105 protein-coding genes and 2 pseudogenes (1 of these 107 cut by a window edge) are annotated in these 112577 nt (G+C 73.2%); 61 read left to right on the top strand and 46 right to left on the bottom strand.

Annotated features, from left to right (window positions below):
- Positions 1 to 59: 59 nt before the first annotated feature.
- On the top strand, positions 60 to 563 hold the full coding sequence (locus tag FKD65_RS11945; RefSeq protein WP_141577528.1) for a DivIVA domain-containing protein: 504 nt from the start codon (positions 60 to 62) through the stop codon (positions 561 to 563).
- Positions 564 to 626: 63 nt separating this feature from the next.
- On the top strand, positions 627 to 1451 hold the full coding sequence (locus FKD65_RS11940) for a DUF1963 domain-containing protein (RefSeq protein WP_141577526.1): 825 nt from the start codon (positions 627 to 629) through the stop codon (positions 1449 to 1451).
- A gap of 92 nt (positions 1452 to 1543) precedes the next feature.
- On the opposite strand, the gene FKD65_RS11935 is transcribed toward FKD65_RS11940, so the two are convergent.
- The 6 genes and pseudogenes from FKD65_RS11935 to FKD65_RS11910 all read right to left on the bottom strand — a co-directional run bounded on the left by FKD65_RS11935 (position 1544) and on the right by FKD65_RS11910 (position 5039).
- Positions 1544 to 2236, bottom strand: coding sequence for a hypothetical protein (locus FKD65_RS11935; RefSeq protein WP_141577525.1), 693 nt, complete (start codon positions 2234 to 2236; stop codon positions 1544 to 1546).
- Entirely contained in the window at positions 2233 to 2949 is a 717-nt protein-coding gene (locus FKD65_RS11930; RefSeq protein ID WP_141577523.1) for an ATP-binding cassette domain-containing protein, read from the bottom strand. Before FKD65_RS11930 ends, FKD65_RS11935 begins: the two co-directional genes overlap by 4 nt.
- 448 nt (positions 2950 to 3397) lie before the next feature.
- Positions 3398 to 3712 (bottom strand): annotated as a pseudogene (locus FKD65_RS46235) (HIT family protein); the annotation flags it as partial.
- Positions 3705 to 4217, bottom strand: coding sequence for an NUDIX hydrolase (locus FKD65_RS45480; protein ID WP_141577521.1), 513 nt, complete (start codon positions 4215 to 4217; stop codon positions 3705 to 3707). The pseudogene FKD65_RS46235 and the gene FKD65_RS45480, both read right to left, overlap by 8 nt.
- A 6-nt stretch (positions 4218 to 4223) precedes the next feature.
- Positions 4224 to 4481, bottom strand: coding sequence for a DUF1778 domain-containing protein (locus FKD65_RS11915; RefSeq protein ID WP_141577519.1), 258 nt, complete (start codon positions 4479 to 4481; stop codon positions 4224 to 4226).
- A gap of 96 nt (positions 4482 to 4577) precedes the next feature.
- A complete protein-coding gene (locus FKD65_RS11910; protein WP_240810099.1) occupies positions 4578 to 5039 on the bottom strand; it encodes an Lrp/AsnC family transcriptional regulator in 462 nt (153 codons plus the stop codon).
- Between the two features lie 164 nt (positions 5040 to 5203).
- Between FKD65_RS11910 and FKD65_RS11905 the strand changes: the two genes are divergently transcribed.
- From FKD65_RS11905 to FKD65_RS11885, 6 genes are all read left to right on the top strand, one after another.
- Positions 5204 to 6637 (top strand): gamma-aminobutyraldehyde dehydrogenase, encoded by a 1434-nt coding sequence (locus tag FKD65_RS11905; RefSeq protein WP_141577515.1) that lies wholly within the window; start codon positions 5204 to 5206, stop codon positions 6635 to 6637.
- A gap of 36 nt (positions 6638 to 6673) precedes the next feature.
- The gene (locus FKD65_RS45475) at positions 6674 to 7825 is read left to right on the top strand and encodes an ABC transporter ATP-binding protein (RefSeq protein ID WP_240810098.1); all 1152 of its coding nucleotides are present in this window, start codon (positions 6674 to 6676) and stop codon (positions 7823 to 7825) included.
- Positions 7822 to 9075: a spermidine/putrescine ABC transporter substrate-binding protein gene (locus tag FKD65_RS45470; protein ID WP_240810097.1), complete on the top strand. Its 1254-nt coding sequence runs from the start codon at positions 7822 to 7824 to the stop codon at positions 9073 to 9075. The genes FKD65_RS45475 and FKD65_RS45470 overlap by 4 nt, the downstream gene beginning before the upstream one ends.
- A complete protein-coding gene (locus FKD65_RS11895; RefSeq protein WP_141577513.1) occupies positions 9075 to 9938 on the top strand; it encodes an ABC transporter permease in 864 nt (287 codons plus the stop codon). Before FKD65_RS45470 ends, FKD65_RS11895 begins: the two co-directional genes overlap by 1 nt.
- Entirely contained in the window at positions 9935 to 10777 is an 843-nt protein-coding gene (locus FKD65_RS11890; protein WP_141577512.1) for an ABC transporter permease, read from the top strand. The genes FKD65_RS11895 and FKD65_RS11890 overlap by 4 nt, the downstream gene beginning before the upstream one ends.
- Positions 10778 to 10847: 70 nt before the next feature.
- On the top strand, positions 10848 to 12311 hold the full coding sequence (locus FKD65_RS11885; protein WP_141577510.1) for an FAD-binding oxidoreductase: 1464 nt from the start codon (positions 10848 to 10850) through the stop codon (positions 12309 to 12311).
- 19 nt (positions 12312 to 12330) lie between these two features.
- On the opposite strand, the gene FKD65_RS11880 is transcribed toward FKD65_RS11885, so the two are convergent.
- Positions 12331 to 12834, bottom strand: coding sequence for a PH domain-containing protein (locus FKD65_RS11880; RefSeq protein ID WP_141586764.1), 504 nt, complete (start codon positions 12832 to 12834; stop codon positions 12331 to 12333).
- 149 nt (positions 12835 to 12983) lie between these two features.
- On the opposite strand from FKD65_RS11880, the gene FKD65_RS11875 reads away from it, so the two are divergent.
- On the top strand, positions 12984 to 13604 hold the full coding sequence (locus FKD65_RS11875) for a hypothetical protein (RefSeq protein WP_141577508.1): 621 nt from the start codon (positions 12984 to 12986) through the stop codon (positions 13602 to 13604).
- On the opposite strand, the gene FKD65_RS11870 is transcribed toward FKD65_RS11875, so the two are convergent.
- From FKD65_RS11870 to FKD65_RS11835, 8 genes are all read right to left on the bottom strand, one after another.
- Positions 13565 to 14764 carry a hypothetical protein gene (locus FKD65_RS11870; protein WP_141577506.1) on the bottom strand — a complete coding sequence of 400 codons (1200 nt, stop codon included), beginning with the start codon at positions 14762 to 14764 and terminating at the stop codon, positions 13565 to 13567. The genes FKD65_RS11875 and FKD65_RS11870 overlap by 40 nt on opposite strands.
- A gap of 174 nt (positions 14765 to 14938) precedes the next feature.
- Positions 14939 to 15799: a glutamate ABC transporter substrate-binding protein gene (locus FKD65_RS11865; RefSeq protein ID WP_240810096.1), complete on the bottom strand. Its 861-nt coding sequence runs from the start codon at positions 15797 to 15799 to the stop codon at positions 14939 to 14941.
- Positions 15800 to 15810: 11 nt separating this feature from the next.
- Entirely contained in the window at positions 15811 to 17313 is a 1503-nt protein-coding gene (locus FKD65_RS11860; RefSeq protein ID WP_240810095.1) for a hypothetical protein, read from the bottom strand.
- Positions 17310 to 18200 carry an FHA domain-containing protein gene (locus FKD65_RS46230; RefSeq protein ID WP_141577504.1) on the bottom strand — a complete coding sequence of 297 codons (891 nt, stop codon included), beginning with the start codon at positions 18198 to 18200 and terminating at the stop codon, positions 17310 to 17312. Before FKD65_RS46230 ends, FKD65_RS11860 begins: the two co-directional genes overlap by 4 nt.
- A gap of 32 nt (positions 18201 to 18232) precedes the next feature.
- A complete protein-coding gene (locus FKD65_RS11850; RefSeq protein ID WP_141577502.1) occupies positions 18233 to 19540 on the bottom strand; it encodes a VWA domain-containing protein in 1308 nt (435 codons plus the stop codon).
- Entirely contained in the window at positions 19537 to 20961 is a 1425-nt protein-coding gene (locus FKD65_RS11845; RefSeq protein WP_240810094.1) for a protein phosphatase 2C domain-containing protein, read from the bottom strand. Before FKD65_RS11845 ends, FKD65_RS11850 begins: the two co-directional genes overlap by 4 nt.
- Complete coding sequence (locus tag FKD65_RS11840; RefSeq protein ID WP_141586760.1) at positions 20958 to 23369, bottom strand: serine/threonine-protein kinase; 2412 nt, start codon at positions 23367 to 23369, stop codon at positions 20958 to 20960. The genes FKD65_RS11845 and FKD65_RS11840 overlap by 4 nt, the downstream gene beginning before the upstream one ends.
- The gene (locus tag FKD65_RS11835) at positions 23366 to 24616 is read right to left on the bottom strand and encodes a hypothetical protein (protein ID WP_141577501.1); all 1251 of its coding nucleotides are present in this window, start codon (positions 24614 to 24616) and stop codon (positions 23366 to 23368) included. Before FKD65_RS11835 ends, FKD65_RS11840 begins: the two co-directional genes overlap by 4 nt.
- A gap of 201 nt (positions 24617 to 24817) precedes the next feature.
- Here FKD65_RS11835 and FKD65_RS11830 point away from each other — a divergent pair, with 201 nt between their 5' ends.
- A complete protein-coding gene (locus FKD65_RS11830) occupies positions 24818 to 25318 on the top strand; it encodes a YafY family protein (protein ID WP_141577499.1) in 501 nt (166 codons plus the stop codon).
- Positions 25319 to 25496: 178 nt separating this feature from the next.
- On the opposite strand, the gene FKD65_RS11825 is transcribed toward FKD65_RS11830, so the two are convergent.
- Positions 25497 to 26627: a glutamate--cysteine ligase gene (locus tag FKD65_RS11825; RefSeq protein ID WP_205718636.1), complete on the bottom strand. Its 1131-nt coding sequence runs from the start codon at positions 26625 to 26627 to the stop codon at positions 25497 to 25499.
- A 117-nt stretch (positions 26628 to 26744) separates the two neighbouring features.
- Between FKD65_RS11825 and FKD65_RS11820 the strand changes: the two genes are divergently transcribed.
- Complete coding sequence (locus FKD65_RS11820) at positions 26745 to 27752, top strand: dihydrodipicolinate reductase (protein ID WP_141577497.1); 1008 nt, start codon at positions 26745 to 26747, stop codon at positions 27750 to 27752.
- On the opposite strand, the gene FKD65_RS11815 is transcribed toward FKD65_RS11820, so the two are convergent.
- Positions 27727 to 28521 (bottom strand): alpha/beta fold hydrolase, encoded by a 795-nt coding sequence (locus tag FKD65_RS11815; protein ID WP_141577495.1) that lies wholly within the window; start codon positions 28519 to 28521, stop codon positions 27727 to 27729. The genes FKD65_RS11820 and FKD65_RS11815 overlap by 26 nt on opposite strands.
- A gap of 61 nt (positions 28522 to 28582) precedes the next feature.
- Positions 28583 to 30205: a PucR family transcriptional regulator ligand-binding domain-containing protein gene (locus FKD65_RS11810; protein ID WP_141577493.1), complete on the bottom strand. Its 1623-nt coding sequence runs from the start codon at positions 30203 to 30205 to the stop codon at positions 28583 to 28585.
- Between the two features lie 146 nt (positions 30206 to 30351).
- Between FKD65_RS11810 and FKD65_RS11805 the strand changes: the two genes are divergently transcribed.
- The 4 genes from FKD65_RS11805 to FKD65_RS11790 all read left to right on the top strand — a co-directional run bounded on the left by FKD65_RS11805 (position 30352) and on the right by FKD65_RS11790 (position 35483).
- A complete protein-coding gene (locus tag FKD65_RS11805; protein ID WP_141577492.1) occupies positions 30352 to 31695 on the top strand; it encodes an aspartate aminotransferase family protein in 1344 nt (447 codons plus the stop codon).
- Positions 31692 to 33191 carry a CoA-acylating methylmalonate-semialdehyde dehydrogenase gene (locus FKD65_RS11800; protein WP_141577490.1) on the top strand — a complete coding sequence of 500 codons (1500 nt, stop codon included), beginning with the start codon at positions 31692 to 31694 and terminating at the stop codon, positions 33189 to 33191. Before FKD65_RS11805 ends, FKD65_RS11800 begins: the two co-directional genes overlap by 4 nt.
- 224 nt (positions 33192 to 33415) lie before the next feature.
- Positions 33416 to 33781, top strand: a complete 366-nt coding sequence (locus FKD65_RS11795) for a hypothetical protein (RefSeq protein WP_141577489.1) — start codon at positions 33416 to 33418, stop codon at positions 33779 to 33781.
- A gap of 463 nt (positions 33782 to 34244) precedes the next feature.
- Positions 34245 to 35483 (top strand): ABC transporter substrate-binding protein, encoded by a 1239-nt coding sequence (locus tag FKD65_RS11790; protein WP_141577488.1) that lies wholly within the window; start codon positions 34245 to 34247, stop codon positions 35481 to 35483.
- A gap of 91 nt (positions 35484 to 35574) precedes the next feature.
- Here the strand turns inward: FKD65_RS11790 and FKD65_RS45465 are convergent, their stop codons facing one another.
- A complete protein-coding gene (locus FKD65_RS45465) occupies positions 35575 to 35877 on the bottom strand; it encodes a hypothetical protein (protein ID WP_141577487.1) in 303 nt (100 codons plus the stop codon).
- Between the two features lie 399 nt (positions 35878 to 36276).
- On the opposite strand from FKD65_RS45465, the gene FKD65_RS11780 reads away from it, so the two are divergent.
- A complete protein-coding gene (locus FKD65_RS11780; RefSeq protein WP_141577486.1) occupies positions 36277 to 37227 on the top strand; it encodes a cell wall metabolism sensor histidine kinase WalK in 951 nt (316 codons plus the stop codon).
- Between the two features lies 1 nt (position 37228).
- Here FKD65_RS11780 and FKD65_RS11775 read toward each other — a convergent pair whose 3' ends face one another.
- Positions 37229 to 38077 carry an NAD(P)H-binding protein gene (locus FKD65_RS11775; protein ID WP_141577485.1) on the bottom strand — a complete coding sequence of 283 codons (849 nt, stop codon included), beginning with the start codon at positions 38075 to 38077 and terminating at the stop codon, positions 37229 to 37231.
- Positions 38078 to 38205: 128 nt separating this feature from the next.
- Between FKD65_RS11775 and FKD65_RS11770 the strand changes: the two genes are divergently transcribed.
- The 11 genes from FKD65_RS11770 to FKD65_RS11720 all read left to right on the top strand — a co-directional run bounded on the left by FKD65_RS11770 (position 38206) and on the right by FKD65_RS11720 (position 52508).
- Positions 38206 to 38583: a helix-turn-helix domain-containing protein gene (locus FKD65_RS11770; protein ID WP_141577484.1), complete on the top strand. Its 378-nt coding sequence runs from the start codon at positions 38206 to 38208 to the stop codon at positions 38581 to 38583.
- Between the two features lie 94 nt (positions 38584 to 38677).
- A complete protein-coding gene (dxr, locus tag FKD65_RS11765; RefSeq protein WP_205718635.1) occupies positions 38678 to 39895 on the top strand; it encodes a 1-deoxy-D-xylulose-5-phosphate reductoisomerase in 1218 nt (405 codons plus the stop codon).
- Positions 39896 to 39935: 40 nt separating this feature from the next.
- Complete coding sequence (locus FKD65_RS11760) at positions 39936 to 41135, top strand: RIP metalloprotease (RefSeq protein WP_141577482.1); 1200 nt, start codon at positions 39936 to 39938, stop codon at positions 41133 to 41135.
- Between the two features lie 132 nt (positions 41136 to 41267).
- Positions 41268 to 42443: a flavodoxin-dependent (E)-4-hydroxy-3-methylbut-2-enyl-diphosphate synthase gene (gene ispG, locus FKD65_RS11755; RefSeq protein WP_205718821.1), complete on the top strand. Its 1176-nt coding sequence runs from the start codon at positions 41268 to 41270 to the stop codon at positions 42441 to 42443.
- Positions 42444 to 42741: 298 nt separating this feature from the next.
- Positions 42742 to 44403, top strand: a complete 1662-nt coding sequence (locus FKD65_RS11750) for an alpha/beta hydrolase (protein WP_168221013.1) — start codon at positions 42742 to 42744, stop codon at positions 44401 to 44403.
- 155 nt (positions 44404 to 44558) lie between these two features.
- On the top strand, positions 44559 to 46148 hold the full coding sequence (locus FKD65_RS11745) for an alpha/beta hydrolase (RefSeq protein ID WP_240810093.1): 1590 nt from the start codon (positions 44559 to 44561) through the stop codon (positions 46146 to 46148).
- Positions 46149 to 46356: 208 nt separating this feature from the next.
- Positions 46357 to 47940, top strand: coding sequence for an alpha/beta hydrolase (locus FKD65_RS11740; protein WP_141577479.1), 1584 nt, complete (start codon positions 46357 to 46359; stop codon positions 47938 to 47940).
- Between the two features lie 126 nt (positions 47941 to 48066).
- Positions 48067 to 48909, top strand: a complete 843-nt coding sequence (locus FKD65_RS11735; protein WP_141586757.1) for a GNAT family N-acetyltransferase — start codon at positions 48067 to 48069, stop codon at positions 48907 to 48909.
- A 95-nt stretch (positions 48910 to 49004) separates the two neighbouring features.
- Positions 49005 to 50054 carry a helix-turn-helix domain-containing protein gene (locus FKD65_RS11730; protein WP_141577478.1) on the top strand — a complete coding sequence of 350 codons (1050 nt, stop codon included), beginning with the start codon at positions 49005 to 49007 and terminating at the stop codon, positions 50052 to 50054.
- Between the two features lie 126 nt (positions 50055 to 50180).
- Entirely contained in the window at positions 50181 to 51329 is a 1149-nt protein-coding gene (locus FKD65_RS11725; protein WP_141577477.1) for a S8 family peptidase, read from the top strand.
- Positions 51330 to 51599: 270 nt separating this feature from the next.
- Positions 51600 to 52508, top strand: a complete 909-nt coding sequence (locus FKD65_RS11720; RefSeq protein WP_141577476.1) for a hypothetical protein — start codon at positions 51600 to 51602, stop codon at positions 52506 to 52508.
- A gap of 35 nt (positions 52509 to 52543) precedes the next feature.
- Here the strand turns inward: FKD65_RS11720 and FKD65_RS11715 are convergent, their stop codons facing one another.
- A complete protein-coding gene (locus FKD65_RS11715; RefSeq protein ID WP_302931597.1) occupies positions 52544 to 52960 on the bottom strand; it encodes a DUF3037 domain-containing protein in 417 nt (138 codons plus the stop codon).
- The gene (locus FKD65_RS11710) at positions 52957 to 53784 is read right to left on the bottom strand and encodes a HipA family kinase (protein ID WP_141577475.1); all 828 of its coding nucleotides are present in this window, start codon (positions 53782 to 53784) and stop codon (positions 52957 to 52959) included. Before FKD65_RS11710 ends, FKD65_RS11715 begins: the two co-directional genes overlap by 4 nt.
- Positions 53785 to 53829: 45 nt before the next feature.
- Here FKD65_RS11710 and FKD65_RS11705 point away from each other — a divergent pair, with 45 nt between their 5' ends.
- From FKD65_RS11705 to FKD65_RS11695, 3 genes are all read left to right on the top strand, one after another.
- Positions 53830 to 54513, top strand: coding sequence for a cyclase family protein (locus FKD65_RS11705; RefSeq protein WP_141577474.1), 684 nt, complete (start codon positions 53830 to 53832; stop codon positions 54511 to 54513).
- Positions 54514 to 54579: 66 nt separating this feature from the next.
- Positions 54580 to 55329 carry a hypothetical protein gene (locus FKD65_RS11700; protein WP_141577473.1) on the top strand — a complete coding sequence of 250 codons (750 nt, stop codon included), beginning with the start codon at positions 54580 to 54582 and terminating at the stop codon, positions 55327 to 55329.
- A gap of 62 nt (positions 55330 to 55391) precedes the next feature.
- Positions 55392 to 56216 (top strand): TIGR03619 family F420-dependent LLM class oxidoreductase, encoded by an 825-nt coding sequence (locus tag FKD65_RS11695; protein WP_141577472.1) that lies wholly within the window; start codon positions 55392 to 55394, stop codon positions 56214 to 56216.
- 1 nt (position 56217) lies between these two features.
- Here FKD65_RS11695 and FKD65_RS11690 read toward each other — a convergent pair whose 3' ends face one another.
- Positions 56218 to 56838, bottom strand: coding sequence for a DUF4870 domain-containing protein (locus FKD65_RS11690; protein ID WP_141577471.1), 621 nt, complete (start codon positions 56836 to 56838; stop codon positions 56218 to 56220).
- A gap of 216 nt (positions 56839 to 57054) precedes the next feature.
- On the opposite strand from FKD65_RS11690, the gene FKD65_RS11685 reads away from it, so the two are divergent.
- Entirely contained in the window at positions 57055 to 57687 is a 633-nt protein-coding gene (locus FKD65_RS11685) for a PaaI family thioesterase (RefSeq protein WP_141577470.1), read from the top strand.
- Here the strand turns inward: FKD65_RS11685 and FKD65_RS11680 are convergent.
- Together FKD65_RS11680 and FKD65_RS11675 are read right to left on the bottom strand one after the other, a co-directional pair.
- Positions 57671 to 59002, bottom strand: coding sequence for an MFS transporter (locus FKD65_RS11680; protein ID WP_141577469.1), 1332 nt, complete (start codon positions 59000 to 59002; stop codon positions 57671 to 57673). The two genes, FKD65_RS11685 and FKD65_RS11680, sit on opposite strands and share 17 nt — an antisense overlap.
- 121 nt (positions 59003 to 59123) lie before the next feature.
- Complete coding sequence (locus tag FKD65_RS11675) at positions 59124 to 59648, bottom strand: hypothetical protein (protein ID WP_205718634.1); 525 nt, start codon at positions 59646 to 59648, stop codon at positions 59124 to 59126.
- Positions 59649 to 59675: 27 nt separating this feature from the next.
- Between FKD65_RS11675 and FKD65_RS11670 the strand changes: the two genes are divergently transcribed.
- The 3 genes from FKD65_RS11670 to FKD65_RS46225 all read left to right on the top strand — a co-directional run bounded on the left by FKD65_RS11670 (position 59676) and on the right by FKD65_RS46225 (position 61903).
- Positions 59676 to 60356, top strand: coding sequence for a response regulator transcription factor (locus FKD65_RS11670; protein ID WP_205718633.1), 681 nt, complete (start codon positions 59676 to 59678; stop codon positions 60354 to 60356).
- Positions 60353 to 61696, top strand: a complete 1344-nt coding sequence (locus FKD65_RS11665; RefSeq protein WP_141577467.1) for a HAMP domain-containing sensor histidine kinase — start codon at positions 60353 to 60355, stop codon at positions 61694 to 61696. Before FKD65_RS11670 ends, FKD65_RS11665 begins: the two co-directional genes overlap by 4 nt.
- A gap of 75 nt (positions 61697 to 61771) precedes the next feature.
- The gene (locus FKD65_RS46225) at positions 61772 to 61903 is read left to right on the top strand and encodes a hypothetical protein (RefSeq protein ID WP_302931596.1); all 132 of its coding nucleotides are present in this window, start codon (positions 61772 to 61774) and stop codon (positions 61901 to 61903) included.
- Here the strand turns inward: FKD65_RS46225 and FKD65_RS11660 are convergent.
- The 3 genes from FKD65_RS11660 to FKD65_RS11650 all read right to left on the bottom strand — a co-directional run bounded on the left by FKD65_RS11660 (position 61900) and on the right by FKD65_RS11650 (position 64102).
- Positions 61900 to 62421: a DinB family protein gene (locus FKD65_RS11660; protein ID WP_141577466.1), complete on the bottom strand. Its 522-nt coding sequence runs from the start codon at positions 62419 to 62421 to the stop codon at positions 61900 to 61902. The two genes, FKD65_RS46225 and FKD65_RS11660, sit on opposite strands and share 4 nt — an antisense overlap.
- A gap of 71 nt (positions 62422 to 62492) precedes the next feature.
- The gene (locus FKD65_RS11655; protein WP_141577465.1) at positions 62493 to 62999 is read right to left on the bottom strand and encodes an SH3 domain-containing protein; all 507 of its coding nucleotides are present in this window, start codon (positions 62997 to 62999) and stop codon (positions 62493 to 62495) included.
- A gap of 542 nt (positions 63000 to 63541) precedes the next feature.
- Positions 63542 to 64102 (bottom strand): TetR/AcrR family transcriptional regulator, encoded by a 561-nt coding sequence (locus tag FKD65_RS11650; RefSeq protein ID WP_141577464.1) that lies wholly within the window; start codon positions 64100 to 64102, stop codon positions 63542 to 63544.
- A gap of 72 nt (positions 64103 to 64174) precedes the next feature.
- Here FKD65_RS11650 and FKD65_RS11645 point away from each other — a divergent pair, with 72 nt between their 5' ends.
- Positions 64175 to 65551: an amidase gene (locus tag FKD65_RS11645; RefSeq protein WP_141577463.1), complete on the top strand. Its 1377-nt coding sequence runs from the start codon at positions 64175 to 64177 to the stop codon at positions 65549 to 65551.
- A gap of 51 nt (positions 65552 to 65602) precedes the next feature.
- Here the strand turns inward: FKD65_RS11645 and FKD65_RS11640 are convergent, their stop codons facing one another.
- From FKD65_RS11640 to FKD65_RS11620, 5 genes are all read right to left on the bottom strand, one after another.
- Entirely contained in the window at positions 65603 to 66364 is a 762-nt protein-coding gene (locus tag FKD65_RS11640) for a glucose 1-dehydrogenase (RefSeq protein ID WP_141577462.1), read from the bottom strand.
- Positions 66365 to 66434: 70 nt separating this feature from the next.
- Positions 66435 to 67004 (bottom strand): TetR/AcrR family transcriptional regulator, encoded by a 570-nt coding sequence (locus FKD65_RS11635; RefSeq protein WP_205718632.1) that lies wholly within the window; start codon positions 67002 to 67004, stop codon positions 66435 to 66437.
- 86 nt (positions 67005 to 67090) lie between these two features.
- A complete protein-coding gene (locus tag FKD65_RS11630) occupies positions 67091 to 67783 on the bottom strand; it encodes an endonuclease V (protein WP_141577461.1) in 693 nt (230 codons plus the stop codon).
- Positions 67784 to 67843: 60 nt separating this feature from the next.
- A complete protein-coding gene (locus tag FKD65_RS11625) occupies positions 67844 to 69016 on the bottom strand; it encodes a serine hydrolase domain-containing protein (RefSeq protein WP_141577460.1) in 1173 nt (390 codons plus the stop codon).
- Between the two features lie 68 nt (positions 69017 to 69084).
- Entirely contained in the window at positions 69085 to 70782 is a 1698-nt protein-coding gene (locus FKD65_RS11620; RefSeq protein ID WP_141577459.1) for a bifunctional lysylphosphatidylglycerol flippase/synthetase MprF, read from the bottom strand.
- Positions 70783 to 70948: 166 nt separating this feature from the next.
- On the opposite strand from FKD65_RS11620, the gene FKD65_RS11615 reads away from it, so the two are divergent.
- Together FKD65_RS11615 and FKD65_RS11610 are read left to right on the top strand one after the other, a co-directional pair.
- Positions 70949 to 71404: a flavodoxin family protein gene (locus FKD65_RS11615; protein WP_141577458.1), complete on the top strand. Its 456-nt coding sequence runs from the start codon at positions 70949 to 70951 to the stop codon at positions 71402 to 71404.
- A gap of 30 nt (positions 71405 to 71434) precedes the next feature.
- A complete protein-coding gene (locus tag FKD65_RS11610; protein ID WP_141577457.1) occupies positions 71435 to 71734 on the top strand; it encodes a Dabb family protein in 300 nt (99 codons plus the stop codon).
- Between the two features lie 448 nt (positions 71735 to 72182).
- Here the strand turns inward: FKD65_RS11610 and FKD65_RS11605 are convergent, their stop codons facing one another.
- On the bottom strand, positions 72183 to 72413 hold the full coding sequence (locus tag FKD65_RS11605; RefSeq protein ID WP_141577456.1) for a hypothetical protein: 231 nt from the start codon (positions 72411 to 72413) through the stop codon (positions 72183 to 72185).
- A gap of 275 nt (positions 72414 to 72688) precedes the next feature.
- On the opposite strand from FKD65_RS11605, the gene FKD65_RS11600 reads away from it, so the two are divergent.
- Positions 72689 to 74830 carry an MMPL family transporter gene (locus tag FKD65_RS11600; RefSeq protein WP_141577455.1) on the top strand — a complete coding sequence of 714 codons (2142 nt, stop codon included), beginning with the start codon at positions 72689 to 72691 and terminating at the stop codon, positions 74828 to 74830.
- Here FKD65_RS11600 and FKD65_RS11595 read toward each other — a convergent pair.
- Complete coding sequence (locus tag FKD65_RS11595) at positions 74817 to 75485, bottom strand: TetR/AcrR family transcriptional regulator (protein WP_141577454.1); 669 nt, start codon at positions 75483 to 75485, stop codon at positions 74817 to 74819. The genes FKD65_RS11600 and FKD65_RS11595 overlap by 14 nt on opposite strands.
- Positions 75486 to 75613: 128 nt before the next feature.
- Here FKD65_RS11595 and FKD65_RS11590 point away from each other — a divergent pair, with 128 nt between their 5' ends.
- Complete coding sequence (locus FKD65_RS11590; protein ID WP_141577453.1) at positions 75614 to 76201, top strand: HAD family phosphatase; 588 nt, start codon at positions 75614 to 75616, stop codon at positions 76199 to 76201.
- 54 nt (positions 76202 to 76255) lie between these two features.
- On the opposite strand, the gene FKD65_RS11585 is transcribed toward FKD65_RS11590, so the two are convergent.
- On the bottom strand, positions 76256 to 77962 hold the full coding sequence (locus FKD65_RS11585; protein ID WP_141577452.1) for a LamG domain-containing protein: 1707 nt from the start codon (positions 77960 to 77962) through the stop codon (positions 76256 to 76258).
- Positions 77963 to 78137: 175 nt separating this feature from the next.
- Positions 78138 to 79208, bottom strand: a complete 1071-nt coding sequence (locus FKD65_RS44140; RefSeq protein ID WP_168221012.1) for an apolipoprotein A1/A4/E family protein — start codon at positions 79206 to 79208, stop codon at positions 78138 to 78140.
- A 101-nt stretch (positions 79209 to 79309) separates the two neighbouring features.
- On the opposite strand from FKD65_RS44140, the gene FKD65_RS11575 reads away from it, so the two are divergent.
- Positions 79310 to 79984, top strand: coding sequence for a peptidyl-tRNA hydrolase (locus FKD65_RS11575; protein WP_141577451.1), 675 nt, complete (start codon positions 79310 to 79312; stop codon positions 79982 to 79984).
- A 108-nt stretch (positions 79985 to 80092) separates the two neighbouring features.
- On the opposite strand, the gene FKD65_RS11570 is transcribed toward FKD65_RS11575, so the two are convergent.
- Both FKD65_RS11570 and FKD65_RS11565 read right to left on the bottom strand, forming a co-directional pair.
- Complete coding sequence (locus FKD65_RS11570; protein WP_141577450.1) at positions 80093 to 82615, bottom strand: M14 family zinc carboxypeptidase; 2523 nt, start codon at positions 82613 to 82615, stop codon at positions 80093 to 80095.
- A gap of 58 nt (positions 82616 to 82673) precedes the next feature.
- Positions 82674 to 83294 (bottom strand): hypothetical protein, encoded by a 621-nt coding sequence (locus FKD65_RS11565; protein ID WP_141577449.1) that lies wholly within the window; start codon positions 83292 to 83294, stop codon positions 82674 to 82676.
- 175 nt (positions 83295 to 83469) lie between these two features.
- Here FKD65_RS11565 and FKD65_RS11560 point away from each other — a divergent pair, with 175 nt between their 5' ends.
- The 6 genes from FKD65_RS11560 to FKD65_RS11535 all read left to right on the top strand — a co-directional run bounded on the left by FKD65_RS11560 (position 83470) and on the right by FKD65_RS11535 (position 89615).
- Positions 83470 to 83763: a hypothetical protein gene (locus FKD65_RS11560; protein WP_168221011.1), complete on the top strand. Its 294-nt coding sequence runs from the start codon at positions 83470 to 83472 to the stop codon at positions 83761 to 83763.
- A 368-nt stretch (positions 83764 to 84131) separates the two neighbouring features.
- Positions 84132 to 85208, top strand: a complete 1077-nt coding sequence (locus FKD65_RS11555) for a sugar ABC transporter substrate-binding protein (RefSeq protein WP_141577448.1) — start codon at positions 84132 to 84134, stop codon at positions 85206 to 85208.
- Between the two features lie 120 nt (positions 85209 to 85328).
- Positions 85329 to 86114, top strand: a complete 786-nt coding sequence (locus FKD65_RS11550; protein ID WP_141577447.1) for an ATP-binding cassette domain-containing protein — start codon at positions 85329 to 85331, stop codon at positions 86112 to 86114.
- A gap of 11 nt (positions 86115 to 86125) precedes the next feature.
- On the top strand, positions 86126 to 87409 hold the full coding sequence (locus FKD65_RS11545) for a sugar ABC transporter permease (RefSeq protein ID WP_141577446.1): 1284 nt from the start codon (positions 86126 to 86128) through the stop codon (positions 87407 to 87409).
- A gap of 227 nt (positions 87410 to 87636) precedes the next feature.
- Entirely contained in the window at positions 87637 to 88395 is a 759-nt protein-coding gene (locus FKD65_RS11540; protein WP_141577445.1) for an ATP-binding cassette domain-containing protein, read from the top strand.
- On the top strand, positions 88395 to 89615 hold the full coding sequence (locus FKD65_RS11535) for an ROK family transcriptional regulator (protein ID WP_141586752.1): 1221 nt from the start codon (positions 88395 to 88397) through the stop codon (positions 89613 to 89615). Before FKD65_RS11540 ends, FKD65_RS11535 begins: the two co-directional genes overlap by 1 nt.
- Here FKD65_RS11535 and FKD65_RS11530 read toward each other — a convergent pair.
- Together FKD65_RS11530 and FKD65_RS11525 are read right to left on the bottom strand one after the other, a co-directional pair.
- Complete coding sequence (locus tag FKD65_RS11530) at positions 89593 to 90138, bottom strand: flavin reductase family protein (RefSeq protein WP_141577444.1); 546 nt, start codon at positions 90136 to 90138, stop codon at positions 89593 to 89595. The genes FKD65_RS11535 and FKD65_RS11530 overlap by 23 nt on opposite strands.
- A 179-nt stretch (positions 90139 to 90317) precedes the next feature.
- The gene (locus FKD65_RS11525; protein WP_141577443.1) at positions 90318 to 91532 is read right to left on the bottom strand and encodes a lysylphosphatidylglycerol synthase transmembrane domain-containing protein; all 1215 of its coding nucleotides are present in this window, start codon (positions 91530 to 91532) and stop codon (positions 90318 to 90320) included.
- Between the two features lie 375 nt (positions 91533 to 91907).
- Between FKD65_RS11525 and FKD65_RS11520 the strand changes: the two genes are divergently transcribed.
- Positions 91908 to 92951 (top strand): hypothetical protein, encoded by a 1044-nt coding sequence (locus tag FKD65_RS11520; protein ID WP_141577442.1) that lies wholly within the window; start codon positions 91908 to 91910, stop codon positions 92949 to 92951.
- 41 nt (positions 92952 to 92992) lie between these two features.
- Here FKD65_RS11520 and FKD65_RS11515 read toward each other — a convergent pair whose 3' ends face one another.
- On the bottom strand, positions 92993 to 93262 hold the full coding sequence (locus FKD65_RS11515) for a hypothetical protein (protein WP_141577441.1): 270 nt from the start codon (positions 93260 to 93262) through the stop codon (positions 92993 to 92995).
- Between the two features lie 60 nt (positions 93263 to 93322).
- The gene (locus tag FKD65_RS11510; protein WP_141577440.1) at positions 93323 to 94867 is read right to left on the bottom strand and encodes a hypothetical protein; all 1545 of its coding nucleotides are present in this window, start codon (positions 94865 to 94867) and stop codon (positions 93323 to 93325) included.
- A 106-nt stretch (positions 94868 to 94973) separates the two neighbouring features.
- On the opposite strand from FKD65_RS11510, the gene FKD65_RS11505 reads away from it, so the two are divergent.
- Positions 94974 to 95675 carry an HAD family hydrolase gene (locus tag FKD65_RS11505; RefSeq protein ID WP_141577439.1) on the top strand — a complete coding sequence of 234 codons (702 nt, stop codon included), beginning with the start codon at positions 94974 to 94976 and terminating at the stop codon, positions 95673 to 95675.
- On the opposite strand, the gene FKD65_RS11500 is transcribed toward FKD65_RS11505, so the two are convergent.
- The 3 genes from FKD65_RS11500 to FKD65_RS45460 all read right to left on the bottom strand — a co-directional run bounded on the left by FKD65_RS11500 (position 95667) and on the right by FKD65_RS45460 (position 98243).
- Positions 95667 to 96731, bottom strand: coding sequence for a TRM11 family methyltransferase (locus FKD65_RS11500; protein WP_141577438.1), 1065 nt, complete (start codon positions 96729 to 96731; stop codon positions 95667 to 95669). The genes FKD65_RS11505 and FKD65_RS11500 overlap by 9 nt on opposite strands.
- Positions 96732 to 96824: 93 nt before the next feature.
- Positions 96825 to 97187 (bottom strand): hypothetical protein, encoded by a 363-nt coding sequence (locus FKD65_RS11495; RefSeq protein WP_141577437.1) that lies wholly within the window; start codon positions 97185 to 97187, stop codon positions 96825 to 96827.
- An 81-nt stretch (positions 97188 to 97268) separates the two neighbouring features.
- The gene (locus FKD65_RS45460) at positions 97269 to 98243 is read right to left on the bottom strand and encodes a ferritin-like domain-containing protein (protein ID WP_240810092.1); all 975 of its coding nucleotides are present in this window, start codon (positions 98241 to 98243) and stop codon (positions 97269 to 97271) included.
- A 397-nt stretch (positions 98244 to 98640) separates the two neighbouring features.
- On the opposite strand from FKD65_RS45460, the pseudogene rimP reads away from it, so the two are divergent.
- The 13 genes and pseudogenes from rimP to FKD65_RS11425 form a co-directional block, all read left to right on the top strand.
- Positions 98641 to 99171, top strand: a pseudogene (gene rimP / locus FKD65_RS11485) (ribosome maturation factor RimP); the annotation flags it as partial.
- 26 nt (positions 99172 to 99197) lie between these two features.
- Positions 99198 to 100247: a transcription termination factor NusA gene (gene nusA, locus FKD65_RS11480; protein ID WP_141586750.1), complete on the top strand. Its 1050-nt coding sequence runs from the start codon at positions 99198 to 99200 to the stop codon at positions 100245 to 100247.
- On the top strand, positions 100213 to 100554 hold the full coding sequence (locus FKD65_RS11475) for a YlxR family protein (RefSeq protein ID WP_168221010.1): 342 nt from the start codon (positions 100213 to 100215) through the stop codon (positions 100552 to 100554). Before nusA ends, FKD65_RS11475 begins: the two co-directional genes overlap by 35 nt.
- Positions 100555 to 100662: 108 nt before the next feature.
- Positions 100663 to 103701, top strand: coding sequence for a translation initiation factor IF-2 (infB, locus tag FKD65_RS11470; RefSeq protein ID WP_141577434.1), 3039 nt, complete (start codon positions 100663 to 100665; stop codon positions 103699 to 103701).
- A gap of 183 nt (positions 103702 to 103884) precedes the next feature.
- A complete protein-coding gene (locus tag FKD65_RS11465) occupies positions 103885 to 104226 on the top strand; it encodes a DUF503 domain-containing protein (protein ID WP_240810091.1) in 342 nt (113 codons plus the stop codon).
- Positions 104227 to 104312: 86 nt separating this feature from the next.
- Positions 104313 to 104834, top strand: coding sequence for a 30S ribosome-binding factor RbfA (gene rbfA / locus FKD65_RS11460; RefSeq protein WP_141577433.1), 522 nt, complete (start codon positions 104313 to 104315; stop codon positions 104832 to 104834).
- A complete protein-coding gene (locus FKD65_RS11455; RefSeq protein WP_240810090.1) occupies positions 104831 to 106120 on the top strand; it encodes a bifunctional oligoribonuclease/PAP phosphatase NrnA in 1290 nt (429 codons plus the stop codon). Before rbfA ends, FKD65_RS11455 begins: the two co-directional genes overlap by 4 nt.
- Before the next feature lie 44 nt (positions 106121 to 106164).
- Complete coding sequence (gene truB, locus FKD65_RS11450; RefSeq protein WP_141577432.1) at positions 106165 to 107037, top strand: tRNA pseudouridine(55) synthase TruB; 873 nt, start codon at positions 106165 to 106167, stop codon at positions 107035 to 107037.
- Between the two features lie 91 nt (positions 107038 to 107128).
- Complete coding sequence (locus FKD65_RS11445) at positions 107129 to 107797, top strand: hemolysin III family protein (RefSeq protein WP_240810089.1); 669 nt, start codon at positions 107129 to 107131, stop codon at positions 107795 to 107797.
- Positions 107798 to 107931: 134 nt separating this feature from the next.
- Entirely contained in the window at positions 107932 to 108873 is a 942-nt protein-coding gene (locus tag FKD65_RS11440; RefSeq protein WP_141577430.1) for a bifunctional riboflavin kinase/FAD synthetase, read from the top strand.
- A 456-nt stretch (positions 108874 to 109329) separates the two neighbouring features.
- Positions 109330 to 109599, top strand: a complete 270-nt coding sequence (gene rpsO / locus FKD65_RS11435) for a 30S ribosomal protein S15 (protein ID WP_021599383.1) — start codon at positions 109330 to 109332, stop codon at positions 109597 to 109599.
- Positions 109600 to 109869: 270 nt separating this feature from the next.
- Positions 109870 to 112218 carry a polyribonucleotide nucleotidyltransferase gene (locus FKD65_RS11430; protein WP_141586747.1) on the top strand — a complete coding sequence of 783 codons (2349 nt, stop codon included), beginning with the start codon at positions 109870 to 109872 and terminating at the stop codon, positions 112216 to 112218.
- A gap of 93 nt (positions 112219 to 112311) precedes the next feature.
- On the top strand, positions 112312 to 112577 hold the 5' portion of the coding sequence (locus FKD65_RS11425; protein WP_141577429.1) for a pitrilysin family protein. The gene runs 1054 nt beyond the window's last position; 266 of the gene's 1320 nt are visible here — the first part of the coding sequence; it begins with the start codon at positions 112312 to 112314; its stop codon lies beyond the right edge, outside the window.

Below are 112577 nucleotides of genomic sequence, written 5' to 3'. Positions count from 1 at the left end.
GCCGGTGCGTCCCTGGCGCCGCGCGGGGCGCGGGGACACGGCTGAGGAGCGCGGTGCCGGTGAGGACGGGTACACGGCTGCCGGTGGTCTTGCGGGGCTATGACCGGGACCAGGTCGACGCCCTGCTGAAGCGGGTCTCGCAGGCGCTGAACGGCGGACCGCCGGTGTCCGCGGACGAGGTGCGCCAGGCGCGCTTCACCACCGTCCTTCGCGGCTACGAGCACCGCGCGGTGGACGAGCTGCTCCGCGAGTGCATCAGGGAGCTCCAGGCCATGGCGCCCTTCGGGGAGCGTCCCGGCCGCACGCGCGCCCAGCCGGCCTGGCTGATCAACTGGATCCAGAACGCGCGGTTCTCGGGCGCCGGCCTGCGCCCCGGCTACGACGTCCGGGACGTCGACGCGTTCCTCGACCGCGTGATCTCCGGACTGCGCGGGCTCGCCCCGCCCGTGACCGCCCGCGACGTGCGGGAGAGCGCGTTCCGCACCGTCCGGCTCGGGCCCGGGTACGACGAGCAGGAGGTCGACCGCTTCCTGCTGCAACTGTCGGCCGCGCTCGAACGCTGACGAGGTTATCCACAATCTCGCGGGATGCTGCGCTCCGCGTGAGCGGCGGGCCACGCTACGTGCATGGATCCCCTCACCGCACAGCACCGGCGGCTCCGAGCCCTCCTCGACGCCTTCCTCGGCCCCGAGATCACCGCCATCCTCCTGCCCCTGATCAAACCCGCGCTGCGCCTTTCCGCACGCGGCGAAGTGCCCGTCCGCCTTGGCGGCGCACCGCTGCTGCCCGCGGACGAGCCGTGGCCCGGGTGGAACGGCCGCCCGCTCGACTTCTTAGGCGCGATCGACCTGGCGGGCCTCGCCCGCCTGGCCGAGATCCCCGGCCTTCCGGCCTGCCGCGCCGCGTTCTACTACGCGAGCGAGACACCCCGCCCCTGGGGTGACGACCCCGGTCACCGCGGCGGCTGGCGCGTGTTCACAGGGGACCTCCGCCCGGCGACCCCGCCGCCGGGCAGCCTCTCCTATCCGGAGACCACGCTGGGCGCCGCTCCCTTCCTCTCCCTGCCCTCTCCGCAGGAGGCCGTCGTCCAGCGCTTGGAGAGCGTGTACGACGGCATCGTGCCGGTGTACGAGCAACTGCACGCCGCCTGGACGCGCCACACATGCCCCGACGACGCACCCGCGCACCAACTGGGCGGCTGGCCGACGCTCGTCCAGCGTCCGCTCGGCCCCGACTGCCTGTACGCCTCGACCGGCCGCACGCTGAACTCCCTCGGTCCTCCGGCCCTCACCCCGGACGAGCAACGCGCGGTAGAGGAATGGGACCTCCTGCTCCAACTCGACTCCGACGACCGCCTCGGCTGGTACTGGGGCGATCCGGGCCGCGTGTACTTCTGCAACCGCCGTGACACCCCCTTGGAGCAGACATGGCTGACCGTCCAAGCGGCGTGACACGCCCTGGCCGCTCCGCCGTGGACCGCCGGGCATGGCGAACCGGGCCCAGCGAAGGCGGCTGGGTGAGGTCGAGTTGTTCGGTCGGGTGGTCAGGAGGTGCGGCGGGGGGCGGTGAGGAGGTAGGCGGTGCCCACGACCGCGGACCAGAGCAGCAGGTGGAGGGCGGTGGCCGGGAAGTGCGAGACGAAGGCGCTCGGGCCGTCGCTGGCCGCGCGCATCCAATCGATCATCGGGACGGACAGCCAGGAGAGCCGTCCCATGCCGAGGAGCAGGAGCGCGGCCGCGCCGCCGAGGAGCGCCAGCAGCGAGACGCCCGGATGGGGGAGGACGGCCCGGCTCGTCCATGCCCCGAGCAGCGTGCCCGGGACGGCGACGAGGAGGTTCAACGCGCAGCCCGCCAGGACGGCCCGCCCTGGCGAACCGGCCTGGAGGGCCTGGATGAAAGGGACGGCCAGTGCCACGACGCCAAGCGAGATGTTCACGCCGTACGCGGCGAGCAGACCGGCCCACATGGGTGCGGACGGGCGGCGGGCCGCGGTGGCGGTCAGGGAGCGCTGCTCGTCGGGCTGCGTGTCGAGGAGGGCGCGGGCCGCCCACGCCCACACGGGGAACATGAGGGCCGCGACGTCCGCGAACGTCCGGACGGCGAGGGCGGGGGCGTCCGGGCCGCTCGGTCCCTGAGAGAGGATCAGCGCCACGGCCAGCGCCACGACGATCAGGGGCTGCAGGACGCGCAGAGAGCGAAGGTAGCCCGCCACCTGGAACCGGACGAGCGCGATCACTCTTCGCGCCTTCGGACCCGGTAGCCGTCGGCGCGCAGCTTCGTTTCGACGGTCTCGGCCTCGTCCCCGGGCACCTCGACCTCCAGCACGGTCCAGGCTTCGACGCCCCCGGCCGCCGATCGGGTCACGGAGCCGTCGGCGACGTGCAGGCGGTCTACGCCGGGCATCGCCTCGATGCAGCGCTGGTGGTCGCTGACGATGACGGTGGAGCCGCGCGCCGCGAACTCCGAGATCAGGTCGGGGAGCGCGTCGCGTGTGGCGGTGTCGAGGCCGGCGAAGGGCTCGTCGAGGATCAGCAGCTCGGGGTCGGCCATGAGCGCCTGCGCGAGCCCGATCTTCTGCGCGCTGCCCTTCGACAACTCGGACAGCCTGACGTCGAGAAGGTGCTCGAAGCCCAGCCGCTCCGCCCAGCCGTCGCGGGCGGCCTGGGGGACGCGTCGCATGGCCGCCATGTGCCCCAGATAGGCGCGGACGCTGAACGGCTGGTCCACCGGGAACCGCTCAGGCGCGTATCCGACCCGTGCGGGGCGGTCCTTGACGGCGCCCGCTCGCGGCCTGCGCAGACCGGCCATCACGCGGAGAAGAGTGGACTTCCCCGCGCCGTTGCGTCCGGTCACCTCGGTCACACTTCCTTCCGGAAGTGACAACGTGACGTCCCGGAACACCCACGGGTCCCGCCGACGATAACGAAAGGCGACACGCTCCAGCCGCATGGCACCCAGACGCTAGGGGCCTCCGCATAAGGACGGCGTTAGGCCCCCCAGAACCCCAGGGCCGCGGCCTTGTCGGTGGTGGCGCAAGGGGTTCCGCGCTATGCGTCCGTCGCAGTGTGGATGCCCCTCTCGGAGCTGTCGACCGGAAACAGCCGGCGCCAAGGTCGAGAGCGTTCTGTGAGGTCTGCCTGTGCTCGAGGGCCTCGCCGCTTCCGGGAGCCGAGGGGTGTGTCTTCGTTCTCGGTGGGGAGGGGTGGTGGTTGAACCGAGAGGCCTTGGGGGCTGGGTGTTCTGGAAGAGCTTGCCGGTTGTGGCGCGGAGGGCGGTTAGGCGGGGGTGTTAGGGCCTTGGAGAGGCGGGCTGCGTAGGTGGCGGCCTCGGAGTCGGAGGCGTATTTGTGGCGGGGCCAGAAGAAGCCGCGTAGGCCGTCCTTCGGGTTGCGGGGGACCACGTGCACGTGCAGGTGGGGGACGCTCTGGCTGATGCGGTTGTTCATGGCTACGAACGAGCCGGCCGCCTCGAGTGCGTCCTCCATCGCCTTCGCGAGGCGTTGAGCCTGGGCGAAGAACGGGCCGAGGAGGTCCTCGGGCAGATCGGTGAGGGTCTCGTAGTGCGTCCGCGGGACCAGGAGCGTGTGCCCCTTGAACAGCGGGCGGGTGTCGAGGAACGCCATCGCGTCCGGTGTGTCCAGGACGACGTGCGCGGGCCGCTCTCCCTTGACGATTTCGCAGAACAGACAAGCCTTGCTCGCAGCCTCAGCCATCCCCCCATTGTCCAGCCCCATCGGGCGGTCGGCCGGGCGGGGTCATCAGGGCCAGTGCCGTGTCCAGGGGTTGCGCGTCTCGGGGGCGAGGTGTGGTCGGGCTCCACCAGCGGATCGCGGCGATCTCGGGGGTGGGGGTGAAGGCGGTGTGGCGGGCGGGGGACTCGCCTGTGAAGAGGGCGGCGTACTCGTCGCGGGGCGGTGAGACGAGTTGGAAGCGGGCGTGGCCGGCGAGGGTGAGGGCGGGGAGGTGGAGGCCGGTCTCCTCGTGGAGTTCGCGCACCGCCGCATCCAGGGGCGACTCGCCCGGCTCGATCCGTCCGCCCGGGAGTTCCCATTGGCGGCGGCGGCGGTCGTAGACCAGCAGGAGGTGATGGTCGTGCCAGACCGCCGCCAGCGCCGCGGGCATCGGGGCGTCACCTGGGAGGGTGAGGGTGGCCGGGAGGAAGTCCGTCAGCGCGTTCCCTTGGCGGTCCTTCGCCAGCGGGGTCCTCCGGCCGTGCATGACGCGTCAGCTCAGGGCCATCAGGAAGGCCGTGTAGGGAGGGATCGGGTCGGGGGCGGGGGGCGCCGCCTCCTGCGCGGCGGCGTGTTCGTAGAGGTCGCGTTCGGCGCGGTCCAGGGCGGCTGACAGGACGTAGTCGGTGACCGTCCAGCCGATCAACTCGGCCGCCGTGCGGATCACGAGGAATTGCTCCGCGGTGGTCCGGAAGGCGATGTGATCGTCGGCGGGATCGACCGGAAGGTCCTGGCGAACCGACTCGGGCATGGCCGGTCTCCCTTCCTTGCGGCCTTTAAAAGTACGCCGCGAGGTGTTGCCTGGACATCCCCTCTGAGAACGAGAATCGTCGGGTGTCTGATGGAGTCAGCGGGTTCCCCAGGAGTAGGTCTGTTTGCGAAGTTTGAGGTAGACGAAGCTCTCGGTGGAGACGACGCCGGATATGGCGCGGATTCGGCCGAGAAGTTCCAAAAGGCGTTCGTCGTCCTCGCAGACGAGCTCCAGGAGGATGTCGAACGAGCCGGCGGTGATGACGACGTAGTCGATCTCGTCCAGGGCCGCGAGCTCGTCGGCGATCTTCTCCAGGTCGCCCTGGCACCTGACGCCGATCATCATCTGCCGGTGGAATCCGAGCATGAGCGGGTCGGTGACGCCGACGATCTGCATGACGCCCGTGTCGAGGAGCTTCTGCACGCGCTGGCGCACGGCGGCCTCGGAGAGGCCCACGGCCTTGCCGATGGCGGCGTAGGAGCGGCGGCCGTCCTGCTGGAGCTGCTCGATGATCTGCTTCGCCGTCTCGTCGAGCTGGACGCGGGGGGCCCGTTCCATCAGCATCTCCTACCTGCGGCATCGAGGGTGTGAGGCCTCTAGGTCAAGTGAATCAGTCGTGAAACTGGATCGTAACAACGGAATCACTTGTGTTGGACTGAATCCTCTGTCAGGGTCGGGCCAACAGGACACAACGGGCGAAGATGCCCAGGAGGGACCTGAGGATGAGCGGCGAGCGGCTGCGCAACTTTATCGGCGGAGAGTACGTCGACGCCAAGGACGGGCGGACGCTGGAGGTGGTCGACCCCAGCACCGGCGAGACGTACGCGGAGGCGCCCGTGTCCGGCGCCGAGGACGTCGACGCCGCGTTCCGCGCGGCGGCCGACGCGTTCCCCGCCTGGCGCGACGCCACGCCGGGGGAGCGGAGCCTCGCGATGCTCCGCTTCGCGGACGCGGTCGAGAAGCGCGCGGACGACCTCGTCAGGGCGGAGAGCCGGGACACCGGCAAGCCGCTCCAGATGACCCTCGAGGAGGAGGTGCCGCCGATGGTGGACAACCTCCGGTTCTTCGCAGGCGCGTCCCGCGTGCTGGAGGGCAAGGCGTCCGCCGAGTACATGGCCGACCACACCTCCTCGATCCGGCGGGAGCCGATCGGGGTGTGCGCCCAGGTGACCCCCTGGAACTACCCGATGATGATGGCGGTCTGGAAGATCGGGCCGGCGCTCGCGACGGGCAACACCGTGGTGCTGAAGCCGTCCGAGACGACCCCCGCGAGCACGCTGATGCTGGCGGAGATCGCGGCCGAGTTCCTGCCCCCGGGCGTCTTCAACGTCATCTGCGGCGACCGCGACACCGGGCGTTCGCTGGTGGAGCACCCGACGCCGCAGATGGTCTCCATCACCGGGAGCGTGCGGGCCGGCATGGAGGTCGCCGCGTCGGCGGCCAAGGACCTCAAGCGGGTGCACCTGGAGCTCGGCGGCAAGGCGCCGGTGGTCGTGTTCGACGACGCCGACGTGGAGGCGGCGGCGACGGGCATCGCCGAGGCCGGGTACTTCAACGCCGGCCAGGACTGCACGGCGGCCACCCGCGTGCTGGTCGCCGAGCGGCTGCACGGGGAGTTCACCGAGGCGCTCACCGAGGCCGCCAAGGGGACGGCCGTCGGGCCGCCCAGCGACGCCGACGCCTTCTACGGGCCGGTGAACAACGCGAACCAGCTGGAGCGCGTCCAGGGGTTCATCGAGCGGGCGCCCAGCCACGCGAAGGTCCTCACCGGCGGCGAGCGGGTGGGGGACCGCGGCTACTTCTTCGCGCCGACCGTTGTCGGCGGCCTCAAGCAGGACGACGAGATGGTGCAGAACGAGGTGTTCGGCCCGGTCATCACCGTCCAGAGCTTCTCGGACGAGGCGCAGGCCGTCGAGTGGGCCAACGGCGTCAGGTACGGCCTCGCCGCGAGCGTGTGGACGCAGAACCACGGCCGCGCCATGCGCATGAGCAAGGCCCTGGACTTCGGCGCCGTGTGGGTCAACACCCACATCCCGCTGGTGTCGGAGATGCCGCACGGCGGCTTCAAGCATTCCGGCTACGGCAAGGACATGTCGATGTACGGAATCGAGGACTACACCCGCGTAAAGCACGTCATGCACTACATCGGCGGTTGAGCGCCGCCGACCGGAGCCCGTGAAGGAAGCCCGCCCATGACCGAGACCCGACCCGCCGCGGCGCGCGACGATCCGGCCCGCGCCGTGCCCGCCATCGAGCTCGAGGGCGTGGAGAAGGACTACCACGCCTACGGCGAGACCGTGGCGGCGGTCCGCGGCGTCGACCTGACGATCGCGGAGGGGGAGTTCTTCTCCCTGCTCGGCCCGTCCGGATGCGGCAAGACGACGACCATGCGCATGATCGCCGGCTTCGAGGAGCCGACGGCGGGGCGGGTCCGGCTGCACGGGCAGGACGTCACGGACGTGCCCCCCAACAGGCGCGACGTGAACATGGTGTTCCAGTCGTACGCGCTCTTCCCGCACATGAGCGTCTTCGAGAACGTCGCGTTCGGCCTGCGCCGGCGCGGCGTTCCGAAGGCGCAGCTCACGCACCGGGTCGGGGAGATGCTGGAGATCGTCGACCTGGCGGGGCGGGAGAAGCGCCGTCCCGCCGAGTTGTCGGGCGGCCAGCAGCAGCGGGTCGCGCTGGCCCGCGCGCTCGTGAACGAGCCGCGGGCCCTGCTGCTGGACGAGCCGCTCGGCGCCCTCGACCTGAAGCTGCGCCAGGCGATGCAGGTCGAACTGAAGCGGATCCAGCGGGGGGTCGGCGTGACGTTCGTGTACGTCACGCACGACCAGGGCGAGGCGCTGACGATGTCGGACCGCATCGCCGTCATGAACGACGGGGTGATCGAGCAGCTCGGCACGCCCCGGGAGATCTACGAGCACCCCGCGTCGCGCTTCGTGGCCGGGTTCATCGGGACGTCCAACCTGCTGGAGGGGGAGGTCACCGGGACCGGGCCGGGCAGCGCGGTGCTCACCCACGGCCCGGACGGGCGGATCGAGGTCCCGCTGCGCCACGGCCGGGAGGCCGTGGAGGGGGAGCGCGTGGAGCTGACCGTCCGCCCCGAGAAGATCGGGATCGGCCCCGACAAACCGGGGGACGGGCTGTGCGCGGTCCGGGGGACCGTGACGGAGGTCGTCTACCTCGGGACGTCGACGAACTACAACATCACCACCTCCGCCGGCGCCGACGTCGTCGTGTTCCTGCAGAACGCCACGTCCGCCGAAGACGTCGCCGTCCGCGGCGACGGCGTCTGGCTGTCGTGGGATCCGTGCCACTCGTACGCCATAGGAGCCCCACAGTGAGCCAGTTCGACCCCGCGTTCCTGCGCGGACTCACAAGGCCGCGCCTGGCGCGTTCCAGCGCGGGTGGACCGGACCGCCGCGACGTCCTCAGGCTGATGGGCGCGGCGGGCGCGGGGCTCGCCCTGTCGGCGTGCGGGGTGAAGGGGCAGGGCGGCAAGGAGAAGGTCAGCCAGAGCGACGTCGAGAAGTTCTGGGCGGGCAAGGCCAAGAACGGCACGCTCAACTGGGCGAACTGGCCGGGCTACATGCAGGACGACCGGGAGACCATCAAGGCGTTCGAGAAGGAGACGGGCGTCAAGGTGACCTACAAGGAGGTCATCCAGGAGATGGGCCCCTGGTTCGGCAAGATCCAGGCGCCGCTGGCCGCCGGCCAGTCCATCGGCTTCGACCTGATGGTGATGACGAACGGGATCCAGCTGGAGCAGTGCCGCCAGCTCGGCTACCTGGCGCCGCTCGACCTGTCGAAGCTGCCGAACTTCCAGGCGAACGCGGGCCCGTCGTTCAAGAACCCGTCCTACGACCCCGGCAACGCCTTCACGATCCCCTACGAGTCGGGCGTCACCGGGATCGCGTACAACACCAAGTACGTGAAAGAGGAGATCACCAGCATCGCCCAGCTTTTCGACCCGAAGTACAAGGGCAAGGTCGGCATGATGGGCGACTCGCAGGAGCTCGGGAACTTCGGGATGTTCCTGCTCGGCATTGACCCGGAGAAGTCGACCAGGGCGGACTGGGAGAAGGCCGCCGCCAAGCTCCGCGAGCAGCGCGACAAGGGCATCGTCCGCAAGTACTACAGTCAGGACTACGTCGACGCCGTCAGCAAGGGCGACGTGTGGATGACGATGGCCTGGTCCGGGGACGTCTACAGCCTGACCAGCAAGGACGTGAAGTTCGTGGTGCCCGGGGAGGGCGGCACCATCTGGACCGACAACCTGTGCATCCCGAAGACCGCGCAGAACCCGGTGGACGCGCTGACCCTCATGAACTGGCTCTACGTCCCGGAGAACAACGCGCCGCTGACCGAGTTCATCAACTACATGCCGCCGATCCCGGCCACCCAGAAGCTCATCGCGCAGAAGGCGGAGCAGGCGGGCGGGGCGGACAAGAAGGACCTGACCCGCCTCAGCACCAGCCCGCTGGTCTTCCCCTCGCAGGCCGACCTGGCCCGGCTGCGGCACTACCGCCGGCTCACCCAGGCCGAGGAGACCGAGTACCAGAAGATCTTCGAACCGATCTCCAAGGGTTCGTGATGCAGGGGGTGCGGGGACGGCTCGCGCCGTACCTCATGATCCTGCCCGGCGGGCTGTGGCTGACGGCGTTCTTCCTCGTCCCGCTCGTGCTGATGGTCTCCCTGTCCCTGCAGACCGGGAACCTCATCGACGGCTTCCAGCAGACGCTGCACTGGCAGAACTACACCGACGGGCTGAGCACCTACGGCGACAAGTTCGTCCGGTCGCTCTGGTACGGCCTGGTCGCCACGGTCGCGTGCATCGTGATCGCCTACCCGGCCGCGTACTGGATCGCGTTCCGGGGCGGGCGCGCCAAGTCGACGTACCTGTTCCTCCTGCTGCTCCCGTACTTCGTCTCGTTCATCCTGCGGACGGTGTCGTGGAAGCTCGTCCTCACCGACAACGGGCCGATCCTCGGGCCGCTGCGCGACCACGGCGTCCTGCCGGCGGACTTCCACATCCTCGACACCGGCGTCGCGGTGGTGTCCGGACTCGCCTACAACTTCCTGCCGTTCATGGCCCTGCCGATCTACGTGGCGCTCGAACGCGTCGACCCGCGCGTGGTGGAGGCGGCCTACGACCTGTACGCGAGCCGCACGCAGGCGTTCCTGCGGGTCATCCTGCCGCTGTCGCTGCCCGGCGTGTTCGCCGGCGTGATCATGACTTTCGTGCCGGTGTCGTCGGACTACGTCAACGCCGAGGTGCTCGGCGGCCCGCAGAACACCATGATCGGCAACGTCATCCAGACCGAGTACTTCAACAACAGCGCCTACCCGACGGCGTCCGCGCTGTCGTTCGCGCTGATGGCGATCCTGCTCGTCGGGATCTTCGCCTACGCGCGCACGCTCGGCACGCAGGACGTTCTGGAGGCGGCGGGACGATGACGACGCACACCGAGGCCCCGGTGACCCTCACCAAGACCCCGCGGCCGCGCCGCGCCCCGCGCAGGCGCCGGATCTCCGTCCTGCACCTCTACACCCTCGCGCTGATCGCGTGGCTGATCCTGCCGATCGCGATCATGATCCTGTTCGGGTTCAACGACACCCGCAGCAAGCAGAACTTCCAGTGGCAGGGCTTCACGCTCAAGTGGTACGCCCACCTGTTCGACAAGAGCGACCTCACCGCCGCCGTCGTCAACTCGCTGACGATCGCGGTGCTCAGCACGGTGATCACGACGGTCATCGGCACGTTCGCGGGCCTGGCCCTCGGCCGGTACCGGTTCCGCGGCAAGGGCTCGACGAACCTCGTGCTGTTCATGGCGATCTCCTGCCCGGAGATCGTGATGGGCGCCTCGCTGCTGTCCATGTTCGTCACGTTCAACCTGCCGCGCGGCTACCTGACGATCCTCCTCGCGCACGTGATGTTCTCGATCGCCTTCGTGGCCGTGACGGTCCGCGCCCGCGTCGTCGGGCTCGACCCCGCGGTGGAGGAGGCGGCGCAGGACCTCGGGGCGGGCCCGTGGACGCGGTTCCGCCTGGTCACGCTGCCGATGATCATGCCGGGCGTGCTGGCGGGGGCGCTGCTGGCGTTCGTGCTGTCCATCGACGACTTCGTCATCACGAACTTCACCAGCGGAGCCACCGTCACGTTCCCGCTGTGGATCTACGGCTCCACCCGGACGGGTACGCCGCCGCAGGTCAACGTGATGGGGACGATCATCTTCGCGGTCGGCGTGGTGATCGCGGTGGTGTCGGCGCGGCGCAGCGCCCGCGCGCGCCGCTGAGGCGCCCCGCCACCGCCGGGCACCTCTCGGCACAAGGGCCCATCGCACTGCCAGCACATCGGGGGATGACGTGAACGTGGCCGAGTCGCTCGCCGACGCCGCCCCGGAGCCCTTCTGGCTCCAGGACCCGGCCCGCCCCGGCGCGGGTCCGTCCCTGGCCGGGGACCTGACATGCGACCTCGCCGTCATCGGCGGCGGCTACAGCGGCCTCTGGGCGGCCCTGCGGGCCAAGGAGCGCGACCCGTCCCTGGACGTGGTCGTGATGGAGGCGGGCCGGATCGGCGCCGCCGCGTCCGGGCGCAACGGCGGGTTCTGCGCCGCCAGCCTCACCCACGGCCTGGAGAACGGCCTCGGCCGCTGGCCGGACGACGCCCACACCCTCGAGCGCCTCGGCTGGGACAACCTGCGCGCCATCGGCGAGACCCTCGCCCGCTACGGCATCGACGCGGAGTGGGAGACCACGGGGGAGATGAGCGTCGCCACCGAGGAGTGGCAGGTGCCGTTGCTCCAGGAGGCGGCGGAGAAGGCCTACGAGCACGGCTGGGAACCGGTCATGCTCGGCCCGGAGGCGGTCCGCGCCGAGGTCGACTCGCCCACCTACCTCGCGGGCCTGTGGGACCGCGACGCCGTCGCCATGGTGCACCCGGCCAAGCTCGCCTGGGGACTGGCCGACGCGTGCCGCTCCCTCGGCGTCCGCGTCTTTGAGAACACCCGCGTGACGGCGCTGCGTCCCGAGGCCGGTGCGCCCGCGCGCTCCCGCCGGCTGCGGCTGACGGCCGCCGCGCCCCCGCGGCGCGACGGCGGGGCGCGCGGGCCGCTCGGGACGGTCAGCGCCCGTAGCGTCGTCCTGGGGACGGGAGCCTTCCCGCCGATCCTGCGGCGCCTTCGCCATTTCGTCGTCCCCGTGTACGACTACGCGCTCGTCACAGAGCCGCTCACCGGCGCCCAGCGCGAGGCCATCGGCTGGCGGCACCGGCAAGGGCTCGGCGACAGCGCCAACCAGTTCCACTACTACCGGCTCACCTCCGACGACCGGATCCTCTGGGGCGGCTACGACGCCGTCTACCACTTCGGCAACGGCTTCCACCCCGGCCTGGAACGGCGCCCCTCCACGTACGCGACGCTGGCGCGGCACTTCTTCGCCACGTTCCCGCAACTGGAGGGCGTCCGCTTCAGCAACGCCTGGGGCGGCGTCATCGACACGTGCAGCCGCTTCTGCGCCTTCTACGGGACGGCCTACGACGGCGGCCTCGCGTACGCGGCGGGCTACACCGGTCTCGGTGTCGGCGCCACCCGCTTCGGCGCCGACGTCATGCTCGACCTGCTGGGCGTCGGCCTCGCGCCCGGCGAGGAGACCGAGCGGACGCGGCTGGCGATGGTGCGCTCCAAGCCCGTCCCGTTCCCGCCCGAACCGCTGCGCTACGGCGTCATCGAGCTGACCCGGCGCGAGATCGCCCGCGCCGACCGCAACGCCGGGCGCCGCGGCCTCTGGCTCCGCACCCTCGACCGCATGGGGCTCGGTTTCGACTCCTGACCCCGGGGAGGAAGGGGGATCAGTCCGGCGACTCGTCGACGGAGCCGAAGATGACCGACGAGACCTCCAGGTACAGCTGCTCCGGGTACGGCATGAAGCCGACGTTGCGGAGCGCCTGCTTCTGGCCCGCGGACTCCATCACGAACTCGCCGTAGCCGAGGATCCGCCCCGCCGGGGAGCGGTTCAGCGCGATGTCGGTGACCTTGGCGAGCGGCATCATCGCGACGTTGCGGTTGAGGACCCCGTTGACCACCATCACCCGGTGCTCGGTGACGAGGAAGAAGTCCACCGACCAGGCGATCACCTTCCAGGCCAGGTAGCAGACGGTGATCAGCCACAGCCACCAGATCCAGATCTGCCCGCTGACCGCGCTCGCCGCGCCGCACGCGATGAGCCCCGCCACGACGACCGACACCGGCAGCAGCAGGACGGCGGGATGCCGGCGCACCGCGATGACACGGCCCTCGTAGGACATCAGGTACTTGTCGACCGTCCGCGACGAGGTGTCGCGGTGCACGATCATGTCCTGCAGGTTCACGGCGGCGTCCTCGTCATGATCCGGGTGGGTCAACCGTAGCCGACGCGGCACCGGCGGTGCAGGGCCCGCACGGTAAGGGCCTCGCCCCCTGCGAGGCCTTGCGGGACGCGGATCCGTTACCGATCATGGTTGTCATGGACGGCGACGCCGAGAAGCCGCGGGGGGCCGGCAGGCCGCCCGGCGAGTTCGCTCCCGACGTGACCGGACGACCCATCTGGCGGCTGCTGCTGCGGGGCCTCGGGGTGTACCTGCCCGGCTGGGAGATGCCCGCGGGCGCGCTGCGCGTCCGCGACGGGGCCTCGGCGCCCGGGTTCGGCCCGCCCGCCTACCTGAACGGCGACGCCGGGTTCGGCGTCCAGGTCCCGGACCGCCGCCGCGGCCTCGAACCCGACCGCGAGATCTACGTGCGCGGCCGGGAGAACCCGAGCTTCGGCATCGTCGTCGCGGGCCCGTCGGCGGCGATCGGCAGCCGCGTGGTGGACGCCGCGGTGCTGATGCGGTTCGCGCGGAGGCTGACGTTCGAGGAGCTCTTCGACACCGGCGACGCCGACTCCGTCCCGTACGCGGTGCGCGGTGCCCGGGCGGTGGAGAACGCGGTGTTCCTCGACCGCGCCGCCGGGATCGGCCTCTGCGTCGAGGCTGACCCGCTGACCGGCGCCGTGCGCTGCCCCCTGTACGTGCGGATCGGCGGCCCGTCGCAGCGGTCCGTGCGGGCCTACGGCGCCACGGCCCAGCCGGTGAGGTCCCACAGCTGATGGGACGGCAGCCGCCGCAGCCGGACGCTCGCGGCGGCCGGGTCCCAGAAGACCTCGTCGCTCTCCAGCTCCAGTGACTGCGCGGCCGTCAGCACCGCGCAGAGCAGCTCGTCGCGCGTCCGGACGGCCATGAGGGGGCCGATCTGCACGACGGCGCCCGAGCACTCAGCCAGCGTCCGCAGGAGGGCCTTCAGCGCCGCCTCGTCCTCCGGTGCGCGCACCGGCTCCACGCCGGCCGGGACGCCCGGCTCGACCCTCGCGAGCCCCCGCCTGGCCCCGCCCCCGGAGGCCCCGCCGTTCGGACGTGCCCCGGCGCCCGCAGAGATGAGCAGCGCGCTGAACACGCCCGCGAGGTCCTCGCTGGCGTGCCCGCCGAGGAAGTAGCGGCGCCGCTCCGGGGAGCCGGGCGCCGTGCCGTTCGCGTCCTCGGACGTGCGGAACCGGACCTCCAGCCGGCTGGCGCGCACGCACCGCTCGTAGATGTCGGAGAGGATGTCCTCCAGCTGCCCGTCGCGCGTCCACAGCCGGCCCGTGGCGGTGACGGCGCCGCCGTGCGCGCGGGGGCGCCCGGTGAGCGCCGCCGTGACGGTGTCGTCGAGCTCGCCCTCGGTGAACTGGAGCAGCTCGGCCACGACGTCCTCGACGTCCTCGAGGGTGCGGGTGAGCGCGCGCTGGAGCTCCAGGATCTCCTCGCCGCCGCGCTCCAGCTCCGCGAGCCGGCCGAGCGCCGCGTCGACCCTGCCGTCGGCGGCCTCGCCGCCCGCGCGGGTGGCGGCCCGCACCGACGTCTCGACCTCGCCGAGCTTGCGGCGCAGCGCGGCCAGGGTGATGCGCTGCTGCTCCAGCTCGTGCAGCCTGCCCGCCTGGGTCCGCAGGTAGTCGTCCGCCTGGTGGACGAGGCCCGCCAGCTCCTCCACCTGCCCGGTGTTCTGCCGGAGCCGGTTGTCGAGCGCGGGCAGCACGTCCTGCTTGACCCGCGAGAGCTCCGCGGTGAGCTGCTCGCCGACGGTGACCAGCACGTTGTTCTGCTTGGTGACCTGGTCGTTCAGCTGGTCGATCCGCCGGGTGAAGGCATTGGCCTGGTCCCGGCTCTGCTTGCCCGCGTACAGTTCGAGCGCCCCCACCACGACGCACATCACCACCAGGATGACCGTCGTCATTGCACTCCTCGGGCGTGACGGTGATTACCGGAACGGGTTTTGATCGCGACCATAACTTACGATCACGCGCGCCGACCGAAACTTACGTAACCGACTGATCTCAGTGACCGACCGGTTTCACCAGTCCCTCCCGTGCCATTGTGTGACCAATTCAATGCGCTCGGTGACGGATTCTCAGACGCAGCCCTCGAATTGCGGGACGGTGGTGGTGACCTTCAGCCCGGCGGGGCGGAACCACCTGTCCAGCAGCCGCGGCGCGGTGCCGTCCTGGTACATCCGGGTGATCGCCTTGTTGACCGCCTCGCACCCGTCGACGTCGCCCTTCCTGAGGCCGACGCCGTAGGGCTCGTCGGTGAACGGGGCGTTGACGATCGAGAGCCCGCCGCCGCTCCCGGACGCCTTCGCCGCGAGGCCCGCGAGGATCAGGTCGTCGGTGGAGACCGCGTCGAGCCGGCCCTCGGTGAGCTCGGTGAGGCAGCCGGCGTACCCGCTCGCCTCGACCGGCAGCGCCGCGACGCCCTGCTCGTCGTGGACGCGCGGAAACGACACCGACCCGGGGACGCGGCAGAGCCGCCGCCCTTTCAGGTCGTCGATGTTCCGGATCCGGCCGGCATCGGAACGGCGGACGAGAATGTCCTGGTGGGCCACATAGTAGGGACCCGCGAACGACACCTTCACCATGCGTTCCGGCGTGATGGAATAGCTGGCCACCACGAGGTCGACGTCGCCGTCCTGGAGCATTTTCTCGCGGGTCGCCGAGGTGACCCGCTTGAACGTCACGTCGTCCGGGCGCACTTCCAGGCGCCGGGCGATCTCCTTGGCGATGTCGACGTCGAATCCCGTGAACGAGCCGTCGTCCCGGCGCTCGCCGAGCCCGGGCTGGTCGCCGTTGACGCCGATGACGAGCGCGTCCTTGCCGGCGACCGAGTCCTCCCCGGCGTCCGCGATCGCGCATGCCGTCCCCGCGCCGAGGACGGCCACCGCCGCGAGCACCGCCGCCGCGAGGCGCCGCGCCCTCATTCCGACCGCCCTCATTTCGACCGCTCTCATTTCGACCACCGGTACTCGGCCAGGCGCGGGCGGACGCCGACCAGCACGAGCGCCGCGATGACGAGGCCCGCGGCGGGCAGGACGGCGTACCAGCCGCCCGTCCCGCCGTCCCCGTCCGCCACGGCCCCGTCGAAGGCCTCCTGGTGGATGGCGACCAGCGACTGGAGGGAGCGGTCGTACCGGGTGAAGTCGGCGGCGGCCGCACCGCGGTCGCCGACCGCTTGGTCGCGCCGGCCCCGGTCGGCGAGGTCGCGCATCCGGCGGTCGTTCGCCTGGACCCTCTGGTAGTCGCGGAGCACCCTGTTCATGGCGTCCGTGAGCTGGGCCCTCTGCGCGGCCGACCGCACCGGCCGGTCGGCCTCGGCACCGAGGAAACCGAGGAACGGGGCGCGTCCGGGCTCGTAGGACAGGTCCTTCTGGACGGCCTCGTTGTACTGGGTAAGGTTGCCGGCCTTCAGATACAGGATGGTCTGGGACTTGCTCAGGTAGACCTGCTCGTAGGCGTCGGCCCGCCCGGGGTCGAGCAGGAACCGGGTCTCGTCGGCGTAGGCGCTGTTGCTGATGGCTCGGGTCCGCGAGAGCCCCAGGATCGAGTCGAAGCCCTCCTCCTTGGCCTGGCGGAGATGGTCGGACTGGGCGGTGAGCATGAGGGAGGCGGCCGCGACCAGGACTAGCGTGCCGAGCGTCGCCAGCGCGAGCGGCACGTTCAGCAGCCGGCGGAACCGCCGGGCCAGGTAGAGCTGGAATCCGGCGAGGACGGCCAGGAGCACCAGGCCCGCGGCGAGGACGCCGGTGCGGCCCGCGAGGACCGCCGACCGCTTGTCCTCGTAGGTGTGCCGGACGAGGGTGCCGTTGTCGAGCGTCAGGTTGTACGCCTTGGGCAGCAGGTCCAGCTTCATGAGGTCGGTCGCCTGCCGGTAGAGGTCGACGACCTTCTGCGACGGCGGCCCGGACGCGTGCGGGGACTGCCGGTCCAGCAGCAGCGCCTGCCCGGCGAGGCGCTCGTAGCGGGCCAGCGCGTCCAGCAGGTCCCGGGCCGTCTCGTTCTCGGTCGACTCGTCGGCGAGCTTGGCGGCCTTCAGCAGCGCCTCGCCCGCCCTGCGCCGGTCCTGGTCGTAGCGGGCGAGCGCCTGCTCGCGCCCGCCGCCCGCCGCGTCGCCGATCAGCAGCGCGTTCGCGAGCTGCGCGTCCATGTCGCTGAGCTGGAAGTACAGGTCGCCGGTGGCGACGACCTGCGGGCCCGCGTCGTGCCCGATGACCCGCACTCCCTCGCGGGCGTCGCCGACCGCCGTCCAGGCGACGCCGAGCAGCGCCACCAGCAGCACCAGCGACAGCGCGGTCAGCGCCCTGACGCGGGCCGCGACCGTCCGGGGGAGCAGTCGCGCGACACCGGTCGGCGCGGCGCCGCCCGGCCGGAGATCCCCGCCCCGCCCGCCCGGGGGAGGGGGAGGCGCGTGCACGGCGGGGCCCGGCGGTGGGGCCTGCTGAACGGCGGTCATGTCGCCTCGCCTCGGGTCAGCGTGATCGTGGTCCAGGCGCCCACGTGGATCCGGTCGCCGTCGGAGACCGGGACCTCCACGTTGTAGGGGATGGGGTCGGTGGACCCGTTCACGCAGGTGCGGTTGGTGGAGCCGGGGTCGACCAGCGTCCACGTGCCGTCGGGCTTCGCCAGCAGCACCGCGTGCACGTGGGAGACGCCGGGGTCCTCGGGCGGCTCGCGCAGGTCGATCTCGGGCGGGGACGGCTGGGAGGAGCTGCGCCGCCCGATGCGGACCTGCCGCCCGGTCAGCGGGATGCGCCGCTCGGGCGCGTACGGCGGGAACGACAGCGACGCCGAGTCGGGCCCCTCCTCGGCGACGACCGTGTCGTAGTACTCGCGGTCGGCGCGGACGACGGCCGTCCACAGCGCCCCGGGGACGGGCGGCGCCGGCACGGGCGGGGCGGGGACCGGCGGCGCCGGGACCGGGGGAGCGGGCACGGGCGGCGCCGGGACCGGCGGGGCGGGGACCGGCGGCGCGGGCGGGCGCCGCGGGTCGGACGGCCCCCGCCGCGCCGATGTCGGTCTGCGCGGGGCGGCCACGGCCGGCTCCGGTGACGCGGAAGATCCCGACGACACGGCCTCCGACGGCGCGGCGGACGCCGGCGACGAGGCGGCCTCCGGCGCCGGGGTGGGCTTGCCGCCCCCGATGGCGAAGTCGTAACCGCACGCCTCGCAGAAGCGGTCGGTGCTGGGCGTCCCGCAGTCGGGGCACGGGGTCCCGCCCGGCGACGCCGGCGGGACGGGCGCGCCTCCCCCGGCGCCCGAGGGGGCGCCGCCGATGCGCTCGCCGCAGACGTCGCAGTAGTCCTGCGCCTGCGAGGTGTGTCCGCTGGGGCAGCTCGCCATGCTCAGCCCTCGCTCCTCCCGGTGGTCACCGTCTAGTCCTTGCGTGTCCTTACCGTCTTGCTGGAGCGCGTGTCGAGCTCCATCTCGTCGGCCTTGGCGACGTCGCGCTTCAACCGGACGGTACCGGTCGCCTCGTCCACGACGTCCACCACCTTGCGCAGCATCGCGGTGATCTCGTCGTTGCCGGCCTCGCCCGCGAGCACCACGGCCCGGCCGAGCCGCGCGGTCGCGGTGTCGAAGTCGCCGTCCTTGCGGGCCTGGAGGCCCTCCTGGATCGCCGTGGCCAGCTCCGCCTGACCGGTGTAGCCCGCGACCCGCGCGTTGATCCGGGTGGACTCCGCCTCGTCGTCGGTCCACTGGGCGAGGACGTTCGCGGTCGCGACGACCCGCGCCTCCTCGCCGGGCAGGCCCGGCACGACGAGCTTCACCCAGGCGGCGCGCAGCTCCTTGCCGATCTCTCCCGGCGGCACCTCCACGCAGACGTGGTAGTCGCGGCTCTCGGCGCCCCACGCGCCGAGCGGGTAGTCGCCCGCCTGCGGCGCCGACTCGGTGCGCTTGCCGGTGAGGTCCTCCACCGACGGGGAGACCTGCTTGACGAACCGCAGCCGCGCCGTCTGGGGCGTCCACACGCGCAGGGCGACGTCGGCGACGGACTTGCCCATCGCCTCCTTGGTCATGGCGCGGAAGTCCTCGACCAGCCCGGCCGGGTCGGCCACCATGCCGACGCTGCCGAGCAGCGCCGAGGACACCTTGCGCAGCTCGGGGACCTCCCAGTCGGTGCCGACGCCGCGGCAGTCGCAGACGAACCGCCCGCCGCAGCGGGCCAGGGCCGCGTCGAGCTCCGCGGGCGTCTCGTGCTGGTTCTTGCCGTCGGTCAGCAGGATCGCGTGCCGGATCCCGTCGCGCCCGGCGAACAGGTCGTCGGCCAGCCGCAGCCACGACCCGATCGCGGTGCCGCCGGACGCCTTCAGCCGGCTCAGCGCGTGCTTGGCCTCGGCGCGGGTCTCCGGCGTCGCCGGGACCAGCCCCTGGTGCCGCGGGAAGACCATCGAGGCCGTGTTGGAACCCGAGACCACCGCGAACTCCACGCCGTCGCGCAGCGTGTCGACCGCGACCTGCGCGGCCGCGATCGCCGCCCGCAGCTTGGTCTCGGGGTAGGACATCGAGCCCGAGGTGTCGATGATGACGACCTCGGACGCCCGGGCCGAGGACGGCGCGGGCGCGCCTGCGCCGCCCGGCGCCGCGGTCGCCTCGACGGAGATGATGGCGTGCACCTCGCGGCCGCCTTCGGGCAGGTACTTGTTCTGGTCGACGGAGATGGTGAACTGCGGCTCGCTCATCGGGGCTGCTCCGTGCTCTCGGGGATGCTCTCGTGGACGCGGCCGGCGGAGCCGCCGGGGGAGGGGACCGGGATCACGGCGACCGTGATGTTGTCGCGGCCCCCGGCTTCCAGCGCGCGGCGCACCAGCGCCCGCGCGGCGCCCAGCGGGTCGGCCGCGGGGCCGGGGGCTGCGCCGCCCCTGGGATCGGCGCCTTCGGCCTCGGCGCCTCCGGGGTCGTCGCCTCCGGGGTCTCCGGCCAGCAGTGCCGCCAGGTCGGCGGCCGCGGGGTAGTAGTTCCACAGCCCGTCGCTGCACACCAGCAATGTGCCGGGGCCGCCCGGACGGAACGTCGCCACGTGCGGCTCGACCTGCCCGGCGTCGGCGCCCAGCCAGGCGGTGATGACGTGCGCGTTCGGGTGGGCCTCCGCCTCCGCCTCCGTCATCGAGCCCGTGCCGACCATGAACGCGGCCCACGAGTCGTCCTCGGTGAGCCGGCGGGACGGGCCGAGCTCGGCCATGTCGCCGGTGCTGACCTCGGCCGCGTCCGCCTCGTCCGGAGCGGGGCCGGGGGCGCCCTCCTCGCCCGGCCCGGCGGGCGCCTCCGCCGACAGCCAGTAGGCGCGGCTGTCGCCGACCCAGCCGACCGTGACCGCCGGGCCGCGCGTCACCGCCGACACGTAGGTGCACGACGGCGCGTCCGACGGCGACGTGGCGAGCGCCGCGACGGCGGCGGCCGCCCGCAGCGCCGCGTGGCGGGTGGCGTCCTCGGCGTCCTCGCCGGCGTCCAGCCGCGCCACGAGTTCGGCGACGCCGGTGTCGGCGGCGGCGCGGGACGCCTCGTCGGGACGCTGGGAGGAGCCGACGCCGTCCGACACGACGGCCGCGACGCCGGTGGGGTGCGCGGCGAGGGCCAGCGCGTCCTCGTTGCGGCTGTAGCGGCGGCCGCGGTCGCTCGCGCCCGCCGCGACGACGGGGCGGGCGCCGTTCCCGCCGGATCCGGCGGCGAGCTCGATCTCGACGTGGTCGCGCTCAGCGGGCTGGCGCAGGCCGCACGTCTCGCAGTAGCCGTCCGCGCCGATCGCCGTCCCGCCGCAACCGGGGCACGGGCCCGCGGCGGTGCGGCGCGCGGACGGCGCGGACTCCTGCCGCACCGTCGCGCCGGCGCGCCCGGCGGCCTCGGCGCCCTCGCGCCCGGCGGACGGGGCGGGCGGGCCGTCGGCGAGCCGGTGCCCGCACTCCTCGCAGAAGATCTCCTCGGCGAACACCACGGCGCCGCAGGCGGGGCAGGCCAGCTCGGCCGCCTTCCCCTGGTCGGCCGGGTCGGTTCCCGGTGTGCCGGGCCCCTTGGTGTCGGGTCCGGTGGCGTCGGGTCCGGTGGTGTCGGGTCCGGTGGTGTCGGTGCCGCCGGGGCGGTCGGCTCCGTTGGGGGCGTCGGTCACAGCAGCGTCCTCGGGCGTACGGCGTTGGCGGAGTCGACGAGCCGGCGGCACTCGTCCCGGTCGCGGGTGCGGCGCGCGAGCTCCCGGTACGTCCCCTCCAGCAGGCGGCGCAGGGGGGTCTCGGCGAGCGGGGCGCCGAAAAGGGAGCCGCCCCGGGTCCCGGCCGCCGTGCCGGAACCCGCCAGGAGCCAGCCGAGCGCGGCCTCCAGCACCTCGGCGGCGAGCCTGTCGCGGCGCTCGGCGTCCAGGTCGAGGGCCCCCAGCCGGTCGCCCGCGGCGACCAGCTCGGCCGCCGTCAGCTCGGCGGGGGGCCGGCCGCGCACCGCCGTCACGACGGCCGCGACCTGCGCGGGCACGTACCGGATGGAGATCTTCGGCACCGAGTCGAGCGCGGCGACGGCGGCGCGGCGGTCGCCCGCCGCCAGATGGACGCGGGCGAGGCCGAAGGCGGCGTTGATGTAGCTCTGGTCGGTGCGCCACACGGTCTCGTACAGGCGGACGGCGTCGTGGGGCGCCGACCGCTCGCGGCAGTAGGCGAGGCCGAGCTTGGGGGCCGCCTCCCCGGGCAGCAGCCCGTACAGCCGGTCGAACAGGCGTGCGGCCTCGTCCACGCGGCCCCGGGCGAGCAGCCCGACCGCGCGGTACCAGCCGATCCGCCAGTCGGAGGGGCGCTCGGCGGCCAGCGCGTCGAGCAGCTCGTCGGCCTCCGCGGCCGCGCCGAGCTCGATCCTGGCGCGGGCGAGCGCCAGCCTGACCTCGGGCGTGCGCTCCGGCGCGTTGGCCGCCGCCTCGGCGGCCTGCGCCGGCTCCAGCGCGCCGAGCCCGGACACGAACGCGGCGGCGGGGTCGGCGCCGTCCACCAGCGGCGCCGGCAGCGCCGCCGCGGCGACCGGCGGCGGCGCGGGCGGCAGCCCGGTCTCCTCCCGCGCCCCCTCCGCCATCCGAGTGGTGAACCGCTCCGGGCCGAAGAGCCCGGACGGCGCGGGCCGCGGCGTGCCGTCCTCGGCGGCCAGCACCTCCCGCAGCACGCCGGTGAGCTGCTCGGCCATCTCCGCCGCGTCCTGGAAGCGGGCGCTCGGCTCCTTGTGCGTGGCGCGGCGCAGCAGCCGGTCGTAGGACTCGAACCGCCGCAGCACGGGGATCTCCTCGCTCGGCGGCAGCGAGTGGACGTGCTTGCGGGTGTAGCCCTTGAACGGGAAGCTCAGCACGGCGAGGGCCCGGCCGACCGTGTAGAGGTCGGAGGAGACCGACGGGCCGGCGTCGGCGATCTCGGGGGCCTGGTAGCCGACCGTGCCGTAGATGGCGCCGTCCGGGTCGTCCAGCCGCCGCACCCCGCCGAGGTCGATCAGCCGGAGCTGCTCCTCGGACTGGATCACGTTGTCCGGCTTGAAGTCGCAGTAGACGAGGCCCTGCGCGTGCAGGTACTCGAACGCCCGCAGCACCTCCAGCCCGTAGGCGATGGCCTGCGAGAGCGGCAGGTGCTTCTCGCCGGACGGGTGCGGCTGGGCGAGCAGGATGTCCTTGAGCGACTGCCCGCCCACGTACTCCATGACGATGTAGCCGTCGCCGCCGTGCTGGACGAAGTTGTAGATCTTGACGATGTTGGGGTGCTCGACCTCCGCGAGGAACGCGCGCTCGGCCGCCGCGGCCGCCATCGCGTCGGCGTCGCCGCTGTCGAGCAGGCCCTTGAGGACGACCCACCGGTCGCTGACGTTCTTGTCCTGGGCGAGGTAGATCCAGCCGAGCCCGCCGTGGGCGAGGCAGCCCAGCACGCTGTACTGGCCGCCGACGAGGTCGCCGGGGCCGAGCTTCGGGGTGAAGGAGAACCGGGCGCCGCACTTGGGGCAGAAGCCCTCCGTGCGTCCCGTGCGGTCGCCGCGCCCGCGGCCGACGGGCTCGCCGCAGCCGCTGCAGTACCGCTTGGCCTCGGCGACCTGCGGGTCGCTCATCACCGCGCTGGACGGGTCCCGGTAGGGGACGCGCGGCACCTCGACGAGTCCGGCGCCGAGCATGCCCCGGCGGCCGGACGAGCGGGCCGACCCGGTGCGGGTGCTGCCCGTCCGGGTGCTGCCGGTCGCCGTGCCGCCCGTCGGTCCCGTGCTCTGCGATGCGCCCCCGGTGCCGCCGCCCGACGCGCCCGTGCCGGGGACGCGGGCCGTGTGGGCGGGAGGCGAGCCGCACACGTCGCAGTAGCCGTCCATGATCGTGCCGGTGCACCCGGCCTGCCCGCACGCGTCGGGCCGCTCGGCCGCCGGGCGCGGCGCCGGGACGCCAGACGCGGGAGGCGCGGTGGTGGGAGCCGCGGTCCTTGGAGGCGCGGCGGCGGGGGCCGCCGGCGGATTGCCGCAGACGTCGCAGTAGCCGTCCGCGATCGTCCCTCCGCAACCCGGCTGCGCGCACTGGCTCATCGATCCGCTCCCTTCGCCCGCGAGGTGACGGCCCGCTGGTAGGCGGTCAGCGCGACGGTGGCCTTCCGCAGATCGCAGGGGGAGGTCCACAGCAGCTCGCGCGCCTGCTCGTAGGACCGGGCCAGGTCGGGGTCTTCGGCGTGCCCGAGGCGCGCGGCCTTCACCCGGTAGGCATCCAGGCGCCCGCGCAGCTCCTCGCGCCGGTCGAGCAGCCCCCGGATGAGGCCGGCGGTCTCGCGGGCCCGTGCCAGCGCCGTGTCCGCCGCGCGCTCCAGGTCGGCGACCCGCTGCGCGGCCTCGCGCCAGCCGCCGCCCCGCGCGGCCGCGCCCTGCCGGGGCCGGGTGACGGCGGCGAGGCGGTCGGCGAGGGCGGCGGAGGCCTCCGGCAGGTCCGGCAGCGCGGACGTAGTGATCTTGGTGAGGACCTCGTCCCGCACGGCGCGCGCCTCCGCCTCGGCATCGCGCAGCAGCTCCAGGACGGACGCGACGCCGCGGAGCCGGTCGGCGAACCCGTCGCGCAGCCGCTCCGCCTCCTCCAGCCCGCGGCGCAGCTCGGCGAAGCCCGAGCGCACCGCGTCCAGCCGCGCGGTGTCGGCGTGGCCGTCCCGCGCCAGCGCGAGCGGGTCGGTGCGCACCACCGCGGCGACGGCCTCCAGCTCGTCGCGGAGCCTGTCGAGGCCGGGGTCCGCGCCGCCGAGGGACTCCAGCAGCTCCTCGGCCGCCCGCCGCTCGGCCTCGACCTCGGCGAGCCGCGACAGCAGCGTCGACCAGACGGTGTCGAGCGCCGCCACCGACCGCGCGACGTCCTCGTACAGCGGCGTCATCCGTTCGACGGCGGCCCGCAGCGTCAGCCTCTCGCCGGACGGGACGGCCAGCAGGGTCCGGCGCTCCAGCGGCACCTCCACGGCGGGCAGCTCCACCGACGGCCCCTCCAGGAGGCGGGTGAGCTCGGCGAGCCGCGCCTGCCCGGGCCTGCCGGGCCGGGCCCACAGCTCCTCGGCGGCGGAGACGACGCGCCCGTGGAGGTCGAACAGGAGCCACAGGGAGGCCGCCCGCGCCCGCACCTCGGACTGGACGCGCAGTGTCGCGCCGCGCAACGTCGCACCTTCCAGCAGCTGGTAGCCCTGGTGGGCCTCCAGTTCCAGCAGGGCGGCGCCGATGCGCTCCCTCTCGTCGCGGAGGCGCGCGAGCATCCTGTCCGCCTCGTCTCGGCTCATCGGGGGCCGGTCCAGGCGCGGGTCACTCAACGCTGATCCACGGCTTGACCCATGTTCGCCCCTGATTCCCCCGAATAGAGCACGTTTCCGAGGCTCAGTTTTCACCATGCGAGGCCGCCTTCTCAAGCGCGAAGCCGATCACCGCTCCGGAGGGACCGGCCGCGCGCCGCGCGCCGCATCCGCCCCCGCCGGGACCTCCAAAATGTCAGTGTTCGAACGTATGATCGAACCATGGCGAACGTTGCGACGCACCCCCAGACCGCGCCCACCGCGCCGGCCGCGCTCACGGCGGCGGAGATCGCCGCCCTCGCGCTCTCGCTCGCGCACCTCGGCGCCGGCCCGCAGGCCACCACCGCGCGCCGCGCCCTGCACACCCTCCTCGACGCCGCTCCGCACGACGACGTGGTCACCACCACGCTCGCCACCCTCACCACGCCCCTGGACGCCTCCACCTCCGACCGCGCCCGCGTGGTCGCCGCCGCCATCACCGAGCACCGCGTGGTCCGGCTCTGCTACGGCGACGCCGGAGCCAACGTCACGATCCGCGAGGTCGAGCCGGTGACCTGCCTCGTCCACCGCGACCACTGGTACCTCGTCGGCTGGTGCCGCATGCGCCGCGGCGTGCGGGCCTTCCGGTTCGACCGCATCCTCGCGGTCGAGTCCACCGGCCTGCTGGCCCGGCACCGGCGCGCCGACCGCTACCTGCCCTTCCAGAAGCGCCGCACGGCCTGACCGCAGGCCCGCCCCTCCGGCGCGGGGCCGCACCACCGCGGCCCGGCGCCGGACCGGCACGTCCGCCGGCGCGGCGACCGGCTCGGACCGGAACCGGCCAGCCCGACCCCGGCACAGTCAGGTCGAAACGGACAGGTCGGCGCGGGGTCGGGGCGTCACCGGTCGGACGGGCCTCGGGTCAGACGGACACCGTCTGCTGGACGGCGGCGGTGACCACTTTCGGCACGTCGCCGGTCCGGGCGTAGACGGTGCGCTGGAACCGGGCCCCGTTCCCGCGCTCCAGCACGCCGCGAAGGAGCTTGGTGACGGCGTCGAGGTCTCCCGCGCGGTCGAGCGCGGGAGACAGGTGGTCGAGGAGCGCCTCCACGACCTCGCGTGCGGGGGCGGCCAGGTGGGTGCGGGGGTGGACGAGCTGGTTCCGCAGGCCCGAGCGCCCGGCCCGCCACATCGCCAGGCGCATCAGGTCCGCGCGCACCGGGTCGGGCGGCTCGCCCCGGTGCCACGCGTCCGCGGCGGTCTCGACGAGCGCCCGGACCAGCGCGGCCGTCAGGACGGCGTCGTCGGCCTCCAGGCACACGTCCGCGACGCGGATCTCCACGGTCGGGTAGTGCCGGGACAGCCGGGCGTCGAAGTAGATCATGCCCTCGTCCACGAGCGCGCCGGTCGCGAGCAGGGCCTCGACCGTCGTCCGGTACGCCTCCGCCGAGCCGAACAGCTCGGTCGGGCCGCTGGACGGCCAGCGGCCCCAGACCTGGTGCCGCCAGCTGTCGGAGCCGGTGTCGGCGCCCTGCCAGAACGGGGAGTTGGCGCTGAGCGCGAGCAGCGGGGGCAGCCACGGCCGGATCCGGTCGAGGACGGCGACGCCCTCCTCCTCGTCCTCGATGCCGACGTGCACGTGGCAGCCGCAGGTGAGCTGCTCGTCCGCGGTGGGGCCGTAGGCGTCCGACATCCGCAGGTAGCGGTGCGAGGGGGTCAGCGACGGGCGGACGCTGACCGGCGACGTCGCCAGCGCGGCCACGGCGGCGCCCACCCCGGCCGCCGACTGGGCCGCCGCGATCCGCGCCGACCGGACGTGGTCGGACACCTCGTCCAGCGAACGGCAGACCGGGGTGGCCGTCTCCACCTGCTCGCGCTGGAGTTCGGTCTCCAGCGCCTTCGAGCGCCGGCCACCGGTCAGGAACAGCTCGTCGTGGCGCCGGGCGTAGTGGATCACGGAACCGGACAGGGCCTGGGGCACGCCCGTCTCCGGGTCGACCAGGAGCAGTTCCTCTTCCACCCCGAACGTGCGCCCACCCGCGCGAAGTGTCACCAGGTGTTCCTTCCCGGCCAGCACGGATGTACGTCCCCCGGGATGCTCGTTCTGGCCGGACCGGCCTGCCTAGAATGCGCCGGCGCTCGACCCGTCACTTGGTTGAAAGGTGGTGGTATGTCCTATCTCGTCGGCCAGTGGGGGACCGGCCCCGTCGGCAGAACCTCGCTCGGGGCGCTGCTCGGGCACCCGGACCTCGAACTCGCCGGGGTCGTCACCGTGGACCCCCGGCACGCCGGGGCCGACGCGGCCGAGCTGGCCGGAAGCGGCCGCCCTGCCGGGGTCCGCGCCACCGAGGACCCGGCGGAGCTGCTGGCCCGGCGCCCCCACGTCGTCTGCCACACGGCCTCCCGCTCGCGGGACGTGGCCGGGGAGCTGTGCCGCATCCTCGAGTCGGGCACCGGCGTGGTCTCCGACACCCTGCCCTCGCTGGTCCATCCGCCCTCCGCCGACCGGGCCCTCGTCCGCCGGATCCGGTCCGCGTGTGCGGTCGGCGGCGCCGCCTTCCTCACCCTCGCGCCCGGCCCGGCGGCCGACGTCCTCCCGCTGCTGCTGAGCGGCGGCTGCCTGCGCGTGCACGGCGTCAAGATCACCCGGTTCACCTGCCAGGACGACCCGGACACCCGCGTCCGGTTCGGATTCGGCGGCCCCGTCGGGCACCGCCCGCGGATGGTCCGGCCGGGCGGGCCGCGGCGGACGATGGAGCCGGTCGTGCGCCTCCTGGCCGAGCACCTGGCCGTGCCGCTGGAGGACGTGCGCGAGAGCTACGAGCTGTGCCCCGCGCCCGAGGCCGTCGGCGGCGTCGCCAAGGGGACCCTGGCCGGGCTGCGGTTCCAGGTGTCGGGACTGCTGCGCGGCCGTCCCGTGATCACCGTCGAGCACGTCGCCCGGCTGCGCGCCGACATCGCCCCCCACTGGCCCGCTCCGCCGTCCTGCGGGACCGGGGGCCACCGCGTCGAGATCGACGGCGAGCCGCCCTGGCGGATGGACCTCGCGGGGCCCGGCACCGCGCAGTCGACCGCGCTGCGCATGGTCAGCGCCGTTCCCGCCGTGGCCGAGGCCCCGCCGGGCCTGCACACCCCGCTGACCCTGCCGCCGTTCACCGGCCGGCGCCGCCTTCGCTGAGCCACGCGGCGAGCAGGACTCCCGTCTCCTCCCGGCGGTCGACGTAGAGCATGTGCCCGGCCTCGATCTCGCTGATCACGAGGCCGGGCCCGAGCGCGGCGCGCAGGTCCATCACGAACTCGGGGCGCACGAAGTCGGCCTCGGTCGCGATGACGAGGTGGGTGGGCAGGCCGGCGGGCGGGGCGAGGTGGGGGCGGGCCATCTCCGAGTACGCGGTCACCGCGGCCGCGGGGTCGAACCGCCACCGCAGCCGCCCGTCCGGGCCGTGCTCGAGGTGCTCGGCGACCTCCTCGTCCACCGCCTCCCGCGGAGCCTCGGGCCAGCGCGCCGCCCGGTCGGCCCGCGCCTCGGCGGCGTCGGCGAAGGACGACGGCGCCAGGTGCCCGCGCGCCTCCCGGCCGGCCGTCGCCGGGTCGAGGCCGATGGCCGGGTCCAGCAGGAGGAGCCGCCGCACCCGCCGCGGCACCGTCCGCGCCAGATGCAGCGCGATCATCCCGCCGTAGGAGTGCCCGACGAGGTCGGCCCGCTCGACGCCCTCGGCGTCCATCATCGCCAGGACGTCGGCGACATGCCGTTCGACCGTCCACGGCGGCTCGTGCGTCGACCGCCCGTGCCCGCGCAGGTCGGGCGCGAGGACGGAGCGGTCCGCCAGGTACCGCTCGGCGGTCCGCCGCCAGCGCGCCCCGTGGCCGCAGACCCCGTGGAGCATGACCACCGGTGCTCCGGCCGGGTCTCCGTACCGATGAACATGCAGTACCGCGTCCGCCATGGGGTAAAGCGTAGGCGCGCCGGGGACGCCGCGAACGGCCTTCACCGGTCACCGGCCCGGATCAGGACCGTTCCCAGCGGACGGACGACAGGGCCAGCAGCGCCACGTGGAAGGACACGCACGACTCCACGTCGTCGAGATCGGCGTCCAGGACCCGTTCGATGCGGCGGAGGCGCTCGTAGAAGGCGGGGCGGGACAGGTGCGCCTGCTGGGCGGCGACGGCCTTGTTCCGGCCGGACTCGAGGTAGAGCTCCAGGATGCGGGTGAGGTCGCTGCCGCGCTGGGCGTCGTACTCCAGGAGCGGCCCGAGCTCGCGTTCCACGAAGGTCTGCACGCGGACGTCGTCGCGGAGGAGGTGCAGGAGCCCGCGCAGGCGCAGGTCGGGCAGCCGGTAGAAGAGGCGGGCCCCGGAGCCGCGCGCGGCGACGTCGGCGACCTGCTCGGCCTCCAGGAAGGAGCGCCGGACGTCGCGGATCGTCTCCACCACCGAGCCCGCGGCCATCACGGTGTCCCCGGGCTGCTCGCGGATCCGGGTGGCGACCTCGGTGAGCGCGGTCTCGGCGTCGGCGCGGGCGGGCAGGGAGACGAGGACGCCGACCCGGGCCTGCGGGCCGCCCTCGTCGAGGACGCCCACGAGCGCGGCGAGGCGCGCGTCCTTGCAGGCGGCCGCGGCCGCCTCGGCGAGCTGCGACAGCTCCCCGACGGGCGGGGCCGTCCGGGAGGCCGCGGGGCCGCGCGTCCGCAGCACCGCGCCGAGCAGCCGGCGGCCGGACAGCGGGACCCCGAGGGCGCGGGACCGGGCCGCCGCCTCCTGCGGATCGGAGTAGGCGTGCGCGAGGATGCGGGCGATGATCGTCCCGTGCGCCTGGCGCTCGACGCTCTCGGCGTGCCGGTCCAGGAGCCGGCCGAGGGCGAGGGTGGTGGCGGCCCGCTCGATCAGCACGGTCTCGCGCGGGGACGGCGGCGAGCCGAGGTCGATGATGAGCCGGCCCCAGTCCTCGCCCCGCGCGCCGACCATGGTGACCAGCCAGCCGGACGCCTCGTCGTAGCCGGTGCGGCGGCCGGGCCGGACGGCGCGCGACCGGGTCTCCCACGCCGACAGCAGCTCGGCGGGGTCGGCGCCGCCGGCGTCCGCGGCGAGGACCTGGTGGGCGAGGTTCTCCAGCACCACCGGGTGCCCGCCGAGCGCCGCGACCTGCCGGACGACCTCGTCGGTCGAGGCGCCCTCGACCGACAGCTGGGTGAAGATCTCGTGCAGCTGCTCGGAGGCGCGCAGCTCGGCGAACTGCTCCTGGACGATCCGGGCGTGCACCGACTCGGTGATGTCGACGAACGCGGGCTCGTGGGCCAGCACGATCACCGGCAGGCCGAACTCCTCGGCCGCGGCGATCAGGGCCGGCGGCAGAACGCTGGCGTAGCGGCGGCCGAGCTCGATCATCAGGCCGCTGACGCCGACCTCGGCGAGGTCGGCGATGTAGGCGCGCAGCCGCTCCGGCTCGTCCGGCAGCGCGATCCCGGTGGTGAGGACGAGCTCGCCGCCGTGCAGCAGGTGCGCGATGTCGGTGACCTCGGCGACGTGCACCCAGCGGACCCGGTTGCCGGTCCGGTCGGCGCCCGCGACGACGTGCGGCTGGCCCCGGCGAACCGCGTCGAGCTGGAGGACGTCGTCGACAGTGGGCAGCATCACCGGCGATGATATCCGGACAGGGTGTCAACGGTGCTGATCCGGTCGTTACATGGTGTCGGCCACCAGCAGACCGTTAAGCAAGGCCTCCCTGTCCTGACACTCTGCGGGTGGCCGCGGCCGCCTGCGGAAACGAGACTTGGGGCATGTCGGAACACGCGAACCTGCTCCGGCGCCACCGGGCGGTCATGCCGTCCTGGATGGCGCTCAACTACCGGGACCCCATCGAGATCGTCGGCGGCAAGGGCAACCGCGTGACCGACGCCGAGGGCAACTCCTACCTCGACTTCTTCATCGGCATCCTGACGAACATGCTCGGGTACGACGTGCCGGAGGTCCGGGACGCGGTGGAGCGCCAGATCGCCACCGGGGTCGTGCACACCTCCACCGCGTACCTGCTGCGCGGCCAGGTCGAGCTGGCCGAGAAGATCGCCCGCCTGTCGGGCATCCCGGACGCGAAGGTGTTCTTCACCAATTCCGGGACGGAGGCCAACGAGACGGCGCTGCTGCTGGCCGCCTACGCGCGGCGCAGCGACCAGGTCCTCGCGCTTCGGCAGAGCTACCACGGACGGTCGTTCGCCACGACGGGGGTCACCGGGAACCGCGGCTGGACGAACCTGTCCTACTCTCCGCTGGACGTCCACTTCCTGCACGGCGCCGACCGGCGGCTCCCGCAGTTCGCCGGGATGTCGGACGAGCGGTACATCGACGTGTGCACGCAGGACCTGCGGCACGTGCTCGCCACCGCGACCGGCGGCGACGTCGCCGCGCTCATCGCCGAGCCGATCCAGGGCGTGGGCGGGTTCACGATGCCGCCGGACGGCCTGCTCGCCGCCTACAAGCGCGTCCTCGACGAGTTCGGGGTCCTTCTCATCTCCGACGAGGTTCAGACCGGCTGGGGGCGGACGGGCCAGGGCTTCTGGGGGATCGACAACCACGGCGTGACTCCGGACGTGATGACGTTCGCCAAGGGGCTCGGCAACGGCTTCGCGGTCGGAGGCGTCGTCGCGCGCGGCGACCTCATGGACGGCCTCCACGCGGTCGGCATCTCCACCTTCGGCGGCAACCCGGTGTCGATGGCCGCCGCGAACGCCGCGCTCGACTACGTCCTCGACCACGACCTGCAGGCCAACGCCGCCCGGCAGGGGGCGACGATCATCGGCGGGCTGTCGGCGGCGGCCGGCCGGTTCCCGGTCGTCGCGGACGTGCGGGGCAAGGGGCTGATGTTCGCGGTCGAGCTGGCCGACCCGGTCACCGGCGAGCCGAGCCCGCCGCTCGCCGCCGAGCTGATGGAGGCGGCCCGCGAGCGGGGGCTGCTGGTCGGCAAGGGCGGCCTGTACGGCAACGTGGTGCGCATGGCGCCGCCGCTGACCCTGACCGATGACGAGGCCGAGGAGGGCCTCGGCATCCTGGTCGCATCGCTGGAGGCCGTGAACGAGACCGCCGTCGCCGGAGGGCGCGGCCCGTCTCCTCGCCGGGAGGACGCATGAGCAGGCACGTGACGCACTGGATCGGCGGCAAGCCGTTCGCCGGGGAGGGCGATCGCCGGGGCGAGATCTACGACCCCGCGTCCGGGCGCGTGGCCGGGACGGTCGAGTTCGCCGGGAGGCCGGAGGTCGACGCGGCCGTCGCCGCCGCGAAGGCCGCGTTCCCCGGCTGGCGTGACGCCTCGCTCTCCCAGCGCACGAAGGTGCTGTTCCGCTTCCGCGAACTGGTCGACGCGCACCGCGGGGAGCTGGCGCGGCTGATCTCCGCCGAGCACGGCAAGGTGGTCTCCGACGCGGCCGGCGAGGTCGCCCGCGGACTGGAGGTCGCCGAGTTCGCCTGCGGCATCCCGCACCTGCTCAAGGGCGGGTTCTCCGAGAACGTCTCCTCGCGGGTGGACGCCTACTCGATCCTCCAGCCGGTCGGGGTGGCCGCCGGGATCACCCCGTTCAACTTCCCGGCGATGGTGCCGATGTGGATGTTCCCCGTCGCGATCGCGTGCGGGAACACGTTCGTGCTCAAGCCGTCGGAGAAGGACCCGTCGGCGTCGGTCCGGCTCGCGGAGCTGTGGGCCGAGGCGGGGCTGCCCGACGGGGTGTTCAACGTCGTCCACGGCGACAAGGCGGCGGTGGACGGGCTGCTGCACCATCCGGACGTCAGGGCCGTCAGCTTCGTCGGCTCCACTCCGATCGCCCGCTACATCTACGGGACGGCGGCGGCGAACGGCAAGCGCGTCCAGGCGCTCGGCGGCGCCAAGAACCACATGCTCGTGCTGCCCGACGCCGACCTCGACCTCGCGGCGGACGCCGCGGTGTCGGCCGGCTTCGGCTCGGCGGGGGAGCGGTGCATGGCGATCTCCGTCATCGTCGCGGTGGACCCGGTCGGCGACGAGCTGACGGCCAGGATCAAGGAGCGCGTCGCCGGCCTCAAGATCGGTCCTGGCGACCACCCCGAGTCGCAGATGGGGCCGCTCGTGACGGAGGCGCACCGCGACAGGGTGGCCTCCTACCTGGACGGCGCCGTCGAGCAGGGCGCCGTGCTCGCCGTCGACGGGCGCGACCCGGAGGTGCTGGGCGGCGCCGGGGGCGGGTTCTGGCTCGGCCCGGCCGTGCTCGACCACGTCACCCCGGACATGGACGCCTACAAGGACGAGATCTTCGGCCCGGTGCTGTCGGTCGTGCGGGCCGGCTCCTACGACGCGGCCATGGAGCTGATCTCCGCCAACCCCTACGGCAACGGGACCGCGATCTTCACCAACGACGGCGGGGCGGCGCGCCGCTTCCAGAACGAGGTGGAGGTCGGCATGGTCGGCGTGAATGTGCCGATCCCGGTGCCGATGGCCTACTACTCGTTCGGCGGCTGGAAGGACTCGCTGTTCGGCGACAGCCACGCCCACGGCATGGAGGGCGTCCACTTCTACACCCGGACGAAGGCCGTCACCGCCCGCTGGCTCGACCCGTCCCACGGCGGGGTGAACCTCGGCTTCCCGGCCGGCGGCTGAAGCGCGAGCGGGAATTACCTACCGAGCGCGTTTTGCGGTTGTCAATTTTCGTCCGGCGTGGCCCGGCGAATAATGGCTCCACCCCATTGACGGAGTCTGTGCCGGGCGACACAATCTGACTGTCTTCATTAATTGGGGCGAATTCAAAAGTCAGGGTCGGCAGTCAGAACCCGTGGTCAACGGGCCGCGGGCCGGTGGAGCCGGACATGCAGGAGAGCCGCGCTATGACCGCAGGCGACCACGCGGCCGAGGTGGACGCGCTCGGCAGGCGATTCCCGGGTTGGACCATTTGGTTCGGCCCCTTCACCGGCCATTGGTGGGCACTGCCGCCCCGGGACCGCGACATCGGCGACTTCCTCGAGGCCGACACGCCGCAGCGGCTCATCGCGCAAATCGAGACGGTCGCTGGCGCCGTGCCCGCCCTCTGGCCGGCCCGCGGGCCGGCACCCCCCGGCGGCCGTCCGCGGCCGTCCCGCGACACCCGGCAGGACGTGCGGCGTCCCTCGAACCTCCTCAGTCTCGAGGGCGTCACACCGCCGCCGACCGGCCGGGTACCGGTGATCGCGTGGCCGGGCGGCACCGCACGGTGATCCGCTGTTCCCCACCCCCGCCACGCCCCACCGGTGCCGCCGCGGCCCCGGGCAGGACGCGAGCCCGCGCCATATCCTCTCCAGCAACCTCCGTGTATGGCGCGGACGCCAGCACCCACCGTCCTCCCGGGGTCCCGGCGGTTGCACTCCGGCCCGGCCGGAAAACGCATTGAAGAGTGCGGCAATGGTCATGGTGTTGTCACCTGCGGGAAAGTCCGCCGGGAAACGGTGGAGTCGCGATCATCGGTAATTCCGGCCGGAGAGGCCCCGGGGCGGCGGGATATTTCCGCCAGGCCGCCGATCACGTCGCGGGAATCCCGGCCGGCGAACACAATGGCCGCCGGAGGTGCCGGGAACCGCCGTCCGGAGCCGGGGCGCACGCGTCCGGCCGTGCCGGAGACGCTACGCTGCGCCGACGGGCCCGTTCGCGAGGGGGAGGGCCCTGGCACGGATCGGGAGCGACATGCGGCTGAAGGCCACGGCACGGGTCAAGGCGGCGACACGGGTCAGGGCGGCGACGGCCCTGGCGGCGGCCGCGGCACTCGGCGCCGCGGCGCTCACCGCCTGCAGCGGCGGGGACGACAGGCCCGCCGGTGTCGCCAAGGTGGTGAGCACCCTCGGCCCCGGCGAGGGTGCGCTGAACCTCCTCACGCTGCCCGGCTCGGTGGAGAGCGGCGGCACCGACCCGCGCGTGGACTGGGTCACCCCCTTCCAGGAGCGCACCGGCTGCAAGATCGGGATGAAGGTCGTCAAGACGCCCGAGGAGATGGCCGGGCTCATGCGCGACAAGGACCGGCGCTACGACGGCGTCGCCGCGCCGCCGGAGGTCGCCGGGCGGCTGGTCGAGGAGAACCAGGTCGTCCCGATCAACCCCGACCTCGTGGACGGCTACAAGAAGCTCGAGCCGAAGCTGCGCAGGCTCCTGGAGAGCGACGGCAAGCACTACGGCCTGCCGTACGTGTGGGGCTCCAACCTGCTGATGTACGACACCCGGGCCGTCCCGCCGCCCGCGGGCTGGGCCGCGCTGTTCGACCCCGCCCAGGCCCGCCGGTACGCCGGGAAGATCGTCATGCGGGACAGCCCGCTCGCGATCGCCGAGGCCGCGCTCTACCTCAAGGGCAGGCAGCGCAAGCTCAAGATCCGCGACCCCTACTCACTGACGCCGGCGCAGCTCGCCGCCGCCGGGCGGGTGCTGAAGGCGCAGCGCCCGTTCGTGGGGGAGTACTGGGACGCCCCCGCGGACGCCGTCAGCGCGTTCGCCGGGGGCCGGGCGGTGCTCGGCCAGGCGTGGCCCTACCACGTGGACGTGCTGAACCGCGCGTCCCGGCCCGTCCAGGGCGCCGTCCCCTCCGAGGGCGCCACCGGGTGGATGGACGCGTGGATGATCGGAGCCCGCGTCGAGCACCCCAACTGCATGTACCAGTGGCTCCAGTGGACGGCCTCGCCGGACGTCCAGCAGCAGGTCGCCGAGTGGACCGGGGTCGCGCCCGCCAACCCGCAGGCGTGCTCGGGCGACCGCCTCAAGTCGGGCTTCTGCGCCGCCTACCACGTCGGCGACCGCGACTACCTCGACAAGATCATCTTTGCGCACGCGCCGTCGAAGGCGTGCGGCGGCGGATCGGGCAAGGGCGAGCCGGGCAAGAAGGACTGCACGGACTACGCCGAGTGGACGCGGACCTGGATCCAGGCCACCAAGGCCTGAGGTCCGCCGAAGAGTCTCTCCGGCGCGCCCGACCGCCCCCAGCCGGGCGCGCCTGACGGGTGGTCCCGGACTTCCCCCCGAAACGTCCGGGTCACCCTCTCCCTGGAGAGACCTCCATGACCGCGGCGCCGCGCGCCGCCGTCCGCGCCGGCGGCGGCTCTCCCACCGCCTGCCCGGCGCTCGTGAGCGGCTCCCGAGGGCCCCGCCGTGCGCGGGGTACCGGCGGGGTGGGTGCGCAGTCGTCGCACGCGAACACCCCGGACGAGTCCGGCAGGCGGCCGACGCGGACGCGCGGCCGGGGCCATCTCTTGCGGCAGACGACGCAAGCGTCGCCCAGGCGCTGGGCCGTGCTCAACCCTCGCGGGTCGACGACCGGCTCGCCCCTCTGGCCCATGTCTCCATCCCCCCGGTGGGAGTCGCCTTTCACGTCACTCCTTTATAGGCGGAGAAGCGTGTTGCGGCTGTTACCGAAGGTGAAAAGGGCGGCAAAACCTTACGTGTCGGCCCGCCTTCGGCGATGCGCCAAGGTTATGCGCGGGCCCTGGGGAGGCTTCGCGCGCGGCCCGCCGGAAGCCTCTTCGCCCAGGTTATGCAGCCTTTCGGGCAAGGTTATGCAGACCCGCCGCAGGTTATGCGGTCACGGGCCGGACGCTTTGCTCCCTTTTGGAGGGTCGTTGCGTAGAAAGGAGGCATGTCGGCCAGGAACGTCGATGATCGACGAGTCCGGCCGCACAGGGCCCGCCCAGCCCGGGCGCGTGTGATGTCGGCGTCGTTCACGGCACTCGGATCCCTGATGGTGGCCGCCGTGGTAGCGGCGGCCACCGCACTCCACCTGCTCGGCGGCGTCGACCGCCCGGGGGTGCTCGCGGCCGTGATGGCCGCGCTCGCAGCGGTGACCGTCGGGTCGGCCCGCTGGGGGCTGGCGCACTCCGCGCGCGGTTCCCTCCGGCCGGTGGAACGGCTCCGGCGGGAGCTGGAGAGGCTCACCGAGGACGAGGCCGGCGGCCGCGTCGCCGTCCCGGCCACCGGCGACGAGATGGAGCGGCTGGCCGAGCGCGTCAACGAACTGCTCGCCCGGCTGGAGATCGAGGTCGCGCAGCGGCGCGGGTTCGTCGCCGACGCCTCGCACGAGCTGCGCACGCCGATCACCGGCCTGCGCACCCGCATCGAGCTGGCCCTGTCCGCTCCGGACGACGGCGACGCCGAGGAGACCCTGCGTCAGTCGCTCGTCGACATCGACCGGCTGCACCGCATCGTGGAGGACCTGCTCGTCCTCGCCCGCCTCGACTCCGGCGACGCGACCGCCCGGGAGCCGGTCGACCTCGGAGCGCTGGTCGAGGCGGAGGCCGCGAGCCGCACTCCGCCGGTCCCGACGGTCGTCAAGGCCGAACCCGGGATCATCGTGGCGGGCAACCGGCAGCGCCTCGGCCGCGCGGTGCGCAACCTGCTCGCCAACGCCGAGCGCTACGCCGCCGCGCACATCGAGGTCGAGGCGCGCGCGGACGGCGACCGGGCCGTCGTCGTGGTCCACGACGACGGCCCGGGCATCCCGCCCGCCGACCGGGACCGCGTCTTCGAGCGCTTCGCCCGCCTGGACCCGGCCCGCAGCCGCGACAAGGGCGGCAGCGGCCTCGGCCTCCCGATCGCGCGGGAGATCGCCCTGGCCCACGGGGGCACCGTGCAGGTCGCCGACGGCGCCTACGGGGCCCGCCTCGTGCTCCGGCTCCCGCTCCTCGCCCGCTGACTCACCGGAACGCGGCGACGTTCTCCCCGGCCCACTGCGCGAAGGACCGGGCCGGGCGACCGAGCACCTTCTCCACGTCGGGGCTGACACGCCGCTCGGCGGCGGTGGGCTCGCCCAGGATGTCGAGGGTGCCGTCCACGACCGGTGCCGGCATGAACGCCGTCATCTGCGCCCGGGCCTCCTCCCGGGTCTGCTCCGTGAACGCCACCGGCTCGCCCAGCGCCTCGCCGATCGCCCGCGCGCGTTCCCGCGGCGTGATCGGGGCGGGCCCGGTGAGCTCGTACACGCGGCCCGCGTGCCGGGCGTCGCGCAGTGCCGCCGCCGCGACCTCGGCGATGTCGGACGGGTGCACGAACGGCAGCGCGACGTCGGCGAACGGCGCGGCGGCCGCCCGGTGCGCGCGCACGGGCCCGGCCCACGCGAACGCGTTGCTGGCGAAACCGCCCGGCCGCAGGACCGTCCAGCCGAGCCCCGACTCCCGGACGGCGTCCTCGAACGCCCTGAGGTGCGCGTGGCTGTAGGCCGCCGGGCGCGTTCCGGCCCCCTGCGACGACAGCAGCACCACCCGCTCCACGCCGGCGGCCTTCACGACGCCGACGACCTCGTGCGGGTCCAGGTCCTCGGGCGAGCCGAGGAGCGGCCCGGCGACGAGGAGGAAGAGCGCGTCCGCCCCGTCCAGGACCGGGCGGAGGGGCTCCGGCTCCGCGAGGTCGGCCGCGCGGTGCGCGACCCCCTCGGGCAGGTCGCCGGGAGCGTTCCGCGACACGGCCGTCACCCGCTCGCCCGCTTCGGCCAGCATCCGCACGAGCGGCCGCCCGACGTTCCCCGTGGCGCCCATGACAACGATCATTGCTTTCTCCCTCTGAGCTGCACTGGCACCGCCGGAGGGCGGCGCCGTCGCGGTGCGACCCGGCGAAGCTAGCATCCTGCGTATAGTAGGTACCTAGAAGAAAGTGACTACCCCCCGGGAGGCCGTTGATGGCGGACACCAGGACCGAGGAGGCGCTCGACCCCGAGCTGGCCTGCCCCATCGCCCCGGTGGTCGACCTCGTGTTCAGCCGCTGGACGACCCCGATCCTCTGGACGCTGCACGAGTACGGGCGGCAGCGGTTCGTGGAGTTGCAGCGCCGCATCGGCACGATCACGCCCAAGGTGCTGACCCAGCGCCTGCGGCAGATGGAGCGCGACGGCCTCGTCGTCCGCACCTACCACCCGGAGGTGCCGCCGCGCGTCGAGTACGAGATCAGCGATCTGGGGCGCAGCCTCGCGCCGCTGTTCGCGGCGCTCGCGGAGTGGTCCGCCGAGAACCTGGAGAAGGTCGAGCAGGCGCGGCGCGCCCACGACGCGGGAGGCTGAGCGGCGTCCGCACGGGACCTGCTCGGGATCTGCGCCGCGTGGGCACGGCGCCCGCGCGATCCCGGCACGGCCGATGCCCGACAATGGACCCGTGATGCCTCCTTCAAGCCCCGACGCGGGCGCCCGCGAGCTGGTCGTCCTCGGCTCCACCGGATCGATCGGCACCCAGGCGCTGGACGTGGTCCGCCGCAACCCCGGCCGGTTCCGGGTGGCGGGGCTCGCCGCCGGCGGCGGACGGGTCGACCTGCTGGCCGAGCAGGCGCTGGAGTTCCGCCCCGACGTGGTGGCGGTGGCGAAGGCGTCCGCCGCGCAGGACCTCCAGCTCGCCTTCTACGCCGAGGCCAAGCGGCGCGGCTACGCCTCCGGCGACCACCCCATCCCCAAGATCGTGGCGGGTCCGGACGCGGTCGCCGAGGTCGCCGGCTGGCCGTGCGAGGTGGTGCTGAACGGGGTGACCGGCGCGCTCGGCCTCGCCTCGACCCTCGCCGCGCTGGACGCGGGGCGCACGCTCGCCCTCGCCAACAAGGAGTCGCTCATCGTCGGCGGCCCCCTGGTGAAGGAGCGGGCGCGGCCGGGGCAGATCGTCCCCGTCGACTCCGAGCACTCGGCGCTCGCCCAGTGCCTGCGCGGCGGGCGGGCCGAGGAGGTGCGGCGGCTCGTCCTCACCGCGAGCGGCGGGCCGTTCCGGGGGCGCGCCCGCGACGAGCTGGCCGGCGTCACCCCCGAGGAGGCGCTGAACCACCCCACCTGGGACATGGGCCCGGTCGTCACGATCAACTCCGCGACCCTGGTCAACAAGGGCCTGGAGGTCATCGAGGCGCACCTGCTCTTCGACGTCCCGATGGACCGGATCGAGGTCATGGTCCACCCGCAGTCCTACATCCACTCCATGGTCGAGTTCGTCGACGGCTCCACGCTGGCGCAGGCGAGCCCGCCCGACATGCGGCTGCCGATCGCGCTCGGCATGGACTGGCCCGACCGGGTGCCGGACGCCGCCCCCGGCGTCGACTGGACCAAGGCGCACACCTGGGAGCTGTTCCCGCTCGACGACGAGGCGTTCCCAGCCGTCGCGCTGGCCCGCCGCGCCGGTGAGCTGGGCGGGACCGTCCCCGCCGTCTACAACGCCGCCAACGAGGAGTGCGTGGACGCCTTCCGTGCGGAACGGCTCCCGTTCCTCGGGATAGTCGACACTGTCGCGCGGGTAATGGAGGAGCACGGTTCGGGCACCACCGGCGGCCTGACGTTCGACGATGTCCTCGCAGCGGACGCGTGGGCGCGGACCAGGGCCAGGGAACTGACCGCGACCGCCTGACCCGGGGACCCGCCTCGGGAGGAACCCCGGAGGGGACCCGATGGCCTTCTTCCTCGGCGCGGTGGCCTTCGTGGTGGCACTGCTGGTGTCGGTGATGCTCCACGAGGGCGGGCACCTGCTGACCGCCAAGCGGTTCGGGATGAAGGCCACGCAGTACTTCGTGGGTTTCGGCCCGACCCTGTGGTCGACGCGCCGGGGCGAGACCGAGTACGGCGTCAAGGCGATCCCGCTGGGCGGCTTCGTCAAGATCGTCGGCTACACGCCGCTGGAGGAGCTCAGCCCCGCCGACCGGCCGCGCGCGTTCTACCGGCAGCCCGCGGGCCGCCGCGCGGTCGTCATCGCCGCCGGCGTGGTCGCCAACTTCGCGTTCGCCTTCCTGCTGCTCATGGTGATGGCCATGACGATCGGGGTGCGGGAGTCGGGCACGGTGACCAGCACGGTCGAGGAGGTCACGAGCTGCGTGCCGGCCTCGCTGTCGGGCGGCTGCGGCGGGGACCGCCCGCCCTCGCCCGCCGCGCGGGCCGGCCTGCGCCCGGGCGACCGCGTCGTCTCGTTCAACGGCACGCCCGTCTCCGACTGGAACGACCTCACCAGGGCGATCGACGCGGCCGAGCCGGGGCAGACCGTCACCGTGGTGGTCGCGCGTCCGGGCGCGGCGCGGCCGGTGGCGCTGCCGGTCACGCTCGCGGACGTGGGCGGGCGGCCGTTCGTCGGCATGTCGGCGAAGGTCGTCGGCGCCGGGTACGAGCGGACCGGGCCGCTCAACGCCGCCGTGTTCGCCGGGCAGGGCATCGGCCGCACCGTCGCCGGCATCGGGCGCGCCGCTGCGGACCTGCCGGCCGCCGTTCCGAAGCTGTTCTCGCCCGAACGCGGGAGCACGCCCGGCGGCCAGGTCGGCAGCGTGGTCGGTGCCACCGAGGTGTCGGGGCAGATCTTCTCCTCCCAGAGCTCCGCCCGCGACAAGCTGACGCTGTACCTGTCGCTCGTCGTCTCGGTGAACATCTTCCTCGGCGCGCTCAACATCCTGCCGCTGCTGCCGCTGGACGGCGGGCACCTCGCGGTCGTCGCCTACGAGCGGGCGCGGGCGGGCGTCAACCGGGCGAGGGGACGGCCGGATCCGGGCACCGTGGACATGACCAGGCTCATGCCCTTGACATACCTCGCCATCCTGCTGCTGGTGGGGTTCGGGGTGCTGCTGATCCTCGCCGACCTTCTCAACCCGCTACGGCTACCGGAATGACATAAAATGTTTACCGAGGGTGGTCATATGGTCACACCTTTGGTGGCGGGCGCCGTCAACTCAGCCGCGCGGGGCGCCTAGGCTTTGTACGGGGCCGAAAATATGAGGAGAGGGATGAGCGTTTCACTGGGAATGCCGAGCGTCCGCGGCGATGGCGACGGGCAGGGGGCGCCGGATCCGATCGCGCCCCGCCGCAAGTCCCGGCAGATCATGGTGGGCGACGTGCCGGTCGGGGGCGACGCCCCGGTGTCGGTCCAGTCCATGACCACCACCCTCACCGCCGACGTCAACTCCACGCTCCAGCAGATCGCGGAGCTGACCGCGTCCGGATGCCAGATCGTCCGCGTCGCCGTGCCGTCGCAGGACGACGCCGAGGCGCTGCCGGCGATCGCGCGCAAGTCGCCGATCCCCGTCATCGCCGACATCCACTTCCAGCCCAAGTACGTCTTCGCGGCGATCGACGCGGGCTGCGCGGCCGTCCGGGTCAACCCGGGCAACATCAAGAAGTTCGACGACCGGGTCGGCGAGATCGCCCGCGCGGCCACCGACGCGGGCGTGCCGATCCGCATCGGGGTCAACGCCGGCTCGCTGGACAAGCGGCTGCTGGAGAAGTACGGCAAGGCCACCCCCGACGCGCTGGTGGAGTCGGCGCTGTGGGAGTGCTCGCTGTTCGAGGAGCACGGCTTCCGCGACATCAAGATCTCGGTCAAGCACAACGACCCGGTCGTGATGATCGAGGCCTACCGCAAGCTCGCGGCGGCCTGCGACTACCCGCTGCACCTCGGCGTCACCGAGGCGGGCCCGGCGTTCCAGGGCACGATCAAGTCGGCCGTCGCGTTCGGCGCGCTGCTCGCCGAGGGCATCGGCGACACCATCCGCGTCTCGCTGTCGGCGCCTCCGGTCGAGGAGGTCAAGGTCGGCACGGCGATCCTGGAGTCGCTCGGGCTGCGCAAGCGCGGGCTGGAGATCGTCTCCTGCCCGTCCTGCGGCCGCGCGCAGGTGGACGTGTACTCGCTGGCCGAGCAGGTGACCGCCGGGCTGAAGGACTTCCCCGTCCCGCTGCGCGTCGCCGTGATGGGCTGCGTGGTGAACGGCCCCGGCGAGGCGCGCGAGGCCGACCTCGGCGTCGCCTCCGGCAACGGCAAGGGCCAGATCTTCGTCAAGGGCGAGGTCGTCAAGACCGTCCCCGAGGCGCAGATCGTCGAGACCCTGATCGAGGAGGCGATGCGCATCGCCGACGAGATGGGGATCGAGATCGACGAGGACGGCGCGGTCTCCGGGCCCGGCGCCGACGTGGTGGTCGGCTGACGGCACGGTGGCCGGGCCGGGTGGAACGCCGTCCGGCCGAGGGCGCGGTGAGCTGACGCCGTAGCGAATCCGAGAGCCCCGGGTCCTGTGACCCGGGGCTTTCGCATGCCCGGAACCTGTCCCGCGGGCGGGCATCCGGGACCGGAACGTCGGTGGATATCACAGAGTTCCGCTGATCTTGTCACGATTTCGCATCCACTGTGATGGGCCCCTGTCGGGCCGGTTGACGGAACCGCAACAATCTCCCTCGTTTACCCGTATGTCCGACTCAATCGGAGTCGGCACGATAGGGGGATATGTGAAGAGGATCGTTGTCGTGGCCGCGGTGGCAGGGCTCGGTCTCACCGGTCTCGGCGTCACAAGCGCGCAGGCCGCGAGCCCCTCCGCCCGAACGGCCGGAGGATTCAACCCCTCGGCGGCCGAGTGGCACGCCTGCCCCGCGGACTTCGTCCAGACGGTGCACGACCTGTACGACGGGCTCTACCCGGTCTCCAAGATCGTCCAGTGCGCCGAGCTCTCGGTGCCGATGGACTACGCCAAGCCGAACGGCAAAAAGATCACGCTCCAGCTCACCCGGACGCCCCACACCGGCTCGGGGCAGGCCAAGGGCGACATCGTGGTCAACCCCGGCGGCCCCGGCGGCGGAGGCGCGCTGTTCGGACCGCGCGTGTTCGCCCAGAACTCCGCCCCGATGCGCGAGGCCTACAACGTCATCGGGTTCGACCCGCGCGGCGTCGGCATGAGCGTCCCGGCGCTGACCTGCGACCCGAACTACACCAACGCCCCGCGCCCGGACTACGGCACCGGTGACCGCAAGTCGGTCAGCACCTGGCTGAAGCTCTCCAAGGGCTACGCCGAGGCGTGCGGCAAGGCCGACAAGACCGGGCTGCTCAACCACATCAAGACCATCGACTCGGTCAACGACGTGGAGTCGATCCGGCGGGCGGTCGGCAGCAAGAAGCTCGACTACTACGGCGCCTCCTACGGCACGTACCTCGGCTCGGCCTACGCCACCGTCTACCCCAAGAACGTCGGGAAGATGGTGCTGGACGGCAACGTCGGCCCCTCCGACGCCTGGTACGAGGCCAACCTCAACCAGGACGTCCAGTTCGACATCAACATCGACTACTACTTCGGCTGGATCGCCAAGTACGACTCGGTGTACCACCTCGGCACCACGCAGAAGCAGGTCCGGAGCTTCTTCTACGACCTGCGCGCGAAGCTCAAGAACAAGCCGGTCTACTACACCGACCCTGACAGCGGGCAGACCCTCGCCGTCGGGCCGGACGAGCTGACCGACGTGATCCTGAACGCCGGGTACCGCCGCAGCCAGGCCATCTGGCACGGCTACGCCGCCGCTCTGTCGGCCTACAAGTCGGGCGACACCGCCACGTTCGCGCAGACCTTCGGCGCCCCGACGACCGGCGGCTCCGACGACAACGGGTACGCCGTCTACCTCGGCGTGCAGTGCACCGACGTCCAGTGGCCGCTGAGCTGGGCCAAGTGGCAGCGCGACAACGAGCGGGTGAACCGCAAGCACCCGTTCGAGACCTGGGGCAACGCCTGGTACAACGCCCCGTGCCTGTTCTGGCCCGCCAAGGCCGGCAAGCCGGTGAACATCGGCCACACCCGGGACCTGCCGCGCAACATCCTCATGTTCCAGTCGACCGCGGACGCGGCCACGCCGTACGAGGGCGCGCTGGAGATGCACCGCAGGCTCAAGGGCTCGCGCCTGGTCGTCCAGGACGGCGACCGCACGCACTGCATCGTGCACCGCGGCTCCGCCCAGGTGGACGCCTACTTCGACGCCTACTTCCTGCGGGGAGAGCGTCCGGCGCAGAGCACCGTCCACGTCCCGCAGCTCGGTGACCCGAAGCCGCCGTCCACGGCGACCGCGAGGACGCTGAGCGGCGCCGGCTCGCAGAAGGCCGCGCAGCTGAAGACCGACGTCATCCGCTGACGCCGGCGGCAGGTCATGCGGTCCGGACCCCGGGGAAGCGGTCCCCGGGGTCCGGTACGGCCGCCGACACGCAGGTAATCCGCAATCCGCTACGCATCGGCGGCACCCCCCTCCGGCACGGCGCCGGTCCGGAGTCGCCGATCTGAGGGGGTCAAGTGAAAAAGATCGTTCTCGTCGCGACCGCCGCGGTCGTGGCGGCGGGCGGCGCAGGATTCGCCGTCTCCGCGAGCGCGGACACCGGGCGCTCCGGTGCCGCCGCGGGCATCGCCTGGGGCAAGTGCGAGGTCAGCGGCCCCAGCGACCCGATGAACAAGGCCGAGTGCGCCCAGGTCGAGGTGCCCCTCGACTACGGCCGGCCGGGCGGCCGCAAGATCTCGATCGCGGTGTCGCGCTTCAAGCACACCGACGACAAGAACTACAAGGGCACCCTGTTCGTGAACCCGGGCGGCCCCGGCGGCTCCGGCCTCCAGTACGCGCCCGCCCTCGCCCGCTGGATCGGCGGCACCGGGCACGCCGACGTCGCCGCCAAGTACGACATCATCGGGTTCGACCCGCGCGGCGTCGGCTCCAGCAAGCCGGCGCTGACCTGCGACCCGAACTTCTCCGACCCGATCCGGCCGGACTACGTCCCCTCCTCCGCCAAGGAGGAGAAGGTCTGGATCGCCAAGTCCAAGAAGTACGCGCAGGACTGCGCGAAGAAGTTCGGCTGGCTGCTGCCGCACATGCGCACCACCGACGCCGCGCGCGACGTCGACGCGATCCGCGCCGCGCTCGGCCAGGACAAGATCAGCTGGTACGGCTTCTCGTACGGCACCTACTTCGGCGCCACCTACGCCACGCTCTTCCCCAAGCGCGTGAGCCGGATGGTGCTCGACGGCAACGTCAACCCGAAGACGGTCTGGTACGACGCCCAGCTGGAGCAGGACAAGGCCTTCGAGCACAACATGAAGGCCTGGTGGGCCTGGATCGCCAAGTACGACTCGCTCTACCACCTCGGCAAGAGCGAGAAGGCCGTCGAGGCCAAGTACTACGCCGTCCGCGCCGCTGCGAAGAAGGCGCCGATCGGCGGCCAGATGGGGCCGGACGAGCTGGACGACACCGTGCTGTCCGCCGGCTACAACACCGGCTACTACATCCCGTTCGCGGAGGCCCTCTCGGCCTGGGTGAACGACAAGGACGCCTCCGGGCTCCTCGACTGGATGAACCCCGGCGGCGAAGACAACGGCTTCGCCGTCTACAACGCCGTCCAGGCCGCCGACGCCCGGTGGCCGCGCAACTGGAGCAAGTGGCACAACGACGCCGCGAAGCTCTACAGGCAGGGCTACAGGTTCAACACCTGGAGCAACGTCTGGTTCAACGCCCCGATCGCCTTCTGGCCGTTCCAGGGCGGGCCGGCGTTCAAGCTGAAGGGCGCCAAGGGCCTGGCCGGCATGCTGCTGGTCCAGTCCACCCAGGACGCGGCGACCCCGGTCGCGGGCGGCCTGGAGATGCACAAGGTCTTCCCGTCCTCGCGCCTGGTGTTCGAGGTCGGCGGCAAGACCCACGCCAACACGCTCAACGGCAACACGTGCCTGGACGACAAGGTCGCGGCGTACCTCGACACCGGCGCGCTGCCGGCGAGCCACCGCGGCCCGGACGCCTACTGCAAGGCCGTCCCGGCGCTGAACGACCCCGACCCGACGGCCATGACCGCGAAGGCCGCGCGCGCCTCCGCGGGCAAGGACCTCCCGGTCGGACGCCCGTAGCACCCGGGCGGCGCCGCACCGGGCGGCACAGCGCCCGGGCGGCCCGCCCATGCGCGGCGTGCCCGTCCCGTCCCCTCACCGGGACGGGACGGGCACGCCGCGCTCGCTTCGCGGGCGGCTGGTTTCCGGCGGTGGTCCCGTTTGGGGGCGGAATCGCGCGATCCCGGAGGTACGCGATTCCGGGGCATCCCGCCGGTAGAAAGCGAAGGTGCTGAACGACGCTGGAAAGAGGGCCGCCGCCGGGACCGCGGCCGCCGCGGTCATCCTCGCGGTCGCCGGGGCCGCCGGGCTGGGGGCGCCCGTGGCCGCCGCCCCGCCTCCCGAGCCGAGGCCCGCGGGCCTCGCGTGGAAGGCCTGCCCCGCCAAGGACCCGGTCGAGGGAACCCGGCTCAAGGGCCTGCAGTGCGCGTCCCTCCGAGTGCCGCTCGACCACGCCGATCCGGCCGCCGGGCAGATCACCCTCGAGCTCACCCGCGCTCCGCACACCGCCCCGAGTTCCAAGGGCGTGGTGCTGCTCAACCGGGGCGGGCCGGGGGCGCACGGGCGCGACCTCCCCGCCTTCTTCACCGAGTCGGTGCCGAAGCCGCTCGCCGCGTCCTACGACTGGATCGGGTTCGACCCGCGCGGCGTCGGCGCCAGCGAGCCCGAACTGGTCTGCGACCCCGAGTACCAGAACCCCGGCCGGGCCCGCGCCGACACGGTCCCCGCGAGCGCGTCGGAGGAGGAGGCGTGGAGGGCCCGGGCACGGCGGTACGCCGACGACTGCACCGGCCGCTACCGCGCGATCCTCCCGCACATGGGCACCGCCGACTGGGCCCGCGACATGGACGCCGTCCGCGCCGCCCTCGGCGAGCAGAAGATCAACTACTTCGGCTACTCGTACGGCACGTACCTCGGCGCGGTGTACGCGACGATGTTCCCGGGGCGGGTCGGCCGCATGGTGCTCGACAGCGTCGTCCGGCCGAGCGGTGTCTGGTACGGCGACAACCTCGACCAGAACGTCGCCTTCGAGAGGCGCATCCACGCGTACTTCGCCTGGATCGGCCGCCACCACTCGACCTACCGTCTCGGGGACTCCGGCCGCGAGGTGGCCGCCGCCTACGCCAGGGCGCGGACCGCGCTCAAGGCCAAGCCGATCGACGGGCTGATCGGCCCCTCCGAACTGGACGACGTGTTCCTCGCCGACGGCTACGGAGACTACGGCTGGGCCACGCACGCGAGGGCGCTGTCGGCCTACGCCGTCCGGCACGACCCCGGGCCGCTGCGCAAGGCGTGGCAGCCCCCGTCACGGCTCGAGCAGAACAACTACACCGTCTACAACGCCGTCCAGTGCCGGGACGCGGCCTGGCCGCGCGACTGGGGGCGCTGGCACGCCGACAGCGAGCGGCTCTACCGCCAGGGCTACCGTTTCGAGACCTGGAGCAACACCTGGTACAACGCGCCCTGCGCCTTCTGGGGGGTACCGGGAGGCCCGCCGCCGCGGGTGGGGGGCGCCTCCGCCCTGCCGCCGATCCTGATGGTGCAGGCCACCGAGGACGCCGCGACCCCGTATCCGGGGGCGCTGGAGATGCACCGCCTCTTCCCGGCGTCCAGGCTGCTCGTGCAGGCCGGCGGGCACAACCACGGCGTCTCCCTGTCCGGTGACAGGTGCGTCGACGGGGCCGTCGCCGCCTATCTCGCGAGCGGAACGCTGCCCGCGAGCCGGCCGGGCCCGGACCAGACGTGCGCGGCCGGCGCCGAACCGGCCGCGGCCAAGGCGGGCCGGGCGGAGCAGACGGCGGCACACCGGTGACCCGCGGGTGACCCGCCGCCGGACCGGCCCGTGACCGAGGCCGACGAGGTGCGCGGCCCCCGGACGGCATAGGCTTGGCCACGTGGAGCTTTCAGTGGTGAGGGCCGGGGGCCGGTAGCCGTGCGGATGCTGGGCTCGATGCCGGTGCGCGTGCTGGACGACCGGTACCGTGCGGAGGCCCTCGCGATCCTGGACGCCGACCCGGTGTCCAACGTGTTCGTCAGCTCCCGCGTGCACGCCGCGGGGCTCGATCCGCGCCGCCTCGGCGCCCAGATGTGGGGCTACCTGCGCGAGGGGCGGCTCGTCTCGCTGTGCTACTCCGGCGCCAACCTCATCCCGGTCGCCGCCGGGCCCGAGGCCGTCCGGGCGTTCGCCGAGCGGGCCCAGGCCCAGGGGCGGCGCTGCTCGTCCATCGTCGGGCCCGTCGGCGCGGTCGGGGAGCTCTGGGAGATCCTCGCGCCGTACTGGGGGCCGCCCAGGGCCGTCCGCGCCGCGCAGCCGGTGATGGCGACCTCCGCCGTCCCCGACGTGCCCGCCGACCCCGGCGTGCGCCGCGTCCGGATGGAGGAGTTCGACATCGTCTACCCGGCCTGCGTGGCGATGTTCACCGAAGAGGTCGGGGTGTCGCCCAACACCGGAGACGGGGGCGTGCTCTACCGGGCCCGCGTCGCCGAGCTGATCCGCGACGGCCGCGCCTTCGCCCGGATCGAGGACGGCCGCGTCATGTTCAAGGCCGAGGTCGGCGCCGTCACCCCGCTGGCCTGCCAGGTGCAGGGCGTGTGGGTGCCTCCCGACCTGCGCGGCCGGGGCCTGTCGGAGACCGGCATGTCCGCGGTGGTGCGGGAGGCGCTGAACAGCATCGCCCCGACGGTCTCGCTGTACGTCAACGACTACAACACGCGGGCGCGGGCGGCCTACCGCCGGGTGGGGTTCACCGAGTCGGGTTCCTTTATGTCGATTCTGTTCTGAAACATCCCCTTTCTGGGATTCTCAGGTGATTGTCATTACGTGCCCGATCTGGCTGGGTTCCTGATTCGATCTTCCGTGCCGGGTACCATCCCGCCGTGGAGTTCGCCGGGGCACTGCGGCAGGCGATCCAGGCGAGCGGGCTGACGCTGGAGCGGATCCGCCACCGGCTCGGCCGGCGCGGCCTCATGGTCAGCGTGGCCACCCTCAGCTACTGGCAGCGGGGCCGCAGCAGGCCCCGCTCGCGCACCGTGGTCGTCGCTCTGGAGGAGATCCTCCAGGTGCCCCCCGGCGCCCTCACCGAGCTGCTGGACGATCCCGCGCCCGGCGCCGCGCCCGCCCGAGGGGCCGCCGGGCACGGCGGGGACGGCGCCGGCCGGCCGGGCGCGGGGGAGCGGGTCCGGGGCGTCCGGGACCTGTGGCCCGATCCCGAGCGCTATGCCTGCCTGGTCGGCCAGCTCGACCGGTCCGGCGACCACCGGCTCGAACGGCTCAGCGTCCACGACGTCTACCGGCTGGACGAGGCCCGCCGGTCCTGGACGCTTTCGGTGCGGACCGTCCTGCGGGCGGCGGGCGACGACATCGACCGCGTGGTCTGCGTCCACCAGACGGGCGACAGCCGCTCCGCGGCCCCAGCGGCCGACGGACCCGCCACCCCGGCGGCCAACGGCGCTGCCGCTCAGGCAATCGGCGGCCCGCCCGCCCTGGTGGCCGATGGGGTTGCCGCTCCGGTGGCCGAGGGCGCCGCCGCGGCGGGGGGCGGCGACCCGGCCGGGCCGGTGGGCGTGCGGTACTGCCGCCCCGGCCGGATCCGCGCCGAGGGCGGGCTGGTGGCGTTCGAGCTCGTCTTCGACCGGGTGCTCTCGGCGGGGGACACGGCGGTCGTCGAGTACGAGCTCGGTCCGGTGGGGCAGCCCGCACCCGACAGCTACGAGCGGCGCTTCTCCCATCCGGTCCACGACTACGTGGCGCTCGTCCAGTTCGACGGCGACCGGCTGCCCGCGCGCTGCTACGGCTTCACCGCCGAGAGTTCGGCGTCGCCGCGACGGCGGCTCGGCGAGCTGTGGATCGGTACTTCGGGGACCGCTAATCTCGCGGTTGGAACCGTTCGCCGCGGGATCGTGGGCATCGAGTGGGAATGGCATTAATATTGAGAAAGGAAATCGATCGGAGATATCGATGAATTCTCGGTATTCCGTCGAGAATTCATATCGATCGGCTTCGTGACCTCGGCCTTCCGGGGGCCGGGGGGTGCCCCCACGGACGGAGTTCCGATGAAGAAACCCCTGTTCACAGCTATCGCGGCCTTCTGCATGGTCGTGGTCCTCGCCGCTCCCGCGCAGGCCGTGACCTTTCGCGCGCCGCTCGTCCCCGCCGCCTCGGGCCGGGGAATCGCGGGCCAGTACATCGTGACGCTGAAGCCAGGTGTGTCGGTCGGCTCGACCGTCTCCAAGCACGGAATCAAGGCGATGTACCGCTACAAGAATGTGCTGAACGGCTTCGCCGCGCGGATCGGCGCCCGCAAGCTCGCGAAGCTGCGCGCCGAGCCCGGCGTGGCCCGTATCGAGCAGGACCCGGTGGTCCGCGCTAGCACCACGCAGCCGAACCCGCCGTCCTGGGGCCTCGACCGCATCGACCAGACCGCGCTCCCGCTGTCTCGCAGCTACACCTACAACTCGACGGGCGCGGGCGTGTACGCCTACGTCATCGACACCGGCCTCTACGCCGCGCATCCGCAGTTCGGCGGTCGCGCCTCCAACGTCTACGACGCCCTCGGCGGCAACGGCTCCGACTGCAACGGGCACGGCACGCACGTCGCCGGGACGGTCGGCTCCGCCTCCTACGGCGTCGCCAAGAAGGTCTACCTGCGCGGTGTCCGCGTGCTGAACTGCCAGGGCAACGGGACCGGCTCCGGTGTCATCGCGGGCATGAACTGGGTGGCGGGCCACCAGTCCGGGCCCTCGGTGGCCAACATGTCGCTCGGCGGTGGCTACTCGGCGTCGCTGAACTCCGCCGCTAACAACCTCGCGAACTCGGGTGTCTTCGTCGCCGTCGCGGCCGGCAACGACAGCCGGAGCGCCTGCAACTACTCGCCGGGCAGCGCCGCGAACGCCACCACCGTCGCCGCGAGCACGATCACCGACGCCAGAGCCTCCTACAGCGACTACGGGGCCTGCGTCGACCTGTACGCCCCCGGCTCGTCCATCACCTCGACCTGGCTGAACGGCGGGACGAACACCATCAGCGGCACCTCGATGGCCACCCCGCACGTCACCGGCGCCGCCGCCCTCTACAAGGCCGCCAACGGCAACGCCTCCTTCAGCGCCGTCCGCAGCTGGTTGACCTACAACGCCACCAGCGGCGTGATCAGGGGCAACCCGTCCGGGACGCCGAACCTCCTGCTCAACAAGCGCGACCTCTGACAGGGGGACTCCGGTTCCGGCCCGCGCCGGCGGCCCCGGAACCGGGCACCCCGCCCGCCGCTCCCGCGGCGGGCGGGGTGCCCGGCCACGCCCCGCCGCGACATGGCCGGGCCCCGGGGTGACCGTTTCGGCGGGAGCCGGGGCCGGCGGTTGTGACAGTTTGCCTGTTGGCATCCCGCCGTCGGAGCCTTACAGTGAGCGCGGAAGTTGCAATTGCGGTAGTCAAGGCCGTTTTGCGGGGGCCGGCCGGAGCCGATCCGGAGGCCGAGAATGCAGAGTGTGGCAGAGGACGATCTTTTCCAGGTCCTCCAGTACGGTCCGTTCAACGTCGCCCTGCACGCCGCCATCCAGGCGCGCGGCCTCAGCCTCGACTCGCTGCGGCGCCGCCTCGAGGAGCAGGGCATCGCGGTCAGCCTGTCCACGCTGAGCTACTGGCAGCGCGGCCGGACCCGGCCCGAGCGCGCCGACTCGCTGCGCGCCGTCCGCGGCCTGGAGACCATCCTCGAACTGCCGCGGCACTCGCTGCTGACGCTGCTCAGGCCGACCACCGACCGTCCCGCCGGGCCGTGGCTCCCGGTGGAGGAGCTGTGCCCCGAGCCCGGCGTCCGCGACCTGCTCGACGAGATCGGCGACCGCGGCGAGCGCCAGCTCACCGGCCTCAGCCTGCACGACCAGTACGTCATCGGGCGCCGCCGCGAGCTGCGCGAGGTCCGGGTCCGCGCGGTGTTCCAAGCCCAGCAGCGCGGCGTGGACCGCTGGATCGCCGTGTACCACCATCCGCAGGGCGTGCTGCCCTCCTCGCGCACCGTGCGGGGCTGCCGGTTCGGCCGCGTCCGGATGGACGAGGCGAGCGGCCTCATCGCCGCCGAGCTGCTGTTCGACCGGGCGCTCGGGCGCGGCGAGACCTACCTGCTGGAGTACGGCTTCGGGTTCGAGGAGACCGGCCCGCCCGTCACCGAGGAGGGCCGGGGCTTCCGCACCCCGCAGCACGAGTACCTCATCGAGGTCCGGTTCCACCCGGCGGCGCTGCCCGCCCGCTGCTACCGGACGTGGCGCCCCGACGGCCACACCGCGCTGAAGGACTCCGCCGACCTGCGGCTGTCCAGCTACCAGAGCGTCCACTTCATCGAGTTCGGGATGGCCGCCGGCTACCACGGCATCCGCTGGGAGTGGACCTGAGCCGGAACCGGGCCCTGGGGGCCGCCCGCCGTCCGCTACCGGACGAGCAGGTCGAGGAGGCGGTCGAGCTCGGCGGCCGGGTCACCGGTGAGCCCGGCGTGCACCGGGCCCGGCTGCACGATCGTGCTGCGCGGCGCGGTCAGCCACCGGAACCGCGCGCCCGGGGCCTCCTTCGCGGCCTGGCCGGCGCGCTCCCCGCCGCAGCACACCGCGTCCACCGCGGTGAGGGCGGACCGGACGCCCGCCAGGTCGAGCGAGGGGTCCAGGGCGAGCAGGCGCGGCTCGTCCAGGTGGGTGCGGCACCCGAGGTAGTCGAGGGCGCGGCAGTACACGACCACGCCGACGTTCATGTACTCGCCCCGCTCGACGCGCGGGACGACGCGCAGCGCGGCGTACTCGAACACCGTGGGCTCGGCCGCCGTCCTGATGTTGGTCGTCCTGCCGGAGGTCACGAGGCGCCCCCGAGCCAGCCGGGGCGGTTCTGGCCGCGCCGGGCGGAGGTGTCCGGGCGGTGGCCGCTGACGTCGAGGTCCGGCAGCCAGTCGCGCGGCTTGCCGGCGCGCGGCAGCAGGATGTCGAGGTAGGCGTCGCGGACCGCCGCCGGGCCCGCGAAGCCGGGCTCGCCCTCCAGCCAGTGGTCGGGCACGAGGCCGATGACCTCGCGCAGCAGCCCCTCGGTGATTCTGGGGGCGAGTTCTGCCTCGGCCTCCTCCAGCCGGTTCGCGTACGGGGTGAGCACGTGGTCGTCCACGTCGTAAGGGCCGGAGAACAGCCGGGCCGCGTTCGACCATGCGTGGTGGAAGATGAGGCTCGCGCCGTGGTCGATGAGCCACACGTCGCCGTGCCACACGAGCATGTTGGGGTTGCGCCAGCTGCGGTCGACGTTGCCGATGAACGCGTCGAACCACAGGACCCGGGAGGCGAAGCCGGGGTCGGGGCTCCAGCCGAGCGGGTCGAAGCCCAGCGAGCCGGGCAGGAAGTCGACGCCGAGGTTCCAGCCTGGGCTGGCCTTCAGCAGGTCCTGCACGTCGGGGTCGGGCTCGTGCCGTCCGATCGCCGGGTCCAGGTCGATGAGGACCTGCTCGGGCACCCGCAGGCCGAGGCGGCGCGCCAGCTCCCCGGCGATCACCTCGGCGATCAGCGCCTTGCGGCCCTGCCCGGCCCCGTGGAACTTCATGACGTAGGTCCCGAGGTCGTCGGCCTCGACGACGCCCGGAAGCGATCCGCCCTCGCGGAGCGGCGTCACGTAGCGGATGGCGGTCACATGTGGCAACACGCCGCAACGCTACCGGGTGGGGGAGCGGGCGGGATAATCGATTACATGGGCGTTGAGCTGCTCGACCTGTCGGTGCCGATCACCACGGGCATGCCGGTCTACCCGGGCGACCCCGAGGTGGAGGCCGTCCCGGCCCTCACGGTGGCGGAGGCCGGGGTGAACGTGCTCCGGCTGCACCTGGGGTCGCAGACCGGCACGCATGTGGACGCCCCGTTCCACATCGACGACGCGCTGCCCAGGCTGGACGAGCTGCCGCTGGAGCGCTTCACAGGTCCGGCCGTGCTGATGGACGTGCGGGGCCTGCCGCCGCGCGCGCCGATCCCGCCGGAGGCCGTCCCGGCGGGTCTCGCGCCGGGCGACGTCCTGCTCATCGTGACGGGCTGGTCGGATCGGTGGGGGACCGCCGACTACCTGGCCCACCCCTACCCGGCACCCGAGACGGCGGAGGCCGTCGTCGCGGCGGGCGTCCGGACGGTGGGCATCGACGCGCTCAGCGTGGACCGCACCCCGCCGCCCGGCTCGGACGGCTTCTCGCTCGCCGCCCACCGCGTCCTCTGCGGCGCCGGAGCGGTGATCGCGGAGAATCTGACCGGTCTCGGACGGCTCGTCGACGCCCAGGCCGCGGGCTGCGTGATCGACGTCTCCCTGTTCCCGCTGGCCCTGGCGGGAGCGGACGGCGCCCCCGTCCGGGCGGTCGCGCGCGTGGACGACCGGGCCGTGCTCGTCTGAGCGGGAGGCCCGCGCGGCTCCGTCCGGCCTCATACTGGGATCGGCCGACGGGGAGGATGTGGACGGATGCGGGTGGAGTGGGCGACGGACCAGGGCAGTCCCGAGCGGCCCAACGAGGACTTCGTGGCGGCCGCCGCCGGGGCGGTCGTGGTGCTCGACGGGTGCGGGCTGCCTCTCGGCACCGACCTCGGCTGCGCGCACGGGACCGCGTGGTACTCCCGGTCGCTCGGCACCCGGCTGCTGGCGCGGATGCTGGAGGGGCTCGGGCCGCAGGCGGGCCCGCCGGTGGGGCCGCCCGAGGGCGCGCACCGGCCGGGCGCCCGCCCGCTGGTCGCGCGGCTCGCCGGGGCGATCGCGGACGTGGCCGCCGCGCACCGGGCGACCTGCGACCTGCGGGTTCCGACGACTCCGGCGGCGACCGTGCTCGCGCTGCGGCTGCGGGGCGGGCTCGTCGACTACCTGGTGCTCGCCGACTCCACCGTCCTGCTGGACGGCCGCGACGGCCTGCGTGAGATCACCGGGGGCCGCCACTACGCCGCGGCTGACCCGGCCGTGGCGGACGCCGCGATCACCGGGACGGTGCCGGCCGCGGAGCTGCGGCGCGCGTTCCTGCTGACCGACGGCGCGACGCGACTCGCCGACGTGTTCGGCGCCACCGGCTGGGCCGGCCTGGCGGCACTGGCCGTGGAGCACGGGCCCGGGGGGCTGATCGAGCGGACGCGGGAGGCCGAGCGCACCGACCCCGGCGCCGTCCGCTGGCCGCGGGGCAAGGTCCACGACGACGCGACCGCGGCCGTCTGCGCCTTCGGCGGCTGAGGCCCGCCGGGCGGCGCCCGGTGCGGTCGGTAGGGTGCGGGGAACCTCGGAAGGGACCTGGCATGCGCCTCGGCATCACGATGTTCGCGACCGACCTGACGATGGCGCCGCACGAGCTGGCCCGTGAGGCCGAGGCGCGCGGCTTCTCCTCGCTCTTCCTTCCCGAGCACACCCACATCCCGGTCTCCCGCGACACCCCGCCGCCGACGGGCGCCGCGACCCTGCCCGAGGAGTACTCCCGCACGCTCGACCCGCTGGTGTCGCTCGCCGCGGCCGCCGTGGCGACCGAGCGGATCGTCCTCGGCACCGGCGTCCTGCTGGCCGCCCAGCGCGAACCGATCGTCACCGCCAAGGCCGTCGCCACCCTCGAACGGCTGGCCCCCGGACGGGTCGCGCTCGGCGTCGGCTACGGATGGAACGCCGAGGAGGGCGCGGACCACGGCGTCCCGTGGAAGCGGCGGCGGGCGGTGGTGCGCGAGCACGTCCTCGCGATGCGGGCCCTCTGGACCGACGAGGAGGCGGCGTTCGAGGGCGAGTTCGTGCGCTTCGCGGCGAGCCGCGCGTGGCCCAAGCCGTCCCGCCGCGTCCCCGTGCTGCTCGGCGGGGCCCCCGGCCCCACCCTGTTCGCGCACATCGCCGAGTACGGGGACGGGTGGATGCCGATCGGCGGCGCGGGCGTCCGCGAGGCACTGCCCGCCCTGCGCCGCGCCTGCGAGGACGCGGGCAGGGACCCCGTGCCGGTGGTCCCGTTCGGGACGCGGCCCACCCCCGGGAAACTCGACCACTACGCCTCGCTCGGGATCGAGGAGGTCGTGCTGCGCGTGCCCGGGGGCGGCCGTGACGAGGTCCTGCCGGTTTTGGACGAGTACGCCCGCGCCCACCTGTGAGCTACCGGATCATGCGGAAGCAGAAGAAGGTCGGGAACCGGTAGTACTGGCCCTTGCCGGCCTTCACCGCGCCGAGGATGAGGAACGTCCAGCCCGCGACGATCAGCTCCAGGTAGGGGAGGATGAGCGGGATCAGGAACGCCGGCTGCTCCAGGGCGATGGCGGGCGGGACGCACAGCGCCGCGACGGCCACGAGGTGGATCAACAGCGTGAGCTGGTAGTTCAGCGACTGCGCCGCGTGGAAGCGGGTGAACGGCGAGGTGTTCTTCTTCACCAGGTAGATGACCAGCGGCGGCAGGAAGCCGATCAGCAGGTTCCCGACGTAGGCGAAGATCGCCCAGGTCGTCTCCTCGCCCGGGTTCTGCTGCGGGGCGAACGGGACCCCGGGAGGCCCGTACCCGTAGCGCGGGTCGTACTGGCCGGCGGGGTGCTGGCCGGGCGGTTGGCCCTGGGGCGCGCCGGGCGGCTGGCCGTAGGCGCCGGGATACGGCGGCGGCTGCTGACCGGGCGGCTGGCCGGAGGGCGACCGGTCGAACGGAGACTGGTCGGAAGGCGGCGGCTGGTCGGAAGGCGGCTGGTCGGCCGGCTGGTCGGAAGGCGGTGGCGGGGGCTGATCCGTCACGGGGGCGTCCTCATGTCCTCTTCGAGTGTCCCTTCGGGGATACGCAGGAATCTATAGGAGCCGGGCGCACCGGCGCTGTCCGTCCGGGCGGGGCCGAGTCCGGCGGCGGCGCGGGCGTCCGCTGAGCGGGACCTGGGGCCGGAGCGGTCGCGCGCGTATTTTAGAATTTCGTTCGGCCAATGGGGCGATGGGGGCGAGCCCCGCGAGGAGGCTGAGTTGAGCGCGATCCCGATGGACCGGCCCGTGCTGGGGGAGGACGAGGCCGCGGCGCTGACGGGTCTGGCCGCGCGCGTGCGCGAGCTCGCCGAGGCCACCGTCCTCACCGCCGCCGGGGCCGCCGAGGCCGCCGCGGTGGCGGAGGAGATCGCGGCGCTGACCGCCCGGCTCACCGCCGAGCGCCGCGACGCGCCGCCGTTCGTCACGCCCGGCGAGCGCCGCATGGACCGCCAGATCGCCAACCCCGTCGCCGGGCCGCTCAACCCCCTCGCGCCGCCGGTCGCCCTTGAGGTCGCCTCGGGCGGCATCGTCCGCGGCACCTTCACGCTCGGCGCCGTCTACGAGGGGCCGCCGTCCTACGTGCACGGCGGCGTCTCCGCGATGGTGCTCGACCAGGCGCTCGGCATGGCGGCCGCCGCCAGCGGCACGCCCGGCATGACCGCGACCCTCGAGACGCGCTACCGGCGCCCCACCCCGCTCGGCGTCCCGCTCCAGGTGGAGGCGAAGGCGAGCCGGGTGGAGGGGCGCAAGGTCTACGCGTCCGGGACGATCAGCGCGCCGGACGGCCGCGTCACGGTCGAGGCGACCGCGATGTTCGTCATGCCGCAGCGGTTCGTCACGTCGGGCTACTGACCCTCACGCGGTCCGGGACCGGCGCGGGCAGCAGGGCGAGCGCGGCGAGGGTCAGCGCCGAGGCCACGATCATGCTGATCGAGATCGCCTGCCAGCCGTAGTCGTGCAGCAGCCACGTCGCGAGCAGCGGCGCGGGGCCGCCCGCGAACACCGACGCGAGCTGGTAGCCGATGCCCGCCCCGCCGTACCGCAGCCGCGTGGGGAACGTCGAGGCGATCAGCGACGCCTGCGGACCGTACTGGACGGCGTGCGGGATCTGCGCCACCACCACCGCGACGATCACCAGCGCCGCGATCTCGGTGTTGAGCAGCGCGAAGTACGGGAACGCGAAGAGCGCCACGCAGATCGAGCCGGCCGCGTACACCCGCCGCGGGCCGATGCGGTCGCCGAGGTGCCCGGCCGCCGGGATCGTGAACAGCTCCAGCGCGGCGGCGACCGTCACCGCGCTCAGCGCGAGCCCCTGCGCCATCCCGAGGTGCTTGTGCACGTAGGTGAGCGCGAACGAGGTGAACAGGTAGAACGGCATCTGCTCCGAGCAGCGCAGCAGCGCGCTCAGGATGATCTCCCTGGGGTGCCGCTTGACGACCTCGACGACCGGTACCCGGGCGACCTCGTCGCGCTTGACGACCTCGGCGAACAGCGGCGTCTCCATCACCCGGACCCGCACCCACAGCCCGATCCCGACCAGGACGAGGCTGAACAGGAACGGGACGCGCCACGCCCAGTTCCTGAAGGCCTCGTCCGCCGACAGCGCGATGGCGGTCATCATGCCGGTCCCGAGGATGAGCCCGATCGGCACGCCGAGCTGCGGCAGGCTCGCCATCAGCCCGCGCCGCCGCTGGTCGCCCCACTCCATCGACAGCAGCACCGAGCCGCTCCACTCGCCGCCGACCGCGACGCCCTGCAGGATCCGCAGGAACACCAGCAGCGCGGGCGCGGCCCAGCCGATCGTCTCGGTGCCGGGCAGCACGCCGATCAGCGCGCTCGACACGCCCATCAGCACCAGCGTGACGATCAGCGTCGCCTTCCGGCCGAGCCGGTCGCCCCAGTGCCCGAAGATCGCCGCGCCCACCGGACGGGCGGCGAAGCCGACCGCGTACGTCGCGAACGCCGACAGGGTGCCCGCGTAGTCGCTCGACTCGGGGAAGAAGACGTCCTTGAAGACGATCGCCGCGGCGGTGTTGTAGAGGAAGAAGTCGTACCACTCGATGGAGGTGCCGATCACGCTCGCGGCGGCGGCCTTGCGGACCTGCGCGCGGCGCTCCCGCACGTCCGAGGCGCCGGCGCGCCCGGCCTCTCCGGGATCCAGAACCATGGAGCCGTTGACCTTTCCGACCGCCCCCGCCGGTCCCAGCGATTTGCCCCACTGTTTCCCGTTGGCTTCGCCGCCGAAACCGTCGCCGCGCGAAACGTCCGACGATCGGGTGGTCTCCCGCTCAGTATTCGTAGACCTTCACCGTCGGGGCGTGCTGGTACCAGGACGCGATGACCGACGAGGTGTGCTCGTCGGACAGGAAGTCGACCCGCAGCCAGCCGTCGGTCTGGGTCACGCGCGTCTCGTAGCCCGGGTTGGGCGTCGCCGAGACCAGGCGCACCCGGTTCTTCTCGATCGACATCGCGGCGCTCCCGCCGCGGGTGGCGTAGCTGCGCACGCGGTCGGTCGGCCTGTGCGAAGGGGTGGGTTCCGGTTTGCTGGGCGGGGGCTTGGCGGCGGCCTTGGACGGCTTGGGCCCCCTGTCCTGGCCCGTCGGTGCGCTCGGCGGCGCGGTGGGCGACCGGGTGGCCGTCGGCCCGGGCGGCGTGGACGGGCTGGAATGGATCACCGGCCCGGCGATCGGCGGCGGAGCCGACCGCTCCGACACCGCGCTGCGCACGACGTCGCGCACTCCGAGCCACGAGAACGCCACCGCGAGCGCGGTCACCCCGACCCACGGGGCAACATACGACATCGCGCGACGCATGGGCACATGGTGGCATACGGTTCCGCCATGGCAAGTGTGTTGGTGGTCGAGGATGACGCGAATGTCCGGACCGCCTTGATCAGGGAGCTGAGCGTCCGGTCCCATGTCGTGCGCAGCGTCGGGACCGCGATGGACGCCCTGCGCGAGGTCACCCAGTCCCCGCCCGACGTGGTCGTGCTCGACCTCGGGCTCCCGGACCTCGACGGAGCCGAGGTGCTGAAGATGCTGCGCGGCATCTCCGACGTGCCGGTCATCATCGCGACCGCGCGCGACGACGAGCCCGAGATCGTCCGGTTGCTGAACGCCGGCGCCGACGACTACCTCATCAAGCCGTTCTCCATCGAGCACCTCAGTGCCCGGCTCGCCGCGGTGCTGCGCAGGTCGGCGCGCTCCGGGCCCGCCGCGGAGCTCAGCGTGGGCGGCCTGCACATCGACCTCGACCGCCGGGAGGCGCTGCTGGACGGCAAGCCGCTGGAGCTGACCCGCCGCGAGTTCGACCTGCTGGCCTACCTCGCCGCCCGGCCCGGCCGGGTCGTCGCGCGGCGCGAGCTGCTCGCCGAGGTGTGGCGGCAGGCCTACGGCGACGACCAGACCATCGACGTCCACCTGTCCTGGCTGCGCCGCAAGCTGGGCGAGACCGCCGCCGCCCCCCGCTACCTGCACACGGTCCGCGGTGTCGGGGTACGGCTGGCGGACCCGGGCGCATGAGGCGGACGCTCGTCCTGGTGTCGCTGGCGGTCACCTCGATGGTCGCTCTGGCGTTCCTCATCCCGCTGGCCCTCACCGTCCGGGAGATCGCCCGCGACCGCGCGCTGACGACCGCCGAGCGGCAGGCCAGCGCGCTCGGCCCAGTCTTGGTCGTCACCGAGGACCCGGCGGCCCTCGAACGCGCCGTCGCCAGCACCCAGGCCGGGGCCGCCGGGCGGATGACCGTGCACATGCCGGACGGCGGGCTCGTCCCGAAGAACCCGCGGGGCGAGGACGCCGCCCGGCCCGACCAGCTCACCGAGGCCGGGCGGCGCGGCCGGTCCTACACCGCGCGCGTCGAGGGCGGGTACGCGCTGCTCCAGCCGGTGTCGCTGGACGCGGGCCGCACCGCCGTCGTCGAGGTGTTCCTGCCCGACGAGGACCTCTCGCGCGGCGTGTGGAAGGCGTGGCTCGTCATGACGACGGTCGCCGCCGCGCTCGTCGCCGGGTCCGTCGCCGTCGCCGACCGGCTGGGCGCCCGCATGATCCGCTCCACCCGGCGGCTGGCCGAGGCCGCGGGCGCGTTCGGCGACGGGGAGCTGTCGGTGCGGATCGAGCCGGACGGGCCGCCCGAGCTGGTCGAGGCGGGCCTGGCGTTCAACGCGATGGCCGACCACGTCGTCCAGCTGCTGTCGGCCGAGCGGGAGATGGCGGCCGACCTGTCGCACCGCCTCCGCACCCCGCTCGCCGCGCTGCGCCTCAACGTCGAGGCGCTCGGGGACGGCCACGTCGCCGAGCAGACCCGGGAGGCCGTCGACCGGATCGAGCGCGAGGTCGACCAGATCATCCGCACCGTCCGGCGGCCCACCGGCCGGGGCAGCTGCGACGCCTCCAAGGTGCTGCGCGACCGGGTCGCGTTCTGGTCCGTCCTGGCCGAGGACGAGGGGCGCTCCTGCGAGCTGATCGGCGCCGAGGGCCCCGCGCCGCTGCCGATCCCCGGCACCGAGCTCGCGGCCGCCGTGGACGCGCTGCTCGGCAACGTCTTCCGGTACACCGCCGAGGGCACCGGCTTCGTCGTCACCCTCCACCAGGGGCAGGGCGTCACCGGCATCCTCGTCGCCGACGGCGGCCCCGGCATCGCCGACCCGGACGCCGCGCTGAAGCGCGGCAGCAGCGGCGGCGGCTCCACCGGCCTCGGCCTGGACATCGCCCGCCGCGCCGCCGAGTCGACCGGCGGCTACCTGCGCATCCACCGCAGCGTCCTCGGCGGCGCCCAGGTGCAGATGTGGTTCCGGACGAGGTGGCTGCCACCGGCCCGCCGCTCCCGCCGCCTCGTCCGCCGGCGCCACTCCCGCACCTAGCGCCAGGCATAGCACCGCCTTAAGACCGTCTTAACCGCGGTCGAGGCGGCGCGGAGCGCGCCTAGCCTGACGGCTATGAGACGCTCCCGCTCCCAGTACGTCGCCGCCGCGCTGATCGGCGTCGTCGGCCTCGTGGTCGCCGTCCTCATCGCCGCCGCCGGCCTGGTCGCCGGCGACAACGTGCCCACCGTGCCGTCCTCGTACTAGACGCCGGCCCCGGGCTGGCCCTCCTCGCGGGGGTGGTCGCCGGTCGCGCCGTCGAGCAGCTCGCGGAGGATGTCCATGTGGCCGACGTGCCGTGCGGTCTCCTCGACCATGTGGATCAGCACCCAGCGCAGGGTGACCGCGGCGCCGTGCCACGCGGTGCCCCGGTCCTCGAGGCCCAGTTCCGCGATGACCTCGTCGGCCGCGGCCCGCGCCCGTCCGTAGAACGCGGCGATGCCCTCGATGGTCTCGCCGGACTCGACCCTGAGATCGGCCTCCGGGTCGTCGTCACTGAACGGGAGCGGCTCGGTCTCGCGCCCGAACGTCCCGCAGAACCAGTCGTACTCGACGGCGGCCAGGTGCTTGGTCAGCCCGAGCAGGCTCGTCCCGGACGGGGTCATGGGGCGCCGCGCCTGCTCCTCGTCGAGGCCGTCCAGCTTCCACAGGACCACGTCGCGGTGCCGGTCGAGGGCGGCCTTCAGACTTTCCTTCTCACCACCGGTGTACGGCACTACTTCCATGCGGGGACGCTACCAGCGCGACCAGGACCGGGCCGGCGCCCGCAGGACGCCGGCCCGGCCGGGGAGCGCGGTCAGCAGTTGGAGTACTTGACGTACCACTTGCCGACGACGGCTCCGGTGTCGGCGCCGAGCTTGTAGTCGGCGATCCAGCGGTTGGGGCTGTTCAGCCTCACCCAGAGGTACCCGTTCCGGCGCTGGATGCTGTCCCAGTCCGTCCAGATCTTGGAGTCCTTCGCCAAGACGCCGACCACCGGGTAGCCGGTGCCCGGCCCCGTGCGGACGTTGAGCCCATCCGCCGGCAGGACCACGCCGCTACACCAGTGGACGCGGTGCTTGTTCCGGACGAGCAGCCGGTGCATCGCCTTGGCGGCACCCGCCGGCCCGACCTCGATGGCGCCCGGCCCGTGGCCCTCCTCGTCCGGTGGAGGAGCGGGCTTGGCCGCGGCCGGCCCGGCATGGCCCGGCGCCGGCGGAGGCGCGGCCGAGGCGACCGAGCCTGCCTCCGCGCCGGCGCCGATGGCGCTTCCGCTGAGCGCCGCGGCGGCCAGGACCACGCCGAGCTTCGTCCTTATGTGCATCTGAACCTCCCGATTGAGGCGGCGGACTGACACCAGAAGGTTACCGAGGGTCATAAGAAATGAGCAGAGAGTCGCAGGACAGTTCTTTGTGACGCCTGGACGCCCAAATTCCGCCCCCCTGAACACCCCCGCCTCACCCGGGACCACGACCCCACCGCGCCCCGAAGAAGTGATCCCGCCTAGCAGTCACCAAGACCCGAACCACGGATAGGCCGCCGGAGGCCCCCGGAGGGCCACCCCCAGGATCACCTGCCCCTTTCCACCCCCGAGCCCCCCTCGGCGTCCCACCCCCAGAACGAGATCCACCACCCCCGAATAAGCGTGGCTCAGCGCTTCCCTAAGTGAGGCTTAAAGGCGTTCTGTTGGGGGGTGGGCGGGCCTAGCGTTGGCGGTGTCAGATCGGAGACACGGCGGAGGTGCACAGGCGGAGAGCAGAGCGATCGTCGGCTGAGGTTCCGACTGAGGTTCCTGATTGAGACAGGTTTCTGGCCCGCACGGCCCCCTTTACCCCGCTCTGGGGCCGTGCGGGCCAGAAGTCTTTTCTAGGGGCGTGGGAGAGCGCCCAGCAGGAGCAGGCGGAAGGCGTCGGCCGTGCCGGTGGCGGTGGTGTCGCCGGTGGCGAGGCGGCGGACGGCGAGGCCGTAGAGCATCGCGACGGTCGCGGGGGCGTGCCGTTCGGCGTCCGGGATGCCGAGGCTGGTCAGGATGGCGGCGGCCAGGCGGTCGTAGGCCTCGACCGAGCGCGTGGAGGTCTCGCGGAGGGCCGGGTTGCGGGCGGCGTGCAGGTGGAGTTCGAGGTTCGCGAGCTGCTCGGGGTCGTGGGCGACGCCGATGACGGCCTTCTCGACCTCGTCGGCGGCCTCGACGGGGGCGATGCCGGACTCGGCGAGGGCCTGGACGTAGGCGGTGATGCGGGCGATCTCCTGCTCCACGAAGGTGTGCAGCGCCTCGCGGAGGAGGTCCTCCTGGCTGGGGAAGTGGTAGGTCAGGGAGCCCAGGGAGACGCCGGCCGCGCGCGCGACGGCCCGGTTGGTCACGGCGCCGATGCCCTGCTCGCCGATCAGGCGGAGGGTGGCGTGGAGGATCTGGTCGCGAGCGCTCATCGGTGCCCAGTCTTCCCTAGAACCGGTGCCTTCAGTATCGTTCGTTCGAACGAACGATAGCGGGAGGCGGCATTGGAAGCGGGACTCGCCGGGCAGGCGGAGGCGCTCGCGAGGGGAGAGGTCTCCTCGAGCGACCTGGTGGAGGAGAGCCTGGAGGCCATCGGCCGGCAGGAGGCGCTCGGGGCGTTCCGGGTGGTGCGGGCCGAGGCGGCCGCGCAGGAGGCGCTGGAGGCCGACAAGCGGCTGGCGGAGGGGGAGCGGCTGCCGCTGCTCGGGGTGCCCGTCGCCATCAAGGACGACACCGACCTGGCGGGGGAGACCACGCCCTTCGCGGTGGCGGGGGACCACGTGCCGGCGGCGCGGGACGGGGAGGTCGTGCGCAAGCTGCGGGCGGCCGGGGCGATCGTCGTGGGGAAGACGACCACGTGCGAGCTCGGGCTGTGGCCGTTCAGCGAGTCGCGCGAGTACGGGATCGCCAGGAATCCGTGGAACCCCGACTACTCGCCCGGCGGGTCGTCGGGCGGGTCGGCGGCGGCCGTGGCGGCGGGCATGGTCGCGGCGGCGGTCGGCTCCGACGGGGCCGGGTCGGTCCGCATCCCGGCGGCGTGGACGGGCCTGGTCGGCATCAAGCCCCAGCGCGGGCGGGTCTCCGCCTATCCGCAGACGGACCCGTTCAACGGGATCACCGTGTGGGGCCCGCTGGCGCGGACCGTGGGGGACGCCGCACTGCTGCTCGACGTGCTGACCGGCAGCCACCCCGAGGACGTCTACCAGCTCGACCCGCCCATCACCCCGTTCGCCGAGGCCGCGAAGCGGGAGCCGGGCAGGTTGCGGATCGCCGTCTCCTACCGGACGGCCCCGGGGGTCAGCGGGCGGCTCGACCCGCAGATCAGGGCGGCGGTGGAACGGCTCGCGCGGAGGCTGACCGCCCTCGGGCACAAGGTGTTCCCCGCCGACCCCGACTACGGGCCGGTGGCGCTCGGCCTCGTCCCGCGCGGGACGGCGGGCGTCGCCGACTGGCTGGAGTCCCTGCCGAACCCGCGGCCCGACCCCCGGACGGAGGCCGAGGCGCGGGTGGGACGGGTCCTCGGCCGGCGGCTGCTGCCCCTGGCGAAGCGGCTGGACCCGTACCTGAGGAGGAGGGTCGGGCGCATCTTCCAGGTCGCGGACGTGGTGATGACGCCCACGACCGCGCAGCCGCCGCTGCGCGTCGGGGCCTTCGACGGGGCCGGCTACCACAGGACGCAGTCGGGCGTCGCGGCCGCGTGCCCGTACGCGTGGACGTGGAACGTCCTGGGCTGGCCCGGCGTGAACGTCCCGGCGGGGTTCACCGGGAACGGGCTGCCCATCGGCGCCCAGCTGCTCGGGCACGACTCCGACGAGGCGACGCTCATCTCGCTCGCCGCGCAGCTGGAGTCGGTCGAGGGCTGGGCCGGGCGGCGGCCCTAGGCCGAGCGGCGGGCCGCCGGTGCGGGAGTCCGCGCCGGCGGCTCCTCGCGTTCAGTAGCCGGCGCCCGTGAGCATGCCGCCGTCGACGAGGACCTCGCTGCCGGTGCAGTAGGTCGAGTCGTCCGAGGCGAGGAAGACCACCAGGCCGGTGATCTCCTGGGACTTGCCCATGCGCCCGAGCGGCAGCGCCTTCATGAACGCGTCGGCGCTGGCCGCCGTGGCCGAGACGATGTCGTCCTGCATGGTCAGGGGCGTCAGCACGCCGCCGGGGTGGATGGAGTTCACGCGGATGCCGTACTGGCCGAGCTCGCGGGCGGCCGACTTGGTCAGCCCCCGGACGCCGAACTTGCTGGCGCTGTAGGCGGCGAGGCCGGCCGCGCCGATGAACCCCTCGGTCGAGGAGACGTTGACGATCGAGCCGCCGCCCGCCGCGCGCATCGGGGCGGTCACCGTCTTCACCCCGAGCCACTGGCCGACCAGGTTCACCTCGAGGATCTGGCGGAACTCCTCGACCGCCATGTTCTCGATGGTCTTGTGCCGGAGGATGCCGGCATTGTTGACCAGGACGTTCAGTGCCCCGAACGTCTCGGTCGCCGTCTGGACGGCCCGCTGCCAGTCCTCTTCCTTGGACACGTCCATCCGGACGAAGCGGACGTCGTCCCCGAGGTCGGCGGCCAGCTTGGCTCCCTCGTCCTCCAGGACGTCGCCGAACACCACCTTCGCGCCCTCGTCCAGGAACCGGCGGACGTGCGCCTTGCCCATGCCGCGCGCGCCACCGGTGATCAGCGCCACCTTGCCGTCAAGCTGCCCCATCAACGCTCCTCGTCGCCCGTTGCCACCCGGCCAACCTAGCGAACGCTTGGTCAACCGAACAAGGCGCCCCCTAGCCCGCGCGCAGCCCCCCGAACAGCAGCGTCAGCATCCGGTCGGCGTAGGCGTCCGGGTCGGGCGTACGCTCGGACGCGACCCCGATCGCGTTCGCGAGCCGCAGCAGGTCGCCCGGGTCGATCCCGGCGTGGACCGCCCCGGCCAGCTGCGCCCGCTCCAGCAGCAGGCCGAGCGCGGAGCGGATCGCGGAGGCCGCGGCGCCGAGCCCGGTGTCCGCCCACTCCGGCCCCATGGCCTCGATGATCACGGTGCAGGTGCCGCGCGGGGACGACGCGCCTGCCAGGTAGACGCGCAGCCAGCGGCCGAGCGCGGCCTCGGCGTCCGGTTCGGCGAGCAGCGCCTCGGCGTGCCCGAGCAGGCCGTCGATCCGCTCGCGCAGGACGGCGTGCAGCAGCGCGTCCCGGGTGGGGAAGTGGCGGTAGAGCGTTCCAGAGCCGACGCCGGCCCGCTTGGCGATGTCGTCGAGGGACGCGCTCGTGCCGTGCTCGGTGAAGGCGGTGCGGGCGGTCGTGATGAGGCGTTCGTAGTTGCGGCGGGCGTCGGCCCGCATCGGCCGGGTCTCCATGGGCACCGTCCAGCGGTCGCGGGTGGCCTGATGTGGCCCCCGGCCTGCGTCTTTGGACGAGCCTGCCATCTTCCAGGGGGAACGCGCTACCCGCAGCGCGCGGCGAGTGCGTCCCGCGACAGCCGGTCGGCCCTGCGCGTCGTCTCCGGCAGCCGGTACTCGGGCGTCAACGCGAGCACGGCGCGGCACGCGGCGTCGAGGCCGGTGCGGTGCCCGACGGAGACGAACACCGGCTTCACGCCCTCCCGGGTCCGCAGGACCCGGCCCACGGTCTCGCCGCCGTCCAGCAGCGGGCTCGCGTCGCCGCGCCGCGGCCCCGGCTGCTCGTACGCGCCGACGAACGCGGTCTTGCCGACGCCGACGGACGGCAAGCCGGTCAGCACGCCGAGATGGCACGCCAGCCCGAAGCGGCGCGGGTGCGCGATCCCGAAACCGTCGCAGACGAGCAGGTCAGGCGTGGTCTCCAGGCGGCGGAGGGCGTCCAGCAGGGTGGGCAGCTCCCGGAACGCGAACAGGCCCGGGACGTAGGGGAACGCGGCCGTCCCCACGGCGACCGACTCCTCCACGACCTCCAGCGTCGCCGCGTCCAGGACGACCGCGGCGGCGGCCAGTCGGTCGCCGGCTCCGCCGCCTCCCGCGTAGGAGACGTCCAGGCCCGCGACCGTGCGCGGCGCGTCCGGCCCCGGGACGTCCAGTTCGAGCATCGGGCGCAGCCGGTCCTGGATCGCCTCGGCCTCCTCCGGTGTGGACGGCCAGGGATGCAGATCGCGTACCTCCATGCCCGGGACGTTACCGCCCGGCCGGGACTGCGAGGCCGCTCCGGCAGGACGGTCGCCCCGTCAGGACAGCGACGCGTAGGCCGCCTGCGTCAGCCGGTAGGCGCGCAGATCGCCGGACGCCTGGTCGCCCATGAGGTTCGGCAGGTAGGCGAGCGCGAGCCCGGCCTCGGGGTCGCCGAGGCCGATCGAGCCGCCCGCGCCGGTGTGGCCGAACGCCGACTCCCGTCCCGCCCTCGGCGTGAAGAAGGTCTGCGACGGGCGCATGAAGCCGAGGCCGAAGGCGCTCCGCACGAGCAGCGTCCGGTCCGGGCCCCCGGCGCGCGGGCGGACGGCCTCGCGCAGCGTGTCCGGACGCAGGATCCGGCCCGCCACGAGATCGCGGTAGAAGCCGGCGAGCGCGGGCGCGGTGGTCGTCATCCCGGCGGCCGGCCATCCGGCGCGCAGCACGACCGGGTTGTTGTAGCCGCCCTTGCCCGGGTGCGGGTTGTTCAGCGACCGGTTCATCAGGCTCTGGGGATCGAGGTAGGCCTCCGCGAGCCGCGTCAGGACGTCGTGCTCGGGCGGCTTGGGCGCGTCCGTCCCGCCGCCGGAGCGGCGGCCCGCCGACAGCTTCGCCGCCCGCTCGATCACCTCGTCCGGGGCGCCGACCCACAGGTCGAGGCCGCGGGCGAACTCGTCCTTCACGAACGCGCCGACCGTCCGGCCCCCGGAGTGGCGGCGGACGATCTCACCGGCGAGCCAGCCGTAGGTGAGCGCGTGGTAGCCGTGGGCCTCGCCGGGCGTCCACTCGGGCTCCTGGGCGGCCAGCTCGGCCGCCCGGGCGGGGGCGTCCGCCGCATCCTCCGCCGTGACCGTGCGCGCGAACGCCGGCAGGCCCACCTGGTGCGACAGAAGGTGCGCGGCCGTGGCGCCGTCCTTGCCGGCGGCGCCGAACTCCGGCCACCAGTCCGTCACCGGACCGTCCACCTCGTAGGCGCCGCGCTCGGCCAGCAGCAGCGCCGCCGCGGCCGTCACCGCCTTGGTGCAGGAGAACCCGAAGCAGGGCGTGTCGGGCTGCCAGGCGCGCCCGGTGCGGCGGTCGGCGACGCCGCCCCACAGGTCGACGACCTTGCGGTCGCCCGCGTAGACGGCGACGGCGGCGCCGAGCTCGCGCCCCTCGGCGAAGTTCTGCTCGAACACCTCGCGGACGCCGGCGAACGCCGGATCGCAGTGGCCCTGCACCGTGCTGCTCATGCGCGATCCTCTCAGGCGGGGCCTCCATAGAATCACGTTCTAGGACGCCCCGCCGAACCGGGATCGCCTCAGTAGCGGCCCAGGTGGTGGACGGGTTCGGTGATGGGACCGGCGGCCCGCTGCGCGGGGCGCGTCCGGCCGAACTCCAGCGTGAGCAGCGCCGCGGCGAGCCATCCGATGTCGAACCAGGACCTGAAGACCACGTGGCGCGGCTTGTAGGACGGCCTGAACTTCTTGTCGAACAGGTACAGCGACTCGACCGCGATCCACGGGTCGAGGAGGTGCAGGGCCCGGTAGCCCGCCTTCTCCAGCAGGCCGCGCTCGCTCGCGTCGAGCAGCTCGCGGAAGGCGGCGAAGTTCAGCGAGACGAGCCCGTGCCCCCGTTCGGCGGCGTACTCGATCATCTCGACGATGAGGCGCTCGTTGACGCCGTTCGGGCCGCCGGGGGTGCGGCGCATCGCGTCCAGGCTGACGCCCTCGCCCGCGGTGACGTAGCGCTGGAACGCGATGGGCTCTTTGTCCTCGTCATAGGCGACGGCGACGATCGCGCCGGGGTGGTACCCGGTGAGCAGCTCGTCCAGGTTCATGGAGAAGCCGCGCTCGGCCGAGCCGCCCAGGGAACGGGACGCGACGTCCAGCAGCTTCTCGCGGAGCGCCGGCGTGACCTCCCGCTCCGGGAGGATCTCCGACGTGACGCCGAAGTTCTCGGTGCGCTTGACGGCCTGCCGGACGTTGCGCATCTTCCGCCCGGACAGCGTGAACTCGGCGGGGCGGATGACGACCTCGTCGCCGAAGCCGATCGAGCGGCTCGGCGCCCAGGCGGCCAGCAGGGCGTCGCTCGCGCCGAGGGCGGCAGGGCGCCAGCCCGTCGTCCGGCACATGGCGAGGAACGCCCGCACGGCGTCGGCGTGCGAGGCGGGGTCGCCGACCGGGTCGCCGCCCGCCACCGCCATGCCGAACAGGACCCGGTAGCCGATCGCGGCGCGGCCGTCGGCGCTGAACACGTACGCCTTGTCGCGGCGCAGCGCGAACGGGGAGAGCGTGTCGGACCCGGGATGCAGGACGAGGCCCGCGACGCGCACGCGCTCGGCCTCGTCGCCCGGCGGGGGCGCCGGGTCGGGAGCCAGGAGGGTGATGACCAGCACGAGCAGCCCCGCGGCCCCGGCGAGGCCGAGCGCGCCCGGCAGCCAGGACGCCCCGTCCATGGGCGCTCCGGTGGCGCCGAGACCGCTGGCGACGTCGCCGACCGACCGCACCGCCACCCCGCCGAAGAGCAGCGAGACGGCGGTCGCGGCGACCAGCAGGACCGCGCCGGTCTTCACGGCCGCGCGGACGCGCTCGGGGTGCGGGCGCACCGGGAACCGGTCGCGCTCCAGCCACAGACCGCCGAGGCCGGCGGCGAGCAGGGGCAGCCGCCACAGCGGGTCGTCGCCGGAAACGACGGCGAGCAGGCCGAGGAGCACCAGCGTGACCAGGCCGTGCCAGGCGGCGCGGCGGCGCAGCAGCACGCCGCGGGCGACGAGCGCGAGCGCGAGCGCCAGGACGACGGCGTGCTCCGGCTTGAGGGGGCTCCCGGTGACGAGCTGCGACAGCCGCCCGAGAGCGTGCGGGGACCCGGAGAACGCGGGCACGGCGATCAGCGCGGCGACCAGGGCCGCGGTCAGCGCGAGCGGCCAGACGGGCCGCCCGAGGGCCGCCGCCCCCGGCCCGCCCCCGGCCGCGGGGCGGGAAGGACCGCCCCTGCGGGAAGACTCGTCCGATAGCACGAAGCACACCTCCGCTGAGCCCCCAACCAAGATCTTCCGGAACTCATTCCCGGGTTCGGTCGTTGATATGGGGCCTGGAATCAGCGTACGGCCGAATCCCCAGGCCGGGCGCTTCCACCCGGCCATACCCGGCCGCGGGGGGTAGGACACCGCTAGCCTCGGAGTGATGAAGAGGCTGCTGCTCGTCCACCACACGCCGTCGCCGTCCGTGCAGGCGATGCTCGAGGCGGTGCGCGCCGGCGCGTCGACCGACGAGGTCGAGGGCGTGGAGGTCGTGTGCCGCGCGGCGCTCACCGCCTCCGCCGTGGACGTCCTCGAGGCGGACGGCTACCTGCTGGGCTCGCCGGTGAACCTCGGCTACCTCTCGGGGGCGCTCAAGCACTTCTTCGACCAGATCTACTACCCGTGCCTGGAGGAGACGGTCCGCCGCCCGTTCGGGGCCTTCCTGCACGGCAACAACGACGCCACCGGCGCGGTGCGCGCGCTGGAGTCCATCACCACGGGGCTGAGGTGGAAGGCCGTCCAGCCGCCTGTGGTCGTGACGGGCGGGCCCGGCAAGGCCGACCTGGAGGCGTGCTGGGAACTCGGCGCGGTCACGGCGGCGGAGCTCGGTGACGTCTGAGACGGGCGGGGCGCCTGTAGCGTGCCGACCATGAGTGGTTTCCGGCACATAGCGCTGTTCAGATGGACCGAAGGCACGACGACCGGCCAGCAGGATGAGGTGGCGGCGAAGCTGCGCGAACTGCCCGGCGCGATCCCGGAGATCCGGGAGTACGGCGTGGGGGTGAACGCGGGGGTCAATCCCGGTACGTACGACTTCGCGGTGGTCGCCGACTTCGCGGACCGCGACGCCTACCTCGTCTACCGCGACCACCCGCTCCACCGTGCGGTGGTCGCCGACTACGTCACGCCGATCGCAGCGGAGCGCGCGTCCATCCAGTACGAGATGTAGCCGTACGAGATGGGGCGGCGCTCGCCGTCCACGTGCCGGTCGCGGAACGTGACCCCGGCCTGGAGGAACCGCACGGAATGTAACGGTCCAGGTCAGGGGCGGCCCTGCGGAGCGGGAGGTGGCGGCGCCGGCGGGCGCCCCGAGGATGAAACCGAGCAAGCGCTTGTGCTCGAAGACATTTCGGGTTAGTTTCCTCAGAGACGCCCGCTGGGAACGGATCGCGCCCCGTTCCCGGCGGGCGGCGAGCTTAGAAGGGGGCCCGGACCCCGGAAGCCAGTGCGCCCCGGAACTCAGGGCACCCCGGACGTCACCGCATCCGGACGTCACCAGACCACGGGATTCAGCGGACCACGGGCAGTCGCACCCCGCGGGTTCGCGAGTCAGGGGCGTTCGCCGGCCTGCGGGCATCGGCAGGCCGTGGGCGACGGCGTGCCGCGGCGGGGGAGCGTCACCCCCACCTCCGCAAACTGATGATCTCCTCGCGGAGCTGCTGCGAGGACGGCGCCTCCAGCAGCCGCGGGCCCTCGCGCAGCGGCACCATCGCCCACCAGGAACCGGTCGCCTCGCCGTACCAGACCCGCACGCCCGGGAACTGCTCCTGAAGGGTGCGCGCGGTGGCGGCGCGCATGGCCGCGGGCGTGGGCTCGTCGCGACCGGCGGCCCCCTGTCGAGCCGTCACATCGCCCTCCCCCGGTAGGTCTCTCCCGTACCAGCGTCCCCACGGACCAAAGCGTCACCCCTACTCGGCAAATCGTGACTAAGCACACTATGGGCCTTCGAGGCGCCGAACTATGGGATACCGCGCCGGATGTACGCCGCCAGATGTATCCGCCGGCCACGGGTGAGGCCGTCCGCCGGATGCCCGGGACCCCGCCCGGAGAGGACGCTGGGCGCGAAAGCACACCCTAGGTGCGGCACGCCCGCCGAAAGCGCGCGTCCGCGGAGGCGGTACCCATGAGACTGGCACGGCTGGCCCGGTTCTGCTACCGGAGGCGGCGCGCGACGCTGGCGGGCTGGATCGTCGGGACGATCGCCGTGATGGCGCTCGGCTTCGGCTTCGCCGCCGAGCCCCTGAACGACTTCTCGGGCGGCGGTTCCGACGCGGCGAAGGCGTCGGACCTGCTCGACGAGCACTTCGCGCAGCGCAACGGCGACTCCATCACGCTGGCCGTGCGCGCCGAGGGGGGCATCACGGATCCGGGGGTGAAGGCGCGGGTCGAGCGGGCGATCGACAGGCTCGGCAAGACGCCGCACGTCGCGTCGGTGTCGTCGCCCTATGAGGCGCCCGGGCAGATCTCCCGGGACGGGAAGACGGCGTTCGCGACGGGCGGCCTCGACATCTCCTCCGACGACATGCCCCGGGAGGACGTGATCGCGCTCCTGGACGACGTGCGCACCGACTCCGGGCCCGTCCGCATCCAGCTCGGGGGATCGGCGGTGGACGCTGCCGAGACGCCGGGCGGTGGCCCGTCCGAGGGGATCGGTGTGCTCGCGGCCGTCGTCATCCTGCTGGTCGCGTTCGGGTCGGTGCTGGCCATGGGCCTGCCGATCGTGACCGCGCTGTTCGGCATCGGCACCGGCCTCGCGCTGATCATGCTGCTCGGGCACCTGCTGCCCGCGCCCGCGTTCAGCCCCATCGTCGCGGCGCTCATCGGGCTCGGCGTCGGCATCGACTACGCGCTGTTCATCGTCACCCGCCACCGGGAGGAGATGCACGCGGGCGCCGATCCCGAGGAGGCCGCGGTCACCGCCGTCACCACCGCGGGGCGGGCCGTGCTGTTCGCGGGCACCACCGTGGTGATCGCGCTCATGGGCCTGTTCGTCATGCAGCAGAAGCTGCTCAACGGTGTCGCGGTCGCGGCCGGCGTCGCCGTGCTGATGACGATGCTCGCCTCCGTGACGCTGCTGCCCGCGCTGCTCGGCTTCGCCGGGCACGCCATCGACCGGCTCCGCGTCCCTGGCCTCGGCCGGGCCCGCCGCCCGCTCGCGGACCGCTGGGCGCGGGTCGTGCAGGCGCACCCGGTCGCCGCCGGGCTGTGCGCGGCCGCCGTCCTGCTGGTCCTCGCCGTGCCCGCGCTGTCGATGCGGCTCAGCCTGCCGGACTCCAGCACCCAGCCGCACGACCACAGCGGCTACCGGGCGAGCCGGATCATGGCGGAGGGCTTCGGGCCGGGGACCGCCGCGCCGCTGGTCATCGTCACCGAGGGCGGCGGTCTCGCGGAGGCGGGACGGATCGCCGACGCGGTCCGGGGGACGCCGGGCGTCGCGGCCGTCCAGCCGCCGCGCCCCAGCCGGGACGGGAAGGCCGCCATCGTCATGGCGTTCCCCAAGACCGGCCCGCAGGACGAGCGGACGCCCGGACTGGTCCACACGCTGCGCGACGACGTCATCCCCGGAGCCGTCGCCGGGACGGGTGCCCGCGCCTACGTCGGCGGCCCGAACGCCGCCTCGATCGACTTCGCCGAGAGCGTCTCCACCCGGCTGCCGCTGCTGATCGCCGTGGTCGTCGGCCTGTCGCTGCTGCTGCTCGTCGGGCTCGTCCGGTCGGTCACGGTGGCGGTGCAGGCCGCCCTCATGAACCTGCTGTCGATCGCGGCCGCGTACGGGGTGCTGACGGCCGTCGTCCAGTGGGGATGGGCGGGAAGCGCGCTCGGGTTCCCGACGGACATGCCCGTCACCACGTGGGTGCCGCTGATGATGTTCCCGATCCTGTTCGGGCTGTCCATGGACTACGAGGTGTTCCTCGTCTCCCGCATCCGCGAGACCTACGAGGAGGGCGTGGAGACCCGGGAGGCCGTGGCCCTCGGCCTGTCCCGCACCGCCCGCGTGATCACCGCGGCCGCGGCCATCATGGTGATGGTGTTCCTGTCGGTGCTCCTCGGCGCGGACGTCGCCGTCAAGCAGATGGGACTCGGCCTCGGCGTCGCGATCCTGATCGACGCCACCATCGTGCGGCTGGTGCTCGTCCCGGCGCTGATGGAGCTGTTCGGGGAGGCGAACTGGTGGCTCCCGGGGCCGCTGCGGCGCGTCCTGCCCTCGCGTCCCGCGCGGGCGGCGGAGGCGGAGCGGCCGAGCGTGCCGGCTAGTGCAGGTTGATGCCGTCGAACATCACCTTGAGGTAGTGCTCGGCGAGCCCCTGGGCGTTCAGGCGGCCGCCGGGCCGGAACCAGCGGACGGCCACCCAGACGGTGTCGCGGATCATCCGGTAGGTCAGCTTCGGGTCGAGGTCGGGACGGAACAGCCCTTCCGCCTGGCCCGCCCCGAGGGTGGTGACCCACATCTTCTCGATCTCGGCCTCGGACTTGGTCAGGTAGGCGAACCGGTCCATGCCCCGCAGGTAGTTCCAGTCGTTCTGCATGACCGTGATCGCGGCCCGGTGCGGCTCCAGGGTGCCGAACGCGACGCGGACGAGCCCGGCGATCGTGTCCCGCGGGTTCAGGTTCTCGTCGATCACCGCCTGGTAGGCGGCCATGACCTCGGTGAAGAACCCGGACAGGATCTCGTCGACGATCGACTCCTTGGAGTCGAAGTGGTGGTAGAGGCTGCCGGACAGGATGCCGGCCTCGTCGGCGATGTTGCGGACGGTGGTGGCCTGGAAGCCCTTCTCGGCGAACAGTTCGGCCGCGAGCCTGACCAGGTGGGCGCGCCGTTCGGACGCCAGCGCGGAGGCTCCGCGGCCGCGGCGGCGGGGGCCGTCCTCGGCCGTGCCGCGGGTTCTCGATCGTCCGGACTTGGCGCTCGTCGTCGTCACCCTCTCATTATGCCGTGTCGCCCAACCGCTTGCTCGATTCGGCGGCCGGACCAGCGTACGGGTTGCAACAAGCGCTTGCTACAGATGTCCACCGCGCCGCCCGCCGCGGCCCGATTAGGCTCGGGGCCATGCCCGACGTGATCGTGTTCGACCTGTACGGAGTGATCGCCCGCACCCAGACGCCCGAGGCGGTGCGGAAGATCGAGAGGATCGCCGGGGAGCCCGGCCCCGCGTTCTGGGACGCCTACTGGGCCTGCCGCCCCGCCTACGACGCCGGCCAGGAGAGCGCGTCCTACTGGGCGGACGTCGCGGGGGTGCTCGGCACCGCCTTCCCCGACGTCCCCGCTCTGACCGAGGCCGACCTCGAGAGCTGGACCGAGGTCGACGGGGAGATGGTCGCCCTGGTGGGCGAGCTGGCCGACCGGGGGCGCACGCTCGGGCTGCTCTCCAACATCATCGGCGACCTCGTGCCCCGCTTCGAGGCCCGGCACGGCGCCTGGCTCTCCCGTTTCGACGAGCGCGTCTACTCCTGCCGCATCGGCGTGGCCAAGCCCGACCCCCGCGCCTACGAGATCTGCGCCGAGCGCCTCGGCGTCGAGCCCGCCGACGTCCTGTTCATCGACGACAGCGAACGCAACGTCATCGCCGCCCGCGAGACCGGCATGCGCGCCGAGCTCTTCACCTCGCTCGACCAGGTCCGCGCCCTCACCGCCTGACCGGCGGCCGGCGGGCGGTGGCGACCCCGGAGGGCCGCCACCGCCCGCGCGGCCTCAGTCGAACTGGTCCGGGGTCTCCAGCTCGGCGCCGCCCGCGAGGGTGGCGACGTCCTGCTGCGCCAGCGCTCCCTGGAACGCCCAGACGTCGTCGACGGCGCCCGGCCAGTACTCGGGGTCGCCGAGTGCGGAACGCCCGACCTGGAGGGCGCCCCCGGCGTCGAACGCGCCGACACCGCTCTTGATCGACCTGTTCTCCTCGGGCTCGCCGTTCACGTACAGGGTCATCGTCCTGGTGGGAGCGTCATAGACGACGGCGAGGTGATCCCACCACCAGGAGGAGGCCGTGTGCGTGGCGACGGTGACCTTCGCGTCCGCGGCGTCAGAGTCGGCCATCGACGACTGCCATGTGTGAGTACCGGGCTCATCCCCCGGCACGAAGCGGAGTGCGAACCGGTTGACGTTCCGGCCCGGCAGGGAGAGGAGGGTCGAGGCCCTCGTCGGCATCTGCTCCGTGTTCACCCAGGTGGAAACGGTGAAGCTCCGGTCGGCGCGGATGACGGGACCGGAGGTCTGCGCGTACGCCGCCGTGCCGTCCAGCCTCAGTCCGGCCGGAGACGCCCACCCGAGGAATCCGGCGTTCGGGTCGACCGCCGCCCCGTCCCGCAGCGCCATGTCATTGCCGAGCGCGGAGTCGTCGTCGCCGTCGACGTTGAACTTCCAGCGCCCGTGCACCTTCTTCGGGAGTCTCGGGAGAGCCGCCGCCTCGGCCGGGACGATGATCCGGTCGTACACCCGGACCTCGTCGAGATCACCGAGGAAGGGGTACGCCCGGGGCCGGACGCCGGCGCCGAGCCGCAGCGGGCCCTGCGCGCTCCAGGCCGGATCGCCGGAGTCGACGTCGGACGCGAGGGCCCCGTTCACGTAGAGCCGCAGCCTCTTCCGCGTCGCGTCGTAGGAGCCGGTCAGATGGGCCCAGGTGCCGGGGTAGACGGGTTGCTCCGCGACGGCCTGGCTGATCGCCGCGCCGCGGGCGTCGGCGTCGGACTTCACGAACGCCCAGTGCCCGACCCGCGACTGGAGCGAGAACGCGTTCTTCTGCTCCCCGGTCGCCGCCACGACGACGGAGTCGCCGTCCGCCGCCGGTCTGGCCCAGGCGGACACCGTGAAGCTCTTGGCGGTGTCCACGAGCGCCGCGGTGTCGGCGTGGCCGCCGTCCAGGCGCGCCGCCGTCCCGAGTTGCCCCTCGGCGCCGGCGGAGACCTGTCCGGTCGCCTGCGCGACGGCCGGGTCATCGCCCTCCCGTGCCTCCGCCGTGAACTGGCGGGCCCCGGCGGGCTCGTCGAGCTTCCAGTGCGCCTTCGGGGCACTGCCCGCGTTCACCAGGAACAGGTAGTTCGTCGTCGGGCTGTTCTCGCCCGCCGGGCCGAAGGACTGGACCGTCAGGTAGACGGGCCCGCTGCGTTGGGGGGCGATCGCCACGGTCACGGGCGCCCCGTCATGGGTGGCGAGATCCAGGCCCGGCTGTCCGGTGATGGACACCGAGTACCGTGCCGCCTGGTCGCCGGGGTCGTCGATCGTGAACTCGCCGTAGATCCCGACCCCGTCGTGCCAGGCGTCGTCGTCGGGGTAGTCGGCCGAGGTGACGGTGGGGGCCGGAATCGACGCCTGGGCGAGCGCCGTCCCCGCACTCCCCGCGATGGACGCCGGAACCGTCACCGCGAGGGCGGCGAGCAGCACCGGAATGGTTCGACGTGGACGCATCCACACCTCCTGGTCGCGGCATGCGGCGCAGCGGGGAGGGAACGCCGTCCATGCCGGGTTTCAGTTGTGTGGTGATCTTGACATTTTTTTCGGGCACCTGTGGGCGCGAGAAGATCACGATCTCGACAAGCGACCCCGTGCCCGTGCGAAGGGGGGCCCGCGGCGGGAGCGCGGGTCAGGAGGGGGGCGGGAGTTCCCCGCCCGCCTCGGCCGCCTCGGCGAGGCGCTCGCGCAGGGTGCGCAGCAGCTCGTCGCCCTGTTCGGTCAGGCGTTCGATCGCGGGTAGCGCCAGGTCGTCGCGGACGGTGTCGGCGAGCAGTTCGTCGTACTCGTGCGCCTTCGCCGCGATCGACTCCAGGTGGCGCTGGGCGCGCAGGACCTCGTCGGCGGATCTGGCGCGCTCGGCGTAGCGCTCCAGCGCCTCGATGCGGCGCGTCACCGCCTCGACCGAGGTGTCGAGCTTGTCGCGCAGCGGTCGCAGCGCCGCCGCCACCTCGGGGAGCGTCTCGGTACCGGCCATCTCGTCGTGGTCCGCGCGCAGCTTCGACTGCTTCGCCAGGACCTGCGCGATCTCCCATTCCTGCCGGGGCAGCGTGACCCCGTTGTCCACCGCGTCGAGCAGGCCCTCGCGGTTGACCTGGGAGTCGCGGACGGCGTCGACCGCCGCCTGGACGCGCGCCAGCAGCACGCGGCCCTCGTCGTCGAAGTCCTCCGGGACGAGGTAGCGGTCGCGGCGGCGCTCGAGCTCGCGCGCCCGCCGCAGGTCCAGCGAGACCGACGGGGTGCCGAGCGCGACCAGGACGGCGAGCATGCCGAGGCCGATCAGCCACAGCGAGCCGAGCAGCGGGGAGCCGAGCAGGCCGAGGACGAGCACCGACAGCGGCGCCAGCCACACCAGCGGCTTGCGGCGCGCGACGATCGTGTCCAGCTCGGCGCGCAGCGCCGGGTCGGCGACGGGCCGCGGCTCGGCCGGGGCGCCGTCCTCCGGGGCGCGCGGCGGCGCGATGCGCCGCCAGGACGTGGAGACGTGGGTCTCGAACGCGAAGTCGCTCTGCGCGATCTCGATCTCGGTCGGGCCGGCGGGAAGCGGCCACGAGCCGACGGGGTCGCCTCCGCCCGGACCGGTGAAGCGCACCCACCAGCCGCCCTTGCCGTCCTCGCAGCGGTAGCGGCCGGGGGCGACGTCGATGCCGACGAAGAACGTCCCGACTCCCGGTATGGAATCGCTCCATGCGCCACTGGTCACCGGCGACCTCCCGTACCTGAACGACGTCCGGGGAACGGTAAGAGTTGCAGTACCCACTACCGCTCCCGGGAAGCGGAAGGGAGTTTGGAATACTCCACGGGGTGCGACCCGAATATGATCCCCTGGACGACCCGCCGTGGGCGATGCAACTGGTGGTACGGGCCGAGAAGGCCGATCCGCCCAGTCACGGCGCGGTCTGCGAGGCGGCGGCGACCGCGGTCGTCAGGCTGCTGACCGACCCGCGCGCCGCCGGGGCCGAGGGGGAGTGGCGGCAGGCCGTCCGGGAGTGGGAGTCGCGCCGGATCAGGAAGGTGGCGCGGCGGGCGCGCGGCGTCCGGTGGCCGGAGGCGGAGGCGCTGCCCGGCGTCACGGTCCGGCACGCGGGCGCGCAGGTGCGGGCGTTCCCGCCGGGGCCGGTGTCGGAGGTCCCGCCCCAGCTGGCGAGACTCCAGGTCGCCGGCCTCGACCTCGCTGAGGCGCAGGAGCCGGCGCCCCCGCCCGAGCCCCCGTACGCGGCGATCGCGCTCAACCCGGAGGTGACGATGACCACCGGCAAGGCCGCCGCCCAGTGCGGGCACGCCGCCCAGTTGCTGCTCCGCCAGGGCCGCCGCAGGCACGTGGCGGCGTGGGCAGAGGCGGGCGCCCCCGTCCACCTGGTGCGGGACGTGTCGTGGGACCGGTGCGTGAAGGAGGCGGCCGTCGCGGTCCGGGACGGCGGCTTCACCGAGGTCCCGCCCGGCACGATGACCGCGATCGCCTGGCTGGTCCGCAAGTAGGGCCCGAGCGGCGCGGCGCGGCGCGGGCCGGCGCCGGAGCGAGGCAGGGCCCGGGGTGAGGACGGCGCGCGGCGCGCCGGACGGGCCGGCGCGCCGCGCGGGGGACGGTCAGGGAAGGGTGACCGCGACCGGGGTGATCCCGGCCTTGCGGATCAGGGACGGAATGCGCCCGGCGAACGGGTGGTGGTCCGCCGGCAGGCCCTGCGGGTTGTCGATGACGTAGTGGACGACGCCGCCGGAGTCGTTCCGCGACCACACGGCTCCGACGGACCGCAGCAGCGACGCGGTCCTCGCGGCGTCCGCCGCCTTGACCGACACCCGGATCGGCGACTCGAACGACGGCAGTCGCGAGGCCTCCTGGGCCGCCTTCGCGGTGGCGGTCGCCTGCGGCGCCGCCGCCTTGGCCGGGTCGGAGCCGAGGATCGCGTTGTAGAGCAGCTTGGCCGTCCCGTCGCTGAACGCGCGGAAGTTGGGCTCGGCCGCGAACAGCACGGACCGCCCCTTCCCGACGGGCTGGTCCACGACCGCCGCCGTGCCGCCCAGCTCGGACGCGCCGCGCTCGAACCCGGACACGAACCAGTCGGGCGAGTCCGCCTGGGGATACGAGACGGCGACGCCGCTGGACGCCTTCATGACCTGGTCGTAGGAGGTGAAGTTCCACGCCGTCGGGCCGACGCCCCTGGCCAGCGGGCTCGCGCCGTCCACCTTCACGCGGAGCAGCGTGCCGGGGATGTCGGAGGTGGGCTCGGCGAGCGTCGCGGTCGTCAGGCCGAGGCGGGCCGCGAGCTGCGCGCCGCCCTGCCAGCCGACGTAGCGGCCGCCGTCGCGCGTCCACCGCTGGAGCGCGGCGCGTCCGGCGTCGCCGAGGGCCGTGTAGGCGGACGAGGCCGGGCCGTTCGGCGTGAGCAGCACCTCGACGCCCTTGAGCCTGCCCGCCGCGACGTCCGCCGGGGTGAGCGGCGTGAACGGCAGCTTCCAGTCGCGGTCGAGGCGGTGCCTCAGCCAACCGGCCGACTGCCGCGCCGAGGACGACGTGGCCGACAGCTGGAGGACGCCCAGCTTGGGCGCCCTGCCCTCGTGCCCCGGTCGCGGCGCCGGGAGCGTCCGCAGCGGGACGGCCCGCGGGTGCAGGACGGCGCCCGACGACCCTCCGGACACGTTGCCGAGCAGCGGCAGGCTCCACGCCGTCACGTCGTAGAAGTAGGGGAACGGCGTGTAGGAGTCCTCGTTCAGCATGGCCTGGATCCAGTGCTTCTGGCCCTGCGCCATCGAGATCCAGTACGTGCCCGCGGGCAGCGTCGCCGCGGCCTCGGGACGCCCGTAGGACTTGAAGTCGGGGACGGACAGCGGCCGGACGAGCCTCTCGACGCGCACCCCCATGCGCTGCAGCCGCCGCACGATGAGGGCGACTTCCGCGCGCTTGGCCGGGTCGTCGTCGCGCAGGAAGTAGCTCCGCACCTTCCGGTCGGGCACCAGGCGGTCGACGGTGTTCGGCGGGTTGTAGACCTGGTTGGGCTCCAGCTCGCCCGCCTTGCCCTGCTCGTAGGCGTCGACCGTCATCCGGCGCCACTCGGTGAGGATCCGGTGCCGGCTGCGCGCCGCCGCCGACAGCGACACCCACTGGGTGAGGTACTGCTCCTTCACCCGGTCCGGGTACGGGCTCTGGTCGCCCTTCTCGTAGGTCATCCCGGCGGCGTGGAACGCGCTGGTCGGCACCGTGTCGCCGTACCCCTGGTAGAAGAGGTCGTAGACGTCGCGGTTGAAGAAGTCGATGCCCTGCCGCGTGAACTCGGCCGCCATCGCCGGCCCGTACAGGTCGTTGATCCAGCCGATCGCCTGCTCGGGGGTCTCGTGGTAGACCGGGTCGGCGTTCGGCGGGAAGAAGAACGAGTCCCCGCCCATCTCGTGCGCGTCGATGTAGAGCGCGGGCGGGTACTGGTTCAGCATCGCGAGCTTGCCGTCGGTCTCCGGCTGCGTGCGCGCGAACCAGTCGCGGTTCATGTCGAAGCCGTAGGCGTTCTGCCTCGTCTCCAGCGTGCGGCCGTCCGGGTTCTGGGTCGGGAGGACGACCACGAGCGCGTCGGCGAGGATCCCGGTCGCGGCGCAGTCGGCGCGGTCGCCGAGGTCGCGCAGCACCCGCAGCGCGGCGTCGGTGCCGCTCGGCTCGTCGCCGTGGACGTTGCCGCTGACCCACAGGATCGGGACGCCGCGGTCGGTGATCCGCTTGGCGAGCGCGGCCGGGGTCCGCGGGTCGCGCAGGAGGGCGGCCTCCGTCCGCACCTTGGCCAGCCCCGCCTTGGAGACCAGTTCGGGCCGTCCGGCGATCGCGTACTTCAGCGGCCGCCCCTGCGCGGTGGTGGCCAGCGTCCCGGACACGACGCGCTCGCTCTTGGCGGCGACCGCCTCCAGGTAGGTGTCCGACTCGGCGGCGGTGACCGGCCGCTCGCCGAGGTCGAAGCCGAGGACCTGCTCGGGGGAGGGGACCTTGCCCCGGTAGACCGGTGCGGTCCCGGTCGGGTCGCAGCCGGCCGCGGGCGCGGCGGGCAGCGCGGCGGCGGGCGCGGCGAGCGACGCCGCGGCGGCCAGGGACGCCGCCATCACCACAGGCAGCGCCAGTTTTCGGGCTCTCATGAGCCACAACGTGACATCGGCCGCAGCCGCCACCAAGGGCAACTTCTGCCAAGAAAGATCAGCCGCGCTTCTCCGGGCGCTGGCTCGCGAGCGCGGCGGCGCGGTTGATGGCCTGGAGCGCGAACTCCTGCGTCCGGGTCAGCCCGCCCGGACCGCGCGGTGAGCCCTCCGGCGCGGGCTCCTTCGGCGCGCCCGCGAGCTGGACCTTCGCGCTCAGCCCGTAGGACAGGAAGAGCAGGACGACGAACGCCGCCAGGTAGGCCAGGTGCTCGACGAGGCCGCCCCACCTGCCGGTGAAGACGTCCAGGACGGAGAACATCGCGAACCCGGCCATCCACCCCGCGACGGGCGGGACCAGGAGCAGGTCGCGGCGGAGCACCACCCCCGCCGCGGCCGTGACGACGAGCAGCACCTGGACCGCCTTGGCCAGGACCAGGATCCCCGTGGCCGGACCGGACCCGAAGTAGCCCTCCACCTCGTCGGTCCGGTCGCCCCACAGCGCCGCCGCGCTCGCGAGGCTCGCCACGCCGTAGGCGATGACGAACACGCCGACCGCGTAGTGGAACCGGTGCCATGTCCGCCCGCCCCGCGACGCGCCGGCCGCCGGTGCGGCGGACGGCCCGGATCCTGGCTGGGCACCCGCGCCCACCGTCATCGTCGCCCCCATGTGCCGGTTCATCTGCCAAGCGCAAGATATCCCGGATAGGGTCCGGTCGACCTCCGAAACGCGGTCCGCCCTCGCGGCCCCGCCCCGCCCGCCCCGCGGCCGACAGGCCGGCGGTGCTTGCGCGCGGGCGGGTGAAGAGGGAGGCTGAATCGCACGTCGGGCCGCACGGAGTCCGTGAGGAAACAAGATGACGCCTGACGACACGGGAACAGCCGCGCCTTCCAAGACGCGGATCGAATATCTGGAAGAGCTCGGCGAGGAGCTGGTCAAGCGCGGTCTCCGGGTGCGTCTCACCCTGCCCCGCGGCCAGTCGCCCAGCCTGCACGTGATGAATCCCGAAGCGGCCGCTCTGACCGAGAACATCCTGGCGGAGCAGGGCGCGGACGGCTGGTGGTACTGGTGGTCGTGGGCCGAGCGCATCGCGCCGGCCGCCGACGCCTCCGCCGCGGCCGACCGCGTCGCCCGCGTGCTGTCCGCCTGAGCCCCGCTCCCCACGACCCGGCCCGCCCCCGCGGTGCCGCGGCAGTGAGGCGTGCTCTGACCGCGGGTCGCGGTGAATGTTGATCCACGAAACATATCTCCGACGTGGGTCAACGTGAGCATGCCCGCGCCCGCGGCCCGGTCCTGCTGCCGCGTCCCGCGCCCCCTCGGTGTTCCACCCGTGTTGATCTCGTGTTACATGATTGTTACCGCCGACAACAAATGAACCTTGCGCGAACTCTGGCGCTCCGGGCAACCGCGACGTAAGTTGCGGGACACAACATTCCCACCGGAGCGGGTGATCTCGGTCACCAGCGCCGGCTACCACCCCCCGGCCGCACGGCGGCCACCCCCAGAAAGGACCCGGCAATGCGCAAGGGGATCCTCAGCTTCCTGGCCGTCACGACGGCGGCGGCGCTCAGCCTCACCGCGTGCGGGGACGGCGACTCCAACGAGTCGGGCGGTTCCGGCTCGAAGGGCAAGGTCGGCGTGATCCTGCCCGACACCACCTCCTCCGTCCGGTACGAGAGCTTCGACCGGCCCTACCTGGAGCAGGCCTTCAAGGCCGCCGGTGTGGCCTACGACATCCAGAACGCCGAGGGTTCGACCCAGCGCTTCCAGACGATCGCCGACCAGATGCTCACCAGCGGCGTCACGGTCCTGGTCCTGGACGGCATCGACTCGAACTCCGCGGCCGCCGTGCAGCGCAAGGCGCAGTCGCAGGGCGTCAAGACCATCGACTACGACCGGCTCGCCCTGGGCGGCGTGTCCGACTACTACGTCTCCTTCGACAACGTGAAGGTCGGCGAGGAGCTCGGCAAGGGCCTGCAGAAGTGCCTCGGTGACAAGTCGGCGAACATCGCCTACCTCAACGGCGCCCCGACCGACAACAACGCGACGCTGTTCGCCAAGGGCGCCCACAACGTGCTCGACCAGGCGAGCTCCTACAAGAAGGTCGCCGAGCAGGCCGTCCCCGACTGGAAGGCCGAGCAGGCCGCCACGCTCTTCGAGCAGATGTGGACCGAGCAGAAGGGCAAGATCGACGGCGTGCTCGCCGCCAACGACGGCATCGGCGGCGCGGTCATCTCGATCCTCAAGAAGAACAAGCAGGGCGGCAAGGTCGCCGTCACCGGCCAGGACGCCACCCTCGAGGGGCTGCAGCACATCCTCGACGGCGACCAGTGCATGACGGTCTACAAGCCGGTCAAGCAGGAGGCCGACGCGGCCGCCAAGCTCGCCGTCTCCCTCATCAAGGGCGAGAAGGGCGAGACCAACGGGACCACGAACGACCCTGAGGGCAAGCGCGACGTGCCGTCGGTCCTCCTGAGCCCCATCGGCGTCACCAAGGAGAACATCAAGCAGGTCACGGACGACGGGTTCGTCAAGAAGGAAGACCTGTGCAAGGGCGCGTACGCGGCCAAGTGCAAGGACGCGGGCATCCAGTAGGACCCCGACCCTGACTCCGTGGCGGGCCCCTCCCCGCTGAGGGCGTCCCGGCCTCCCGGAATATCGGGACGCCAAGGGGCCCGCCACGGTCAAGTCGCCCGAACCTCTGGAAGGAAACTCGTGGCTGAAAAAGGAGACCCCGTCCTCCGCCTGACCGGGCTCAACAAGAGCTTCGGCCCCGTCCATGTCCTGCACGACGTGGACTTCTCCGTGCGCCTGGGCGAGGTGATGGCGCTCGTCGGCGACAACGGCGCCGGCAAGTCGACTCTGATCAAGTGCATCGCCGGAATCCACCCCATCGACTCGGGGCAGATCGAGTTCGAGGGCAAGCCCGTCTCGATCGACGGCCCCCGCACCGCCTCCGCGCTCGGCATCGAGGTCGTCTACCAGGACCTCGCCCTGGCCGACAACCTCGACATCGTGCAGAACATGTTCCTCGGCCGCGAGCGGCGCAAGGGCATCGTGCTGGACGAGCCGTCCATGGAGGAGGCGGCCCGCGAGACCCTCGCCCGGCTCTCGGTCCGCACCGTCAAGTCCGTCCGCCAGCAGGTGGCGAGCCTGTCCGGCGGGCAGCGCCAGACGGTCGCCATCGCCAAGGCGGCGCTGTGGGAGTCCAAGGTCGTGATCCTGGACGAGCCCACGGCCGCGCTCGGCGTCGCCCAGACCCGGCAGGTCCTCGACCTCGTCCGGCGCCTCGCCGACACCGGGCACGCCGTCGTGCTCATCTCGCACAACATGAACGACGTGTTCGAGGTGGCCGACCGCGTCTCGGCCCTCTACCTCGGCCGGGTCGCCGCGGACGTCGCGACCTCCGAGGTGACCCACGGCCAGGTCGTGGAGCTCATCACCGCCGGCCGTTCCGGTGATCTCGGCCTCGCGCCGCAGACCGCCGCCGAGAGCATCTGAGGGGGGCCAAGGTGGCCACCGACATTCCCAAGGGCAAAGAGTCCGCCATCAAGCTTGCGGACTCGGACTTCTCCAACGACCGGCGCAAGCATGACCTGAACTCCGCGCTGCTGGACTACTGGCACAAGGTCAAGGCCGGTGAGCTGGGTGCGCTCCCCGCGATCCTCGGCCTGATCGGCCTGGTCGCGCTGTTCACGGCGCTGAAGCCCGACACGTTCCTCAGCAAGGGCAACATCGCGAACCTGGCGACGCAGGCGCTGCCCATCACGATCCTCGCCATGGGCCTCGTGTTCGTCCTGCTGCTGGGCGAGATCGACCTGTCGGCCGGTGTGGCCAGCGGTGTCTGCGCGGCCGTGATGGCCAAGCTGATGGTCGACTCCGGACAGTCCTGGTACGTCGCGGTGCTCGCCGCCGTGGTGGTCGGCGTCGTCATCGGCACCGTGATCGGCTGGCTCGTCGCGTTCCTGCGAATCCCATCGTTCGTGGTGACACTGGCGTTCTTCCTCGGCCTCCAGGGCATCACCCTGTGGCTCATCGGCGACGGCGGGACGGTCCCCGTCCGCGACGACTTCGTCGTGGCGCTCGCCAACAAGAACATGCCGATCTGGCTCGGCTGGGTGCTCGCCCTCGCCTGCGTCGCCGGCTACACCGCGACGCTGCTGCTGCGCTGGCGCCGTCAGAAGCTCCGCAACCTGCACTCCAAGCCGCTGGGCCTCGTGGCGGCCCAGTGCGCCGTCGTCGCGGCCGCGCTGCTGATCAGCACCTACGTGCTGAGCCTGGACCGCGCTCCCAGCCCGCTGATCACCCTCGGCGGGATCCCGTGGGGGGTGCTGCTCGTCGGCGCCCTGCTCGTGCTCTGCACGTTCGTGCTCGGCCGCACCGGCTACGGCCGGCACATCTACGCGGTGGGCGGCAACGCCGAGGCGGCCCGCCGGGCCGGCATCAACGTCACCCGCATCAAGATCTCCGTGTTCATGATCGCCTCCGCGCTGGCGGCGGTCAGCGGCATCGTGGCGGCCTCCCGCCTCAGTTCCGTCGCCACCAACTCGGGCGGCGGCAACACGCTGCTGTACGCGGTGGGCGCGGCGGTCATCGGCGGGACGAGCCTGTTCGGCGGGCGCGGCAAGGCACGCGACGCCGTGCTCGGCGGCCTCGTCATCGCGCTCATCGAGAACGGGCTGGGGCTGCTCGGCACCAAGGCCTACCTCAGCTACCTCATCACGGGAGTCGTGCTGCTGTTCGCCGCGAGCATCGACGCCCTGGCCAGGCGCCGCCGGTCCAGTGCGGGGAGATGACCCCGTGGACGCGGTGACCCCGTGAGCACGGTGACCCCGTGAGCGCGGCCGGAAGCGCCCGGGAGCCGGTGGTCCGCCCCACCGGCTCCCGGGCCTTCCCGCGTGGCCGTCAGGACGGTCGGGACAGGCCTTCCGACGGTGCCCCGCAGGAGAATCCGACTGCTACGCTCACTGACCACGACCGCCTGGCGCGCGGCGGCGGCGTGGCACGGTGGGAGCCCCTCGGCATGTCAGTGACGCCTGTTCTGGACCTGCGCGGCATCGACAAGAGTTTCGGCTCGGTGAAGGTGCTGCAGGACGTCGCGTTCTCCGCCTATCCAGGTGAGGTCACCGCGCTCGTCGGCGACAACGGCGCGGGCAAGACCACCCTGGTGCGGTGCATCGGCGGCATCCACCCCTTCGACAAGGGCGAGTACCGCTTCGAGGGCACGCCGGTGCGGATCGGCTCCCCTCGCGACGCCGGCCGCCTCGGCATCGAGATCGTCCACCAGGACCTCGCGCTGTGCGAGAACCTCGACATCGTCCAGAACCTGTTCCTCGGCCGCGAGGAGCGCCGCGGGCTCGCCCTGGACGAGACCTACATGGAGGAGATGGCGCGCTCGACGCTGTCGGACCTCGCCGTCCGCACGATGGGCTCGGTCCGGCAGCGGGTCTCGAACCTGTCGGGCGGGCAGCGGCAGACCGTCGCCATCGCCCGCGCCGTGCTCTGGGAGAGCAAGCTCGTGGTGCTGGACGAGCCCGCCGCCGCGCTCGGCGTCGCGCAGACGCAGCAGGTGCTGGAGATGGTCCGCCGGCTCGCCGACAAGGGCCTCGCCGTCGTGCTGATCTCGCACAACATGAACGACGTGTTCGCGGTCTCCGACCGGATCGCCGCCCTCTACCTCGGCCGGATGGTCGCCCAGGTCCGCACCGCCGACGTCACCCACCGGGAGGTCGTCGAGCTGATCACCTCCGGGACCAGCGGAGAGCTGGGGCTGCGCCGATGATGAAGGCGGGCCCGTCACAGGAGGACGTCCGGCGCCACAACCTCGGGACACTGCTGCGCTTCGTGCACCTGCGGGGCCCCGCGTCCCGGGCCGTGCTCGCCGAGTCCCTCGGCCTCAACCGCAGCACGATCATGGCGCTGACCTCCGACCTCACCGCCGCCGGACTGGTGCGCGAGGAGCTGCCGCGCGGGCCGGGGCGGCGCGCCGGGCGCCCCTCGCTCGTGGTGCGGCCCGAGTCCACCCGCGTGTACGTGCTGGCGTTCGAGCTCGGCGTCGACCGGCTCGTCGTCGCCCGCGTCGGCCTCGGCGGCGTCGTGCTGGACCGCCGGGAAGGGGTCCGCGCCCGCGACGCCGACCCGGCCGACATGGTCGGCGCGCTCGTGGCCGGTGCGCGCTCCCTGGTCCGCAAGGCCGAGCGCGACGCCGTCTGCGTCGGCGCGGCGCTCGGCTTCCCCGGCACCGTCCGCCGCTCCGACGACATGATCATGTTCGGCCCGAACCTGGACGTGGGCGACCTGCGGCTCGGCGACGCGCTCTCGCGCCGCCTCGGCCTCGGCATCCCCGTCTCGGTGTGCAACGACGCCAACCTCGGCGCCCTCGCCGAGCACGAGCGCGGCGCGGGGATGAACTGCGACAACCTCATCTACCTGCACGGCGACGTCGGGGTCGGCGGCGGCATCATCGCGCACGGCCGGCTGCTCGGCGGCGACGAGGGGTTCGGCGGCGAGATCGGGCACATGGTCGTCAACCCCGGCGGGCGGCCCTGCGCCTGCGGCTCGAAGGGCTGCCTGGAGGCCGAGGTGGGGGAGCGGACGCTGCTGGACCTCGCCGGCCGGGAGGAGGTCCCCGGCCGGACCGGGCGCGACGCGGTCCGCGACGTCGTCGCCGCCGCCGACGCGGGCGACATCACGGCCCGCGAGGCGCTGCACCGCGTCGGCACCTGGCTCGGCCTCGGCGTCGCGAACCTGGTCAACGTCTTCAACCCGGGCCTGGTCGTCTTCGGCGGCACGCTCCGCGACATCTACCTGGGCGCCGCCGCCCAGATCCGCAGCGTCCTCGCGACCGGCGCCCTCGCCGCCCCCCGCGAGAAGGTCAAGCTCCGCACCGCCGCCCTGGGCGACGACACCACCCTCGTGGGCGCGGCCGAGTTCGCCTTCGCCGAGGTCCTGGCCGACCCGGTCCAGGTGCTGGCCCGCCTCAGAGCCCCCGAGACGGTGTGAAGCGCGTGAAGGCGCCGTAGCCGCCGCGGTAGAAGACCAGGGGTTCGCCGTCGTGGTGCTCCGCGAGGTCGTGGACGCGGGCGACGACGATCAGGTGGTCGCCCGCGACGTGCTCCTGCTCGACCGAGCACTCGATCCACGCCAGGGCACCGTCGATCAGGGGAGCGCCGCCCGGGCCGCGCGTCCAGCCGACGCCGGAGAACTTCTCGGGGCCGCGCCCGAAGGCGAGCCGCTCGGAGACGTCCGGTTGGGGCGCGGCGAGGATGTTGACGCAGAAGCGGTCGGCCGTGTGCATGATCGGCCACGTCGTGCTGGTGTGCGCGACGCAGAACGCCACGAGCGGCGGGTCGAGGGAGACGGACGTGAAGGAGTTCGCGGCCAGGCCCGCGGGGAGCCCCGAGGCGGGGTCGAGGGCGGTGACGGCGACCACGCCGGTCGCGAACCTGCCCAGCACCGAGCGGAAGGCGGCCGGGTCGGGGCCGGTCGCCGAGGGGCAGGACGAGCGGTCGGGCGATCCGTGCATGGGGGTCCGTTCCGTGGCGGGTACGTCGACGCCCACTAAAGCCCCCGCCGCGGGGCGCTGATTCCCCCGGAAGGCGATCTCGGTCGAAGGTCCCGCGCGGGCGTCGGTCGCCGGACGGGGGCCGGACCTGAGGACGTGCGGGAGACCGGGCGGGCGAGCGGGGGCGCGGGAACCGGAGGCTACGGGCGCGGCGCCTCGGCGGGGGCCTGGGCCGGAACGGCGGAGTAGGGGGTGAGGAACGCGACCGCGGACATGCCCTCCATGATCAGGCGCCAGGTCCCGGACAGGAGGGACTTGGCGCGGGCCGGGAGGCGGGGCCCCTCGTGCAGCCCGACCCAGGCGATCCAGCCGACCGCGATGACGGCCCAGTAGGAGACGAGCCGGTAGAGGCCGACGGCCGCGGCGGCGGGCGACAGCGTCGCGCCGAACGCGACCAGGGAGGCGGCCATGCTGCCCTCGATGGCGCCGAGGCCGCCGGGCAGCAGCGGGAGCAGGCTGCCCGCCGCCTGTGCGGCGAAGTAGGTGAGGGCGACGCCGTTCGGGGCGACCTGGATGCCGACCGCGTGCGCCGCCGAGAGCAGTGCCAGGATGTCGAACACCCAGTTCAGCAGGGCCAGCGCGATGAGCGCGGCCCAGTCGCGCAGGGTCGGGCGGAGGATGTCGCGGACACCGGCCAGCCGCTCGGCGTACGGGGCGATCCCGGGGTGGGCGAGCGCGGCCCGGTACGCGCGGCGCAGGGGCGCCGTGAGCAGGGCGCGCAGCGGGCGCCACCGCAGCGCGGGCACCAGCAGGGCGGCCAGGACCACCGGGACGGTGAGGGCGAGCAGCGCTATCCCGCGGGCGTGCGGGTCGACCATCAGCGCCAGGAGGCCGATCACGGAGTAGGCCGACGTGGTGATCACGCCCCCGGCCAGGATCACCGCGGTCGCGAGCTGCGCGGAGGCGCCGGCGCGGCGGAACTGCCGGAACGTGTAGACGACGCTCACCGCCGGGCCCGCCGGCAGCGTCGTGGACAGGGCGTTGCCCGCGTAGGTGATCGCGAACGCGCGGCGCAGCGGCATCCGGAGCCCGCCGACGCGCAGCAGCCGGCGCTGGAGCCGCGCGAACGCGCCCATCGAGCCGGCCACGGCCAGCACGACCATGGTCAGCCAGCCCGGATCGGCGTGCGAGACGGCGGTCCAGATGGAGCCGAGGTCGGGGAGTTCGTCGCGGTAGAGGGGGAGCGCGGCGAGGGCGCCGAGGACGAGCGCCCACTGGGTGATCAGGCCCGCCCTGCGCCGCCACCAGGGGCGCCGCCGGGCGTGCTCGTCCGGCTCCTCCCTGAGGGGGAACGCGTCGGTTTCGGGATCGGCTTCGGCCGGGGGACGGACCGGTGCCGTGACTGTCTCGTACATGTCCCGGTCACCTCGCAAGCTCGCCCGCATTGCGCAACCTACGGCCCGGCTATGACATTCCCCCGAGGTGGGAAACGAATCGCAAAGTGACGTGCGCCACGCCCCGCGCGGGGCCGAGGGTCGGCGGGCCGGAATCAGGCACCTTCCGCAACGCTCGGACAGATGATCATCTGATGTCTAGCATCTCCGTTCTGTCCTACTTTCTGCCCGCTCCCACGGAAAGGACTCCATGTCCACCCGCAGAAGGACGCCGTCCCGCGCGAAGACGCCGTCCCGCAGAAGGATCTCGCCGCCGCCGCGGCGGGCGCCGCGAACGGTCTCACCTGGAAAAGCGGCTGCGGCGCCAACGACGCGGTCAAGGCCGTCGACGCGAAGGTGACGCTCGGCGCATGGTGCTTCGACAACGGGGACAAGAGCAGCCAGTACTGGATCCCCCAGGGGGTGGCCATCAGCCGGACGGCGCAGCTCGACGGTGTGGTCCTCAGCTGGTACCACCGGCACAAGTCCGGGACCGACTGGGTGACGGACGGATCGCGGGTCACGGTGGGAGCCCGCCCCAAGGTGGACGCCAAGGGCGCCTACCAGCCGGTCACGCTGGCCGTCCCCACGGTGACCGCCGCCGGGAAGCTCTCCTTCCAGGAGGTCTCGCCCGCCAACTCCCCGGCCGGCGCCGTGGCCGCCAAGGGGGTCGACGAGGCCAAGCAGCACCAGGGCGGCGTCGCGCTGGCCGGGAACTTCCTCTACACGGCCGACACCTCTGGCCTGCGCGTGTACGACGTACGGCGCACCTACCGCGTGGCGACGGGCCAGAACATCCTGGGCGTGGGCGACGACGGCAGGTTCTACGCCCACAACGAGAAGTACGCGCTGTTCCAGACGGGCATGTTCCGGCCCGAGAACGCCGGGGCCTGCCCGGCCTGGGACGTGGTCCCGTCCGCCAGGAACAAGGACCTGTGCTTCAGCACCGTCACCTACGACCCGACGACCTCGCCCGCGAGCCTGCTCAGCGCGGAGTACAAGACCGAGGGCGGGGTGTCGTCGGCCAAGCCGATGCGCGTGGTGCGCTGGCCCCTCAACGCCGACGGTTCGCTGAAGGCCGACGCGTCCGGACGGGTGACCTCCACGACCGTGTTCGGGACGAACCTGACCCACGTCCAGGGAGCCGCCGGGTACCACGGCGGGACGGGCGATACCCTCTACTACGGCACGTCCAACGGCGGCTCGCCCGGCGGCATCTACAGCGACCGCGACGGCGACGGCAACGCCCCGTTCCACGTGGTGGGGCCGATCGGCGGTGAGTCCCTGGCGTTCGACCCGTACTCGGGAGGCGACCGCATCTGGGGCATCACCGAGCGCCCCGGCCAGCGGATGCTGTACTGGATCTACCGCAAGGAACTCCAGAAGCCGGGCATGCCCTAGCCCGGCGGCGGCGCCGGTCCGGTGCCGGCGCCGCCGTGGGTTCAGGGCCTGCGGGTCGGGTTGACCGCGTCCTCCTCGGCGGGCGTGAGCGGGGCGGGCCGCTCGTCCTCGTCCTCCCCGGCGGCCTGGCGCTCGTACTCGGTCACGCCCAGGCCGTCCCTGCTCTCCTCGGGCTCCTCGATCCGCAGCTCCTCGGGAGGGTCGTTCACGTACTCCTCGGTCAGGGCGATCTGCTCGTCCTGGGTGTTGTCGCCCATGTCGTCCATGTCCTCGCGGAAGTCGCGGGACTCACCGGGCTCGCGTGCCCTCATGACGCCTCCCTGTCCGTCTCGGTTTTGATGGTCGGACGGGTATCCCCGATGACCGCCGCCCTACTCGCGGTCGCGGACGGCGACGAGGCCGCCGACGACGCCCACGTACGCGGTCCCGTCCGGGCCCAGGGTGACGGGGGCCCAGCTGTTGTCGAACCACTTGCCCGTCCCGGTGAGCACCTTGTAGGCCGTCCGGCCCGTGTGGACGTCCACCGCTGTCAGGTACCAGGCGTCGACGAGGTCCTTGCGCGGCTCCTTCGTGTACAGGTAGAGCAGCCCGGCCGGAACGGAGACCTTGGCCACGGTCGACGGCGAGCGCTCCGTGCTCGTCCAGACGGTCTCGCAGCCCCTCCCGTCCGGTCGCACGTCCACGCGGCTCGCCCCGCCCACCGAGGACCCGCCCGGCGGCAGTTCGACGAAGTTGCGGTAGCCGTAGTTGTTCTCGACGAACAGGCTGCGGCCGTAGCCGATGAGCGAGTTGTCCGTCGCGCTCGCCCCGCTGCCGAACACGGGGACCTGGCACACCAGCCGCCCGTCGTCCCGGCGGCGGACGATCACGTGCATGCGGTCGTCGGCGTTGTCGGTGATGGCCACGTAGCCGTCGCCGAAGAACGTGGGGGTCGTCCCCGAACCCTGGTCGATCTGCCCGGGCTTGCGCCCGCTGCCCCTGTCGTACGGCTCGCGCCACACGATCTTCGGCGTCCCCTCCGCGTCCGCCCGCAGCCGGTAGAGCGCGTGGTCGGACACGACCGACACGCCGTTCTCGGCCGCCGCGAAAGAGTTCTGGACGGTCTCGCCCGCCAGCCGCGTCATCCGGACCCTCCCGGACTCCGGATCCACCGTGCCGATGCGGCCGCCCCTGGTGATCCACCAGATCAGGCCGCCCCAGTCCGGCCCGACCGCGGTGACCGGGTCGCATTCGCCCTTCGGCCACGGGTTCGTCGAGGTGGCGCAGTCGTGGGGGAGGTGCGCGCCGAGGTCCCAGTCGTCGGTGACCGCGAACCGCCACTTGCCGTCCGGGCCCTTCTCGTGGGCGAAGCGGCGCAGGTGGAAGGCCGAGTCCGCCAGCACGGCGCGGTCCTGCGGGTCCAGGTAGTAGTAGGCCCCGCCCGAGGTGTCGGTGAACACCTTGTCGAGGCTCAGCGAGAACAGCGCCTGGACGGTGGACGGCCTGGGCGGCAGCTCGTAGGTCGCGAGGTCCTTCAGCGTCGCCGGATCGATGAGCCGCAGGACGAGGTTCTGCCCGCGCGTGCACTGCGCGACGATCAGGCCCGTCCGGCGGGCGAACGTCACCGTCGAGCACAGCCCCGGCAGACCGCCGCCCTTGGCCTCGTTCAGCACCCGCGGATCGCGGCCGAGGGGGCCCATGAACGGGTAGGTGTCGGAGGCGTAGCTGTCGGCGTGCATGGACGACGTTCCGACCGGCCCCTGGTGCGGGTTGGCCGGGACGGGCCGCCCCGCGAGCGGCGCGGGCGCGGCCGGCGCGCCGATGTACGCCGGGACGAGCCCCCTTCCGGGGCCGTCGGGGATCGGGTCGGCCGCCGCCGGGACCGCCCCGCCCACCAGGGCGGCGGCGAGGAGGACGGCGAGCAGGGGTCTGCGCATGGAGGGCTCCCTTGACCGGACGGGGGTGGGCCCGGTCGCGCCCTCCGGGACGGCCACCTCGTGAAGAGTGATCGTCCGGCGCCTCCGGATGGTTACGATCCGGGGCATGGGCGTAGAAGCTGTGATCTTCGACTGGGGCGGCACGCTGACCCCGTGGCACGACCTCGAACTGGCCGACATGTGGCGCGCCATCTGCGCCGCCCACCTGCCCCCGGACACCGTCGAGAAGACCGTCGCCGCACTCGTGGCCGCCGAGGACGAGCTGTGGCGCCGCGGCACCGAGGAGCACCGCAGCGCCACCCTCGCCGAGGCGTTCGCGATGGCGGGGCTGGAGCCGACCGAGGCCCTCCTCGACACCCACTTCGAGACGTGGACCCCGCACACCCACACCGACCCCGCCGTCCCCGGCCTGTTCAACGCGCTCCGCGAGCGCGGCATCAAGATCGGCGTGCTGTCCAACACGATCTGGAGCCGCGACTGGCACGAGCGCGTCTTCGCGCGCGACGACGTCCTCGACCTCCTCGACGGCGCCGTCTACTCGAGCGAGATCCCGTGGACCAAGCCGCACGCCGAGGCCTTCCGCGCCGCCATGGACGCCGTCGGCGCCACCGACCCCGGCTCCTGCGTCTTCGTGGGCGACCGCCCGTTCGACGACATCCACGGCGCCAAGTCCGTCGGCCTGCGGGCCGTCCAGATCTGGCACCAGACCACCCACGCCTTCGACCGCCCCGGCCTCACGCCGCCCGACGCCCTCATCCACGACCTGGAGGAGCTGCTCCCGCACGTGGAGCGGTGGCACTCAGACTGACGGCTTGGCCGCCACGATCAGATCGCGGGAGATGGCCTGGTCGACGCGGTGGCGGAAGCCCCGGTAGGCGTCCGAGTCCCGGACGACCAGGCCGCCGGCGGCGAGGATCTCCGCGAGCTGCTCGCGGCGGCCGACGAAGGTGTTCCAGGAGATGCCGATGGCCCCTCCCGGACGCAGCAGCCGCGCCCACTCGGGAACGGCCGCCGCCAGCAGCTCGACGGGGCTGCGCGACAGCTGCGGCCTGCCCCTGCGGCCGGGCTGCGCCCCCTTCGGACGGCTCCCGTGCTGGACGCCGTAGGGGGCGTCCGTCACGATCAGGTCGAACGACGCCGGCCGGAAGAACTTCCCGGCGCCCAGCGAGTCGGCGTTCACGACGGTGATCTCCATCGTCTCGCCGCTCTTGTAGCGCTCCTTGGACGCGCCGAGCGTCACGTGCAGGCGGCGCCCGAGGACGGCCTTCTCGCGGCGTACGTTCGCGACCTCCGCCTGGTGCTTGACCCGGTTGTTCTTCAGCCAGGTCTTGATGAAGGCCGCGTAGGCGTCGAAGTCCTTGCCGTCGACGTCCATCCCGGCGGCGTCCAGCCCGTACATCATGGCCTGGTTGAGCGTCGTGCCCCGCCCGCACATGGGGTCGAAGACGCGGGGGCGCCCGGTGACCAGGTCCATGGGGGAGTCGGTCGCCATCGCCGTGACGTTCAGCAGCAGCTTGGTGAAGTACTCGTTCGTCTTGCCCGAGTACTTCTGGATGGTGAGCAGGTCGCTGCCGAAGAGGTCGAGAGGCTGGAGCTCGACGGGCCGGAGCAGCTCGCCCTCGATCCGGAACAGCGCGTAGAGCGACGACAGGTTCGACAGGAGGCGGACGTCCTGCTCGGTCAGGGCCTCGGCGGAGAACGTCACGTACGGGACGCCGCCGATCGAGGTCTCCTCGATGTCGCGGACCCGCCCGCCGAGAGCCCGTTCGCTGAACACCGCCAGCTCCGCCTTCACCAGGTCGGCGGCGGCCTGTGCATAGACCCGGTTGTGCGAGGGGGAGACGAGAAGGCCGTACGCGGTCATCTGGTGGATCCTATTGGACCCCGGAAGGGGAGACCGCCGGGACGGTGCGTCCGGCGGCCTCGGCACGGCCTCGCGAAGGCCGGTCCTCCCCTGTCAGGCGGCTCGCGCGCGTCGACCCTCGGCCCCGCCGCCCGTCTCCGCGGGCGGATCCGGAGCGGGACCGCGCGGGGCGGCGGGCAGGGCCCCCGCCTCCTGGGCGGCCAGAAGCTCCGGCGTGTCCGGGCCCTCCACGGGCGGAAGGTCCGGAAGGTGCCGCGCGGCGGCGTTCAGCAGTTCCCCCACGCGGCTCTTGAGACTGGCCAGGTCGGCCCGCGCCACGTCCGCCTGCGCCTGCGCCCTGCGCGCCTGGCGCCGCGCGGCGTCGCGCTCGGCCGCCAGGCGCGTCAGCTGCTCGTGGTAGGCGGCCCGCAGGTCGTCGAGGGCGCTCGTCCCGCCCGGCTGCGGATTCGTGGTCACGTGGGCTCCCTCCCCCGAAGTCATCCCGTGCAACGGGACCAACGACACCGAACGGGGCCTTCGTTCCCGCCGTGCCGAAGATCACTCACCCGGTTCGGGGCGCGGGGACAGGGCGGCGGGCGGCAGCCCGGGGAACGCCTCGGACGGCGCGGCCGACCCCGCCCTCGACCGCCAGCGCGCCGCCCAGGCCATGGCCCGCTGCGCGCTGTCGGCGGCGAAGGCGCGCAGGTCGGGGGAGGAGACGCCCGCGAGCCCGACGTAGGCGGGGACGAGGTCGCCCTCCAGGGCGGCCGCGAGCTGGGCGGCACTGCGGGCCGAGGTGACCTTGACGGGCAGCCGGTAGGCCGCCGCCTCGGGGGCCGGCGCGACCGACAGGATCGAGACCAGCTGGTCGCGCCGGGCGCGGTGGACGTTCCACAGGTCCTTCGCGGTCTGGTGGAGGGAGCCCCGCAGCCTGGCCCCGAGCACCCCGTACCCGTACACGGCGGCGTGCTCGGCGGACAGCGCGGCCTGCAGGGCCTCGGCGTCCGACCTGGACCGGACGGGCGGCGCCCCGCCCCTGACCGTCATGGCGTGGCCGGCCTCGCAGGCGCCGATGCTCGCCAGCAACTGTGCGAGCGCCGGACCGGCCTTGGCGGCGTCGGCCATGCGCCCCCGCGCGGCGCGGTCCTCCAGGTCGCGCAGGGCCGCTAGGCCCGCGGCGCCCGCCGGGACGGCCGCCGCGCTGGGGGAGGGGATGGCGCCGCCCTCGTCCGCCCGGTCGCCCGAGCCCGGGACGTAGTGCCGCCTCAGGACCGCCAGATGCCCGCGGTGGTGGGCGAGGACGGGATCCAGCCGCCCGGCCAGCGAGGCGTCCGCGGAGCGCGCCGCCTCGTACGAGGCGATCAGGTTCTGCTCGGACGCGATCGCGCCCACGAGCGTCGGCACGTCCTCGCGCGGGGCCGCCTGCGCCGCGCAGGAGGCGAGCCACGGCAGCACCGGAACCGCGCCGCCTCCCAGGGCCATGGCACGGCCCAGCAGCGCACGGCGTGACAGCGCCTGCGTCGAGCGTGACATCGCCTGCCCCGGCGGCGGTGCGGCCTCTGGCAAAGGAAGTCTCCTCACCCGGTGGCGGAGATGGCGGCGGCCCGCGGCGGCGGCGGTCCCCGGACGCGCCCATCGGGCCAGCTCAAGCATTCCATATCCGCCGCGCCGGAGAGCCGCCGGAAAGACCGCCGCGGTCCCCGGCTGTCGATAGTCTTGAGGTGTCGGCGGACGAGCGGCGATCCCGCCGCCGCGGGCGGCACGACAGATCGCAGGCGGCACAACAGGAGGAGGACCCATGAGCGTCGAGTCCCGTGGCGGCCGCGCTCAAGGGAGGCGCGGCCGGCCGGAGGAGGCGGCCCCGGCGCGCGAGGCCGCGCGTCCGGCGCGCGACGCCGCCCGCCCGAGCCGCGACGCGGCGGCCGCGGCCCTCGCCCGGCTGCTCGGGCCCGCGGTGGCCGAGGCGGGCTACGACCTGGAGGAGGTCGACGTGCGGCCCGCGGGCCGCCGCCGCCTCGTCCGCGTCGTCGTCGACGCCGACGGCGGCATCGGCCTCGACGACATCGCCCGGCTGAGCGAGACGACCTCCGAGCTGCTCGACGGGTCCGACGTCATGGGGTCCTCGCCCTACGTGCTGGAGGTGACCTCCCCGGGCGTCGACCGCCCCCTCACCGAGCCGCGGCACTGGCGCCGCGCCGTCGGCCGGCTGGTCGTCGCCCCCCTGGCCGAGGGAGGCCAGATCGAGGGCCGCGTGGTGGCGGCCGACGACGAGGCCGTCGAGATCGACGTCGTCCGCAAGCGCCGGGGCAAGGGAGCCGGGGCGGGCGGCGGCAAGTCCGCCGGGCCGGAGACCGTGCGGCGCCGGTTCGGCCTCGGCGAGCTGGGGCGCGGGCGCGTGCAGGTGGAGTTCAAGCCTTCACCGCCGGCCGAGGAATCGCGTTCTCCGGCTGAGCCGGACTAGAGGGGGGAACTCTCGTGGACATCGACATGACCGCCCTACGGGGCCTGGAGAGCGAGAAGGACATCTCGCTCGACGTGGCCGTCAAGGCCATCGAAGACGCACTTCTGATCGCCTACCACCGAACGGAGGGCGCGGCGCCGAAGGCCCGCGTCGAACTGGACCGCCAGAGCGGCCACGTGACCGTGTGGGCGACCGAGACCGACGACGAGGGCAACGCCGTCGGCGAGTACGACGACACCCCGACGGGGTTCGGCCGCATCGCCGCGACCACCGCCAAGCAGGTGATCCTCCAGCGCCTCCGGGACGCCGAGGACGAGCTGACCTTCGGCGAGTACGCCGGCCGCGAGGGCGACATCGTCAGCGGCATCATCCAGCAGGGCAAGGACCCGCGGAACGTGCTGGTCGACCTCGGCAAGATCGAGGCGATCCTGCCGCCGCAGGAGCAGGTGCCCGGCGAGCGCTACGAGCACGGCGAGCGGCTGCGCGCCTACGTGGTGCAGGTCCGCAAGGGCCACCGCGGCCCCTCGGTGCAGCTGTCGCGCACCCACCCGAACCTCGTCCGCAAGCTGTTCGCGCTGGAGGTCCCGGAGATCGCCGACGGCACCGTGGAGATCGCGGCGATCGCCCGGGAGGCCGGCCACCGCACCAAGATCGCGGTCCGGTCGCGCAAGTCCGGGGTGAACGCCAAGGGGGCCTGCATCGGCCCGCTCGGCAGCCGGGTCCGCAACGTGATGGGCGAGCTGCACGGCGAGAAGATCGACATCGTGGACTGGTCGGAGGACCCCGCGGAGTTCGTCGGGAATGCCCTGTCCCCGGCGCGTGTTTCGAGTGTCGAGGTGGTCGACGCCGACGCCCGGGTCGCCCGGGTGGTCGTCCCCGACTACCAGCTGTCCCTCGCCATCGGCAAGGAAGGGCAGAACGCGCGGCTCGCCGCCCGGCTCACCGGCTGGCGGATCGACATCCGGTCCGACACCGAGCCCGTACAGACGCCCCCGAACAGCGCCGGACCCGGCGAATCTGGATCTTCTGCGTCAGGAGAGCATGCGACCGGCCCCGCCGACGCCTCGGCGCGGTAGACTCATGGGACGTGGCCGGGTGGCCCCTGTTCGCACGTGTGTGGGTTGCCGGGTTCGCACGGTCAAGTCCGACTTGCTGCGCCTTGTGGTGGTCGAGGGCGTCATCGTCCCCGATTCTCGCGGGCGGCTGCCGGGCCGGGGTGCGCATCTGCATCCCGATCCGGAGTGTCTCGCACTCGCAGAGAGGCGTCGGGCGTTCCCGCGGGCGTTCCGCCTGCCGGGCCCGCTCGACGCCGGTCCGCTGCGGGAGCGAGTTGCGGCCCTCGCCGCACGGCAGCAGGATGGCCGAATGGTAAGCGACGTCTAGTCGGAAGCAGGTCGAGATTGCTATGAGCGCTCGATGAGCACGCCGCGATGAGTACGGCAAGTTAGCGACGGTCCGGAGGCCGCACCCCCGGACCGAGTAGGGAGTGCAGTGGCGAAGGTCCGGGTTTATGAACTCGCCAAGGAGTTCGGAGTAGAGAGCAAGGTCGTCATGGCCAAGCTCCAGGAAATGGGCGAGTTCGTACGGTCGGCGTCCTCCACGATTGAGGCGCCGGTCGTTCGCAGGCTGACAGAAGCCTTCTCAAATTCTTCTTCCTCTCCCAAGCAGGGAGACCGACGGGCCGCGGGCAAGAAGCCCGCTCCGCGCCCGTCCGCACCGCCGCGTCCGGGTCCCTCCGGCGGCGGTTCCGATTCTCAGGGCGCGCGTCCCGGACCCCGTCCGGGCCCGCGGCCGGCCCCCCGTCCGGCTACGGGCGGTCCGGGTGGTTCCGGCGGCCAGGGCGCTCCGAGCGTTCCGGGCGGATCCGGCGGTCAGGGCGGTCAGGGCGGCCAGGGCGGTGCGCCCAGGCCCGGCCCGCAGCCGGCGCCGCGCCCGCCCGTCCCGCCGGCGCCGAGCACGCCGGTGAACGCGCCCGCGGCGCAGGGGCCGAGCGCTCCGCCCGCGTCCGCGCCGGGCACCGGGGCCGGCAACCGCGCGCCCGGCGGCCCGAAGCCGGGTCCCCGCACGCCGAAGCCCGGCCCGCGCCCCGCACCGCGCCAGGGCGGCGGCGGTGGCCGCGGTCCCGGTGGGCCGCGTCCGGGCAACAACCCGTTCAGCTCGACCAACACCGGCATGGGCCAGGCGCCCAAGCCGGGGCCGCGTCCCGGCCCCCGTCCGGCGGGTGACCGTCCGGAGCGCGGAGGGCCCGCGGGCGGTCCGCGTCCCGGCCCGCGGCCGGGCGGCGCCCCTGGCGCCGGCGGTCCGCGCCCGAACCCGGGCGGCATGCCGCCCCGGCCGGGCGGTCCGCGTCCGAGCCCGATGAACATGCCGTCCTCGCGGCCCGCGGGCGCCCCAGGGCGCGGCGGACCGGGCGGTGGCGGCGGCGGTCGCGGTCCCGGCGGCGGAGGCCGCGGTCCGGGCGGCGGCGGTCGCGGTCCCGGTGGCGGCGGTCGTCCCGGTGGCGGCGGCGGCTTCGGCGGCCCCCGCGCGGGTGCCGGCGGTCGTCCGGGCGGCGGCGGTGGCTTCGGCCCCCGTCCCGGTGGCGGCGGTCGCGGTCGCGGCGGCACGCAGGGAGCCTTCGGGCGGCCCGGCGGGCGCCCGGCACGCGGGCGCAAGTCGAAGCGGGCGCGTCGTCAAGAGTTCGAGAACATGCAGGCGCCCGCCGTCGGCGGCGTCTCGGCTCCGCGCGGCAACGGCAAGACGATCCGGCTGCCGCAGGGCGCGTCCCTGACCGACTTCGCCGAGAAGATCGGCGCCAACCCGGCGTCGCTCGTCGCGATCATGATGCACCTCGGCAAGATGGTGACCGCGACCCAGTCGGTCGACCCCGACGACCTGATGGCGCTCGGGCTCGAGCTGGACTTCGACGTCCAGGTCGTCAGCCCCGAGGACGAGGACCGCGCGCTGCTCGAGTCCTTCGACATCGACTACGGCGAGGACGAGGGCGGCGAGGAGCACCTCCAGTCGCGTCCGCCGGTGGTCACCGTCATGGGCCACGTCGACCACGGTAAGACGAAGCTGCTGGACGCCGTCCGCAACGCCAACGTGCAGGCGGGCGAGGCCGGCGGCATCACCCAGCACATCGGCGCCTACCAGGTCGAGACCGAGGTCGACGGCGAGGAGCGCAAGATCACCTTCATCGACACCCCGGGCCACGAGGCGTTCACCGCCATGCGTGCCCGCGGTGCCGACACCACCGACCTGGTGGTGCTGGTGGTCGCCGCCGACGACGGCGTCAAGCCGCAGACCACCGAGGCGATCGACCACGCCACCGCGGCCGGGGTCCCGATCGTCGTCGCGGTCAACAAGATCGACGTCGAGGGCGCGGACCCGAACCGGGTCCGGGCGCAGCTCACCGAGTACGGCCTGGTCGCCGAGGAGTTCGGCGGCGACACGCAGTTCGTCGACGTGTCCGCCAAGCAGGGGATCAACATCGACGGGCTGCTGGAGGCGATCGTCCTGACCGCCGACGCCGAGCTCGACCTGAAGGCCAACCCCGACATGCCCGCCCAGGGCTCGGCCATCGAGGCCTACCTGGACAAGGGCCGGGGCGCCGTGGCGACCGTGCTGGTCCAGCGCGGCACGCTGCGGGTCGGCGACTCGATCGTCTGCGGCGTGGCCAACGGCCGCGTCCGGGCGATGCTCGACGAGAACGGCAACAGCGTCCAGGAGGCGGGCCCGTCCCGTCCGGTGATGGTGCTCGGCCTCGCGGCCGTGCCCGGCGCGGGCGACAACTTCCTGGTCGTCGAGGACGACCGGGTCGCCCGGCAGATCGCCGACAAGCGGGTCGCGCGCAAGCGCAACGCCGAACTGCTCAAGAGCCGCAAGAGCAGCTCCCTGGAAGAGCTGTTCAGGGACCTGGAGCGGGGCGACCGGCAGGAGCTGCTGCTCATCCTCAAGGGCGACGTGTCCGGTTCCGTCGAGGCGCTGGAGGACTCCCTCCTCAAGATCGACGTGGGCGAAGAGGTCAACCTGCGGATCATCCGCCGCGGTGTCGGCGCGATCACGCAGGACGACGTCAACCTGTCGCTGGCGTCCGAGGGCGCGGTCATCATCGGCTTCAACGTGAGGCCGGAGCGCAACGCGCAGGAGCTGGCCGACCGCGAGGGCGTCGACATCCGGTACTACTCGATCATCTACCAGGCGATCGAGGAGATCGAGGCGGCCCTCAAGGGCATGCTCAAGCCGGAGTTCGAGGAGGCCCAGCTCGGCACCGCCGAGGTTCGCGAGATCTTCAAGGTCCCGCGGATCGGCAACGTCGCGGGCTCGATGGTCCTGTCGGGGATCATCCAGCGCAACGCCAAGGCCCGCCTCGTCCGCGACGGAGTCGTGGTCGCCGACAACCTCACGGTGTCGTCGCTGCGCCGCTTCAAGGACGACGCGACCGAGGTCCGCGAGGGCTTCGAGTGCGGCATCGGTGTCGGCTACAACGACATCAAGCTCGGTGACGTCATCGAGTGCTTCGAGATGCGGGAGAAGCCCCGCGACTGAGGCGGACGGCAGGTCCGCGCGGCCCCGCGAGGGGCCGCGCGGGCGGCCGGCCCGGCGGCCCGTCAGGGCACGCCGACGACATGATCGTTAAATCGGGTGACAGGGCGCCAGGCGGATCTTCTAGCCTGGCGTCAGTCATGTCCAGCCTTTCTGGTTCGCCGGGATTGGCTGGGAACACGGCGGATGACCTCCGTCGTTCCAACTCTGATGACCGAGGTGATCGACCAGGTGTACGTGGGTGCGCTGACGCTCGACCTGCTGCTGGGAGACGTCCGCTCGCTGAAGCAGAAGCGGTCCGTCCTGCGTCCCGTCATCGCCGAGGTGCACAAGCGCTTCCCGGCGGTGGCCGTCGCCGAGACCGGCGACCACGACCTGCACCGCAGGGCGGAGATAGGGGTGGCGGTGGTGTCGGGCACGGCGTCGAACTGCACCGAGGTCCTCGACCAGTGCGAGCGGCTCGTGGCCGGACGGCCGGAGATCGAACTGCTGTCCGCCCGTCAGCGGCTGTTCAGCAGCGAGGACTGACGGCCGGGCGCGCAGGCGGGCGCCGCCTCACAATGAAGGAGCGGGGACCGACCTTCCCGCTCAGACCATAGAAAGGGAGTGCGATCATGGTGGACGCAGCTCGGGCGCGCAAGCTCGCCGACCGCATCCAGCAGATCGTCGCCGAGATGCTGGAGAGGCGGATCAAGGATCCGCGGCTCGGCTTCGTGACCGTGACGGACACCCGCATCACCAACGACCTGCGCGACGCCACCGTGTACTACACGGTGTACGGGTCGGATGGCGAGCGCGCCGAGACGGCCGCCGCGCTGGAGAGCGCCAAGGGCGTCATCCGGTCGGAGGTGGGCAGGAAGACGGGCGTCCGCCACACGCCCAGCATCACCTTCGTCATGGACTCCCTGATGGAGAACGCGGCGCACATCGACGACCTGCTGGCCCAGGCCCGCGCCCGGGACGCCGAGGTGGCACGGGCCGCGCAGGGCGCGTCCCCGGCGGGCGACGCGAACCCCTACCGCGAGCCCGGCTCCGGCGACGACGAGGACGACCTCGACGAGGACGAACCCGGCCCCGAAGGGCACGACGCCGCGGGGGACGGTGAGGACGGCCGTTCCGGACGCCCGTCGTCGTGAACGACCCGGCCGAGACCGCGACCCACGCCGAGCCGGGCGGCCTGCCCGAGCCGGGCGCACGGCCGGGATGGGGCGCGCCCGCCCGGACGGCCACGCCGCCCGGGCCCGGTGGGCTCACCGACCCGGGTCCGCTTTTGCGGCCCGGGGCGATGTACGGATCCGCGATGTCCGAGCCCGGCGTGCCGCCCGCGGCCACGCCCGGCACCGCCTTCGAGGTCGGCGTGCCGCCCGCGCAGCCTCCGGCGTCCCGGCCCGGTCCGTCGGCCGAGCCGGGTGGGCCGCCGCCCGCGGAGCTCGACTGGGACCGCGCGGTCGAGCTGATCCGCCGCACGGACGAGATCTGCCTCGCCTGCCACGTGTCGCCCGACGGCGACGCGCTCGGTTCGATGCTGGCGCTCGGGCGGGCGCTGCGGGCGTGCGGCAAGCGCTGCCTGGCCTCGTTCGGCGAGCCGTTCGGCGTCCCGGCGATCCTGCGGTTCCTGCCGGGCCAGGAGCTGCTGGTCGAGCCGGCCCGGGTGCCGCGCGCCCCGGAACTGATGATCTCGCTGGACGCGGCGGGCCGGGCCCGGCTCGGCTCGCTCGCCGCCACCGCCGACCGCGCCGGCGCCCTGATCGTCATCGACCACCACGCGTCCAACACGGGCTTCGGCGGCGTGCGGCTGGTCGACCCGGCCGCCGCCGCCACGGCGGTGCTGGTCGAGGAGCTGATCCGCAGGCTCGGCGTGCCGCTCGACCGCGACATCGCCCAGGGCCTGTACGCGGGCCTGGCCAGCGACACCGGATCGTTCAAGTACCCCTGCACCACCCCCGAGGTCCACGACCTGGCGGGACGGCTGCTGACCGCGGGCGTCCGGCCGGAAACGGTCAGCCGGGAGTTGTGGGACCGGGCCCCGTTCGGCTACCTGCAGGTCCTCGCGAGCGCGCTCTCCCGGGCCCGGCTGGAGCGGGACGCCGCCGGCGGCCTCGGCCTGGTGTGGACGACGGTCACGCGGTCGGACCGCGACGCCCGCGATGTGCCCTACGACCAGCTCGAAGGGGTCATCGACCAGCTCAGGCGCACCGACGAGGCCGAGGTCGCGGTCGTGTGCAAGGAGAACGACCGGGGCGAGTGGTACGTGTCCACCCGCTCCAAGGGCTCGGTCGACGTGGGCCGCGCCTGCGTCGAACTCGGCGGGGGCGGGCACCGCACCGCCGCCGCCTTCACCATGGGCGGGGAACCCGCCTGGATCATCGACCGGCTGCGCGCCGCGCTGCGCGTCCCCGGCGGCGTGGAGACCGACGACTGAACAGGCCGGCGAACGGCAGGCCGACGACTGGAAGCGGAGCGCGCGTGGACAACTCGGGACTCGTCATCGTGGACAAGCCCGCCGGGTGGACGTCGCATGACGTCGTCGGGAGGATGCGGCGGCTGGCGAAGACCCGGCGGGTCGGGCACGCGGGCACGCTCGACCCGATGGCGACGGGCGTGCTCGTCCTCGGGACCGGCAAGGCCACCCGCCTGCTCGGGCACCTCGCGCTGACCCGCAAGGGCTACGACGCCACGATCCGGCTGGGCGAGTCGACCAACACCGACGACGCGGAGGGCGAGACCATCGCGACCGCGCCGGCCGGGGCCGTCACCGAGGAGGCGCTGCGGGCCGGCGTCGCGGAGCTGACCGGGACGATCCAGCAGGTCCCGCCGCAGGTCAGCGCGATCAAGGTGAACGGGGAGCGGGCCTACAAGATGGCCCGCAAGGGCGAGGACGTGGCGCTCGCCGCCCGCCCGGTGACCGTGGACGAGTTCACGATCACCGATGTCCGGCGGCACGGCGACCTGGTCGACGTGGACGCCACGGTCTCCTGCTCCTCCGGGACCTACATCCGGGCGCTCGCCCGCGACTTCGGCTCCTCGCTCGGCTGCGGCGGCCATCTGACCGCGCTGCGCCGGACCCGCGTCGGGCCCTACGACCTGTCCATGGCGCGCACCCTCGACCAGCTCGGCGAGAAACTGGAGATCCTGCCCATGGCCGAGGCCGTGGCGGCGGTCTTCCCGCGCCGGGACGTGTCGGAGGACGACGCCCGCAAGGTTGCCCACGGCGGGCGCCTGCCGGCCACCGGCCTCGGGCCGGGCCCGGTGGGCGTCTTCGCCCCGGACGGGACGCTGCTCGCGCTCGTCGAGGAGCGGGGCCCGGTGGCCAAGCCGCTCGCCGTGTTCGTCCCCTGACGGTCGTGGCGAGCATCACCGGGCAGGGGGATGCGCGGGCAACCTACGCTCGCGTAACCTACGTGTGCGTAGGTTTGTGAGGAGGTGTTCCGTGACCACGGTGAAAGACCACCCCCCGGTGGCGTCCCCAACCCGGCCGCGGCTGCGCGGCTGGCTGCACCTCGGCGCGTTCCCGGCGGTGCTCGTCGCGGGGCTCGTGCTGGTGGCGCTCGGCCCGAGCCCGCAGGCGCGGCTGGCGTCGGCGGTGTACGTGGCGACATCGGGGATGCTGTTCGGGATCTCGGGAACGTACCACCGGCAGCGGTCGCACCGGCTGATCGAGGTGCTGCGCCGCTTCGACCACGCCAACATCTATCTGATCATCGCGGGGACGTACACGCCCTTCGCGGTCGTGGCGCTGGACGGCGGCGTGCGCCTCGCCGTCCTCGTCATCGTGTGGACCGGGGCCATCGCCGGGGTCGTCTTCCGGACGACCTGGATCGGCGCCCCCCGCTTCCTCTACGTGAGCCTCTACATCGTGCTGGGCTGGGTGGCGGTGCTGTTCCTGCCGCAGTTCCTGTCCGGGGCGGGCCTGGCCGCCTGCCTGCTGGTCGCGATCGGGGGCATCTGCTACAGCGTCGGGGGAGTGGTGTACGGGCTGCGCCGCCCCGACCCGTTCCCGGACTGGTTCGGGTTCCACGAGGTGTTCCACGCCTTCACGCTGGCGGCCTACGTGCTGCAGTACATCGCGGTGTCCCTCGTCGTCTACCAGTCCGGCTGACCGCGTCCACCCGGCCCGTCCCGGGCCGGGTGCCGCACACCACGCACCCTGGGTGCGACCGGCGCCGTGCCCGCATGGCACTCTTGAGGACGGCAGGAGTACCGGACAGGAACGTCCTACGCAGGGAGAGCATGGTGCGGCGCTGGAATGGCCTCGACGAGGTTCCCGCAGACTGGGGCCGTTCGGTGATCACGATCGGGGTGTTCGACGGCGTGCACCGCGGCCACCAGAGGATCGTGGGGGCCGCCGCCGAGGAGGCGCGCCGCCGCGGGCTGCGCTCTGTGGTGATCACGTTCGACCCGCACCCGGACGAGGTCGTCCGGCCCGGCACGCACCCGCCGCTGCTCGCCACCACCAGGCGCCGCATCGAGCTGCTGGAGGGCCTCGGCACCGACGCGGTCGTGGTCGTGCCCTTCACGCTGGAGCTGTCGAAGGTGGCGCCGGACGAGTTCGTCCAGTCGGTGCTGGTCGACCGGCTGCACGCCGCCCATGTGATCGTCGGCGAGGACTTCCGGTTCGGGCACAAGGCCAAGGGCGACGTGGCGCTGCTGCGGGAGCTCGGCGAGAAGTACGACTTCACGGCCGAGGGCATGCCGCTCGTGGCCGACGGCGACACGATCTCCTCCACCTACATCAGGGGACGGCTCGACGCGGGCGACGTCGAGGCCGCCGCGCACGCGCTCGGCCGCCCGCACCGCGTCGAGGGCGTCGTCGTCCGGGGCCACCAGAGGGGCCGCGCTCTCGGGTTCCCCACGGCGAACCTGGAGACGCTGCCGCACACCGCGATCCCGGCGGACGGCGTCTACGGCGGCTGGCTGGTGTGCGACTCCGACCGCTACCCCGGCTTCCGCTGGCCGGCCGCGATCTCCATCGGGACGAACCCCACCTTCGAGGGCGCGGGCGAGCGCACCGTCGAGGCCTACGCCCTGGACCGCGACGACCTGGACCTCTACGGCGAGCACATGGCCGTCGACTTCACCGCCCGCATCCGGGACACGTTGAAGTTCGACTCGATAGAGGCCCTGATCGAGGAGATGCACCGGGACGTGGCGAGGGCCAGGGAGATCACGTCCTGACCCTGTCCCAAGCGCCCCGCCTCGCTGCAAGGAAAGCTCGACGGTCACGCGAGCGCGCGCGACCTGACCGGTGGGGCGACGCTGACCCGAGAGGACCTCAGCCGGCGCGCGAGGGCGCGACCTGACCGGTGGGACGACGCTGACCCGAGAGGACCTCAGCCGGCGCGCGAGTGCGCGACCTGACCGGTGGGGCGAAGCCGAAGGCGAGCCCCACTGGGAAGCTCGCGAAGCGAGGCCGCACTCGCCCAAGAACGGTCGAGGTGCGAGCCGCCAGGCGAGCACTTCGGTCCGGTCTTGCCGTTAACACGACATGGTACGGTGAAGAGTCGCCGGGAAGGGCCCCGGCGCGGCTGGCTGCACCCTCATGCGGCCCGCCACCCTCTTAACACGCACCATGCGGACCCGTGCGCCCACCGGGCCTGGATCTGCGGGTGACGAATCCATCGAAGGAGCCACGTGTCGCTCGACACCGCCACCAAGAACCAGATCATCGCCGAGTACGCGACCACTGAGGGTGACACCGGATCCCCGGAGGTCCAGGTCGCGCTGCTGACGCGCCGCATCAACGATCTGACCGAGCACCTGAAGGAGCACAAGCACGACCACCACAGCCGCCGCGGTCTGCTGCTGCTGGTCGGACGTCGTCGCCGGCTCCTGAAGTACCTCTCGAACAAGGACATCAACCGCTACCGGCAGCTGATCGAGCGACTCGGGCTGCGCCGCTAGCACGGTGAGGGAGTGGCCCGCCGGGCCGCTCCCTCCCTCATATGGCCGGCGGGCCCGCCCGGCCCCGGCCGCCCAAACTTCAGACAAGCCTCGCGGACACCGCTGGTGCGGGCCGGTCCTCGGTAGTGGCTTCCGGATCCGTGCCGCCGCGTCGGCGGCGCTCTCGATCCGGGTGCTTCGATCGAAGACCGGCAGCGTGACAGCCAACGGGAAACGGCCGCGAGGACCGACATGGAACCCTGGAGGTTTCCCGTGACAGAAGCCGTGCGCATCGACGGTGCGCAGAGCACCGAAGCCGTGATCGACAACGGCACGTTCGGCACCCGCACCATCCGCTTCGAGGCCGGCCGGCTGGCCCGGCAGGCGGCCGGCTCCGCCGTCGCCTACCTCGACGACGAGACGATGGTCCTCTCGGCGACCACCGCGTCCAAGAAGCCCAAGGAGAACCTGGACTTCTTCCCTCTGACGGTGGACGTCGAGGAGCGGATGTACGCGGCCGGGCGCATCCCCGGCTCGTTCTTCCGCCGTGAGGGCCGCCCGTCCGAGGACGCGATCCTGACCTGCCGGCTGATCGACCGGCCGCTGCGCCCGTCGTTCACCAAGGGCCTGCGCAACGAGATCCAGGTCGTCGAGACGATCATGGCGCTGCACCCCGACCACCTGTACGACGTCGTGGCGATCAACGCCGCCTCGATGTCCACGCAGCTGGCCGGGCTGCCGTTCTCCGGCCCGATCGGCGGCGTGCGCGTCGCGCTGATCGACGGCCAGTGGGTCGGCTTCCCCACCCACCCCGAGCTGGAGCGCGCGACGTTCGACATGGTCGTCGCCGGCCGGGTGCTGCCCGACGGCGACGTCGCGATCATGATGGTGGAGGCGGAGTCCACCCGCGACACCATCCGGCTCGTCGGCGAGGGCGCGACCGCGCCGACCGAGGAGACCGTCGCCGAGGGCCTCGAGGCGGCCAAGCCGTTCATCAAGGTGCTGTGCAAGGCGCAGAGCGACCTCGCGGCCGTCGCCGCGAAGGAGACCGCCGAGTACCCGATCTTCCTGGACTACCAGGACGACGTCCTCGCCGCCGTCACCGACGCCGTCAGCGGGGACCTGTCCCAGGCGCTGACCATCGCCGGCAAGCAGGAGCGCGAGGCCCGGCTCGACGAGATCAAGGCGGCCGCCGCCGAGAAGCTCGCCGAGCAGTTCGAGGGGCGCGAGAAGGAGATCTCCGCCGCCTACCGCGCCGTCACCAAGAAGCTGGTCCGCGAGCGGGTCATCCGCGACGGGCTGCGCATCGACGGCCGCGGCCTGAAGGACATCCGCCAGCTGACCGCCGAGGCGCACGTCATCCCGCGCGTGCACGGCTCGGCGCTGTTCGAGCGCGGCGAGACGCAGATCCTCGGCGTGACGACGCTGAACATGCTCCGCATGGAGCAGACGATCGACACGCTGAACCCCGAGCGCACCAAGCGCTACATGCACAACTACAACTTCCCGCCGTACTCCACCGGCGAGACCGGGCGGGTCGGCTCCCCGAAGCGCCGCGAGATCGGCCACGGCGCCCTCGCCGAGCGCGCCCTGATCCCGGTGCTGCCCTCGCGCGAGGAGTTCCCGTACGCGATCCGGCAGGTGTCGGAGGCGCTCGGCTCCAACGGCTCCACCTCGATGGGCTCGGTGTGCGCGTCCACCATGTCGCTGCTGGACGCGGGCGTCCCGCTCCGGCAGATGGTGGCGGGCATCGCGATGGGCCTGATCAACGAGGGCGACGAGTACGTCACGCTGACCGACATCCTCGGCGCCGAGGACGCGTTCGGCGACATGGACTTCAAGGTCGCCGGCACCCGTGACCTGATCACGGCGCTGCAGCTCGACACCAAGCTCGACGGCATCCCGGCCTCGGTGCTGGCCGCCGCGCTGAAGCAGGCCAAGGGCGCCCGCCTGGCGATCCTGGACGTGATGCAGGAGGCCATCGAGGCGCCCGCCGAGATGAGCCCGAACGCGCCGCGGATCATCACGATCAAGGTCCCGGTCGACAAGATCGGCGAGGTCATCGGCCCCAAGGGCAAGATGATCAACTCGATCCAGGACGACACCGGCGCCGACATCACGATCGAGGACGACGGCACCATCTACGTCGGCGCCACCGACGGGCCGTCCGCCGAGGCCGCGCGGCAGGCGATCAACTCGATCGCCAACCCGCACATGCCGGAGGTCGGCGAGCGGTTCCTCGGGACCGTGGTCAAGACCACGACGTTCGGCGCGTTCGTGTCGCTGCTGCCCGGCAAGGACGGCCTGCTCCACGTCTCGCAGATCCGCAAGCTGCACGGCGGCGCCCGGATCGAGAACGTCGAGGACGTCATGGGCGTCGGCGAGAAGATCCAGGTCGAGGTCACCGAGATCGACCAGCGCGGCAAGCTGTCGCTGGTGCCGGTCGAGGTGGTCGAGCGGGAGAACGCCGACAAGGCCGAGCGCGCCGAGGGGGGCGCGGGCGAGGAGGCCCCGGCCGCGTCCGGCGAGGGCGACGGCGACTCCGGCGAGCGCCGGGAGCGGCGCGACGACGGGCGCGGTGGCCCGCGCCGCCGCCGTACCCGCCGCGGCTCCGACGACGCCGGCCAGCGCAACTCCTGATCCAGGCCATGACCGGCCGGCCGGCTCCGCAGCCCCGATGGGGCCGCGGAACGGCCGGCCGGTCGCTTTCCCCCGACGGAATGTGAGCGACACGTGACCCTGCCGGCGAGGGCGCAGGAGCCCGGCACCACCACCACGATCCACACCGACGGCGCCGGCGCGGTGCGCCGCACCGTCCTGCCCGGCGGGTTGCGGATCATCACCGAGACCATGCCGACCGTGCGCTCGGCCGCGTTCGGCATCTGGTCGGCGGTCGGCTCCCGCGACGAGGCCCCCGCCGACGCCGGCGCCAGCCACTACCTGGAGCACGTGCTGTTCAAGGGCACGAGGCGGCGGTCGGCGCTGGAGATCTCCGCGGC

Origin of the sequence: Actinomadura sp. WMMA1423, assembly GCF_006547145.1 — a bacterium.
Taxonomy (GTDB): Bacteria; Actinomycetota; Actinomycetes; order Streptosporangiales; family Streptosporangiaceae; genus Spirillospora.
Note: the sequence above shows the minus strand (reverse complement) of the source record. Positions and strands in the feature narration are given on the sequence as shown.

Excerpts from the sequence above, each read along its gene's own strand:
- FKD65_RS11940 (WP_141577526.1), top strand. The coding sequence starts at position 627 with ATGGATCCCCTCACCGCACAGCACCGGCGGCTCCGAGCCCTCCTCGAC.
- FKD65_RS11930 (WP_141577523.1), bottom strand. The coding sequence starts at position 2,949 with ATGCGGCTGGAGCGTGTCGCCTTTCGTTATCGTCGGCGGGACCCGTGG.
- FKD65_RS45480 (WP_141577521.1), bottom strand. The coding sequence starts at position 4,217 with ATGCACGGCCGGAGGACCCCGCTGGCGAAGGACCGCCAAGGGAACGCG.
- FKD65_RS11915 (WP_141577519.1), bottom strand. The coding sequence starts at position 4,481 with ATGCCCGAGTCGGTTCGCCAGGACCTTCCGGTCGATCCCGCCGACGAT.
- FKD65_RS11910 (WP_240810099.1), bottom strand. The coding sequence starts at position 5,039 with ATGGAACGGGCCCCCCGCGTCCAGCTCGACGAGACGGCGAAGCAGATC.
- FKD65_RS11905 (WP_141577515.1), top strand. The coding sequence starts at position 5,204 with ATGAGCGGCGAGCGGCTGCGCAACTTTATCGGCGGAGAGTACGTCGAC.
- FKD65_RS45475 (WP_240810098.1), top strand. The coding sequence starts at position 6,674 with ATGACCGAGACCCGACCCGCCGCGGCGCGCGACGATCCGGCCCGCGCC.
- FKD65_RS11895 (WP_141577513.1), top strand. The coding sequence starts at position 9,075 with ATGCAGGGGGTGCGGGGACGGCTCGCGCCGTACCTCATGATCCTGCCC.
- FKD65_RS11890 (WP_141577512.1), top strand. The coding sequence starts at position 9,935 with ATGACGACGCACACCGAGGCCCCGGTGACCCTCACCAAGACCCCGCGG.
- FKD65_RS11880 (WP_141586764.1), bottom strand. The coding sequence starts at position 12,834 with ATGATCGTGCACCGCGACACCTCGTCGCGGACGGTCGACAAGTACCTG.
- FKD65_RS11875 (WP_141577508.1), top strand. The coding sequence starts at position 12,984 with ATGGACGGCGACGCCGAGAAGCCGCGGGGGGCCGGCAGGCCGCCCGGC.
- FKD65_RS11870 (WP_141577506.1), bottom strand. The coding sequence starts at position 14,764 with ATGACGACGGTCATCCTGGTGGTGATGTGCGTCGTGGTGGGGGCGCTC.
- FKD65_RS11865 (WP_240810096.1), bottom strand. The coding sequence starts at position 15,799 with ATGAGGGCGGTCGGAATGAGGGCGCGGCGCCTCGCGGCGGCGGTGCTC.
- FKD65_RS11860 (WP_240810095.1), bottom strand. The coding sequence starts at position 17,313 with ATGACCGCCGTTCAGCAGGCCCCACCGCCGGGCCCCGCCGTGCACGCG.
- FKD65_RS46230 (WP_141577504.1), bottom strand. The coding sequence starts at position 18,200 with ATGGCGAGCTGCCCCAGCGGACACACCTCGCAGGCGCAGGACTACTGC.
- FKD65_RS11850 (WP_141577502.1), bottom strand. The coding sequence starts at position 19,540 with ATGAGCGAGCCGCAGTTCACCATCTCCGTCGACCAGAACAAGTACCTG.
- FKD65_RS11840 (WP_141586760.1), bottom strand. The coding sequence starts at position 23,369 with ATGAGCCAGTGCGCGCAGCCGGGTTGCGGAGGGACGATCGCGGACGGC.
- FKD65_RS11830 (WP_141577499.1), top strand. The coding sequence starts at position 24,818 with ATGGCGAACGTTGCGACGCACCCCCAGACCGCGCCCACCGCGCCGGCC.
- FKD65_RS11820 (WP_141577497.1), top strand. The coding sequence starts at position 26,745 with ATGTCCTATCTCGTCGGCCAGTGGGGGACCGGCCCCGTCGGCAGAACC.
- FKD65_RS11815 (WP_141577495.1), bottom strand. The coding sequence starts at position 28,521 with ATGGCGGACGCGGTACTGCATGTTCATCGGTACGGAGACCCGGCCGGA.
- FKD65_RS11810 (WP_141577493.1), bottom strand. The coding sequence starts at position 30,205 with ATGCTGCCCACTGTCGACGACGTCCTCCAGCTCGACGCGGTTCGCCGG.
- FKD65_RS11805 (WP_141577492.1), top strand. The coding sequence starts at position 30,352 with ATGTCGGAACACGCGAACCTGCTCCGGCGCCACCGGGCGGTCATGCCG.
- FKD65_RS11800 (WP_141577490.1), top strand. The coding sequence starts at position 31,692 with ATGAGCAGGCACGTGACGCACTGGATCGGCGGCAAGCCGTTCGCCGGG.
- FKD65_RS11795 (WP_141577489.1), top strand. The coding sequence starts at position 33,416 with ATGACCGCAGGCGACCACGCGGCCGAGGTGGACGCGCTCGGCAGGCGA.
- FKD65_RS11790 (WP_141577488.1), top strand. The coding sequence starts at position 34,245 with ATGCGGCTGAAGGCCACGGCACGGGTCAAGGCGGCGACACGGGTCAGG.
- FKD65_RS45465 (WP_141577487.1), bottom strand. The coding sequence starts at position 35,877 with ATGGGCCAGAGGGGCGAGCCGGTCGTCGACCCGCGAGGGTTGAGCACG.
- FKD65_RS11780 (WP_141577486.1), top strand. The coding sequence starts at position 36,277 with ATGGTGGCCGCCGTGGTAGCGGCGGCCACCGCACTCCACCTGCTCGGC.
- FKD65_RS11775 (WP_141577485.1), bottom strand. The coding sequence starts at position 38,077 with ATGATCGTTGTCATGGGCGCCACGGGGAACGTCGGGCGGCCGCTCGTG.
- FKD65_RS11770 (WP_141577484.1), top strand. The coding sequence starts at position 38,206 with ATGGCGGACACCAGGACCGAGGAGGCGCTCGACCCCGAGCTGGCCTGC.
- dxr (WP_205718635.1), top strand. The coding sequence starts at position 38,678 with ATGCCTCCTTCAAGCCCCGACGCGGGCGCCCGCGAGCTGGTCGTCCTC.
- FKD65_RS11760 (WP_141577482.1), top strand. The coding sequence starts at position 39,936 with ATGGCCTTCTTCCTCGGCGCGGTGGCCTTCGTGGTGGCACTGCTGGTG.
- ispG (WP_205718821.1), top strand. The coding sequence starts at position 41,268 with ATGCCGAGCGTCCGCGGCGATGGCGACGGGCAGGGGGCGCCGGATCCG.
- FKD65_RS11735 (WP_141586757.1), top strand. The coding sequence starts at position 48,067 with ATGCTGGGCTCGATGCCGGTGCGCGTGCTGGACGACCGGTACCGTGCG.
- FKD65_RS11725 (WP_141577477.1), top strand. The coding sequence starts at position 50,181 with ATGAAGAAACCCCTGTTCACAGCTATCGCGGCCTTCTGCATGGTCGTG.
- FKD65_RS11720 (WP_141577476.1), top strand. The coding sequence starts at position 51,600 with ATGCAGAGTGTGGCAGAGGACGATCTTTTCCAGGTCCTCCAGTACGGT.
- FKD65_RS11705 (WP_141577474.1), top strand. The coding sequence starts at position 53,830 with ATGGGCGTTGAGCTGCTCGACCTGTCGGTGCCGATCACCACGGGCATG.
- FKD65_RS11700 (WP_141577473.1), top strand. The coding sequence starts at position 54,580 with ATGCGGGTGGAGTGGGCGACGGACCAGGGCAGTCCCGAGCGGCCCAAC.
- FKD65_RS11695 (WP_141577472.1), top strand. The coding sequence starts at position 55,392 with ATGCGCCTCGGCATCACGATGTTCGCGACCGACCTGACGATGGCGCCG.
- FKD65_RS11680 (WP_141577469.1), bottom strand. The coding sequence starts at position 59,002 with ATGGTTCTGGATCCCGGAGAGGCCGGGCGCGCCGGCGCCTCGGACGTG.
- FKD65_RS11675 (WP_205718634.1), bottom strand. The coding sequence starts at position 59,648 with ATGCGTCGCGCGATGTCGTATGTTGCCCCGTGGGTCGGGGTGACCGCG.
- FKD65_RS11670 (WP_205718633.1), top strand. The coding sequence starts at position 59,676 with ATGGCAAGTGTGTTGGTGGTCGAGGATGACGCGAATGTCCGGACCGCC.
- FKD65_RS11665 (WP_141577467.1), top strand. The coding sequence starts at position 60,353 with ATGAGGCGGACGCTCGTCCTGGTGTCGCTGGCGGTCACCTCGATGGTC.
- FKD65_RS46225 (WP_302931596.1), top strand. The coding sequence starts at position 61,772 with ATGAGACGCTCCCGCTCCCAGTACGTCGCCGCCGCGCTGATCGGCGTC.
- FKD65_RS11660 (WP_141577466.1), bottom strand. The coding sequence starts at position 62,421 with ATGGAAGTAGTGCCGTACACCGGTGGTGAGAAGGAAAGTCTGAAGGCC.
- FKD65_RS11655 (WP_141577465.1), bottom strand. The coding sequence starts at position 62,999 with ATGCACATAAGGACGAAGCTCGGCGTGGTCCTGGCCGCCGCGGCGCTC.
- FKD65_RS11650 (WP_141577464.1), bottom strand. The coding sequence starts at position 64,102 with ATGAGCGCTCGCGACCAGATCCTCCACGCCACCCTCCGCCTGATCGGC.
- FKD65_RS11640 (WP_141577462.1), bottom strand. The coding sequence starts at position 66,364 with ATGGGGCAGCTTGACGGCAAGGTGGCGCTGATCACCGGTGGCGCGCGC.
- FKD65_RS11635 (WP_205718632.1), bottom strand. The coding sequence starts at position 67,004 with ATGGAGACCCGGCCGATGCGGGCCGACGCCCGCCGCAACTACGAACGC.
- FKD65_RS11630 (WP_141577461.1), bottom strand. The coding sequence starts at position 67,783 with ATGGAGGTACGCGATCTGCATCCCTGGCCGTCCACACCGGAGGAGGCC.
- FKD65_RS11625 (WP_141577460.1), bottom strand. The coding sequence starts at position 69,016 with ATGAGCAGCACGGTGCAGGGCCACTGCGATCCGGCGTTCGCCGGCGTC.
- FKD65_RS11615 (WP_141577458.1), top strand. The coding sequence starts at position 70,949 with ATGAAGAGGCTGCTGCTCGTCCACCACACGCCGTCGCCGTCCGTGCAG.
- FKD65_RS11610 (WP_141577457.1), top strand. The coding sequence starts at position 71,435 with ATGAGTGGTTTCCGGCACATAGCGCTGTTCAGATGGACCGAAGGCACG.
- FKD65_RS11600 (WP_141577455.1), top strand. The coding sequence starts at position 72,689 with ATGAGACTGGCACGGCTGGCCCGGTTCTGCTACCGGAGGCGGCGCGCG.
- FKD65_RS11590 (WP_141577453.1), top strand. The coding sequence starts at position 75,614 with ATGCCCGACGTGATCGTGTTCGACCTGTACGGAGTGATCGCCCGCACC.
- FKD65_RS11585 (WP_141577452.1), bottom strand. The coding sequence starts at position 77,962 with ATGCGTCCACGTCGAACCATTCCGGTGCTGCTCGCCGCCCTCGCGGTG.
- FKD65_RS11570 (WP_141577450.1), bottom strand. The coding sequence starts at position 82,615 with ATGAGAGCCCGAAAACTGGCGCTGCCTGTGGTGATGGCGGCGTCCCTG.
- FKD65_RS11565 (WP_141577449.1), bottom strand. The coding sequence starts at position 83,294 with ATGAACCGGCACATGGGGGCGACGATGACGGTGGGCGCGGGTGCCCAG.
- FKD65_RS11560 (WP_168221011.1), top strand. The coding sequence starts at position 83,470 with ATGACGCCTGACGACACGGGAACAGCCGCGCCTTCCAAGACGCGGATC.
- FKD65_RS11555 (WP_141577448.1), top strand. The coding sequence starts at position 84,132 with ATGCGCAAGGGGATCCTCAGCTTCCTGGCCGTCACGACGGCGGCGGCG.
- FKD65_RS11540 (WP_141577445.1), top strand. The coding sequence starts at position 87,637 with ATGTCAGTGACGCCTGTTCTGGACCTGCGCGGCATCGACAAGAGTTTC.
- FKD65_RS11535 (WP_141586752.1), top strand. The coding sequence starts at position 88,395 with ATGAAGGCGGGCCCGTCACAGGAGGACGTCCGGCGCCACAACCTCGGG.
- FKD65_RS11530 (WP_141577444.1), bottom strand. The coding sequence starts at position 90,138 with ATGCACGGATCGCCCGACCGCTCGTCCTGCCCCTCGGCGACCGGCCCC.
- FKD65_RS11525 (WP_141577443.1), bottom strand. The coding sequence starts at position 91,532 with ATGTACGAGACAGTCACGGCACCGGTCCGTCCCCCGGCCGAAGCCGAT.
- FKD65_RS11515 (WP_141577441.1), bottom strand. The coding sequence starts at position 93,262 with ATGAGGGCACGCGAGCCCGGTGAGTCCCGCGACTTCCGCGAGGACATG.
- FKD65_RS11510 (WP_141577440.1), bottom strand. The coding sequence starts at position 94,867 with ATGCGCAGACCCCTGCTCGCCGTCCTCCTCGCCGCCGCCCTGGTGGGC.
- FKD65_RS11505 (WP_141577439.1), top strand. The coding sequence starts at position 94,974 with ATGGGCGTAGAAGCTGTGATCTTCGACTGGGGCGGCACGCTGACCCCG.
- FKD65_RS11500 (WP_141577438.1), bottom strand. The coding sequence starts at position 96,731 with ATGACCGCGTACGGCCTTCTCGTCTCCCCCTCGCACAACCGGGTCTAT.
- FKD65_RS45460 (WP_240810092.1), bottom strand. The coding sequence starts at position 98,243 with ATGTCACGCTCGACGCAGGCGCTGTCACGCCGTGCGCTGCTGGGCCGT.
- nusA (WP_141586750.1), top strand. The coding sequence starts at position 99,198 with ATGACCGCCCTACGGGGCCTGGAGAGCGAGAAGGACATCTCGCTCGAC.
- FKD65_RS11475 (WP_168221010.1), top strand. The coding sequence starts at position 100,213 with ATGCGACCGGCCCCGCCGACGCCTCGGCGCGGTAGACTCATGGGACGT.
- FKD65_RS11465 (WP_240810091.1), top strand. The coding sequence starts at position 103,885 with ATGACCTCCGTCGTTCCAACTCTGATGACCGAGGTGATCGACCAGGTG.
- rbfA (WP_141577433.1), top strand. The coding sequence starts at position 104,313 with ATGGTGGACGCAGCTCGGGCGCGCAAGCTCGCCGACCGCATCCAGCAG.